Source organism: Nocardia terrae, assembly GCF_009760405.1.
In the GTDB taxonomy this organism is placed as follows: domain Bacteria; phylum Actinomycetota; class Actinomycetes; order Mycobacteriales; family Mycobacteriaceae; genus Nocardia; species Nocardia terrae.
Genome location: NZ_WRPP01000003.1, coordinates 742,440 through 856,222, shown reverse-complemented (window position 1 = coordinate 856,222; position 113,783 = coordinate 742,440). Strand labels below are relative to the sequence as shown.

The window sequence follows — 113,783 nt, the reverse complement described above, 5'->3', positions numbered from 1 at the left end:
CGCCAGATCATGCCCTTGGCGAAGTCCGGTCCGGCGAACGACTTGCCCATGGCGCGGGTGGCCGCCAGCGACTCCGGCTGCGACGCCGAGGCGAAGCGCTCCTCGACCAGTTCCGGCGTGATCAGCTTCTGGTCGAAGACCATGATCCGCAGGAACGCCTCCAGGTTCTCCTTCGTGGGTTCGAAGTTGAACTTGGACAGCAGCTTCACGCCCTCGGTGGGGTCCGGCGCGAACAGGTTGGTGGACAGACCGCCCGGGCCCATCAGCACCAGCTTGCCGGCCCGGTCCGGGTAGTCCAGCGCGAAGCGGGTGGCCGCGCCGCCGCCGAGCGAATTGCCCAGCAGGTGAACGCGATCGGTGATCTCGAGGTGATCGAGCAGGTCCTTCAGCGCCGAGGCCGAGTGCACGAAGTACTGCGGGTGCTCGGTCGGCTTGTCGGACAGGCCGAATCCGGGCTGGTCGACCGCCAGAACGTGAAAGTCCTTGGCCAGCACCGGAATATTCTTGGCGAAGTTCGACCACGACGAAGCGCCGGGACCGCCGCCGTGCAGCAGCACGATGGTGGGGCCGTTGCCGACCCCGGCCTCGTGGTAGTGCAGCTTCAGGTCCGGCCGCACCTGCGCGTAGCGCGAGGTGGATTCGTAGGTGATTTCCTCGACAGCGGTCATCGCCTACACCATCGTGTCGGTGATCGGGAGCCCGAACGCGTGGGTGCCGTACATGACGTAGGCGCGCTCGGCGTCATTGGCCGCGTGCACCCGACCGGCGTGCGCGTCACGCCAGAAGCGCTGCAGCGGAGTGCCGTTGGCGAGCGCGGTCGCACCCGAAGCCTCGAACAGCTTGTCGATCGACGCGACGGCGCGGCCGGTGGCGCGCACCTGGTCGCGGCGGGCGCGGGCGCGCACGTCGAAGGGCACGTCCTCGCCGCGCAGCAGGTAGGCGTACTCGTCGGCGACATTGCCCGAGAGCTGACGCCACGCGGCGTCGATGTCGCTGGCGGCCTCGGCGATGCGCACCTTGCCGAACGGGTCGTCCTTGGCGTTCTCACCGGCGTAGGCGGCGCGCACGCGCTTGCCCTGGTGCTCCACGTGGGCTTCGTAAGCGCCGTAAGCCATTCCGACGATCGGAGTCGAGATGGTGGTGGGATGGATGGTGCCCCAAGGCATCTTGTACACCGGATCGGTGTTCTGCTCCAGGCCGGGCGCTTTCAGCTCGCTCATGGCGCGGAAGCTGAGGAAGCGGTGCCGGGGCACGTAGACGTTCTCGACGACGATGGTGTTGGAGCCGGTGCCCTTGAGCCCGACCACGTGCCAGACGTCCTTGATCTCGTATTCGCTGCGCGGGATCAGGAACGAGCCGAAGTCGACCGGCTTGCCGTTCTTGATCACCGGTCCGCCGACGACCACCCAGTCCGCGTGGCCCGAGCCCGAAGACCAAGCCCAGGAACCGTTCACGGTGTAGCCCTCGCCGTCCTCGGTCACCACGCCGGCGCCCATGGGCGCGTACGACGAGGAGATCCGGACGTCGGTGTTCTCGCCCCAGACCTCTTCCTGCGCGCGCTGATCGAACAGGGCCAGGTGCCAGTTGTGGACGCCGATGATGCCCGCGACCCAGCCGGTGGAGCCGCACGCGCTGGCGATCTTGCGGACGGTGTCGTAGAAGACGACGGGGTCGGCCGCGTGGCCGCCCCACTGCTTGGGCTGAAGCAGCTTGAAGAATCCGGCGGCCTCGAGTTCCTTGATGGACTCCTCGGGGATCTGTCGCAGATCCTCGGCCTGCTGGGCGCGCTCACGCAGGGCGGGCAGCAGCGCCTCGACCCGCTCAACTACTTCTTGCGTCATCTCGCCAGTTGCTCCTGCCTGGTGCTGGTACAAGCGGTCTTCGTGTGCCCCTGAGAGTAGAACACGTTCTTATTCCTGTCGAGAACGCGGTGCAAGACCAGCTCAAACGACCCCAATCCAGGTAGTGGGACCTATCGCTGGCCAACCGCCAGCCAATTTTGTAACGTGTTCTAGTACATCCATAGGAGGATCAACGATGGCGACAAGCGCCCAAGGGCCCCGCGGGAAGGTCCGCGAGATCGACGTGGGTTCGATGCCCACCCGCTACGCCCGGGGTTGGCACTGCCTGGGGCTTGCCAAGGATTTCCGTGACGGCAAGCCGCACGCGGTCAATGTATTCGGCACCAAGCTGGTCGTTTTCATGAACAGCCAGGACGAACTCAAGGTGCTGGACTCCTACTGCCGCCACCTCGGTGGCGACCTCTCCATGGGTGAGGTCAAGGGCGACTCCATCGCCTGCCCGTTCCACGACTGGCGCTGGGGCGGCGACGGCAAGTGCACCGGCATCCCCTACGCGAAGCGCGTGCCCCCGCTGGCTCGCACCCGCTCCTGGATCACGCTGGAGCGCAACGGCCAGCTGTTCGTCTGGCACGACCACGAGGGCAACCCGCCGCCGGACGAGGTGACGATTCCCTACATCGAGGGCCCGTACACCAATGCGGACGGCACTCCCTCGGAGGGGCTCAACGAGGGCTGGACCGACTGGACCTGGCACTCGCTGCTGATCGAGGGCGCCAACTGCCGCGAGATCATCGACAACGTCGTGGATATGGCGCACTTCTTCTATATCCACTACGCCTTCCCGACGTACTTCAAGAACGTGCTGGAGGGCCACATCGCCACCCAGTACCTGAAGACCAAGGGGCGCCCTGACAAAGGTCAGGCCGCCGAGGCCGGCATCGATGTGCTGCTCGAGTCCGAGGCGTCGTACTTCGGTCCGTCGTACATGATCAACCCGCTGCTCAATATCTACAGCGGCTACGAGGTCAAGACGGTTCTGATCAACTGCCACTACCCGGTCAGCCAGAACTCTTTCGTGCTGCAGTGGGGTGTCTCGCTGCAGAAGCCGGCGGGGCTGCCCGAGGAGCAGGCGCGGTCGTTCGCCAAGAAGATGACCGAGGGCGTCTCCGAGGGCTTCCTCCAGGACGTCGAGATCTGGAAGCACAAGTCCAAGATCGACAACCCGCTGCTGACCGAGGAGGACGGGCCGGTCTACCAGCTGCGCCGCTGGTACGACCAGTTCTACGTGGACGTCGCCGACATCGACCCGAAGTCGGTGCAGCGCTTCGAGTTCGAGATCGACACGACCAAGGCCGTGGAATCCTGGACCGCCGAGGTCGAGGAGAATCTCCGTAAGAAGCGCGAAGCGAAGGAGGCCGAAGCCGCGGCCGCCGACGCTTCGCAGGAGGAAGCAGGAGTCTGATGACCAGCTGGGCGAAGGCGCCGGATTTCGCGGACCGTCCGGAACAGCGTGAACAGGTGCGCGCCCAGACGGTTCTCGACAAAGAGCACTACATGGAGTCGGGCCTGACACCGATCGCGTGTCAGAACTGCGGCACCGAGGTGCTGGTGCGCAAGCACAGTCACAATCAGAAGACGGTGCAGTGGACGGTCGATCCGGCCCAGCACTGCCCTGTCTTCCGCAAGCTCGCCGAGTCCGGGCCGATGACCGGTAAGCCGGACTCGTGCCCGAACCTCGAGAAGACCATCGACCACGCGGTCGCGGAGGGTCTGCTCAAGATCGACGACTGACAGTCGTCGATCCTCTGATGCACTCGAGTGCCCGCCGCGCGTGAGTGCGGCGGGCACGAGAACAAAGAGCGAGTGATTCAGTCGAGCCGGAAGTCGGCGAACTCGAAGCCGGGGGAGACCACGCAGCTGACCAGGCTGTAGTGGTCTCCTGCAGGTCGGGCGGATTGGCTGACCCCGCCGGGGACCACCGCCTGGGGGCGCTGGCCCTGCCCGACATCGGGGCCGAGGACGATCTCCTCACCCCCGATGTTCAGCAGCAGCGGGCCGCCTCGATGCCAGAACCAGATCTCGTCCGAGGTCACGGTGTGCGGCGCGGACTTCTCACCGGGTAACAGCAGGAAGTAGATGGCGGTCGCGCTGGACCGGCGCCCCGCGTAGCCTTCCGGCTCGAATTCGACTCCGCTGCGCCAGGTTTCCCGGAACCAGCCGCCCTCGGGGTGCGGCTCCAAGTCCAACTCGGCGGCCAGCTTCGGACGATCATCGCTCGGGCGCTCGTGGTCGCTCATGCCCCCCACTGTAGGTCGCGGATCGGGCCGAAAGCTCTCGGCGCGAGCATGTTCGGAGACTTGTCGGAGACCGGTCCGATCCACCGGAGTCGACTGCGGCCCGCTATCGCGGTGCTTTCGCTACCCCGTGATCTGCCACGAGATGCCGTGGTGCGCGAGGGCGTTCAGGAAGTCCTCGGGGTCGAAGGCCTCGGCCGGGGCCAGGACGCCCGGCTTCGTGGTTCCGCGCGCCAGCCGGATCGCCGCCTCGACGGCCATGAGCGCGGAATCCCGGTACGAGTGCACGCCGCTCACCACGCCGCGCGCCCGGTCGCCGTCCGCGCCGACGGCATCCACGACCACGAAGTAGCGCAGATCCGCGCTCGGTGCGTCCGGCATGGTGTCGAGAGCCTCGGCGGTGAAGCTCTCGAGGTGCTTCAGGATCGCGACGTCCAGCGCCCCGGCCACATACGAGACCTCGGAATGGCGCGGGATGGTGAGCACCGGCGGCTGCGGGAACTTGGCCACCGCGGTCGGCTCGTTCGCGTCGGGGAAGGTCATGGCGGTGTGCCGGGTGACCGGACCGGTGCGGAATTCCCCGTCCTCGTAGTGCCAGCCGCCGGAGCGGAACCAATCCATGCTCGCCAGTACGGTTTTCGCGCTGCCCTTGGAACCATTGCCTCCGCTGCGGCTGAGATGGCTGAGCACGATCTCGGCGGGGCGGTGCACGCGTCGCGACACCAGGTAGGCGAGCAGATCTCCGGAGACGTTGTTGTCGGTGACGCCGGAGACGACAGTGACACCGGCCGCCTCGGCGCGCGGACCGTAGCCGTCCAGGACGCGCTTCAGGAAGAGCTGTTCGCCGGAGATATCGGTGTAGTGCGCGCCCGCCTCGACGGCCGCGGCCAGCACAGTCTCGCCGATCTCGACATAGGCGGGCAGGCTGCTGATCACCACATCCGCGTCGGTGAAGGCGTCGACCAGTGCGGAGTGGTCGTCCACGTCCGCGACGCGGATCTCGGCGGCCGGCATCCCGGCGGCGTCGGCCGCGGCCTGGAGGCGAGCGGCATTGCGTCCCACCAGGATCGGGGTCAGGCCCCGGCGGTGCAGTTCGGCGAGGAGGTAGCCGCCAGTGGTTCCGGTCGCGCCGTACACGGCGATGGTGGCGGTCGGGGTGATGTCTGCTGTCGTCATGAGAATGAAGTTATTCGGATAGCATGAGCAAATGAATGGCTGAAATGTTCAGTTCGATGCTCGGAACGCTCATTTTATGAGCTGTATGGTGGGCGAGTGGACATCCTCAGCGAGACCATCGCCGCCATCCGCACCGGAAATCCCACCTCGGGCCTGTTCATTCGTCCCGCGCCGTGGGGCCGCCACTACCCGAAGGTGCCGGGCGCGGGATTCCATGTGGTGCTGCAGGGTTCGTGCTGGGTGGTGCCGCCGCGGGGCGAGCCGTTCGCGATGGGGGCCGGGGATGTGCTGTTCATGCCGCGCGGCGCGACACACGATCTGGTCGACGCGCTCGGGACGCCGATCACCGAGACCGCCGCACCGGGGGAGCCCCGGGACGTGGAGGGCCCCGGCGCGCGCACCGTATTGGTCTGCGGCGCCTACGAACTCGGCCGTCAGCGCGGTCACCCGCTGGTGGACGAGCTGCCCGAGTTCATCCACCTCCCGGCGCGCCCGGGCCGCCATCCGGCGCTGCGCTCCGCGGTCGACCTGCTCGCCGGGGAGGTCGCCGAGCCCGGACTGGGAACCGATGCCGCCGTCCCCGCGCTGCTCGACACCCTGCTGCTGTTCATCCTGCGCGCCTGGTTCGGCGAACAGGCCGCTCCGACCGGTTGGGCCGGGGCCTTCGCCGATCCCGCCGTGGCCGACGCCCTGCGCGCCATTCACGCTGCGCCGCAGCGCGCTTGGACCGTGCCCGAGCTCGGCGCGCTCGCCGGGGTCAGCCGCGCCACCCTGGCCCGCCGCTTCCTCGCCACGGTCGGGGAGCCGCCGCTGGCCTACCTCACCCGCTGGCGCATGCTGACCGCCGCCCGACTGCTGCGCGAGACCGAGACGCCGCTGGTCGGCGTGGCCCGAAAAGTCGGCTATCAGAGCGAATTCGCGTTCGCCAAGGCGTTCAAGCGCGAATACGGTCTTGCTCCAGGCCGATACCGTCGCGCCGAGGACACGCCCGCCGTCATCGCGGTCTGAACACTCGATAGGGGGTCGGCGACCGGATCGTCGCCCGGCGTGCCCATGGCCGGAATCCGCTGACCGATCACCGGATTCCGGTCGTGTGCCGGGATGACGAGAGGTGTTCCGAGTCTGGGCCTAGGCTGGGCAGGGTGACGGACTGGCGCGCACGCAAGGGACCGATCGGGGTGCTGACGGGGGCGGGGATCTCGACCGAGTCCGGAATTCCGGATTTCCGTGGGCCGCGCGGGGTCTGGACGAAGGATCCGATCGCGGAGTTGCTGTCCACCTATCAGAACTATGTCGCCGATCCCGAACTGCGGGTGCGGTCCTGGCTGGCGCGCCGGGACAATCCGGCCTGGCGGGCGACGCCGAACCCGGCGCACGAGGCGCTGGTGCGGCTGGCCGCGGCGGGGCGGCAGGTCGGCATCATCACCCAGAACATCGACCGACTACACCAGCGGGCCGGATCCAGCGGTGTCGTCGAGATCCACGGCAATATGTTCGAAGTCGTCTGCATCGACTGCGAATTCACCGATTCCATGGCCGCCACCCTGAAGCGGGTGGCCGCGGGCGAACCGGATCCGGACTGCCCGGACTGCGGCGGCATCCTGAAGGCGGCCGTCATCATGTTCGGCCAGCAGCTCGACACCACCGCCATCCGCGCCGCCGTGCAGATCGCCGAGACCGCGGAAATCTTTCTGGCCGTGGGCAGTTCGCTGCAGGTGGAACCGGCCGCGTCCATGTGCGCGGTGGCGGTGGACGCGGGGGCCGACCTGGTCATCGTGAACGCCGAGCCGACCCCCTACGACGAGTACGCCGCCGAGATCGTGCGCGACCCGATCGGGGCGGCGCTGCCCCGGCTGGTGTCGGAGATCCTGGGCGACTGAGGGTTTCAGCTGAAGGGCGACTTGGGCCGCGGCTGCAGTTCGCCGTCCACCCAGATGTCGACCTTCTCGTTGTAGAACGCGGCCAGCCCGGCGATCTTCTGGCTCTCCGGCAGCGGGGTGCGGTAGATCCACACCAGGTCCGGGTAGCTCGCCTCACCCAGTTGGATCGTCCAGTACTCGGCGTGGCCCTTGTACGGGCACGAGGTCTTCGTCTCCGAGGGGCGCAGCAGGTCCAGGCGGATATCGGTCAGCGGCAGGTAGTAGCGCGCGGGCAGCCCGGTCTCGAACAGGATGTGCGGGGAGTGCGAGTCGGCCAGGGTGTGGCCGTCCAGCTCCACCCGGACGTGGCGGGAGCTGGCCAGGATGTCGACCCGGGTGTAGGGGTCGCGGGGGTGGACGTAGATCGGCTCGTCCTCCTCGAACCACTCGTCCATGGCGGCGAAATCCAGCTTCACCAGGTCGCGCAGTTCCGGGATCGGGGAGTCGAGGTGGCGTACGGCCGCGCCCGGGGCGGTCACGCCGTCGGCGATCACATCGAATTCGGTGCCGTCGCCGCGGCTGGGGGAGTGCCGGGTCTTGCCGTTGGGTTCGAGCTTCACCCGCAGGTCGGCGGCCGGCAGGTAGTAGGTGGGGTAGTGCGGGCCTTCCCACACCAGCGTCGGATGGACGGTGTCGGCGGCGAGGTGACCGCCGAGGTAGGCGCGCACCCGCTTGGCGCTCGGTTCGACGCGCACCCGGCCACGCTGTGTTTCGGTCATACCTCCCGACGGTACCCCCGGAATGGAAACGCCTGTCTCGGAGTGGGATTCGCATATTCGTGGCATCTCGCCCGATTTCTGCCCCGGAGGCGATTTTTACCGACTGACCAGCCTCGATATGGTGTTCTGGCAACACTCAGGCAACACAAGAAGGTGGCGATCGGATGTCGGAAGTGGTCAGCGTCCAAGAGCAGGGGCTGCGTCCCGGACTCCGGCGTCGGCACATGACCATGATCGCCATCGGCGGCGCGATCGGGGCGGGTCTGTTCGTGGGCAGCGGCTCGGTCCTCGAGACCGCCGGACCCGCAGCCATCCTGTCCTACGCGGGCGCGGGACTGGTCGTGCTGTGCGTGCTGCGCGCACTCGGCGAAATGGTGGTGGCCCGCCCGGTCGCCGGATCCATGGGCGAGTACGCGCGCATGGCCATGGGCCCCTTCGCCGGATTCACCGTCGGCTGGCTGTACTGGTACCTCTACGTCATCCTGGTCGGGGCCGAGGCCGTGGCCGGTGCGGCCATCCTCGCCAACTGGATCGACCTCGACCAGTGGATCCTGTCCGCGGGACTGCTCGTCCTCATGACCACGGTCAACCTGGTCTCGGTGAAGTCGTTCGGCGAGTTCGAGTTCTGGTTCGCCTCCATCAAGGTGGTGGCCATCGTGCTGTTCCTGGTCATCGGGCTGGCCTGGGTGTTCGGGCTGTGGCCGGGCTCGGAGGCCGGTTTCGGCAACCTGACCCAGCACGGCGGCTTCGCGCCCAACGGCATCGGCGGCATCTTCTCCGCCATCGTGGTGGTGATGTTCGCCTTCGGCGGCACCGAGATCGTGACCGTGGCCGCCGCCGAATCCAGGGAGCCGGGCAAGATCGTCGCCCGCGCCACCAACAATGTGCTGTGGCGGGTCGGCCTGTTCTACGTGGCCTCGATCTTCCTGGTGGTGACCATCCTGCCGTGGAACGACGCCAAGGTCTTGAAGAGCCCGTTCGTGAGCGCCCTCGAGCACATCGGAATCCCGGCCGCGGGCACCATCATGCAGGTGGTCATCCTGACCGCGGTGCTGTCGGTCCTGAACTCGGCCATCTACGTCTCGTCCCGCATGCTCTACGTCCTCACCCGCGACGGCGACGCCCCCGCCTCCCTCGTGAAGGTCAACAAGTGCGGCGTCCCCGCCCGAGCCGTCCTGCTCGGCACCGTCGCCGCCTGGGGCGCGGTCATCGCCTCCTACGTCTCCCCTGACAAGGTCTTCACCTTCCTGGTGAACTCCATCGGCGTAGTCCTGGCCTTCGTCTACGTGGCAATCATGTTCTCCCAGCTCCGCCTTCGCGCCCGCCTGCGCCGCGAAGACCCCTCGGCGCTGACCTACCGCATGTGGGGCTACCCCTACCTCAGCTGGGCCGTCATCGTCGCCATCTTCGCGGTCTTCGTCGCCATGGCCTGCAACCCCGACCAACGCAACCAGCTCATCGCCTCCACCATCAGCCTCCTGGCGGTCATGGCGATCTACCCGCTACGCGCCAAACTCGGCCGCAAGGAGCCGGTCCGCGAGGTCGAGGTCCTGCACCACTGACTCAAACAAACTGCGACACAACGAAATTCATCCTGAATCCGGCGATTCCGGGCACGTTTAGGGAATTATCGAACAGATTTTCGATCACATCGCTACTTTTGATGCATGATGCGTTCCTACCGCCTTCCAACCACGGCGAATCGAGGAAAACTCGATGCAGTGGCGGCAGTCTTGCCCTGGTGGCAGCGCGGCCTCGTCCATGTGCAGTACTTACAGGTCTGCAAGCTGAAGGCGGGCACTGCGCACTTGGGTTGGCTTGGTGGGCAAGAGGCGCAGTCGCTACCGCCGTATCTGTCTCAGCGGCAGTGGAAGTCGGTAGTAAACCAAGTGAATGCGGCGCTTACCTCTTGGCGGGAGACAGCGAAAATTGGTCTTCGAGAGATGATTCGGATGCAGCCGCTGGACGACGAGAAGCTCCGTGAGGAGCTGTATCGCATCAATGTCTATATGGCCTGGTGGGCAAAAGACAACGTGATTGATGCGAGACACGGGATCGTGGTCTCGAACCAAGCGATGTCCATATCTGCAATGTTGGTCAAGGAATGGTTGCGACGGAATCCCTTTCCCAACCTTTCCCGGGCACGCACCATGGCGATGGATGGGCCGATCGCGAAGGTTTCGACGTCGACCAACTCTCATGCGGAATTCTGGGTGAAGGTGACCACGCTCGAAAAGCGCAAGCCGGTGAACATCCCGTTGCAGGGGTACGAGTACTTCAACAAGGCTGATGGCGAGGTGCGTAACTTCTGCCAGATTCACGTGAGCGAGAGTGGGACAGTCTCGTTCGTGCTTGTGAAGAAGTCTTTGCCTACACCGCAGCGCGACAGAGGTGAATCCCTCGGCCTGGATTGGGGATTGAAGAATACCTTCGCTACCAGCGACGGACAGCTTCTTGGGCGGGGGCTATACCGCTGGCTGTGTCAGCGTGACAAGGAGTTGAACGAGCTTGGGGCGACCTTGCAGCGCCAAGGAATCTGTCCATCCAGGTCCAAACGGTATCTGAAGTTGAACCTCCGCATCCGTGAGCATGTCCGCAACGAAGTGTGCAGAGTGCTCAATCGCCTGGCCGACAAGGATATCCGAGAGTTAGTCGTCGAAGAGCTGGACTTCCGGATGGGCGGTCTTTCTGCGCGCCTCAACCGGATTATGGGTCGCGCAGGGAGGGCGGCCGTTCGTGCCAAGTTTGCGTCAATCGTTCAGACCCATGGGATCACGGTTACCCGGGTCAATCCGGCTCACACCTCACGCTGCTGTTCGGGTTGTGGCTATGTGGACAAGAAAAACAGGCCATCTCAGGAGCGGTTCATGTGCCGGTTCTGTGGCAAAAGGCTCCCGGCTGACATCAACGCCGCACGCAATATCCGCGGACGTTCTGCGGATAGTAACGGTCATCGTGGTCAATCACGGGAACAAGTCCTTGCCGAGATGGATCGATTGTTCCGCACTAGATGGCGGTTCGAACCGACCCTTCTCCGCGAGCGACACGCACGCGGTTGCAGTACCGCTTCGTCGCCGCAGCGGCGTAAACCGAGCCGGAGTACCAGAACTTCACCGATTCGGATACTGCACTCGTGAATCTCGCTCAGCCTCGTTTCTCTAATCGTTGGGCTTGATAACTACGGCGGTGCCGTACGCAGCGACTTCGCTCATGGTTTGAGCGATTTCATTGCAGTCGAAGCGCATCGCGATTACCGCATTGGCTCCGAAAGCCATCGCGTGTTGACACATCCGCATGATCGCCTCATGTCGAGACTGGTAGAGGAGCTGCGTATATTCATGAATCTCGCCGCCGCCCAACGCACGGAACCCGGCCGCGAAGTTCGCGCCGATGCCGCGGCTGCGCACGGTCAGGCCGGCGACCTCGCCGATCACCTTGACGATCTCCAGGCCGGGCACGTCGTTCATGGTGGAGACCAGGATCGGGAACTGCGGCCCGGGCTGCTGCTGCGGCTGCTGCTGGGGGTAAGGCTGCTGCCCCTGCGGCGGATACGGCTGGCCCTGCTGCGGATACCCGGGCTGCGACTGTCCTTGCGGCGGGTACGGGTACTGCCCTTGTGGCGGCATGGGTTGGTTCATGAGCCGGATCGTACGGGGTGAAATCGAATGCGGACCGCACCCGGCGGGTGCGGTCCGCGAACGTCGGGCGATCAGTCGTCGCCGAGGGTGATGGCCGTGGCCTCGGCGGGCGTGTGGGCGGCGGGGGAGCGGTCGTCCATGTGGGCCAAGAGCTTTCGGCCGGAGAAGAGGACCGCGACCGCGACGGCGGTGCAGGCCGCGCCGACCCAGAAGGGCAGTGACGCCTGGTGTTCGCCGAGCTTGCCCGCCAGGTAGGGGGCCGCCGCGCCGCCCGCGAAGCGGACGAAGCTGTAGGCGGCCGAGGCGGTGGAGCGTTCCACCGGGGCCGATTCCATGACGGCCTCGGTGATCAGGGTGTTGTTCACGCCCAGGAACAGGCCCGCCAGGATGGTGCCGACGATCAGGACCGGTTTGTGGTCGGTGAACATCGCCATGACCGCGAGATCGACCGCGAACAGGGCCAGCGCCAGCGCCATCATCGGCACGGTTCCGAAGCGGCGCTGCAACTTCGGGGCGAAGACCACCGAGGACAGGGCCAGCAGCAGGCCCCAGCCGAAGAAGATGAAGCCGATCGAATAGGTGCCCATGTTCAGAGGGAACGGGGTGTAGGCCAACAGGGTGAAGAACCCGTAGTTGTAGAGCAGCGCCGTCACGCTGACCAGCAGCAGGCCCGGGTAGGTGAGCGCCTTGAACGGGGCGGTGATGGAGGTCGGCCGCGCCGGTTTCGGGGATTCGGGCAGCAGCACGATCAGCCCGATGAACGCGACCGCCATCAGCACCGAGACACCGAAGAACGGTGCGCGCCAGGTGAAGTGGCCCAGGAAGCCGCCCAGCAGCGGACCCGACGCGATGCCGATGCCCAGCGCCGCCTCGTACAGGATGATGGCGCGGGCGACGCCGCCGGTGGCCGCGCCGACAATGGTCGCCAGGGCGGTGGCGATGAACAGGGCATTGCCCAGACCCCAGCCCGCTCGGAAGCCGACGATCTGCCCGACGGTGCCGGAACTGCCTGCGAGAGCGGCGAAGACGATGATGATGGCCAGCCCGGCGAGCAGGGTCTTCTTGGCCCCGAAGCGGCTGGAGACGACGCTGGTGATGAGCATGGCCACGCCCGTGACCAGCATGTAGCTGGTGAACAGCAGCGTCACCTGTGACGGGGAGGCGTGCAGTTGCTCGCCGATCGGTTTCAGGATGGGATCCACCAGACCGATTCCCATGAAGGCGATCACGGAGGCGAAGGCCACGGCCCAGACGGCCTTGGGTTGCCTGGCTCGGGTGCTCGAGGCGGTTTCGGGGGCGAGCGTCAAGGTGCTCACGGGCAAGTCCTCATCTACGAGAGGGATTGAATCGCAGCTGCTTTCGGTCGAGTTGCGAGGTGCCGGTGTTCAGGCCCCGGCGGCCTTCAGGGCCTCGGTGAGGCCGTGCAGATCCCGATGCAGGCGATCCAGCAGGGCCGGATCGATATCGGGAAGCCGTGCGGCGAGGGAGTTTCCGAGGTGTTCCCGGGCGGCGGCCAGCCGGTCCCGGCCCGCGGGCGTGAGCTCGACGACCACTGCTCTGGAGTCGTCGGGATCCTTCGTCCGCCGGGCCAGGCCGGCCTCGGTCAGCCGTGCGATCAGCGCCGTTGCCGATGGCTGGGAGCACCGGTCGATGCGCGCGAATTCACTGACCCGCAGCGCGCCGTACTCGTCGAGGGTCCCGAGGGCCCGCATGACGGCGTGCGGCAGGTCCACGCGACCGACCACTCCGGCCAGGCGATTGAGTCTCGACACGGCGACCACGATGTCGGCGAGGCGATCCCCGGAGAGGTTCGGGGTGGGCTCGATTGCCTGTTCCAGCTGCACGGTCTTGATTGTTGCATAAGCTAACTATGTATTTACATAGGCTAACGATATTTGTCCGGTGAATTGGCCCACAGACGGCGAACGGCCCGCACGTGATGGGCGTGCGGGCCGTCCTGTGTCCCCGAGAGGGTCTGTGTCCCCGATCAGGCCGGGCGGGCCAGGGGGCGGGCGGGAGTGCCGAAGAGCTGGGCGTCGGCGTGCGCGCGCTTGAAGAACAGGTGCGCGTCGTGCTCCCAGGTGATGGCGATGCCGCCGTGCATCTGGACGGTCTCCGAGACCACCGAGTTGAGGGCGTCGATGGCGTGCAGGCGGGCGGCCTGCACATCGATGGCCTCGACCGCGCCCTCGGCCAGGCCCGCGATGGCGAGGTAGCCCAGCGAGCGGGCCGACTCCACGAGCACGTACATGTCGGCCATGCGGTGCTTGAGCGCCTGGAAGCTGCCGATCGGGCGACCGAACTGCACGCGGGACTTGCTGTATTCGACGGTCATGTCCAGGCACTGCTCGGCCGCGCCGATCTGCTCGGCGACGACCGCGGCCCAGGCGATTTCGCGCAGCCGGGCCACGTTCACGGTGCCGACCGGGCGGGCCGGCGTCGCATCGAAGTCGATGCGCGCCAGCTTGCGGGTCGGGTCCTGGGTGACGACCGCGGTCCGGGTGACGCTCGCGGCGTCGCCCTCGACCTCGAACAAGCCGTCGGCCGTCAGCACCAGCAGCGTGTCCGCGTGCACGCCGTCGAGGACGTAATGCGCGGAACCCGAGAGCTTTTCGACCGATGCGGTGACCCCGAAGGAATCCCAGCCGTGCGTCCCGGCCCAGCACAGCGCCAGTGTCCGGACGCCCTCGGCGACCTCCGGCAGCAGCCGCTCGTTGACCTCGGTATTCCCGGCCAGCAGCAGCGCCTGCACCCCGAGCACGGCCGACCCGAGCATGGGCGGCGCGGCCAGCGTGCGGCCGAGTTCCTCGACCACCAGCAGGGATTCGACCAATCCCACACCGATACCGCCGAACTCCTCCGGAATGGCAAGCGCCGCAACGCCGACCTGCTCGCACAGCAGCTTCCAGAGCTGCTCGTCATATCCGCGCTCGGTCTCCAGCCCACGCCGCATGGCCGCGCTGTCCCCGTGCTTGGCCAGCACCGCGCGCACGGTGGTGACGAGTTCCTGCTGTTCGGCCGTAAGGCTCATGCCTTCGCTCCCAACGTGTCGAAGTGGCGCGCGGCGTCGAGGCCCGGCGCGGTGAGGAATGGTGTGTCGACGGAGCGAATCTTCGCTCCCGCAGCGGGTTCCGGCGTAAGCGCGGCCGCTCCGAGCCGGCCGTCCCGGTGAGTGCCCGATCTGCCGACCGAGCCGGATCGTGCGGTGGCCGCGATCATGCGTCCGGCCCTGCGTCGGTGGAGTGTGCGGTGGCGTCCCGGCGGCCGAGGTCGGTGTCGGTGTCGCCGCCGAAGGCGGACCGCAGCGCGCGCACGGCCCGTGCCACGCACGGCGTGAATTCGCCGTCCGCGCAGGGCAGCTCGAGCCTGCTCGCCGAACCGGCCGCCGGGACGCTCATGCGATGCTTCCGGCCCGGAGCGCGGCGGCGATGCGCGCGCGGTGTTCGGCAGGGGTGCCCCAGGCCGAACGCAGCGCGGTGACCTTGGTCAGCCACAGGGACAGGTCGCATTCGGCGGTGTAGCCGATCGCGCCGTGAACCTGGAGGGCGATGCGTGCGGTCTGGTAGGCGGCCTCGCCGCAGGCCAGCTTGGCGGCGGAGATGTCGCGGCCGCGAGTCTCGCTGTCCGCGTTCGACTCCAGGGTCAGGGCGGCCCGGTAGAGCAGCGGCTGCGCCATCTCCAGGGCGATGTGGGCATTGGCCAGGTGGTGTTTGATGGCCTGGTTGCGGCCGATCGGGGTGCCGAACTGCTGGCGCTGTTTGACGTACTCGACGCTGGTGTCCAGCATGGCGCGGCCCGCGCCGAGCAGCTGCGCGGCGGCGGCCAGCGCGGCGGTGTCGAAGGCCAGATCGATTGCGGCGGAGACGCCTTCGCCCTCGGCGAGGGTCTCACCCGCGGTCACGGTGAACAGGCGGCGGGCCGCGTCCACCGAGGTGACGAGGTCACCGGCGGTCCCCAACGCGATGCGGTCGCCCTCGGCGATCAGCACCAGGTCGGCGACGTCGGCGTCCAGTGCGGTGGCCGACCCGGCGGCCCGGCCCGCATTGGCACCCGCCGCTGCGGTGACCGCGAGGGTGCCCAGCTTCGCGCCCTCGGCCAGCTCCGGCAGCTTCGAGGCGGCCAGGGCCGAATCCGGAAGCGCCTGCAGCAGTGCGGGAATCGCGGCGGCGGTCTCCACCAGTGGTCCCGGCACGGCGGCCCGGCCGATCTCGGTGAAGGCCACGATCATCTCGACCGGGCCCGCGCCGAAGCCGCCGTTGTCCTCGGTGACGGTCAGTCCCAGCGCGCCCGCCTCGGCGAGCTGGCCGATGAGCGCGCGCCCGGCGGCGGAATCGCCGGTGCCCCAGGCCCGGACGACGCCCGGGGTCTTGGCGGCCTCGCCCATCTTGCGCAGGCTGGCGGCGAAATCGTTCTGTTCTGCGGTCAATGCGAATCGCATGTCGTCGTCCTCCTGTGGCTATCGCGGCAGGCCGAGCAGGCGTTCGGCGATGATATTGCGCTGAATCTCGTTGGTGCCGGCGTAGATCGGGCCCGCCAGCGAGAACAGGTAGCCGTCGGTCCAGGCCGACTCCTGCTCCGCGGCCGCGCCGTGCAGGTCGAGCGCGGTCTCGTGCATGGCGATGTCCAGGTCCGACCAGAACACCTTGTTCACCGAGGATTCCGCGCCCAGCTGACCACCGTCGGCCAGGCGGGTCACGGTGGCCCAGGTGTTGAGGCGGTACGCCTCCGCGCCCACCCACGCGTCGACCACGCGGTCCGCGAGGGCGGTGTCGGACTCGTCAGCCGCGCCCTGCCACAGCTCGATGAGCTTGGCGGCGGTGGCGGTGAACCGGCCCGGCGCGCGCAGCGACAGCCCGCGCTCGTTGCTCGAGGTCGCCATGGCGACCTTCCAGCCGTTGTTGGCCTCACCGATCACGTCGGCGTCCGGCACGAACACATTGTCCAGGAAGATCTCCGCGAAGCCCGGCTCGCCGTCCAGCTGCGGAATCGGCCGCACCGTAATGCCTTCCGCGGTGAGCGGGAACATCAGGTAGGTCAGGCCGCGGTGCCGCTCGGCCTCCGGGTCGCTGCGGAACAGGCCGAAACCCCAGTCCGCGAACGAGGCTCGCGAGCTCCAGGTCTTCTGGCCGTTGAGCAGCCAGCCGCCCTCGGTGCGCTTGGCGGTGGAGCGGATGCCCGCCAGGTCCGACCCGGCCTCGGGCTCGGACCACGCCTGCGCCCAGATGTCGTCCGCGCGAGCCATTCTCGGCAGGATGCGGGCCAGCTGCTCGGGGGAGCCGTGCTCGAAGAGCGTCGGCGCGAGCAGGAAGATGCCGTTCTGCGAGACGCGACCCGGCGCGCCCGCGGCGTAATACTCCTCCTCGAAGATGACCCATTCGGTCAGCGAGGCGTCGCGGCCGCCGTACTCGGCGGGCCAGGCCACACACGACAGGCGGGCCTCGGCCAGCTTGGCCTCCCACGCGCGATGCGCCTCGAACCCTTCCTCGGTGTCCATGGAGGGCAGGGGCGTGGCGGGCACGTTGGCCGCCAGGAACGCGCGCACCTCGGCACGGAATTCCTCGGTCTTGGCGTCGAATTCGAGATCCACTTAGTTGGCCCCGTCATTAGTAGTAGCTGAGTTCGGTGAGCCGTTCACGGCCGCGGCCTTCATCGACCTGGCGTTCATGCCGCCCAGCGAGTCGGTGCCGACCTCGGCATTGTGGGCGTGTGCGAAGTGGTGCAGCCCGAACACGGAGTCCATGCCCGCGCGCATCCCCATCAGGTCCTCGCACTGGTTGACGGCCTTCTTGGTCAGCGCCAGCCCGAACTGCGGCATCTCCGCGATCTTCTCGGCCAGCGCGAAGGTCTTCGTCTCCAGGTCCTCGCGCGGGACAACATGATTGAGCATGCCCCACTCGTAAGCCTGTGCAGCGGTGAAGCGCTCGCCGGTGAACAGGATCTCCTTGGCGCGGCGCGGACCCAGCACCCACGGGTGCGCGAAGTACTCGACACCCGGAATGCCCATGCGCACCACCGGATCGGAGAAGAACGCGTCCTCCGACGCCACGATCATGTCGCAGGACCACGCCAGCATGAGCGCACCGGCGATGCACGCACCCTGCACCATGGCGATGGTCGGCTTGGGAATCTCCCGCCAGCGCCGGCACATGCCCAGGTACACCTCGGACTCGCGGGCGAAACGCTGATCGCCGCCGAGCCGGTCGGTGTGGTCCCACCACAGCGCGGCCTTGTTCTCGTACTCGATGTGGTGATCGCGGCCCGGCGTGCCGATGTCGTGTCCGGCGCTGAAATGCTTTCCGGCGCCGCCCAACACGATCACCTTGACCTCGGGATCCTCGACGGCCCGCTCGAAAGCGGCGTCGAGGGCGTAGGTCATGACCGAGTTCTGCGCATTGCGGTAATCCGGCCGGTTGAGCGTGACGACCGCGATCGGTCCGCGCTTCTCGTAGAGGACGACCTCGCCCTCATCGGGAATGGCTCCCGGTTGCTGGCTCACGCCTTCTCCTCACGTAGTTGCCGCTTGAGCACTTTCCCCGCGGCGTTGTACGGCAGCTCGTCGCGGAACTCGATGTACTTCGGAACCTTGAAGTTGGCCAGCTGCTCCTTGGCGTAGGCGCGCACGTCCTCCTCGGACAGCTCGAAACCGTTGCGGCGCACCACGAACACCTTGCCGACCTCGCCCATGCGCTCGTCCGGCACGCCGATGACCGCCGTCTCGGCGACGCCCTCGAGCCGGGCCATGGTCTGCTCGATCTCGGCGGGATACACATTGAAGCCGCCGGAGATGTACATGTCCTTGAGCCGGTCGGTGACCTTCATGTAGCCGCGTTCGTCGATCACCGCGACATCGCCGGTGTGCAGCCAGCCGTCCGGATCGATGGTCGCGGCCGTGGCCTGCGGATCGTCGAGATAGCCGCGCATGACCTGGTAGCTGCGCAGCAGCAGTTCGCCATTGTCGGCCAGCTTCATCTCGAAGCCGTCGATGGCGCGGCCGCAGGTGTTGGCGATGGTCTCGCTGGAGTCCTCGGGCCGGCACATGGTGCCGAACCCGCCGGACTCGGTCTGGCCGTAGGCGGTCAGCACCACCTCGAGATCCAGCTCGCCGCGCATTCTCTCGATGAGCACGACCGGCACGGTGGCCGCGCCGGTGACCGCGACGCGCAGGCTGGACAGGTCGGCCTCGCCGCGCGCCGGGTGATCGAGGATGGACTGGTGGATGGTCGGCGGCCCGGTGAGGACGGTGATGCGCTCGTCGTGGATGAGCCGCATGGTCGCACCGACGTCGAAGACGGCCTGCGGAATGATGGTCGCCCCGGTCACCAGGGAGGTGAGAATGCCCGCCTTGTAGCCGAAGCTGTGGAAGAACGGCGGGATGACCAGGTAGTTGTCGGTGTTGTTCAGCGTCGCGCAGTCGGCCCAGGCCCGCGCGCTGCCGAGCACCTGGTGGTGCGCGATGGGCACGCCCTTGCTGCGCCCGGTGGTGCCGGAGGTGAACAGGATGTCCGAAAGATCTTCCGGTGACACCGATTCCGCGCGGGCGACGGCCTGCTCGAGGCTCACCGCCTCGGCCACCTTGCCCAATTCGGACCAGGCGATGACACTTCCCGGCCCGCCGGGGGCGTTCTCGATCGGTTCCTCGCCCTCGACGGGGATGACGATGGTGGTCTCGATGCCCAGTTCCGGTGCGGCGGCGCGCAGTTCGGCCAGGCGGTCGCGGCCGAGGAAGGTGCCCGCGATGAACAGCGCCTTGGCGTTCGTCCGCGACAGCACCTCGGCGGCCTCGGCCGCCACGTAGCGCGTATTGAACGGAACGATCGCCGCGCCCACGTAGTGGGTGGCCAGAACGGCGGTCACCCAGTGGTGGGTATTGGGGGCCCAGATGCCGATGCGGTCGCCGCGCTGAATGCCGCGGGCGATGAGCGCACGTGCGGTCTCACGCACCGAGTCCAGCAGTTGCGACCAGCTCAGTCGCACGGCACCGTCGCCCACGGCCGGCGCGTCGCCGTAAAGACGCGCGGCCTCGTGCAGAGCGAGCGGTGTGGTCTGCGGAGGAGATGTCACAGGGCGTCCTCGCTGTCCGGGAATGGGTCTAACAAAGCAAGTGCTTGGTAGGTTACTCTACCGACGTGAGCATGATCCAGACCCCCGAACCGGCCAGCGGGATTGAGCCCCCGGAGGATGCCGCATTCCGCACCGAGGTGCGGGAATGGCTGGCCGAGAACCTGAACGGCCAGTTCCGCGAGCTGCGCGGTCTGGGTGGTCCCGGGCGCGAGCACGAGGCCTTCGAGGAGCGGCTCGAATGGGACCGCGCCCTCGCCGCCGCCGGTCTGACCTGCCTGGGCTGGCCCAAGGAATGGGGCGGCCGCGACGCCACGCTGCGGCAGCAGGTCATCTTCCACGAGGAGTACGCCAAAGCCGATGCGCCCAGCCGGGTCTCGCACCTGGGTGAGGAGCTGCTCGGCCCCACGGTCATCGCCTTCGGCACCGAGGAGCAGAAGAAGCGCTTCCTGCCGGGCATCCGCAATGTCACCGAGCTGTGGTGCCAGGGTTATTCGGAGCCGGGCGCGGGCTCGGACCTGGCCGCTGTCACCACCTCCGCCCAGCTCGACGGCGACGAATGGGTGATCAACGGCCAGAAGATCTGGACCTCGCTGGCGCATCTGTCGGACTGGTGCTTCGTGGTCGCCCGCACCGAGAAGGGCTCGACCCGCCACCACGGCCTGTCCTACCTGCTCGTTCCGATGAAGCAGCCGGGCGTCGAGGTGCGGCCCATCATCCAGCTCACCGGGACCGCGGAATTCAACGAGGTCTTCTTCGACAATGCCCGCACCGCGGCCGATCTCGTGGTCGGGCAGCCCGGCGACGGGTGGAAGGTCGCGATGGGCACGCTCACCTTCGAGCGCGGCATCTCGACCGTGGGCCAGCAGATCCGCTACGCGCGCGAGCTGGCCGACCTCGAGGCCGTGGCGAAGGCGAACGGCGCCATCGAGAATCCGGTCATCGCCGACCGCCTCGACAAGGCGTGGGTCGGGCTGCGGGTGCTGCGCGCGCACGTGCTGCGCACCCTGGAGTCGGGCCACGACGGAGCGTCCGTGGATGCCCGCACCGCCGCCGGGCAGGCGTCGGTGACCAAGCTGCTGTGGGCCAATTGGCATCGCGGACTGGGTGAATTGGCCATGGACGTGCTCGGCGCGCCCGGCCTGATCGCCGACGGCCCCGGCGATGATCTCAATGCCTGGCAGCGCATGTTCCTTTTCACTCGCGCGGACACCATCTACGGCGGTTCGAACGAGGTGCAGCGCAACATCATCTCCGAGCGCGTGCTCGGACTTCCCCGAGAGGCACGACCGTGACCGATTTGTCCACCGCTCCCGAAATCACCCCCGGACACAATCTGCTCGCGGGCAAGATCGCGGTCGTCACCGCCGCCGCGGGCACCGGCATCGGCTCGGCCACCGCGCGCCGCCTGCTCTCCGAGGGTGCGGATGTCGTGATCTCCGACTGGCACGAGCGTCGCCTGAAGGAGACCGAGGAAGCCCTGCAGGCCGAATTCTCGGACCGGCGAGTCGCTTCCGTGCCCTGTGACGTCAGCTCGACCGAACAGGTCGACGCCCTGATCGCCGGGGCCGTGGCCGCCTTCGGCCGCATCGACGTGATGGTCAACAACGCGGGCCTCGGCGGCGAGGTGCCGGTGGTCGACATGACCGACGAGCAGTGGGACAAGGTTCTCGACATCACGCTGAACGGGACCTTCCGGGCAACTCGGGCCGTACTCAAGTACTTCCGCGAGGCCGGCCACGGCGGTGTCGTGGTCAACAACGCCTCGGTGCTGGGCTGGCGCGCCCAGCACGGCCAGGCCCACTACGCCGCGGCCAAGGCCGGTGTCATGGCGCTGACCCGCTGCAGCGCGGTGGAGGCCGCCGAGTTCGGGGTCCGCATCAACGCGGTCGCCCCGTCCATCGCCCGCCACGCGTTCCTGGACAAGGTCACCTCGGCCGATCTGCTCGACCGCCTGGCGGCCGGTGAGGCCTTCGGCCGCGCGGCCGAGCCGTGGGAGGTAGCCGCCACCATCGCCATGCTCGCGAGTGACTACACCACCTACCTGACCGGTGAAGTGGTTTCCATTTCCAGTCAGCGCGCGTAATTCGGATTACGCATCCGCGCAACCGAATTAGTGCGTTCGGTTGTCGCGAAATGCTGTGTCGTCAGGTCGCAGCTTTTCTCACTGCCGCGTCCCGGAGGGGGCGCGGCAGTGCCAGTTTTATTCGGGGCGCAAAATGGCTGGCGCGTTGAGGGTGTCCTTGTGCAATCCTGGTTTAGGCCGGTACCGCTAGTCGAAGGGCACGACCCATGGGTCCGGATCGCAGACAACAAGCAGCCCCAGAACAAGCCCACGAGGAATTGGAACTCGAGCTGGTGCGCGAGGTCGTTCTTGCGCGCCGAAGGCTCGACAATGTCGTTCTGGCCGCGCTCACATTGGGTGCGGAATTACTCGACCACGACTCCGAGCGCGCCACCGCCATGCGGGCGGCGCAGATCCTCGAACAACACGCCGTGGACGAAACCGACGTGGCTCGCGATCCGCGCGCCGCGTTGCGGCGGGACATGATTCGCGACCGCGATCGCGCCCGCCGGCTGGGTCTGTCGCGTGCGGCGGGCTACGTCGACACCGAAGCCGATCGCCGTCGCCGCAAGAGGACCGCCCTGCTGTGCGAGGTGCGCGCCGACCTGTTGGAGGTGGTGCGGACCTGCAGACGCCTGCGGTACGACCATGTGGCCTTCGCGGACGGGATAGCGCAGGGGTTGTGCGCTGCCACGGACAAATTGGTGGTGGGAGCCGACATGGAGACCTACCGGGCATGGCAGCGGGGGATGGTCCTGAAGCTCATCGAGGAGCCCGGCCACGACGGCGTGCCACCGCGGGTGATGGCCACCGTGGACGCCGGGCCCGGGCAGGAACCGCTGACGGTCGAATGGGACAGCCCCGAACGTCGCCTGGCCCTGGTCGCGCGGATGGCCCGGGCGGGGATATCGCCGGTGGTCATCTGCGATCGCCTGCTCGCGGACCTGTCGGTGTCCTCGCCGCTGCGGTATTCCGTGCGCTGATCCGGGTGACGGTGCCGGTCACCGGGGTGGCCAGTGGACCAAGCAAATGCTTGGTTGTATATTGGCGGAGTGACCCAACCTGACCCCTCCAAATCAGCACGTCGCAACGAGCTGCTCGGCCTGGCCGCGAACCTATTCGCGGAACGCGGGCTGCGCGCCACCACGGTTCGTGACATTGCCGACGCGGCGGGGATTCTATCCGGGAGTCTGTACCACCACTTCGATTCCAAAGAAGCCATGGTGGACGAAATCCTGCGCGGGTTCCTCGACGACCTCTTCGGCCGCTATCGCGAGATCGTGGCGGCGGGCCTGCCCGCCCGCGACACGCTGGAAGCCCTCGTCGTCGCGTCCTATGAGTCGTTCGACCACTTCCACGCCGCCGTGGCCATCTACCAGGCCGAGGCCAAACGGCTCAGTGGCACACCACGATTCGGCTACATCTCCGAATACAACAAGGAGTTCCGCGAGCTCTGGCACCGCGTCCTGACCAACGGTGTCGAGGACGGCAGCTTCCGGCCGGAGATGGATGTCGAACTCGCCTACCGGTTCCTGCGCGACACCGTCTGGGTGTCGGTGCGCTGGTACCAGCCGGGCGGCCGCATCACCGTGGACAGCCTCGCCAAGCAGTACTTGACCATCGTCCTCGACGGTCTCACCAATCCCGAACAGCGCGTTTAGCTTTCAGCTCTCGTACGAAGCAGTAGGAGTTCCCATGTCAGCACCGTCCCGCCGCCAGTACTCGCCGATGCGTGAGGCGTATGTGATCGACGCCGTGCGCACCCCGGTCGGCAAGCGGGGCGGTTCGCTGTCGGCCGTGCACCCGGCCGATCTCGGCGCGGCCGCCATCAAGGGGCTGATCGAGCGCAGCAGCCTCGACCCGGCCGCCGTGGACGACGTGGTGTTCGGCTGCTGCGACACCATCGGCCCGCAGGCCGGAAACATCGCGCGCACTTCGTGGTTGGCCGCGGGCTACCCGGAGTCGGTGCCGGGTGTCACGGTGGACCGCCAGTGCGGTTCCTCGCAGCAGGCCATCCACTTCGGCGCGCAGGCCATCATGTCCGGCACCTCCGAGGTGATCGTGGCCGGCGGCGTGCAGAACATGTCCGCCATCCCGATCTCGGCGGCCATGCTGGCCGGGCAGGCCTACGGGTTCGACTCGCCGTTCGTCGGCGCGCAGGGCTGGGATCACCGCTACGGCACCGGTGAAGTGTCGCAGTTCAATTCGGCCACCATGATCGCCGAGAAGTGGGACATCTCCCGCCGTGACATGGAGGAGTGGGCGCTGCGCAGCAACGAGCGCGCCCGAAAGGCCATCGTGGACGGCAAGTTCGACCGCGAGATCGTCCCGGTCGGCGACTTCTGGATCGACGAGTGCCCGCGCGAGACCACCCTGGAGAAGATGGCCGGGCTGCAGCCGCTGGCCGAGGGCAGCCGCATCACCGCCGCGCTGGCCAGCCAGATCTCCGACGGTTCCAGCGCCACCCTGCTGGCCTCGGACTGGGCGGTCGCCGAGTACGGGCTCACCCCGCGGGCGCGCATCCACCACGTGAGCGCGCGCGGCGCGGACCCGATCTACATGCTCACCGCGCCGATCCCGGCCACCAAGTGGGCGCTGGAGAAGACCGGGCTGACCATCGAGGACATGGACGTCATCGAGATCAACGAGGCGTTCGCGTCGGTCGTGCTGGCCTGGATCAAGGAGACCGGGGCCGACCCGGACAAGGTCAACGTCAACGGTGGCGCGATCGCGTTGGGCCACCCGCTGGGGGCGACCGGCGCCAAGCTGTTCTCCACCCTGCTCAACGAGCTGGAGCGGGTGAACGGGCGCTACGGCCTGCTCACCATCTGCGAGGGTGGCGGCACGGCCAATGTCACCATCATCGAGCGTCTGAGCTAGGCCCGCCGCAAGTTCCAGGGAAGCCGCGCACCGGGATTCGGTGGGCGGCTTTTCCGCTACGGGGCCTCGTAATGTCGGCTATCGTCGAGCGATAGACCGGTTGACAGCGCAGTTGTCCGGGTGGGACTGGATGATGACCGAGAACCTGCCGAGACGGGGGTTCCTCCTGGGAGCCCTCGGAGTCGCGGGCATGGGCTATCTGGCGTCGGCATCGGCCGACCCCGTGCCCCTGCCCCCGCCGCCCGTGCCCATTCCGCCGCTGCCCCCGCCCCCGATCACGCCGTTCAACTACCACTCGCCCGCGCTGCAGCCCTATGTCGACGAACTGCCCATCCCCGAAACCCGCGGGGTCGCGGGGGAATTGGCGGCAACCTCGGGTACCCATCGCTATCACCGGGATCTGCCGGAGACCCGCAGCTGGGGGTTCGAGCGGCCGGTGCTCGGGCCCAATCTTGAGGCGCACCGTGATCAGATGGCGCGCATAGGTTTTCGCAATGAGCTCGGCCCGCATGTGCTGGCCGAGCATGTGGATCTCACCATGCACGGGGTCACCGAGCTGGACCGCACCGACCCGCGCTTCACCGTGCATCTGCACGGGGGCGCGAATGCCCCCGACTCGGACGGGCATCCGCTCATCGGGTGGCGCAACGGCGGCGGGCCGAGCTTCGCGTACGGGAACCGGCAGGAGGCGGCCACCCTCTGGTATCACGATCACGCCATGGGGATCACCAGGCTGAACATCCAGGCCGGATTGGCCGGGATGTACTACCTGAGAGACGAATTCGACACCGGGCGCGACGACAACCCGCTCGGGCTGCCCAGCGGCGAGTTCGAGGTCCCGCTCATCGTGCAAGACCGGACCTTCAACGCCGACGGCAGCCTGCAACCCATGGTGGCTACCTATATTCCGCAGGGCTACAACCAATCCGGGCAGCTGGGCGACGTGTGCTGCGTGAACGGGGTGGTGTGGCCGCGGCTGGAGGTGCGGCGCACCGTCTACCGGTTCCGGCTGCTCAACGGATCCAATTCGCGCCCTTATATTTTCGAGTTCTCCAACGGCATGCTGTTCTTCGTCATCGGAGGCGATCTGGGACTGCTGAACGGACCCGTGCCGACGCCGTCGATCCGGGTCAGCCCGGGCGAACGGGTGGATCTGCTGGTCGATTTCAGCGCCGTCGCGGACGGGGCGAGCGTCGATCTGATCAATACCGCCAAGAACGATCTCGGCAATGCCGTGTTCATGGCTCCCGAGCTACGGCCCATCATGCGCTTCGTCGGCGCGGGAGACGGTCCGGCCCAGCCGGTTCCGTTCACCCTGCGGGGTGGACCCGGTCAGCCGGACGCGCTCGAACCCGTCTACCGGCCGAGCGCCACACGCACGATGACCCTGCTCGGGCTCAATGACGATGCCCGGGCCGCGGCGGTCTTCCCGACCATGATGTCGCTGAACAACCTGCCCTTCCTGAGCTCGGACATCGATCTGGCCGCGGCGGGCACCGTCGAACAGTGGGACATCGTCAACACCACGCCCTTCGACCACCCCATCCACCTGCACCTGGCCCGGCTCCGGGTGATCGCGCGCCAGCCCATCCTCACCTCGGCGTATTTCCTCGCGAACTATCCGCCCAAGTTCGGGATCCGCTGGGCCCCTTCGGCCGACGCCTTCGCCATCGGGCCCGAAGAGGGGCCGCCGCCCTGGGAAGCCGGCTGGAAGGACACCGTCGAATGCCCCACCGACACCATCACCAGGATTCTGGTGAAGTGGCCGTCGGCCGACGAGCTCGGCTTCGACCCCGACACGGTGCTCACGATTCCGCCGGGCGCGGAAGCCATGTCCCCGACCGGCGCGGGTATGCCCGGCGGCATGGCGGACTCGCCCGAGATTCGCGGCTATGTCTGGCACTGCCACAACCTCGACCACGCCGACCACGACATGATGCAGCAGATCCGTGTGCGGCCCTGACCGTCCTGGTGCGCGAAGTTTCCAATGTGACAAGCCATCTCATGTCCTCTCCGTAGCCTGGAACGCATGCCGGGATCGATGGATGCTCGATTCGAGGAGTTGGCGCGCAAGGCCCGTCGGGTTCAAGACGCCGTCGACGGGGTGCGTGCGCGCGCCGTAGTGGACGGGGTCGACGTGGAGGTCGCCGCGGACGGGCGCATCACCACATTGACCATGCCGGACCCGGCAGTGGCGCAATCGGTTTCGCGTGCGCACGGGTTGGCGCTCGGTCGCGCGCTGAAACGGGCCGCCGCCCTGCGGGAGGAGCTCACCTCCGATCCGTCCGTCGCCCGCGCGCTACGACATCTCGTGCGAACGACCGTCGAGCGCTCGGATAACGCAGCATCGCCGCCCACCTCGGCCTCCCCGCCCGATCCTGCCGACATCCGGCACAGGCCACTGCCTGTCGGCTCCGACCGGACGAATCCTGCGGTGTCGCAACGGGTCCCGGTCGGCTCGGACGACGATACGGTGAATCGCTATGCCCTACCTCCTCGCGTGCGGCGCCGGTACGGCCTGACATGAGCGGCTGAGCGGGGCAGCTCGCGCGGGTCGCCCCGAGGCCGACATACCCGCCGAGGTGCGAGTGGTCCGCGTTCACGGCGATGGGACCGGCACCCACAATGTCGCTGAAAGGTCGCGTGGGGGAGGCCGGGGACCGGCGATGTCGAATTCCGGCCGCTGCCCGCCGATGCCGGCCGGTTCTCGTGGCGACGTGTGTGGGCGGGAGCTGGGGGTTTGCTCGGATTAGGATGTGCGCGGAGTGGTTTCGGACCTTCGGGAGAAAGCGGGCGATTGATGGTTTTGGGTGTCCGCTGGACGGTGCACGGCGACGGGCGTACGCCCGCACCCGGCGCGGTGGTGCGGCCGGATGAGCGACTGTCCTGGCCCCGCACCTTCGGCTTGGGTGCGCAGCACGTCGTGGCCATGTTCGGGGCGAGTTTCGTGGCGCCGGTGCTGATGGGGCTGGACCCCAACCTGGCCATCATGATGTCCGGCGTGGCCACCGCGATCTTCCTGCTGGCCACCCGCGGGCAGGTGCCCAGCTACCTGGGCTGTTCGCTGTCGTTCGTGGGCGTGGCAGCGGTGATCCGGGCGCAGGGCGGAAGTAGCGCGACGGTTACCGGGGCTTGCCTCGCGGTGGGTGCGGCACTGTTTCTGATCGGTCTGGCGGTTCAGAAGTTCGGGGCGCGCATCATTCACGCGGCCATGCCGCCGGTGGTGACCGGCGCGGTGGTCATGCTCATCGGCTTCAATCTGGCCCCGGTCACGGCCTCCACCTACTGGCCGCAGGACCAGTGGACCGCGCTGCTGGTCATGCTCTTCACCGGTCTGGCCGTGGTCGGTCTGCGCGGATTCTTCTCGCGCATCGCGATTTTCCTGGGCCTGATCTTCGGGTACGGGCTCTCGTGGGTGCTGGACCGGGTGTTCGGCCAGATCCACTCGGCCGACGGCAGCGGCAAGGTCGTCGACCACTGGCGTCTGGACCTCTCCGGGGTGGGCAAGGCGGACTGGATCGGGCTGCCGACCTTCCACGCGCCCTCGTTCCAGTGGTCGGCGGTGCTGGTCGCCCTGCCCGTGGTGATCGCGCTGGTCGCGGAGAACGCCGGGCATGTGAAGGCGGTCGGCGAGATGACCGGCGGCAATCTGGACGACAAGCTCGGCACCGCCATCGCCGCTGACGGCGCGGCGTCGATGCTGTCCACCGCGGTCGGCGGCCCGCCCAACACCACCTACTCCGAGAACATCGGCGTCATGGCGGCCACCCGCGTCTACTCGACCGCCGCCTATTGGGCCGCCGCCTTTTTCGCGCTGCTCTTCGGCCTGTGTCCGAAGTTCGGCGCGATCGTCGCGGCCATTCCCGGCGGCGTGCTCGGCGGCATCACCGTCATCCTCTACGGCATGATCGGCCTGCTGGGCGCGCAGATCTGGACCAACGCCAAGGTCGACCTGCGCAATCCGCTGAACCTGGTGCCCGCCGCGGCGGGCCTGATCATCGGCATCGGCAATGTGAGCATGAAGTTCACCGACAACTTCACCCTCAGCGGCATCGCGCTGGGCACCCTGGTCGTCATCACCGGCTATCACGTGCTGCGCCTGTTCGCCCCGGCCCACTTCAAAGTGGAGGAGCCCCTGCTCGACGAGGGCACTTCCTCCTATGACGAATCACGCGGGTAGGGAACTGGGCTCGGTCTCGTCGGTGCCCTCGAGCCGTTCCTCGGCATAGGGCAATCGCAGCACGTACCAGGAGTGTTCGCCCGAATACTCCAGGTACTGGGAGGCTTCCGGGTCGCAGGCCAGACCCTCGACGCGGGTCCACCGGCCGTCGCCGGAAGCGATGGTGTCGGTGTAGCGGACGTGCAGGTGGCCGTGGAACAGGACGCTGGGCCGCAGCGTCTCGACCACACGCTGGATGCGGTCCTGGTTGGGGAAGCACTCCGGCTTGTCCTTGCGGTTCCACTTGGGCTGCGACCCGCGTGGTTTGTCGTGGGTGAGCAGAATGTCCACCGGTGAGCTGTCTGCCTCCAGCGCGGCGTCCAGTTCCTCGTCGGTCATCTCCTCCTCCGGAAACCACAGCGTGCCCGCCGTTTCCGGTCGCTTCGACGAGCCGTAGCGCCGCCGCGTCTCGGCCTGAGCGGCCTTGCGCGCCTCCTTGGCGAGTCGCCAGCCCTTGTCGGTCGATCGTGCCCCGCCGAAGGCGGCGAAACTTGTCTCGTCCCAGGTCCACCGGTGTCCGCGCGGTGCGTACCGGAGGTGTGTGCGACACACCAGGAATCCCTCGTCGTCACGATGGTCGTCATAGAGCTCGTGCAGCAGCGAGCTCTTGTCATGGTTGCCGTCCAGGAAGTAGACGGTGACCGCGGCCTTCTTGGCCGACCGGTTCACCACATCGAAATACCGCCGCCCCGAGTGCATGTGCTCCCAGGCCCCGAAGTCCCCCACCACGAAGACCTTTCCGCAGTCATTTCGCTTCGCGACCTGCAACATCGCCTGTGCGAATGTCGTATTTCCATGCAGGTCTCCGACAATCAGGACATTCCCCATCGCCACATGGTGGCACCCTCACCCCCGAACGGCATCCCCATTACCCCACGCCACGCCCGGCCGCGCCGAATTAGGCTGACCACCATGAACTCTGTGTTGGTCACGGGCGCGGCGCGCGGTATCGGAAAGGCCATCTGCCTGCGGATGGCACAGCAGGGCTGGCAGGTCTACGCGGGCGTCCGCAAGCTCTCCGACGGCGAGGCCCTCACCGCCGCCGACTCCCGCATCACCCCGATACAACTCGACGTCACCAACCCCGATGACATCGCCGCACTGGACGAGGCCCTCCCCGCCGACCTGACCGCCGTGGTCAACAACGCGGGCGTCGTCGTCGACGGCCCGGTGGAGCTGCTCACCCTCGACGAGCTCCGAAACCAGTTCGAGGTCAATGTCTTCGGCCAGTTCGCCGTCACCCAGGCGGTCCTCCCGCGCCTGCGCGCCAGCAAGGGCCGAGCCGTCTTCATCTCGTCCCTCTCCGGCCGGGTCTCGACCCCCGGCACCGGCGCCTACAACTCCTCCAAGTTCGCCCTCGAGGGCCTGGTCGACGCCCTCCGAGTGGAACTGCGCCCCTGGGGAATCCGCACTTCGCTGATCGAGCCGGGCCCCATCGCCACCGACCTCTGGTTCGGCGCCACCGACATGGTCGACACCACCACGGCCCACCTCACCGAAGCCCAGCGCGACCTCTACAGCACCCACCTCGCGGGCCTGCGCAGAATGTCCCAGCAGGTCCCCAAGATCGCCGCCCCGGTCGATTCGGTCGTCAAGGAAGTCGAAAAGGCGCTCACCGCAAAGCGTCCCCACGCCCGCTACATCCCCGGCCTCGCCGGAAAGATCCAGGTGGTCGCCACCTCCCTGACCCCGACCCCGGTCCTGGACACCCTCTTCGCCCTGGTGTCGGGCATCCGAAAGAAGTAGCGGAGAAACACGAAGCCGCCCCCGGGGCGAGAGGTTCCGGAGGCGGCTCGGTGCGGGAGTGCGGGCTACGCGCCGTAGACCGGTTCCGGGGTGGTGGCCTTGGAGAGCAGGTCGCGGACTACCGGGCCGAGTTCGGCCGGTTCCCAGCGGGCGCCGCGGTCGATGGAGACGCCGTGGCGCCAGCCGTCGGCGACGGTGACCTTGCCGCCCTCGACCTCGAACATGCGGCCGGTGACGCCGGCGGAATCGGCGGAGCCGAGCCAGACCACCAGGGGCGACACGTTTTCCGGGGCCATGGCGTCGAAGCCGTCCTCGGGGGCGGCCATCATGTCGGCGAAGACCTGCTCGGTCATGCGGGTGCGGGCGGCCGGGGCGATGGCGTTGACGGTGATGCCGTAGCGCGCGAATTCGGCCGCGGCGGTGAGGGTCAGGCCCGCGATGCCGGACTTGGCGGCGGAGTAGTTGCCCTGGCCGACCGAGCCGAGCAGGCCCGCGCCGGAGCTGGTGTTGATGATGCGGGCCTCGGGGGTGCGTCCGGCCTTGGCCTCGTTGCGCCAGTATTCGGCGGCGTGCCGCATGGGGGCGAAGTGGCCCTTGAGGTGCACCTTGATGACGGCGTCCCACTCGTCCTCGCCGAGGTTGACCAGCATGCGGTCGCGCACGATGCCCGCGTTGTTGACGAGAACGTCGAGGCGGCCGAAGGTTTCGACGGCGGTGGCGATCAGGCGGCGCGCGCCCTCCCAGTCGGAGATGTCGTCGCCGTTCACGACGGCGTCGCTGCCGAGGGCCTTGATCTCCTCGACGACCTGCGCGGCCGGGGAGTCGGGGCTGGGCGCGCCGTCGAGCTCGGCACCGATGTCGTTCACCACGACCTTCGCACCCGCGGCGGCGAAGGCGAGGGCGTGGGCCCGGCCGATGCCGCGACCCGCTCCGGTCACGATGACGACGCGGCCGTCGCAGATCTTGTTGTCGGTCATATCGATTACCTCACTGATGTGAAAGATGGGATTCGGGGGCTTGACCCCCGCGCCCCCGAAAGGGGCTGGGGCCAGGCCGTCTAGTGGCCGGAGACGGCGGGGACGTCTGCGGTGGAAGCTTCCAGGAAGGCGGGCTTCTCGCCACCGCCGTGCACGAGCAGCGCGCTGCCGGTGATGTAGGCGGCCAGGGGCGAGGCCAGGAAGGCGGCCGTGCGGCCGATGTCTTCGGGGGTTGCCATGCGCTGCATGGGAACCGTGCGGCTGACCGCCGCGATGCCGTCGTCGTCGCCATAGTGCAGATGCGAGGACTCGGTATTGACCAGGCCGCAGATGACGGAGTTCATCCGGACCTTGGGAGCCCACTCCACCGCGAGCGAGGAAACGAGGCTGTCCACACCGGCTTTCGCGGCACCGTAGGCGGCGGTACCCGGCGAGGGCCGGTGCCCGGAGACGCTGGAGATCATCACGATCGATCCACCCGTCTCCTGCTTCTGCATCACCTCGTTGGCGACCTGTGAAACCAGCAGCGGCGCGAGCAGGTTCAACTGCACGATCTTCGAGTGGAAGTTGGCACTGGCGTCCGCGGCCAGGGCGAAAGGCGCGCCACCGGCATTGTTCACCACGGTGTCCAGTCGCCCGTACTTCTCCGCGATCGCGTCGATCAGCCCGCGCACCGAATCCGTATCGCGCACATCGCACGGCAGGAAGTCGATCCCGCGTCCATTGCTCTCCACGGGGGTGTCCGCGGGCCGCCGCGCGCAGGCCACCACGGTCGCGCCCGCGTCCAGGAAGACCCGGCTGATGCCGGCTCCGACGCCGCGCACGCCGCCGGTGACCAGGACGACCGAGCCGGACAGGTTTACTTCGATTCCCACCGTGCTAACCTACCAAGCACTTGCTTGTTTTGCCAACGATGGGACATTCGATGGGGATCAACCGTCACACCGAAACCGAGGGCGTCGAAGTCGTCACTGTCGACTACCCGCCGGTCAACGCGCTGCCTTCGGACGGCTGGTTCGCCCTGGCCGACGCCATCACCCAGGCCGGGAAGAACCCGGAGACCCGGGTGGTCGTCCTGCGCGCCGAGGGTCGCGGCTTCAACGCGGGCGTGGACATCAAGGAGATGAACCGCGATGTCGGGCACACCGCCCTGATCCGCGCCAACCACGGCTGCTTCGCCGCCTTCGCCGCGGTCTACGACTGCGAGGTCCCCGTGGTCACCGCCGTGAACGGCTTCTGCCTCGGCGGCGGCATCGGCCTGGTCGGCAACTCCGATGTCATCGTCGCCTCCGACGACGCGACCTTCGGCCTCCCCGAGGTCGACCGCGGCGCGCTCGGTGCGGCCACCCACCTGGCTCGACTGGTCCCGCAGCACCTGATGCGGACCATGTTCTACACCGCGGGCACCCTCACCGCGCAGCAGCTGCACCACTACGGCTCGGTCTTCAAGGTGGTCCCGCGGGCCGAACTCGACGCCGCCGCAATGGAAGTCGCCAAGAACATCGCCAACAAGGACGGCCGCGTCATCCGCGCCGCGAAGAAGGCGCTCAACGGCATCGACGTGCAGGACGTGCACCGCTCCTACCGCTTCGAGCAGGGCTTCACCATGGAGCTCAACCTCGCGGGCGTGGCCGACGAGATCCGGGCGCGCTTCGACGACGATCTGGCCGCCCAAAAGAATTCGGCACCGAAGAAGGAGTCGTAAGAACTATGCGCGACAAGCGAATGTCGCTCGACGAGGTTGTCGGCGAACTGCGCAGCGGAATGACCATCGGCATCGGCGGCTGGGGTTCCCGGCGTAAGCCGATGGCGTTCGTGCGGGCGCTGCTGCGTTCGGATGTCACCGATCTGACCGTGGTCACCTACGGTGGCCCGGACCTGGGTCTGCTCTGCTCGGCGGGCAAGGTCCGCAAGGCGTACTACGGCTTCGTGTCCCTGGACTCCGCGCCGTTCTACGACCCGTGGTTCGCCAAGGCGCGTACCGAGGGCGCGATCACCGTGCGCGAAATGGACGAGGGCATGGTCAAGTGCGGTCTGCAGGCCGCGGCGGCCCGGCTGCCGTTCCTGCCGATCCGCGCCGGATTGGGTTCGGCCGTCATCGATTTCTGGGAGGGCGAGCTGAAGACTGTTCAGTCGCCTTACCTGACCGACGGCAAGGCCGAAACCCTCGTCGCCATGCCCGCTTTGAACCTGGATGCCGCTTTCGTGCACCTGGACCTGGGCGACAAGCACGGCAATGCCGCCTACACCGGCGTCGATCCGTACATGGACGACCTGTACATGCTCTCCGCAGAGAAGCGCTACCTGTCGGTGGACCGCCTGGTCGAGACCGAGGAACTGGTGAAATCCGTTCCGACGCAGGCCCTCATCCTCAACCGCATGATGGTCGACGGCGTGGTCGAGGCCCCCGGCGGCGCGCACTTCACCTTCTCCGGCAGCTACGGCCGCGACGAGAAGTTCCAGCGCCACTATGTCGAGGCCGCCAAGACGCCCGAGTCGTGGGCCGAGTTCAAGGCCCGCTACCTGGATGCCTCGGAAGACGAATACCAGGCCGCCGTCAAGGCTTTCGCCGAGGAGCAGAAGTAATGACCGAGACTTCCACCATCACTCGCGCTGAGATCTGCGTGGTCGCGGCGGCGGAGATCTTCCGGGGCGCGGGCGAGATCATGGCCTCGCCCATGTCCACCGTCACCACCATCGGCGCGCGGCTGGCGCGGCTCACCTTCGAGCCGGATCTGTTGCTCTCCGACGGTGAGGCGCTGTTCTTCGCCGAGATCCCGCCGATCGGCGGCAAGGCGCCCATCGAGGGCTGGATTCCGTTCTCCAAGGTCTTCGACGTGGTGAATTCCGGTCGCCGCCATGTGGTCATGGGCGCCAACCAGCTCGACCGCTTCGGCAACCAGAACCTGTCGGCGTTCGGCCCGCTGCAGCAGCCGACCCGGCAGATGTTCGGTGTGCGCGGCGCGCCGGGCAACACCATCAACCACGCTACTAGCTACTTCGTGCCCAAGCACAACAAGCGGGTGTTCGTGGAGCAGGTCGACATCGTCTCCGGAATCGGTTACGACAAGATCGATTCCGAGAATCCGGCCTACCGGTTCCACCACCTGCACCGGGTGGTCTCGAACCTGGGCGTGTTCGACTACAACGGCCCGGACCACACCATGCGCGCGCTGTCGCTGCACCCGGGCGTGAGCGCCGACGAGGTCGCCGAGAACACCTCCTTCGAGATCGCCGGGCTGGCCGAGGCGGGCGAAACCCGGCTGCCCACCGAGGAAGAGCTCACCATCATCCGGACCGTGCTGGACCCCAAGGGTTTCCGCGAGAAGGAAGTGACGGCATGACCGCCCAGAAGCTCAGGACGCCGCTGACCGAACTGGTCGGCATCGAGCACCCGATCGTGCAGACCGGCATGGGCTGGGTCGCCGGTCCGGGCCTGGTCGCAGCCACCGCCAACGCGGGCGGCCTCGGCATCCTCGCCTCGGCGACCATGTCGTTCGAGGAGCTCGAACAGGCCATCGCCAAGACGAAAGCCAAGACCGACAAGCCCTTCGGCGTCAATATCCGCGCCGACGGTTCGGATGCCACCGAGCGTTGCGAGCTGATGATCCGCGAGGGCGTGAAGGTGGCCTCGTTCGCGCTGGCTCCCAAGAAGGAGCTCATCGCGCGGCTGAAGGACAACGGCGTGGTGGTCGTGCCGTCCATCGGTGCGGCCAAGCACGCGGTCAAGGTCGCCTCCTGGGGCGCGGACGCGGTGATCGTGCAGGGCGGCGAGGGCGGTGGCCACACCGGTTCCGTCGCAACGACTCTGCTGCTGCCGTCGGTCCTCGACGCCGTCGACATTCCGGTGGTGGCCGGTGGCGGCTTCTTCGACGGCCGGGGTCTGGCCGCGGCGCTGTCCTACGGTGCCGCCGGTGTCGCCATGGGCACCCGCTTCCTGCTCACCCAGGACTCCAGCGTGCCGGATTCGGTGAAGCAGGAATACCTCAAGCGCGGCCTGATGGACACCGTCGTCTCCAAGAAGGTCGACGGCATGCCGCACCGTGTGCTCAACACCGAACTGGTCGACAAGCTCGAGCACTCCAGCGGCGTGCGCGGCCTGTCCGCCGCGGTCTCCAATGCCTTCAAGTTCAAGGCCATGACCGGCATGAAGTGGTCGACCATCGTCAAGGACGGTCTGGCCATGCGCAAGCACAAGGACCTCACCTGGTCCCAGGTCATCATGGCGGCCAACACCCCGATGCTGCTGAAAGCCGGTCTGGTGGAAGGCAATACCCACGCGGGCGTCCTCGCCTCCGGCCAGGTCGCGGGCATCATCGAGGACCTGCCGACCGTGGCCGACCTGATCGACCGCATCATCACCGAGGCCGTCGAGCGCATCGACAGCCTCAACCAGTACCGCGTCACCGCCTCGGCCTGACGCGCGCCCGAAACGTGCGCGGCCACCACAGCCCGACCGCGCACCCCGGATCCGAACACCATCGGATCCCGTGCGCGCCGCTGGCCGGCGCGCCCGAGCCGTCCCCGGATCCTCTCGCCCGGGGGCGGCTTCGCGCGTTTCGCGGCCGGGATGGCCCGCGGTCACAATGACCGGAACGTCCGGACTCGGGCGGGTTCGGTTGCCTCGTCCTTGATTTCGTCGAGGACCGCGCGGGTGGTCGCGACCTGCGCGGATCCGACGCGTTCGGCGAGGCGTTGTTCGTAGGCGGCGTGGAATTCGCGCACGGTGCGGAGCATGTCCTCGCCGCGGGGCGCGAGATGCAGGAGTTTGGCGCGTTTGTCGGCCGGGTCGGGGCGGCGCTCCACGTAGTCGTGGCGGACCATCTCGTCGACGACCTTGGCCGCGCCCTGGGCGGTGATGCCGAGCTGTTCGCCCAGTTGGCTTGCGGTGCGGGGGGATTCGGACAGGGAACGCAGGACGTAGCCGTAGGACGCGCCGAGTACCTCGTGGCCGTGCTCGGCGAGATGGGCGTGCAGTTGCTGCACGAAGGACTGGTAGGCCTGGCCGAGTAGCACGCCGAAATCCATGTGTTGACTCTCCTTTCGCGGGGACATATATTCAACTGTAGTTGAACACCTTGGTTGAAGATATAGGAGACAGCATGCCACTCATCAAGTCCGCCGACGCACCCACCTTCGAAGGCCCGGGCATGACCGCCATCGGGCTGGCCGCGCCCAGCCGGGGATCCAAGGAGAACAGTGTGTGGAGATTCACACTGCGGCCCGGGAACGAGGGGCACGCGCACGCGGTGTCGCGGGAGGAGATCTTCGTGGCGCTGGCCGGCAGCGCCCGCATCGAGATGGACGGCGAGACCAGGGATTTCCGAGCCGGCGACGCGCTGGTGATTCCGGCGGACACCGTCTTCAAGCTCTCGGTGCCGGGGGAGGAGCCGTTCGAGGCGGTCGCGATCCTGCCGGTGGGGGCCTACGCGCAGGCTCCCGGCGGGGAGCGTGTCAGCCCGCCGTGGGCTCAGTAGCGCCGCGATTCCGGCCGAGAGAAGAAGAGAGAAGAGGAACAGCCATGCCATTGATCACCGCCGCCGAAGCCCCCCGATTCGAGAACGACCACGCCACCTTCGTCGGTCTGGCGGCCCCGAGCCGCGGTTCGACCGAGAACTGCGCCTGGCGGCTCACCATCAAGCCGGGTGTGGACGCGCCGCCGCACGCCCTGGATCGCGAGGAGATCTTCGTCGCGTTGTCCGGTGGCATGACGGTGACCATGGGGGAGGACGTGTTCCGGGTCGAGGCCGGGGATGCGCTGGTGGTTCCCGCGCATCAGATGTTCGCCATGGCAAATCCGGGCGAGGAGCCGTTCGAGGCGCTGGTTGTGCTCCCCGTGGGCGGCCAGGGACTGATTCCGGGCCAGGATCCGGTGGTCGCGCCCTGGGCGCGTTGAGGCCGGGTGCGGTGAGCAGGTGATTTGCTGCCGCATTGGTCTGATTTGTCGGTATTGGACAAGTGGGTCGGACCTCACAGTCGCGATCGGGGAGTTGTGAGGTCCGCCGTGCCGGCATGGTCTAGGCCAATTGGGCTGGGGCGCTTGGTGATATTCGATACGTAGGGGGACGCGCAGGCGTACGGTTTGTTGGCACCCCTAATGCGATCGGGACTTGTGCGGGGCGGCGTGGTGACCGTTAGGATGACCGCGTTCCGCAACGGTCTGGCAATCGGGGCGACAAGGTGAGCTCGAACCCTGTCTCGATCCGCCTGGTGCGGATCGAGATTCCGTACCACTGGTGCGGAGCAAGCCAATGCGCGGTATCGATGAGGGGATGGCTGTCGCATGATCGTCGATCGTGCAATGCGCCTGGTGGCAGTGATCGCGGCTGTCGCCGGTTCGGCGCTGCTCGGGCCCGGGGTTGCCGACGCGCAGCCCGGGGGCATCCCGCTCGATCCCGTCCCCGCCGGGCAGGATCCGGGCCAGCCGGTTCCCCAGTCCCAGCCCATCGACGCCCAGCCGCCCGTCACCCCGGTGGCCGGGCCGCAGGATCTGCTCTCCATTCTTCTCGGTCTCGGAACCGGTTCGGCGGCCGTGGGTTCCGCCGGAGTCGGCTCGGCCGCCGTCGGTTCGGCCGGACTGGGCACCGTGCTCGGCGGCACCGGATCGGCCGCGCTGGGCACCGGTTCGGCCGTAACCGGCTCCGCCGGAGCGGGATTGGGCTCGGCCGTGGGCGGCACCGGTTCGGCGGCGCTCGGGACCGGTTCCGCCGCGGTGGGTTCCGCGGGCCTGGGTACCGGATCCGTGCTCGGTCTGGGTTCGGCGGGCGTCGGTTCGGCGGGTATCGGCACCGGCTCCGCGCTGCTGGGCATTCTGCTCGGCACCGGTTCGGCCGCAACGGGTTCGGCCGCCGTGGGTTCGGCCGCCGTCGGCTCGGCCGGGCTGGCCGCGTTCTGCACCGGTTCGGCCGCGGTCGGCTCCGCCGGAATCGGTTCCGCGGGCCTGGGTTCCGCCGTCGGCGGTTCGACCGGCGTGGGCTCGGCGGGCTCCGGTGTCGGTTCGGCCGCGACGGGTTCGGGCGTCGGCTCCGCCGGTGCGGGCTCGGCGGCCGGTTCCGCCGATCTGGGTTCGGCCGCGGTGGGTTCCGCGGCGGTCGGTTCCGCGGGTTTGGGCTCGGCCGCGATCTGCGCTTCCCCCTTGCTGCTCCTGCTGATTCCGCTGCCCAGCCCGCCCGCCGTGGTGCCGCCGGTGCCGTTGGAGATCCCGCAGCCTCCCGCCGTGCCGCAGCTGCCCGCCGTGGTGGCCCCGGCGGCCGCGCCCGCGCCGGCGGCCGAGCCCGCCGCACCACCACCACCGCCGCCACCGGCGCCCGCTCCGACTCCCGTTCTGGCCCAGCCGAATCCGGAGATCAAGCCGACCTCCAACAACGAGCCGATCCCGCCGATCAAGGTGTTGTCGGTGATCGGCGGCCTGATCGCCATGGCCTTGGTGGGCACCGGTTCCGGCGCGGTGAGTTTCCAGAGCGCGTCCGCCGCCCAGGGACGCGTCGATGCCGCACGCGCGGCGTTCTTCGGACCGAGGGCATGAGGGGACCGCGATGACCGAGAGCAAGGCTCATAGCATCGGGTCCTACCGCCGGGTGGCCGCCGCGGTGGACGCGGTGTGCGCGGTGGCCGCCGACTTCGACGCCACCGACCTCGACGAGGTGGTGCTGGCCATCTCCGCGGAACGGCGGCGACCCATCGAGATCGCCAGTGCCCAACTGGGTCCGGGCGTGTGCGGCCAGCGGCGCAGCTATCCCGACCGCGACGTGATCGTGCTGGCGCAGGCCCTGCCCAGCCGCGAGCACACCCTCGCGCACGAGCTCGGTCACATCGTCTTCGACCATCCGGGCGAGGCCGCGACCGAGGTGGTGCTGGAGGCCAGCGACGATCTCATCGCCTACATGCTCAGCCAGCGCGCCCACCAGAAGGCGGTCGATCTGGGCGACGACGAGCAATGCGAGTGGGAGGCCGAGACCTTCGCCAGCATGCTCATGACTCGTCTGCGGGTGTTCCACAGCCGGGGCGCGGGCGTCTCGGTCCTTCGGTTCGATGAGGCACTCGGATGACCGAGTCAGGGCCCGGAGGCGGCAGCTTGCGTAACCACGTAGAGCCCCTCGGGCATCCGAAAGGGTGTGCAGCATGACTTTCTGGTTGGTGGCCATGTTGGTCTGGATGGCCTCGGGTGCACGCGTCGGACGCGTGCTGGTGAAACCCGCGACCACGGCGCGAGTCGCTATTGTGGTCGCGGTGGCGGCGGTGGCGCTGGCGGTGACCGTCGGTGTGCCCGAAATCGCTGTGGCGGTAGACCATCTCGCGCCCCACGGGGTACACGGCAACTGGCTGGGCGACCGGGTCGTGACCGCGGCGTGGATCATGTTCGCCACCGCCACCTCCGTGGTGGCGGCAGCCGCGTGGCCGGTCGTCTCGCGCCGGAACCTGCGCCAGATCGGCATGATGATCTACGCCGGTGGCGCGATAGCCATGATCCTGACCTTGTTGTGGTCGCTCACCTTCGGCTGGGCGGTCGTGCTGTTGGAGTGCGTGTTCATCGTGATCACCGGTGTGCGCAACCTGGATTGGACCACCCTGGGCCGCGGCATCGCGCTCTATACGACCGGAACCTTCGTGGTCGGCGTGCTGGCCGCGCTGTCGATTCGCCGTCTGGTCCGGGACGAGCCGATGCCCAAGGCGGGGGACGAGGGCTGGTTCTGGCCGATCTGGCAGATCGCCGCGATGCTCATCGCGATCGGCGCGGTGTGGATCGTGATCGAGCTGTGGTGGCGAGCCCGGGTGCTGCTCAAGCAGATTCGCACCCTGCACCGGGTACTGATCGCCCGCTTCCCGGAGGTGGTGGCGCACGAGCAGACCGGATCGGGCACCCAGCTCAAAGCGTCCGACCAGGTCGCGCAGATCATGGACGCGCTCTACCTGCAGTCCGGTGGCGGAGTGGAACTGATCGCCGCGGGCGCGCCGCCGACCTCGGTCCCCGAGCGTGCCCGCCGGGTGGCGGAGTGGGCGCGGAATCCGTTCGGCGAGGTGGTGATCGACGGCCGCTGGATCTCACCGCCGGCGGGAGTGAGCCCGCGCGGCTGGGTCCAGGCCATCGCCCGGGCCTACGACGCGGCGGGGGCGCAGGCGCAGTCCGCGATTCAGGGCTCCGCGCAACGGTAGTCATTTACTGTTTCATTACCGTTCCGGAGTATGAAGCATTACTGTCCGGTGCGGTTCGAAGTTGATCACGCGAAGATCACCGGCACAATTGCGATCTTGTCGCAAATGAGCAAGTCCCGCACCGCGCGTGATTGCCAAGGGCGTGGCATTCCGGCGAGCCTTCTCGATGAGACTTCGTATCCGAGGTTTCGTCTCATCGAACCCGTCGTGCGCTGTGCGGGACTTACTTGTCACATGAAGTTGTCACTCTTGCTTGTCGCAGATGGTGCATTGGGGGCGAAACACTCACAGTGCACAAAACGACATAGTGCACAAAACAACTCACTCGCTCGACCGGGAACACCCGGGCGGCGATATGCCAGGTTTGTGCATAATGCACCAGCGCAGGGGTCTGCGCCACATGGCCTCAGCACGCTGAGACCGGTGCAACATCCCGCACCCGGACCGTATGGTCCGGCCGGCCCCCGGCGTCGCCCTGCAAGCGTCGCCGGAGACCGTTCTATGTCAAGTCCGGAGCAAGCCCTGTAACAAACCAACACAGTGCGGCCTCCGAGACAGCCGCACTGTGTTGCTCTGTGGCAGTGCCTATTCCGTACCGTCCGGAGGAATTTCGGGCAGCCCTTCGCTGGCCCGCAACTTCTCCGCCATAGAGGTGAGGAGGTTCTGAGATTCTTCGGACAGGTCGAACGCCCTACTCGACAGACGACGGAGTCCGTAGCCCTGCAGCTGGGACAGCAGCTCGAGATCGTGATCGATCTTCGCCGCGTAGATGTCGTTGAAGAAGTAGTCCGGCTTGACCTTGAAGAACTTTGCCAGTGCTGCCACCGTCTCATCCGACGGGTTCGTGCGCTGTCCCGACCGCAACTGCGACAGATACGGTTTCGAGATCGGATGGCCGGAGGCCGTCAAGGCAGCCGCCACCTCTGCGTTCGTGTGCGGCTTACGCCCCGGGGGATGCACGGTTTCGAACAGCTTGTTCAGCCGCGCCGCGAAATCAGCCATTGTGAGCCGCCCAATTCCCTTCGCTGTACTAACAGTCGTTATCTCGGATACGTATCATTGATATTAGCGGCTCAGTAACTGAAAACCTACGCCTGATTCGCGATTTCCTTGAAGCTTCTAGGCGGTGATCCGCTTCACCCTGTGTGGCTTGGGCGTTTGCGGGGTCACCCCACGGTTCTTGCCAAGGGCTTAAGAGCCCCGGTTCTGGCCCGTCGCGAGGGTCTTCCCGGACGGGCCTCGGGTAGCCATAAGATAGCTGACGTCTCATCTTCTTGTCTGTACCGGAGTTTGTGTGGCGTACGCCACGTTTCATGGCAAGACGGATGAACGTTCAACCTGGCCGAAAATCATTGAGAGACTAGATCCGTTCGATGATCGTGCCCGTCGCGAGGGCCCCGCCGCAGCACATCAGGATCATGGCGGTGGTCTTGTCGGTCCGCTCCAGCTCGTGCAAAGCCGTTGTGATCAAGCGGGTTCCGGTGCTGCCGACCGGGTGGCCGATCGCGATGGCACCGCCATTAACATTCACACGATCGAAATCGGGCTTGTGTACGGACGCCCACGACAGCACCACGGACGCGAAAGCCTCGTTGATCTCGAACAAGTCGATATCCGACATGCTCATGCCGGAGCGCTCCAGCAGTCGCTCGCACGCCTGAACCGGACCGTCCAGGTGGAATTCGGGCTCACCGCCCACCAGGCACTGCGACACGATCCGGGCGCGCGGACGCAATCCCTCACGCTGCGCGGCCTTTTCGTCCATGAGCAGCACCGCGGACGCGCCGTCGGAGATCTGCGAGGAGGTGCCCGCGGTGTGAATTCCGCCCTCCACCACCGGCTTCAGCTTCGCCAGGCCCTCCCGGGTGGTCTCGCGCAGGCCCTGGTCGCGGCTGATGTCGGCGAACTCGCCGGTGAGGTTGCCCTCCTTGTCGACCTGTGGGGCGTTCGCGATGGTCAGCACCTCGCGGTCGAAGCGGCCCTCGGCCCACGCCTGCGCCGCCAGCCGCTGCGAACGCTCGCCCAGCGCGTCGACGTCGTCGCGAGTGATGCCGCGCCGCTTGGCGATTCGCTCCGCCGCCTCGAACTGGTTGGGCATGTCGATGTTCCAGGAGGCCGGTCGGCGCGGGCCCGCGTGCGTTCCGACGTTGGCGCCCAACGGAACATGGCTCATGGACTCGATGCCGCAGGACATGCCGACCTCGATGGCGCCGGCGGTGATGAGCCCGGCGACCAGTCCGGTGGCCTGCTGCGCGGAACCGCACTGGTTGTCGATGGTGACCGCGCCGGTCTGCCACGGCAGGCCCGCGTGCAGCCACGCGGTCCGGGTGACGTTGTTGCCCTGCTCGCCCACCTGCATGACGCAGCCGCCGATGACCTGTTCGACCAGCGCCGGATCCAGCTCCGCGCGTCCGAGCACGCCCTGCTGCGCCGCGCCCAGGAGCTCGGCGGCGTGCAGGCCTGCCAGCCAGCCATTGCGCTTGCCGATGGGGGTGCGCGCGGCCTCGACGATGACGGGAGTACCCAATGTCTTTCCTTCCGGATTAGAACTGCAACCAGTTCACAGCAAGTAACGTAAGCCCGTTCCGGCCCATTACCTAGTCCCTTCTCTTGTTTTACCTCCTGTGCTTCAATAGCACTAGAACGTGTTTCAGTTGGTCAAAGGAGACTGCTGGTGGTGGACCCCGCAGCCCGGCCCGGAGTGCCGGATGGATTCGATGTCACTGACCCCGAGATGTGGGCGCAACGAGTACCGGCCGAGGAACTGGCGGAACTGCGCCGCAGCGCCCCGATCTGGTGGAACCCGAAGGATCCCCAGAAAGGCGGCTTCACCGACGACGGCTTCTGGGTGCTCTCCAAGCACGCGGACGTCAAGACCGTCTCGCGCCGCGACGACGTGTTTTCCACCTACGAGAACACCGCGATCCCGCGGTTCCAGGACGACATCACCCGCGAGCAGATCGATCTGCAGCGGTTCGTCCTGCTGAACAAGGACGCGCCGGAGCACACCAAGCTCCGCAAAATCATCTCCAAGGGCTTCACCCCGCGCGTCATCAACGGCCTGCGCGCCGAACTGACGGCCCGCGCCGAGGCCATCGTGAAGGCCGCCGCCGAGACCGGCACCGGCGACTTCGTGGAGCAGGTCGCGGCCGAGCTGCCGCTGCAGGCCATCGCCGAACTGATCGGCGTGCCACAGGACGACCGCAAGAAGCTGTTCCAGTGGTCCAACGACATGACCAGCTACGACGATCCGGAGAGCACCGCGGACCCGGTGGTCGCCTCCACCGAGATCCTCGGCTACTCGTACCAGATGGCCGAGGCGCGGCGGGCCTGCCCGGCCGACGATATCGCCACCCAGCTCGTCGAGGCCGACATGGACGGCGAGGCGCTGCTGCCGGAGGAGTTCGGCTTCTTTGTCATGATGCTGGCGGTCGCGGGCAACGAGACCACCCGCAATGCCACCACGCACGGCATGATCGCGTTCCTGGAGAACCCGGATCAGTGGGAGCTCTTCAAGAAGGAGCGGCCCAAGACCGCCGCCGACGAGATCATCCGCTGGGCCACCCCGGTCAGCTCCTTCCAGCGCACCGCGCTCGAGGACGTGGAAGTCAGTGGCGTGCAGATCAAGAAGGGGCAGCGGGTGGTGCTGTCCTACCGCTCGGCCAACTTCGACGAGGAGGTGTTCGAGGATCCGTACACCTTCAATATCCTGCGTGATCCCAACCCGCACCTGTCCTTCGGCGGCACCGGCGCGCACTTCTGCATCGGCGCGAACCTGGCTCGGCTCGAGATCGACATCATCTTCAATGCGATCGCCGACCACATGCCCGACATCTCCAAGCTGGGCGACCCGCGCCGGCTGCAGTCGGGCTGGCTCAACGGCATCAAGGAATTCCAGGTCGACTACACGGGCGGCTGCCCGGTAAAGCACTGAGTTCCAGATGATTTGATCCGCCCCGCACCCCTCTCACTCCTCGGGGCGGAGACAAAAGAAGCGGGCGACCGGAAAATCCGGTCGCCCGCTTCGTCTTTCGTTCTAGATCTTTTTCATCGTCGCCATGGCGCGTTCGGTCTCCCAGAAAGCACGCAACGCGAGGATCTTGCCGTCCTCATCCACCTTGTAGGTGAAAACGCCTTCGGCATCGATGATATGGCCGCCCATGGTGGTACGGATGCGGCCGGTGAAGACCACCTCGCTGCCACACGCGAACGAATCATCGAAGAGGAATTCGATGGAGTCGGTCTGGGCGATGGCCTTGTCCCAGAACGCCGCGATGGCTTCCGCTCCGCGGTGCCCCACGCCCTCGGGATCGAAGAACGACGGACCGACCGGGTCCTCCACGATCCCGTCGGCGGCGAACAACGCCACCCACGCGTCCTTGTCCTTGGCGCGGACCGCGGCCTGGGAGGCGGCGCCCGCCACCCGGGCCGGATGTTCGGTCGTGGTCGTCACGGCTGCTCGCTCCCGACCACCCACATCGAGAAGTACTGCGAGCCACCGCCGTACGCGTGGCCGAACGCCTTGCGGGCGTTCTCGACCTGGTAGTCGCCCGCGCGGCCCATGACCTGCTTGGCCGCCTCGGCGAAGCGGATCATGCCGGACGCGCCGATCGGGTTGGAGGAGAGCACACCGCCCGACGGGTTGACCGGCAGCTTTCCGCCGATGGCGGTCTCGCCCGCGTCGGTGAGCTTCCAGCCCTCGCCCTCGGGCATGAAGCCCAGGTTCTCCAGCCACATGGGCTCGAACCACGAGAAGGGGACATAGATTTCGGCCGCGTCGATCTCCTCGAGCGGGTTGGTGATCCCGGCCTGCTTCCACAGCGCCTTGGCGGCTTCCTGTCCCGCCTTGGGGTTGACCTGGTCGCGGCCCGCGTAGGCGAGCGGCTCGGTGCGCATGGCGGTGCCGTGGATCCACGCCACCTTCTTGCCCTGCGCTTCGACCGCCTTGGCCGACGCCTCGTCACCGATCACGATGGCGCACGCACCGTCCGAGGACGGACAGGTTTCGTCGAAACGGATGGGATCCCACAGCATTTGGGACGCCATCACCGATTCCAGGGTGATGTCGGGCTGGTGCAGGTGCGCGAGCGGGTTGCGCGCGCCGTTGCGGCGATCCTTCACCGCCACCATCGCGCCCACATGCAGCGGGGCATTGGAGCGGCGGATGTAGGCGCGAACGTGCGGTGCGAAGTAGCCGCCCGCGCCCGCGCCGACCGGCTTGGTGAACGGCACCGGGTTCGACAGCGCCCACATGGCGTTGGACTCGGACTGCTTCTCCCACGCGATGGCCAGCACCCGCCGGTGCACGCCCGCCTGCACCTGGTTGGCGGCCACGACGGCCGTGGAGCCGCCGACCGAACCGGCGGTGTGTACCCGGAGCATCGGTTTTCCGGTGGCGCCCAACGCATCCGCGAGGAACAGCTCCGGCATCATGGAGCCCTCGAAGAAGTCGGGGGCCTTGCCGACCACGACCGCGTCGATATCGGCCATGGTCAGGCCGGAGTCCGTCAGCGCCCGGTCGATGGCCTCGCGGACCATGCCCGCCATGGAGACATCCGACCGTTTGGTCACGTGATGAGTCTGTCCCGTACCCAGGACAGCGGCTGGCAGGGTCATCGTGCCTCCAGGGTGGCGACCAGGTTCTGCTGCAGCGCGGGACCCGAACTGGCGTGTGCCAGTGCGCGATTCGCGGTGCCATTGAAGATTTCGGTGGCGGCGAAGCCGATGCGCTCGAGCCCGGCCGCGAACATCGGGTTGCCCGAGAGCGGGCCGCCCGACGGGTTGATGCGGGTGTTGCCGTTCAGGCCGATGGCCTGCTTCAGGATCAGTTCCTCGTGGCTGTACTGTGCGTGCAGCTCGGCGACGTCGAAATCGGTTCCGGCGCCGTTGATCGCGGCCGCGGCCGCCTTGGCGGTCGACTCGGAGACCGTCAGGTCGCGCGCGCCCAGGACGGGGGTGTCGATGTAGTGGGCGATGCCGGTCAGCCAGGCCGGGCGCTCGCACAGCTCGCGGGCGCGATCGCCCACGGCCAGCACGATGGCGGCCGCGCCGTCGGTGATCGGCGCGATGTCGTGGGGGCGGAACGGATCCGCGACCTTCGCCTCGGCCAGCAGCTTCTCGGCGTCGCCGCCATTGCTGCGCGCGGCCACGGCGGCCATGTCGGCTTCGGTCCACTTGCCCGCGTCCAGGCCCGCGCGGGCCTGCATGCCGGCGATGGACACCGAGTCCGGCCACAGCGGGGCGACCAGATAGGGGTCGGTCTGCAGGCTCAGGATCTGGCGCAGCGTGCCGGCCGAGGACTTGCCGAAGCCGTACACCAGCGCCGTCTCCGCCTGTCCGGAGCGCAGTTTCACGTACGCCTCGTACAGCGCCCAGGCCGCGTCCATCTCCACGTGCGACTCGTTGATGGGCGGCACCGCGCCGATGGAGTCGATCGCCGAGATGAACGAGAAGGCCCGTCCGGCAAGGTAATCCGAGGAACCGGAGCACCAGAAGCCGATATCGGAGACGCCGATGCCGAGCTTCGCGTAGAGCTCCTGGAAGCACGGCGCGAGCATCTCCACGCCATTGGTGGTGCCGAAGGTCTCCGGCACGTGCGGCGCGTGGGCGAACCCTACGACCGCGATCTCGGTGGTGTTGTCGCTCAAGGTATTTCAGCGCCTCTCTACAGGTGGTGCGCGAAAGAGTCGTAGTCGGCGTCCGGTTCGCCGGTCGGCCGGAAGTGGTCGATATTGCCGATGGACAGGCCCCACTCCTCGCGCGGCTTCCACACGGCCTTCACCTTCATGCCCATCCGGACCTCGCTCGCCTCGATGCCGAGCACCAGGTGCAGGAACGGGATGTCCGTGCCGTCCAGCAGGATGTAGGCCGCGACGTACGGCGGCTTGATCGACTGGCCCATGAACGGCACGTTCACGATGCAGAAGGTGGTGACGATGCCGGTGTCGGACACCTCGACGAAGTCGTCGGTCGGCGAGCCGTCACGCGGATCCGCGCCGCGGGGCGGGAAGTACACCTTGCCGTCCATCTGGGCGCGGGCGCCCAGCAGCTTGCCCTCCATGAGGCCCTTCAGGAAGACGGCTTCCTGCGGGGCGGCGGTGTGCTTGATGGAGAAGTCGACCGGGGTCACGATGCCGGTGATGGGTTCGGCATCGGGCGTGGAATCGGTTGGGGCGGCGGAGGTCTCGCCCGGCTCGAAGGCGGCGATGTCCTGGATGCGGCCGGTCCGCTCGGCGGCCCAGCGCGCCCGCACCCGCATACCGGTCGAGATGTCGTCCGGCGACGCCACATCCACCGCGTGCAGGATGGCGGTGTCCGCGCCGTCGAGCTTGACGAGCGCGAAGGCGAAGGGCCGGTCGAAGGGCTGCCCGGGCAGCGGCTCGGCCACCCAGGACCAGGTCTGGACCGTCCCGACGTCGGAGACCTCCACGAATTCCGAGAGCGGTTCGCTGGTCTTCGGATCGAATTCCGCGGGCGGCACGATCACGCGCCCATCGGAACCCCGCACACCGACGACCTTGCCGGACCGCAATTCCGTGAGGAAGCGACCGATGATCGGACCGGTGGAGCGGGTGTAGTCGAATTGCATCCGCAGCGGTGCGGACAGTACTTCGGTGTTCCCCAGAGTCACGAGATCGAGTAGAACAGGTTCTAGTGATGGTGGCAAGAGCTGCGGCTGCGGCCCTGCCGACCGGCCCGGGATGTTCTAGGAAGGAACGCGGACATGCGCTTTGGCTTGCAACTGGGATATTGGGGCGCGCAGCCGCCCGCCAATACGCGGGAATTGGTGCTGGCCGCCGAGGAGGTCGGCTTCGACGCCGTCTTCACCGCGGAGTCCTGGGGTTCGGACGCCTTCACGCCGCTGGCCTGGTACGGCTCGGACACCAGCCGGGTGCGCCTGGGCACCTCGGTCGTGCAGATGTCGGCGCGCACGCCGACCGGCACCGCCATGGCCGCACTGACCCTCGATCACCTCAGCGGCGGCCGCCACATCCTGGGACTCGGCGTCTCGGGCCCGCAGGTCGTGGAGGGCTGGTACGGCCAGCCTTTCGCCAAGCCGCTGGCGCGCACCCGGGAATACGTCTCGATCGTGCGGCAGGTGCTCGCCCGTGAGGGCAAGGTCGTCAACGACGGGCCGCATTTCCCGCTGCCCTACAACGGTTCCGGGGCGACCGGACTCGGTAAGCCGCTCAAGCCGATCACCCACCCCCTGCGCTCGGATCTGCCCATCTGGCTCGGCGCCGAGGGCCCCAAGAACGTGGCCCTCACCGCGGAGATCGCCGACGGCTGGCTGGCCATCTACTACACCCCGCGCCTGGCGGACATGTACAACGAGTGGCTCGACGAGGGCTTCGCGCGGCCGGGTGCGCGGCGCTCGCGCGAGGACTTCGAGATCGCGGCCACCGCGCAGGTGATCCTGACCGACGACCGCAAGGCCGCGCTGGACGCGATCCGGCCCTTCAGCGCGCTGTACATCGGCGGAATGGGCGCGGAGGAACTGAATTTCCACGCCGAGGTCTACCGCCGCATGGGCTACGGCGAGGCGGTCGAGGAGATCACCCGGCTGTTCCGGTCCGGTCGCAAGGAAGAGGCGGCCGCGGCGGTTCCCGACGAGCTGATCCTCGACACCACCATCATCGGCAACGAGGCCGAGGTGCGCGAGCAGCTGAAGGTCTGGGAGCAGGCCGGGGTCACGATGATGCTGGTCGGGGTCCGGGACGTCGCGCAGTTCGAGCGTCTGCGTCCGCTGATCGAATCGTAGGAATCGCGGTACTGTGTGTGACAGGGGGCACATTCGGTCCATCGAATGAGTGGGATTTGTGGCTTGTCACACACAAGAACACGTTCTATTTTGATCCTGTGAGCTACAACATTGCGGACCTCGTCGAGCACACCATCGACCTCATGCCGGAACGTGTCGCACTGGTTGACGACTCGCGTTCGGTGACCTACGCCGAATTGGAGGACCGGGCCAACCGGCTGGCGCACTACCTGCAGGAACAGGGTGTGCAGCCGGGTGACAAGGTCGGCGTGTACTCGCGCAACACCATCGAGGCCGTCGAGGCCATGGTCGCCATCTTCAAGGCGCGCGCGGTCATGATCAACGTGAACTACCGGTACGTTGAGAACGAGTTGCAGTACATCTTCGAGAACTCGGACATGGTCGCTCTCATTCACGAGCGGCGCTACAGCGACAAGGTCGCCAATGTGCTGCCGAACGTGCCGAAGATCAAGTCGGTCATCACCGTCGAGGACGGCACCGATCTGCCGCTGCCCCCGACCGCGGTCGAATACGAAGCGGCACTGGCGGGTTCGCACGGCGAGCGCGATTTCGAGGAGCGCTCCGCCGACGACATCATGATGATCTACACCGGCGGCACCACCGGCATGCCCAAGGGCGTCATGTGGCGGCAGGAGGACTGGTGGCGCGTCCTCGGCGGCGGCATCAACTTCTACACCGGCGTCTTCATCGAGGACGAGTGGGAGCAGGCCAAGGGCGGCGCGAGCGGCGCCACGCAGATGGTGCGCTACCCGATTCCGCCGCTGATCCACGGCGGCGCGTTCACCGCGACCCTGCACAGCCTCTTCGACGGCGGCAAGGCCGTCATGCTGCCCGAGTTCAGCGGGCACGGCGTGTGGCAGGCCATCGAGAACCACGGCGTGAACATGATCTTTATTACCGGTGACGCCATGGCGCGTCCGATGCTCGACGCGGTGGCGGCGGGCAACCCGGAAACCGGTGCGCCGTACGACCATTCGAGCCTGTGGGTGCTGGCCTCCAGCGCCGCGCTGTTCTCGCCCGCGTTCAAGGACGAGTTCATCGAGCGGTTCCCGAACGCGCTCATCACCGACTCGATCGGCTCCTCGGAGACCGGCTTCGGCGGTCTGGCCGTGGCGGCCAAGGGCGCGACCCACACCGGCGGTCCGCGCGTGAAGATCGACGGCTCCACCAAGGTGATCGACGAAGAGGGCAACGAGGTCGCGCCCGGCTCGGGTCAGGTGGGCATGCTGGCCCGCACCGGGAACATCCCGGTGGGCTACTACAACGACCCGGTGAAGACCGCCGAAACCTTCAAGGTGTTCAACGGGATTCGCTACTCCATCCCCGGCGACTTCGCCCGGGTGGAGGAGGACGGCACCGTCACCATGCTGGGTCGTGGTTCGGTGTCCATCAACTCCGGTGGCGAGAAGATCTACCCCGAGGAGGTCGAGGGCGCGCTCAAGGCGCACCCGGACATCTTCGACGCACTCGTGGTCGGCGTGCCCGACGAGCGCTGGGGCCAGCGGGTGGTCGCGGTCGTGCAGTGTCGCGGCGAGGCCCGCCCGACCCTGGAGGAGCTGCGCCCGACCCTGACCAAGGAGATCTCCTCCTACAAGATGCCGCGCAGCCTGTGGTACGCGGACGAGATCAAGCGCTCGCCCGCCGGCAAGCCCGACTACAAGTGGGCGAAGGCGCAGACCGAGGCCCGTGAAGCAGACAACCACGCGGCCGCTTCCAGCTCGAAGTAACGCGGCCCACCTCTCCGACCTCCCGTGCCCGCCTGCTTTCGCAGGCGGGCACGGCCCGAGATCTCGGTGGGTACTCGGATGCCCGCCCGCACTTGCGGGCGGGCATTTTTCGTGGGTTCAACTTGTCGGTGGGCTGTGCCAGGCTGTCTGGCATGACCGAGAAGGCAGGCAGATCCGTCACCGCGATTTCGGATGACGTATTGCGTTCTTTCGAAGGGCATCGGCGGGAACTGTGCGCCTATGCGTATCGAATGCTCGGGTCCTCGTTCGAAGCCGAGGATGCGGTGCAGGAGACTTTCACCCGGGCGTGGAAGTCCTATGACTCGTTCGAAGGGCGGTCCAGCCTGCGATCGTGGCTGTACAAGATCGCCACGAATGTCTGCCTGGACATGCTGGACGGGCCGCAGCGCCGGGCCCGGCCGATGGACCTGAACGGACCCTCCACGCCCGATTCGCAATTGCCCGCGCCGGAACCGGATTACGTATGGGTGGAACCGATTCCGAACGCACTGGCGTTCGGGGCGGACCCGGCCGAGGCCGCCAGCGCGAAGGACACGCTGCGCCTGGCCTTCGTATCCGCGGTGCAGCATCTGCCCGCCAGCCAGCGCGCCATCCTGATCATGCGCGAGGTGCTGCGCTTCTCGGCGGGTGAGACCGCCGACATGCTCAATGTCTCCCCGGCCTCGGTGAACAGCGCCCTGCAGCGCGCCCGGGCCACCATGTCGAAGGTGCAGGAGACCTCCACGGTCTCCGATACCTTCGACGAGAACAACGAACAGCAGCGCAAACTCGTCGACGACTTCGTCAAGGCCTTCGAGGCCTACGACATGAACGCCCTCACCGAGCTGCTGAAAGCCGATGTGGCGCTGTCCATGCCGCCGTTCTCGCTGTGGATCTCCGGCCCCGACAATGTGGCCGCCTTCATGCTCGGCACCGGCCACGCCTGCCGCGATTCGCGCATGGTCCCGCTCGCCGGCGCCAACGGCCTGCCCGCCTTCGGTCACTACAAGCCCGGCGAGGAACCCGGCGTGTGGACGCCCTGGTCCATCACCACCCTCGAGCTCGACGGAGACCGGATCTCCGGGCTCACCTTCTTCCTCGACACCGAGAAGCTGTTCCCGCTCTTCGGTCTGCCGATGGAGCTACGCCCGAACTGAGGTCCGCAACCCGTGGTTGTTCCGGGCTGCCGGAAATCGCCGTTGATCGCCGACAACCACCGACTCACCCTCCCCATTCGGGTCGTCCGGGTCAATATCGGACACTCACCCGTATTGGGTGACCACGCGGGTTGTGTGGCAACGGATTTCGTGCGAGGTGACAGATCCCGGAATGCGACCGGACAGGGTCAGTATCCGGGGTAGGCCATGTGGAACGGTTCCCACTGATGGCCGTCCGGGTCGAGGAATGTGCGCCCGTGCATGCCGACCTCGGCCTCCTGGGCGCGTTTATCGGCATTGACCTCTTCGGTGCCGCCGGCCCGGAGGGCGGCCTCGGTGAGATCGTCGACTTCCCGCGCGCTGCCCAGCGACAGGGCGTAGAGGGCGCTGACGGTTCTCCCGGTGTCGCCGATCGGACGGGTGCTGAAGGTGGTGAAGAAATCGTGGGTGAGCAGCATCAGGCAGATGTTGTCGTCGACCACGATGCAGGCGGCGTTGCCGTCGGTGAAGTCCTGGTTCACCTTCCAGCCGAGGGCCTCGTAGAACCGTTTCGACCGATCCAGGTCGGCCACGGGAAGGTTCAGGAAGATCATCTTGCTCGGCATGGTGCTTCGCCCCTCTTCGTCTCCGCGAGCGGATCGCGCGTTCATCGCTGTACTGGTGGGGACGAAGCGGGTGCGGAAAACTCATCGGTCGTGCAAGAGTGGCGGGTGGAGGTGCCCGATGAATCACAGCTACCTGGTCGCTCTCACCGGTAGCGGCGGAACCGTGCCGCCGGAACTGGGTGTGGTGCGGCGACTGGTGCGGCGGGGACATCGGGTGACCGTGCTGGCCGAGGAATCCCTCGCCGAAGCGGTGGCGGCGACCGGGGCGCGGCTGCGGCCGCGCGCGGGGGCCGGATTCGCCCGCGACACCGCCGACGAAATCGATGCCGAGCGGCCCGATCTGGTGCTGGCCTCGTTCTTCGCCTTCGGGGCCATGGTCGCGGCGCAGGCCTGCGGCGTGCCGTTCTCGGTGCTCATCCCCGGCATCTATCCGCTGCCCGTCGAGGGCGGGCCGCCGCCGGGCACCGGTTTCGATCGGGCGCGCGGACCGCTGGGGCGGTTGCGGGACCGGGTGGTGGGCTCGCTGGTCCAGCGGCGCTGGGACGAGGAGCTGCTACCGAAACTCAATGCCCTGCGCGCGGACTTCGGGCTGGAGCGGCTGGCGCACTATCAGGATCAGGCGCAGCTGGCCCGGCGGCAGTTGGTCTTGTCCAGCGCCGCTTTCGATTTCCCGGGTCAGGGCCCCGACGGAGTGCGCTGGGTCGGCCCGATCCTGGACGAACCGGATTGGGTGCGGGGCAGCACCTGGACCCAGGGCGATGGCGGCGAACCACTGGTCCTGGTCGCGCTGTCCACTACCTTCCAACGCCAAACCGATTGCCTGCAAAGGATTGCCGACGCACTGGGGCAACTCCCGGTGCGAGGTGTGATCACGACCGGTCCGGCCGTCGATCCCGGCGATATCCACGCGCCGGGCACTGTGGCGGTGCTGCGGGCCGCCCCGCACCATGAGCTCATGCGGCACGCCAGCCTGGTCGTCACGCACGGCGGTCACGGCACCCTGATGCGGGCCTTCGCCGCCGACCTGCCGGTCGTGGTGCTCCCGCACGGCCGCGACAACGCCGACAACGCCGCCCGCGTGCGCGCCCATCGCGCCGGAATCGTGCTGCCCCGCACCGCGACCCCGCAGCGTATCGCCCGCGCTATCCGCCACACACTGCGCACGCCGGCCCACTACCGGGCCGCCGCGGCCCTGGGCCGCGCCATCCGCGACGACGCGCGCGGTGACGCGCTGCTGCACGAGATCGAACCCGCCAGCGATCACCCCGACCCCGCGGGAACTCGCATTCTCTCGGTGCGTGAACTGGAATTCCGGGAGCGCGGACCGGAATCGTGACGGTTGGCCGAATTTCGCGTGTCGTAGACCGGATATGGCTGGCACGCTGGGCTTTCACTGTTTAGCGTTGGCCGCATGGATTTCATGGCCATTTTGCGCGAGAAGCTGAGCGACTTCGGGGAGCTGATCACGCCGGAGACGAATCTGGCCGCACCGGTCCCGGGCTGCGGGGACTGGACCTTCTACGACCTCGCCGACCATCTCGGACAGGGGAACCGGTGGGTGGTGACCGCGGTGGCGGAGGGCCGCGGCGACTATCAGGGCGACCCCGCTCCGACGAATCCGATCGAATTGCGGGCCTGGTACGACGAATCCGCCAAGGCGATCATCGAGTCGCTGTCGGTCGATCCGCAGACCCCGGCCTGGACCTTCACCAGCCAGCTGCCCCGCACGGTCGGGTTCTGGCAGCGCCGCCGCGCCCAGGAAACCCTCATGCACGTGTGGGACGGCCAGGATGCCCTCGGCACGGCCGAACCCTTCGACCCGGCCGTGGCCGCCGACGGCATCGCCGAGGTGTTCGAGCTGTTCGCGCCCCGCATGATCAAACGCGGACTGGCCAAGGAGCCGGAGGTCGCGCTGGGCGTGCGTACCACCGACACCGACGACAGCTGGACCTACGGCCCGGGCACCCCGGTCGCCGAAGTCTCCGGCACCGCCTCGGACCTGCTGCTGGCCCTCTGGCAGCGCAAGGACGCCGAGGATCCGGCCCTGACCTGGACGGGTAACTGGGCAGCGGGCGAACGAGTGCTCGCGGGCCCGCTGGTGCCCTAGCCGAAAACACCCGGCGGACAAAAGAAACGGCGAGGTGGTGGCCGGTATGGAAACCACCGCCTCGCCGTTCGCCGTGACGCCGCGGGCGCCGCGCGGGCCGGGCCCCCGAACATTCCGGCGGCGATCACGCCGCCGGACGTCAGGGTTTCAGGGGCCGGTCCCGGGAGCCGACAGTTGCGCACTGCGTCTCTCGAGCCTCAAGGGCTCGCCCCTTGACGCCTCGAGAGTTCGAGGGGTTCGCCGCCCGAAGCCTCGCGGGTTCGAGGGGTTCGCTGCCCGGAGCCTCGCGGGTTCGAGGGGTTCGCTGCCCGGAGCCTCGCGGGTTCGAGGGGTTCGCCGCCCGGAGCCTCGGGGGTGAGGGGCATGCCCCTCAGGGGCTCAGGGGTTTCAGGGGCTTGCCCCTGAGAGTTACGAGAGTTGTCACTCCGCCGCGAACTGTGCGCCGAGGGCGCGCAGGTGGTCGGTCGCGCCGCCGAGGGCGAACTCGTTGTGCTTGGCCGCCGTGAAGTACTGGTTCACGATGTGGTCGCGGTCGATGCCGACGCCGCCGTGCACGTGGACCACGGTGTGGGCGACGCGGTGACCGGCCTCGGCGGCCCAGAACTTGGCGGTGTGCACCTCGGCGGTGGCCGGAAGGCCCTCGGAGAGCAGCCACGCCGCCTGCTGCACGGCCAGCCGCACACCCTGGACGTCGATGTATCCGTCGGCCAGGCGCTGGGCCACGGCCTGGAAGCTGCCGATCTTGCGGTTGAACTGTTCCCGCTCGCGGGCGTAGTCGGCGACCAGTTCCAGGCCCTTCTCGACCACGCCGAGCTGGGTGGCGGCCAGGCCGAGCCAGGCGCGCTCGAGCAGCCAGGTCAGGATCTCGCCGCCCTGCTCGAGGGTGCCGACCAGTTCGGCGGGGGTACCGGCGAATTCGACCTCGGCCTCGGGGGAGCGGTCGGTGACGATCTGGTCCTCGATCCGCACCGACTCGTGCGACGGGTCGACCACGAAGACGGCGGGGGAGCCGTCGACACTGGCGGACACCAGGATTCGGTTCGCCTGCCGCGCGAAGGGCACGGTGGTCTTGAGACCGGTCAGCAGCCAGCCGTTGCCGGCGATGGCGGTGGTGATCGGCTTGTCGAGCTCCCAGTTGCGCTCCTCGCTCAGCGCCGCGGTGAGGATGACCTCGCCGGAGGCGGCCTGCGCGGCCAGCTCCCGCTGGGGCGCGGACCCGAACTGCGCGAGCGCACCCGCGCCGAGCACGATCGACCACAGGTAGGGCACCGGGGCGACCGACTTGCCGATCTCGCGCAGGATGGCGGTCTGCTCGAGCACGCCGAAGTCGCTGCCGCCCACCGATTCCGGCAGGGCCGCGGCCAGCACGCCGGTCTCGGCCAGCGAGCTCCACAGCTGCCGATCGAAGCGCACGGTCGGGTTGCCGTCGGCGTCGAAGTTCTTGTCGAGTTCACGCAGCCGGTCGGCGGTGACGAGCTTGCCGGTGACCTCGGCGGTGAGGCGGGCCAGGTCTTGCTGCGCCTCGGTAAGACTGAAATCCATGATGGGTACCTTGGTTTCGGTTAGCGCGCGGCGGCGGGCTGCTTGAGGGCGGTCATGGCGATGATGTCGCGCTGCACCTCGTTGGTGCCGCCGCCGAAGGTGAGGATCAGGCAGGCGCGGTGCATGCGCTCGAGGCGGCCGCGCAGCTGCGAGCCCGCCGAGTCCTGGCGCAGGTAGGCCTGGGGGCCGAGGATCTCCATCAGCGCGCGGTAGGACTCGGTGGCCAGTTCGGTGCCGTACACCTTGGTCGCCGAGGCGTCCCACGGGCGCGGCGCGGCGTCGCCGCCCGCGTCGGCGCGTGAGGCGATCTCCCAGTTGGTGAGCTTCAGGTATTCGACCTTGGCGTGGATGCGCGCCAGGCTGATCTGCACCCATTCCTGGTCGATGACCCGGGAGCCGTTGGCGGCCTTGGTGTTGCGCGCCCATTCGGTCACCTGCGCGACGGCCAGCGCCAGCGGCGCGGAGGAGGTCAGCGCGACCCGCTCGTGGTTGAGCTGGTTGGTGACCAGCGCCCAGCCGCCGTTCTCCGGGCCCACCATGTCGGAGTTCTTGACCCGCACGTCCTGGTAGTAGGTGGCGCTGGTGTCGGGCCCGGCCATGGTGTGCACCGGGGTCCAGGAGAAGCCCTCCGCCGTGGTGGGCAGGATGAACATCGAGATGCCCTTGTGCTTCTTGGCGTTCGGGTCGGTGCGCGCGGCCAGCCAGATGTAGTCGGCGTAGGCGATGAGGGAGGTCCACATCTTCTGGCCGTTGATGATCCAGTCGTCGCCGTCGCGGACCGCGGCGGTGCGCAGCGAGGCCAGGTCGGTGCCGGCGCCCGGCTCCGAGTACCCGATGGCGAAGTGCAGCTGACCGGCGGCGATCTTGGGCAGGAAGAACTTCTTCTGCTCCTCGGTGCCGTAGTGCATGATCGTCGGCGCGACCGAGTTGATGGTCAGGAACGGCACCGGGGCGCCCGCGATGGCGGCCTCGTCGGTGAAGATCAGCTGATCCATGGTCGAGCGGTCCTGCCCGCCGTACTCCTTGGGCCAGCCCAGCGCGAGCCAGCCGTCGCGGCCCATCTCGGCCACGACCTCGCGGTAGACATTGCCCTCGCCGTATTCGCCGGTCTGCGCCGAAAGCGCTTGCCGCCGTTCGGGAGTGATGAGCTTGGTGAAATAGTCACGTAGCTCGGCACGCAGCTGTTCCTGTTGCGGCGTGTAGGCGATACGCATACCAGTACCTCTAGCCTTCGTTTCTCGGTTCAGCCGATCATCGCACGCAAGTGAAACATGTTCCAGTATTGGTTCCGGTTAGGGCTACTTTGCTGGTTGCGCGCGGGTCTGGTTGTTAGGCTCGGGCGCAACCAGTGGTTAAGGAGAGAAACATGAAGGTCATCGTCGACTTCGATCAGTGCGAAGCCAACGGAATTTGCGTCGGAATCGCCCCTGACGTCTTTGATCTCGATGACGACGACAACCTGTCGGTCAACGAGGCCGAGGTCACCGAGGCCAATCGCCGCGATATCGAGTCGGCGGTCGCCCAGTGCCCGAAGGCCGCGCTGAAGCTGGTCTGAGCGGATGCTTGCCCGCCGGGTGGAACACGTTCTAGAGTCGGCCCGGTGAGCGATTCTGATGTAAGTCTTTCCGGCCGCGTTGCCATCGTCACCGGCGCGGGCGCCGGGCTGGGCCGGGCCGAAGCCCTCGAGCTGGCCCGGGCCGGCGCGTCGGTCATCGTCAACGACCTCGCCGAGAACGACGCGGTCAGCGCGACCCTCGCCGACATCCGGGCGCTCGGTGTGAAGGCGGAGTTCGTGGCCGGCAGCATCGCCGAGTCCGCCACCGCCGAGGCCCTGATCCGCACGGCCGAGGAGACCTTCGGCCGCCTGGACATCGTGGTGAACAACGCCGGGATCACCCGGGACAAGATGCTGTTCAACATGTCCGACGCGGACTTCGACGCGGTCGTCGCCGTGCACCTGCGCGGCCACTTCCTGCTGACCCGCAATGCCGCCGCGTATTGGCGCGGTAAGTACAAGGAGACGGGCGCCCCCGTCTACGGGCGCATCATCAACACCTCCTCCGAAGCGGGCCTGCTCGGCCCGGCCGGACAGGCCAATTACGGTGCGGCCAAGGCCGGTATCACCGCGCTGACCCTCTCGGCCGCCCGCGCCCTGGAGCAGGTCGGCGTGCGCGCCAACGCCATCGCGCCCCGCGCCCGCACGGCCATGACCGAGAACGTCTTCTCCGCGGCCCCCGAAGAGGGCCCGGACCCGCTCTCGCCCGATCACGTGGCGCGGCTGGTGGCCTTCCTGGCTTCCCCGGCGGCCGAATCGATTTCCGGCCAGCTGTTCGTCGTCTACGGCCCGATGGTCGCCCTGATGGCGGCTCCCGTGGTGGAACGGCGCTTCGACGCCGAGGGCGAATGGACCCGCGAGGGCCTCGCCGAGAGGCTGGGCGGCTATTTCGCCGAACGTGGCTCGGACGCTACGTTTTCCGCTTCCTCGCTGAAAGATCTCGGCTGAGGCTTACCCCGGATTCCCCCTCCGGAGGCTGTGAGTTTTTCACCGACACGCTCCAGCCTCCGGCGCTGCGGTTGATCACGGGATCGATCGTTGGTAGGAATGGGGATCAACTATGTGTGTCGTCTCACAATGCGGCATACCTCTGACGGTTAGGCTGGGGTGAACATGTTCTTGAAACTGGACACCGGTTCAGAAAGAACGCCTGTTCAAACAGCTGAAACCTTCCCGAACCGTATGAGAACGTGTTCTAATCTTCGAGCGGGACCGAGATCACATCCATATCTCGGTTGCTATCGCTAGGCAGGGGCAGGAGGAATAGCGAGAATGAATGAAGTCCTTGCCGTACCGCTGCGGGCGGTCGGAGGGTTCTTCGAACTCGCCGGCGCAGTAGCCCGCGCCGCGGTACGGCCCCCGTTCCAACGACGGGAATTCATCGATCAGTCCTGGTTCATCGCCAGGGTTTCCATGTTTCCCACGCTGATGGTGGCGATTCCTTTCACCGTCCTGGTGAGCTTCACCCTCAATATCCTGCTGCGGGAGATCGGCGCCGCCGACCTGTCCGGCGCGGGCGCGGCGTTCGGCACCATCACCCAGATCGGCCCGATGGTCACGGTGCTCATCGTGGCCGGCGCGGGCGCGACCGCCATCTGCGCGGATCTGGGCGCACGCACGATTCGCGAAGAGATCGACGCCATGCGGGTGCTCGGCATCGATCCGGTTCAGCGCCTTGTGGTTCCGCGGGTGCTGGCCTCCATGCTGGTCGCCTTCCTGCTCAACGGCCTGGTGTCGGCCATCGGCATCCTGGGCGGGTTCCTGTTCTCGGTCTTCCTGCAGGGCGTCAACCCGGGCGCGTTCGTCAACGGGCTCACCCTGCTGACCCACCTCCCGGAGCTCGTCCTCTCCGAGATCAAGGCCATGCTGTTCGGACTCGTCGCCGGACTGGTCGCCTGCTATCTGGGTCTGAACGTGAAGGGCGGTCCCAAGAGCGTCGGCGACGCGGTCAATCAGACTGTCGTCTTCGCCTTCATGGCGTTGTTCGTCATTAACGTCGTGGTCACCGCCGCGGGCATCAAGTTCACGGCGCGGTGATCAGATGGCTTTCGTGATCCAAAGTCGTTTCCCGAAGGTAGCCAACCGTTTTCGGCGCTTCACCGAGGCCCTCGACTCGGTCGGTAAGCACGCCGTCTTCTACGCGCGCTCGATCGGATCGGTACCCAAGGCGCTGGTGCACTATCGCACCGAGACCATTCGCCTGATCGCCGAGATCTCCATGGGCACGGGTGCTCTGGCCGTTATCGGCGGCACCGTCGTGATCGTCGGATTCTTGACGCTGGCCGCCGGCAGCACCATTGCCGTGCAGGGCTACAGCTCGCTCGGCAATATCGGTGTCGAGGCACTGACCGGCTTCTTCGCCGCATTCATCAATGTCCGTATCGCCGCCCCCGTGATCTCGGGCATCGGCCTGGCGGCGACGCTGGGCGCCGGTACCACGGCACAATTGGGGGCCATGCGCGTCTCCGAAGAGATCGACGCCCTCGAGGTGATGGCCATCCGGCCCGTCCCCTTCCTGGTGGGCACCCGCATGCTGGCGGGCATCATCGCCATCATCCCGTTGTACTCGCTCGCGGTCATCGCGTCGTTCATCGCCTCGCGCTTCTCGACCGTCGTGATCTACGGCCAGTCGGCCGGTGTGTACGACCACTACTTCTCGACCTTCCTGATCCCCAGCGACATCCTCTGGTCCTTCGCCCAGGCGATCTTCATGGCCATGGCCGTCATGCTGATCCACACCTACTACGGCTACAACGCCGCGGGCGGGCCGGTCGGCGTCGGTGTGGCGGTAGGCAATGCGGTGCGGGCCTCGCTGATCGCGGTCGTCATGGTGACGCTGCTGATGTCGCTGGCCATCTACGGCACCTCCGGCAATTTCCATCTCTCCGGGTAGGGGCGGGACACACGACATGGTCCAACAGCAAGGCGGCGTGGTGAACCCGATCGGTTCACCGTTCGTCCAGAAACCGAAGGCCAAGAATTACCTGGAACAGGGGTGGGTAATCAGGCTCGCCGGGGCCGGCCTGGTGCTCACCGTCGTGGCCGCGGTGGCGATCTGCCTGGTCGCCTTCGCGGGCGGCTTCGACAACACGGTCAAGGTCACCATCGCCTCCCCGCGCGCGGGCCTGGTCATGGACAAGGACGCCAAGGTGAAGATCCGCGGCGTCGAGATCGGTAGGGTCTCCAACATCACCGACGGTCCGGACGGCGCCCGCATCGACCTCGCCGTCGATCCGGACAAGCTGAAGATGGTGCCCGCCAACGCTTCCGTCGACATCAACTCGACCACGGTGTTCGGCTCCAAGTACGTCAACTTCATCGAACCCCAGAACCCCTCCACCGATTCCCTGAAGCCGGGCGCGGTGGTGCAGGCCGGTGCGGTGACGGTCGAATTCAACACGCTCTTCCAGCATTTGAACGATCTGTTGGCGAAGGTGCAGCCGGAGAAGCTGAACGCCACGCTGACCGCGCTGGGCACCGCCCTGCAGGGCCGCGGAGACAAGCTGGGCCAGCTCATGGTCAACAGCGACGACGTCCTCAAGGAGCTCAACCCGAGTCTGCCCGATCTGCAGCGCGATCTGCAGACTTCGGTCGGTGTCACGAACCTGTACGCCGACACCGCGCCGGATCTGTTGCGCACCACCGGAAACGCGGCCACCACCGGCGGCACCATCGTCGACGAGAAGAACAACTTCGACAAGGTGCTGCTGAACCTGGTGGGCTTGGCCGACGACACCGGCGGGGTGCTCTCCGACAACGAGAAGGCCCTGGTGGACACGCTCGGCGTGCTGCGGCCGACCGCTGAACTGCTCAATGAGTACAACCCGGCGCTGTACTGCCTGGTCGTCGGCTCGGCCAACGCGCTGCCGGACGGGAACCGCATCTTCGGTGGTGACGGCCCCTGGGTGACGCTGAACGCCGGCTTCATGGGCGGCGGCACACCGTACTCGTACCCGAAGGATCTGCCGAAGGTGAATGCCACCGGTGGCCCGCACTGCGAGAACATTCTCGACCGGGTGCCGGGCAGCCACTCCAACTACGTCGTCACCGACACCACCGAGGGTGAAGTGTGGACCCCGCCGACGAGCACCAGCCTCAACGGTCCGCGGGTGTTCCAGCTGCTGTTCTCCGATGTTCCGGGGGTGGGCAAGTGAAGTTCAAACCGCATGGCACCACGGTGAAGTTGAGCATTTTCGCCCTGGTCATGCTGCTGGTGCTGGCAGCGCTCACCGTGATCTTCAGCGAGATGCGCTTCTCCCGCTCGACCGGATACCACGCGATCTTCAACAGCTCGTCCGGCATCCTGCCCGGTGCGAAGGTGCGCATCGCCGGTGTTCCGGTGGGCTCGGTGACCCGCGTGTCCGTCGGCAAGGACCATCTGGCGCACGTGGACTTCGACCTCGACCAGCAGTACCGCATCTACTCCGGCACCCAGGCCGCGGTGCGCTACGAGGACCTCGTCGGCAACCGCTACATGGAACTGATGGACGGGCCGGGCACGGCCCAGCCGCTGGGTAAAGGCGCCACCATCCCCCTCGGCCAGACCAAGCCCGCGCTCGATCTGGATCTGCTGCTCGGCGGCATGAAACCGCTACTGCGGGGCCTGAATCCGGATCAGATCAACGATCTGACCGGTGCGCTGCTGCAGGTGTTCCAGGGACAGGGCGGCACGCTGGTGTCGCTGCTCAACAGCGGCGGCTCCTTCACCAAGACCCTCGCCGACCGGGACGCCCTGATCGGCAGCGTGATCGAGAATCTGAAGACGGTGCTCGGCACCATCGATCAGAACAATGCCGACTTCCAGACCACGCTGAACGAATTGCAGCGCCTGGTCAGCGGTCTCGCGGCGGACAAGGATCCGATCGGTGACGCCCTGCCCCGCTTGGCCGGGGCGACAGGCGGTCTCCAGGATCTGCTGATGCAGACCCGCCCGGATCTGAAGGCGGACTTCCAGCAGCTCGGCACACTGTCGCAGAACCTCGACGACAAGAGCGACGAGGTGGACTACGTCCTGAACCTGCTGCCCCCGACCTACAAGAAGCTGATCCGCATCGGCTCCTACGGATCGTTCCTCAACATGTTCGTCTGTGGTGCGGCGCTGATCGTGGACGCCCCCGGCGGCGGCACCACGCGGATCACCATGCCGAGCGGTCAGACCACCGGAAGGTGTGCGGCAAAGTGAACCAACAACGCTCACCGCTGATCAACATCGGCATCGTCGGCATCGTGGTGGTGGTCGCCATCTGCTTGACCGCCTTGCAGTTCGACCGTTTGCCCTTCATCCGCTCGGGCGCGGAGTTCACCGCCTACTTCGCCGATGCCGGTGGGCTGCTGCCCGGCGACCAGGTACAGGTTGCCGGCGTGAAGTCCGGCAAGGTCGAGGAGGTGAAACTGGACGGCGCGAAGGTGAAGGTCCGGTTCAGCCTCGACGAGGCGATCGTGCTCGGCACCAAGACCACCGCGGCCATCAAGACCAATACCGTGCTGGGCCGCAAGTCGCTGGAAGTGGTGCCGACCGGTGACGGCGCGCTGCGCGAGGATCAGACGATCCCGTTGGAGCGCACCACATCTCCGTACTCGCTCACCGACGCGCTCGGCGATCTGGCGACCGATGTCAAAGGGATGGACACAGACCAGGTCAACAAGACCCTGGACACCCTGTCCCAAGCCTTCAGCGATACTCCGGGACCGCTGCGCTCGGCGCTGGACGGCGTCACGGCGCTCTCCCGCAGCCTGAACGCCCGCGACAAGGCGCTGACCGACCTGCTCTCGCACGCCCAGAACGTCACCAAGGTGCTGGGTGACCGTGCGTTGCAGATCAATTCGCTGCTGGTCGACGGCAATGACCTGCTCGGGGAGCTGGATGCCCGGCGCTCGGCGCTGAGTCAGCTGATCGTCTACATCAACGGTCTGGCGCAGCAGCTGACCGGTTTCGTCAAGGACAACCAGGACCAGCTGAAACCGACGCTGGACAAGCTGAACTCGGTGCTGGCGCTGCTGATCAAGAACAAGGACAACATCGGCAAGGCGGTCGACGAGCTCGGCCCGTTCGAGGCCGCGCTCGGTGAGCAGGTCGGCAGCGGACCGTACTTCCAGGCCTATCTGTCCAATGGCGCGAGCCCGGCCCTGCAGACGTTGGTCGACTCCATGGTCTGGCCGCAGCATCTGCCCGACGACCTGCAGAACATGCTCAACGGCGCCTTCCAAGTTCAGACCAACCCCCAGGAGCCGCCGCGATGAACGCACTTCGCAAGTTGCCGCGGTGGACCAAGCTCACGGCCGCCGCCGTGGTGGTCGCGCTGGCCGGTTGGCTGGTCTACGGGCTGGTCTCCGATATCGGCAAGAAGCACATCACCGCCTACTTCCCCTCGACCAACGGCCTCTACGCCGGTGACGAGATCCGGGTGCTGGGAGTGAAGGTCGGCCGCATCGATTCCATCGATCCGGGCAAGGACCGGGTGACGGTGAAGATGACAGTCGACCGCGGTGTCGACGTGCCCGCCGATGCCAAGGCCATCATCATCTCCCCGTCGCTGGTCTCGGCGCGGTTCATCCAGCTCGCGCCCGCCTACACCGGCGGAGCGAAAATGGGTGACGGCGCGTCGATTCCGGCGGAACGCACCGCCGTTCCGGTGGAATGGGACGACATCAAGGCCGAACTGACCAAACTGTCCACCGCGCTGGGCCCGATCGGCGAGGACAAGCAGGGTTCCTTCGGCCGGGCCATCAACACCGCCGCCGACAACCTCGGCAACGGGAACGCCCAGGCCTTCCGGGACACCCTGAAAGAGCTGTCCAGCACGCTGAGCACGCTCTCGGACGGTCGCACCGACCTGTTCGGCACCATTCAGAACCTGCAGAAGTTCGTCGACGTCCTGTCCAAGTCCAATGATCAGATCGTGCAGTTCGGCGGTCGCCTGGCCTCGGTCTCCTCGGTGCTGTCCGGGGTTTCCACCGATCTCGGTGCGGGCCTGGACAATCTCGACTCGGCCATCGGCGACGTGAAGAAGTTCCTCGACGAGCGCGGTGGCGCGCTGACCGAGAGCGTGCAGAAGCTGGCCGACGCCACCCAGGTCCTCGCGGACAAGAAGCCGGAACTGGAACGCATCATGCACTCCGCCCCGACCGCGCTGGCGAACTTCTACCAGCTCTACAAGCCCGCCCAGGGCACGCTCACTGGTTCTCTGATCGGGGCGAACTTCGCCAACCCGACCGCCTTCCTGTGCGGTGGTATCGAAGCCGACCCGGTCAACGATTCGCAGCACAGCGCCGAGTTGTGCAAGCAGTATCTGGCGCCGGTCATCCAGTCGCTGATGATGAATTACCCGCCGCTGCTGTTGAATCCGGCGACCGAGCAGAACGCTTTCCCCAACCAGCTCACCTACAGCCCGTCCAGCCTGGCGAACCAGGCGCCCGCGGCCGACGGCGCGGATGTCTCCTCGCCCAAGTCCCTCGCCGATCTGCTGACTGGAGGTGGGCGATGACCAGCCGCCGACGAATTCGCCTGGCGGGCGCGGCGATCAGTGTGGTCGCGGTGTTCGGTGTGGGTGGTTGCTCGTGGGACGGGCTGAACTCGGTGTCCATGCCGGGTGCGCCCGGCACGGGTGCGGGCGCCTGGCACGTGCGCGTCCAGATGCCGAATGTGACCACCCTGACCCGTAATTCGCCGGTCATGGTGAACGACGTGGCCGTCGGCTCGGTCACCGGCATCGAGGTGCAGGACTGGCACGCGCTGGTCACGCTGTCCCTGGACAAGGGAGTCGCGTTGCCCGCCAACGCTATTGCGCGCATCGGTCAGACCAGTCTGCTGGGCTCCAACCATGTGGAATTGGCCGCGCCGACCGATCAACCCGCGCAGGGCCGCCTGCAGGATGGGGACCTGATCCCGCTCGACCGCGCCGGGGCCTACCCGACCACCGAGCAGACGCTGTCCTCGCTGTCGGTGGTGCTCAACGGCGGTGGCATCTCCCAGGTGGAGACCATCACCAAGGAGCTCGACGCGACCTTCAAGGGCCGCACCGACGCCATCCGGGATCTGTTGCCGCAGTTGAATCAGCTGACCACCACCCTGGACAAGCAGACCGCGGACATCATCTCCGCCATGAGCGGCCTGGACCGGTTCGCGGGGGTGTTCGCGCAGCAGAAGGACGATGTCACCAAGGCCATCACCCAGATCCACCCGGCCCTGACCGTGCTCGCCGACCGCCGCGAGAACATCACCAAAGCCATTACGGCGCTGGGCGGTCTGAGCGACACCGTGCAGAAGGTCATCGACCAGGGCGGCGACAACCTCAAGGCCGATCTGGCCAATCTGGAGCCGGCCCTGCAGTCGCTGGCCTCGACCGGCGACAAGCTCGCCGACTCGCTGCAGTGGCTGCTGTCGTTCCCGTTCCCGATCAAGAACATCGACAAGGTCATCAAGGGCGACTACATGAACCTGTTCATGACGGTCGACCTCACCGGCGCGCGGCTGGACTCGAACTTCCTCACCGGTACCCCGCTGGGCGGCAGCCTGGGTGGCACGCAGGCCACCCTCGGCACCGGCATCACCGGGGGTAAGACCCCGCAGGGCATCGGCGACCCGCTCACCGATCCGCTCAAGCCGCAGCCGACCACGCCGACGCCGACCCCGAGTATCGCTGGGCTGCCGCCGATTCCGGGTCTGCCCGCCATTCCGGGCCTGACCGTGCCCGCACAGCAAGGGGGTGACGGGAAGTGAGGCTCACCAAGTTCGTCAAGGTGCAGCTCGCCATCTTCTCGGTGCTGACCGTGATCGGCCTGACCGTCATGGGCGGCGACTACGTGAAGCTCCCGGCCATGCTCGGGATCGGAAGATATGGCGTCACAGTGCAATTGGCGGCCACCGGCGGCCTGTACCCGACCGCCAACGTCGCCTACCGCGGCACCAACATCGGCAAGGTCGAGGACGTCAAGCTCACCACGGCCGGTGTGGACGCCAAGCTGTCCATCGACAGCGACTACAAGATCCCCTCGGATGTGACCGCGTACGTGAAGAGCGTGTCGGCCATCGGAGAGCAGTTCGTGGACCTGGTTCCGGCCGATAATCCCAAGGGCGGCAACCTGCATGACGGTTCGGTCATCCCCGTGGGGCAGACCAAGCTGCCCCAGGATGTCGGCGCCATGCTCGATCAGGCCGACCGGCTGCTGTCCACCGTCGCCGACACCAAGCTGCAAGAGGTCATCAACGACGCCTTCGTCGCCTTCAACGGCGCGGGGCCGGATCTGCAGCGCTTCATCGACTCGGCCTCGCTGCTGGTGCAGTCGGCCAAGGACAACACCGACGCGACCAAGGACCTGCTGGACAAGATCGGCCCGCTGCTGGACACCCAGAACCAGACCGCGGACGACGTCCGGACCTGGACCAAGGACCTGGCCACGGTGACCGACCAACTGCGCGAACATGATCCGTCGTTGAAGGCGATCCTGCAGAAGACGCCGTCCACCCTCCAAAAGGTGAACTCGACCTTCCAGGATCTGAAGCCGACCCTGCCGATCATGCTGGCCAATATGCTCAGTGTCGGGCAGGTCGGACTGACCTATCACGCCGGACTCGAACAGATCCTGGTCCTCTACCCGCCGCTGCTGTCGGGGTTGCTGACCGCCATCCGCGGGCCCGTGCAGTACGGCGCGATGGTCGACTTCATGCTCGGCCTCAATGATCCGCCGGGCTGCACCACCGGCTTCCTGCCCGCCTCCGAGCGGCGTTCACCGGCCGATCTGAGTCAGATCGACACTCCGGACAACCTGTACTGCAAGGTGCCGCAGAACGCCAAGGAAGCCGTGCGCGGTATCCGCAATACACCGTGTGTCGATGTGCCGGGCAAGCGCGCCCCGACCCCGGAGCTCTGCCACGACCCCAACGGCTATCAGCCCGAGGGCGACAACCCGCCGTTCGGTCAGCCGAACAAGGTGGACAACAACGGGCAGCCGCTGGACAAGCTGCTCGGCGATGGGAAGGCACCCTTCATCGCACACGAGGATCCGGGCACCGGTACCTTCGTCGGACCTGATGGTCACGTGTACCGTCGGGGAGACGTCAATGCAGATGGTTCCACCAGGGTGCCGTCGAGCTGGCAACAGCTGCTTCAGGAGCCAACGCCATGAGCGAAACCCCAGCAACTCGAAATCGCACGCGGCGACGCGTCGTCCGGCAGGCGGGACCGCCCGTCGAGGATGATCATGTGCGCATCGAGGTCCTCGAGACCTCGGTCGCCGCGGTGAGCCCGGAACCGGCGGTCGCCGCCCAGCCGAAGGCCGATGCGGTGGAGCCGAAGGCCGACACGGTGGAGACGGTCGAGGAGGTCGCGCCCGTCGCGGCCGAATCCGCCACCGCCGAGCCGGAATTCGTGGTCGCGGTGATCGAGGATGCGCCGGATTCGGACGTCGAGGAGACGGCCGAATCCGAAGGCGGCGAACCGAAGTCGCGGTTCCAGCGGGCGCGGGCCGCGCTCGGGTTGTCGGGTTCGATCGCCGCCGTGGTCGCCCTGATCTCCACGCTGGTGCTGATCGGCTCGGGCGGGGTCTACCTCTACCACCAGCCCCGGGCCGATGATCTGAGCGCACGACGCCAGGAGTACATCCAGGTCGCCAAGCAGGCGTACCTCGACATGGTGACCGTCAAGGCCGACACCGCCGGCCCGGATCTGGACCGCTTGTTCGCGGTCGCGGGTGGCGGCCTCAAGGACGATCTCGCCGCCAACAAAGAGGACTACAAGAAGGTCTTCGAGCAGATGAAGGTGCAGTCCTCCGGCAAGATCATCTCCGCCGCCATCGAGAGCGACGGCCCGGATTCGGCCAAGGTGCTGCTGCTGGCCCAGCAGACCGTGTCCAATGCGGCGTCGAACGGCCCGATGCAGAAGGACTACCGCTTCCGGGTGACCGTGAACCGCCACGACGGCACCGTGACCGCCTCGGCCTGGGAGCTGGTGCCGTGAAAATCAACGCGCGTTCCATTGTCATCGCCGCCGCCGGCGTGCTGCTCGTCGCCGCCGTGGTGGTGGGCTCACTCGTCGCCGACCGCTTCTGGTCCGACCGTACCGCTGAACGAAACCGCACTTCCGCAGCCGCTTTCGCACAGGACACGGTCGAGGACCTCTTCACCTACAACTACGACTCCGCCGAAAAGGAGCTCCCGAAGGTCGCCGACCGGTTGTCCGGCGCCTACCGCGATTCCTATATGCAGGTGATCAACGAGCAGGCCATCCCCGCGGCCAAGGAGAAGAAGCTCAACGTCCAGACGATCGTGCAGGCGACCGGCGTGATCGATTCGACCCGCGACAGCGTGACCGTGCTGGTGATCGCGGATCAGCGCTTCTCGAGCTCCGATTCGGGGAAGGAAACCCTCGCCAGCGACCGCTTGCAGGTGAAGCTGACCAAGCACAAGGACAGCTGGTTGGTCTCCGACATCAAGACGATCTGAGCGGGACCGGCTCGAAGCCAGGCGATTCGAAGGGCGCACAGCGAAAAGCTGTGCGCCCTTTGCGTGTTCGAGGGGTGCCTGGCGGCGGAACTGAACTGGTACTAACGTACCGATCGATCTAGGCTTCTTGACGAAAATACAGCATTTCTGAAGTCAGGATCGCACCGTGGGTAGCAAGACGACGCCGTGGACCGCCGCCGACATTCCGGATCTCAACGGGCGTACCGCGATTGTGACCGGAGCCAGTGGCGGGCTCGGGCTGGAGACCGCGCGGCGGCTCGCGGAGCGTGGGGCTCGGGTGGTGATGGCCTGTCGGAACGCTGAAAAGGCGGCGACCGCAGCGGAATCCATTCGGCAGACCGCACCCGGGGCCGAATTGCCGTTCGTGGAACTGGATCTGGCGTCGCTGGAGTCGGTGCGCAAGGCTGCGGTGCGGGTGCACGATGAGTTCGGGCAGATCGATCTGCTGGTGAACAATGCGGGGACGTTGTGCCGGGAGCGGTCGGTGACCGTGGATGGGTTCGAAACGACGTTTGGGACAAATTATTTGGGACCGTTTGCGTTCACCGGGCTCATGCTGGATCTGGTGCGGGCCGCACCGGCCGGGCGGGTGGTGACGGTGACCAGTGGGGCGCCCGCGCAGAAGGGGCTCTGGCTCGATGTGGACGATCTGGCGTACGAGAGGCGGAAGTACAAGGGGTTTCGCGCCTACGCGCGGTCGAAGCAGGCTGATGCGGTGTTCGCGTACGAGTTGCAGCGGCGGTTGAACGGGACCGGCGGTGAGCTGATCTCGGTGCTGGCGCATCCGGGGGCCGCTGAATCGGATTTCGCTTCGAATTTCGGCCCCGCGGTGGCATTCCTGGCTCGGCCGTCGGTGCGGTGGATGTTCCGCTTCTTCATGCAGAGCGTCGAGATGGGGGCGTTGCCGACGCTGCGCGCGGCGACCGATCCGGGCGTGCGGGGCGGGGACTTCTACGGGCCCATCGGCGCGACCAAGGGGTATCCGGTGCCGAACGAGGCCAGTGCGGCGACGCGTGATCCCGAACTGGCGGCGAGGCTGTGGGCCGAGTCCGAGCGGCTCACCGGCGTCGCCTACCAGTTCGGGTGAGGGTCAGCGGCGTACGTCCGGGTCCACGTCGTCGTCGGTGAGCAGGGCGCTGCCGGCGACGCGGTCGGTGGCCAGGGCGTCGAGGAAGGCGCGGGCCCAGCGGTCGACGTCGTGGGTGAGGACCTGGCGGCGCAGGGAGCGCATGCGGCGGCGGCGGGTGTCGCGGTCGTCGTCGATGGCGCCCATCAGGGCGTCCTTGACGCTGTCGAGGTCGTGCGGGTTGCACAGGTAGGCCTGACGCAATTCCGCTGCCGCACCGGTGAATTCGGACAGCACCAGGGCGCCGCTGAGGCCGCCCTGGCAGGCCACGTACTCCTTGGCGACCAGGTTCATGCCGTCGCGCAGCGGGGTCACCACCATGACGTCGGCGGCCACGAAGAACGCGACCAGTTCCTCGCGCGGGATCGGCCGGTGCAGGTAGTGCACGACCGGGTAACCGACGCGGGAGAATTCGCCGTTGATGCGTCCCACCTGGCGCTCGATATCGCCGCGCATCTGCTTGTACGACTCGACCCGTTCCCGGCTCGGCGTGGCCAGCTGCACCATGACCGTGTCCTCGGGATTGACCCGGCCCTCGTGCAGCAGCTCCTCGAGCGCGGCCAGGCGGATGTCGATGCCCTTGGTGTAGTCCAGGCGATCCACACCCAGCAGGATCGTCTTCGGATTGCCCAGTTCCGCACGGATTTTCGCGGCCCGCTCACGCACGCTGCGGCGGCGCGAGTACTCGTCGAGTTCGGTGGAGGTGATGGAGATCGGGAACGCGCCGACCCGGACGGTGCGGAAACCCACCTGCACCACACCGAGTTTCGAGCGCACGCCCACATTGCCGCGTGAAGTCGGCTGTCCGGCAAGGCGTCTGGCCAGGTACAGGAAGTTCTGCGCGCCGCCGGGCAAGTGGAAGCCGATCAGGTCGGCGCCCAGCAGGCCCTCGACGATCTCGGTGCGCCACGGCATCTGCATGAACAGTTCCACCGGCGGGAACGGAATGTGCAGGAAGAAGCCGATGGTCAGATCCGGGCGCAGCATGCGCAGCATCTTGGGCACCAGCTGCAGCTGGTAGTCCTGCACCCACACCGTCGCGCCCTCGGCGGCCACCTTGGCGGTGTACTCGGCGAAGCGCCGGTTCACCTGGACATAGGCCTGCCACCACTGGCGGTCGTACACCGGGCGCACGATCACGTCGTGGTACAGCGGCCACAGGGTGCCGTTGGAGAAGCCCTCGTAGTAGTCGGCGACCTCGTCGCCGGAGAGCGGGACCGGATGCAGTTCCAGACCGTCCTCGACGATCGGGTCCAGCTCCACGTCCGGGACGCCGGCCCAGCCGACCCACGCCCCCTTGTTATTGCGCAGCACCGGCTCCAGCGCGGTCACCAGACCGCCGGGGCTGCGCTTCCAGCGGGTGGTGCCATCGGGTAGTCGCTCCAGGTCGACCGGAAGCCGGTTCGCGACGACGACGAAACCGGAACCGGAGCTGTCCGGCTGCACGGTTCTATTCGCCTCGCGTCGGACCGATGCCCAGCATCGACAGCAGCATCCGGCATTCGTCGGCGTCGGTGGCGTAGGCGGCTACCACGCGCTGGGCCTGACGAGCGGTTTCGTCGGCGAGCGGTTCGAGGTCGTCGTCCGCGATGTCGTTCGCGCCGGTCTTCGCGGCCATATCGATGTCCTCTCGGGGAAGTCAGCTCGTTGCGAGGAGTCCATCGTATCTGCCGGGAAAGTCGGGACTCCCGGGTGCGTGTATTGCGAGCCTCAATCGCAATGGTCAAGGGCCGAAACATTCCGTGGGCCCGGAGCTATACGGTGGAGAACGCACGAGTCGCATCAACCGATGAAGGGACCAAGCATGCCGTTGGCCACGGTGAACGGAATCTCACTGAACTACCAGGTCAAGGGAGACCGGTCGCGGGGCACCGACGTGAAGGGGTCCGCGCCGCTGGTCGTCATGATCATGGGCACCGGCAGCGGCGGCCGAGTGTGGGAACTGCATCAGGTGCCCGCGCTGGTCGCGGCCGGATACCGGGTCTGCACCTTCGACAATCGCGGTATCGCACCGTCTTTCGAGGCCCCGGACGGGATGACCATCGACGACCTGGTCCGTGACACCGCCGCCCTCATCGAATTCCTGGACGAGGGGCCGGTTCTGGTCGTCGGCCAGTCCATGGGCTCGCGCGTCGCGCAGGAACTCGCGCTGACCCGGCCCGATCTGGTGCGCAAGGCCGTGTTCATGGCCGGACACGCCCGGCTCGACCAGTTCCAGAAGACGCTCTCGCTGGGCGAACACGAGATCGACGACTCCGGGGTGCGGCTGCCCGCCAAGTACGAGGCCGCCATGACCGCCCTGATGAACCTGAGCCCGGCCAGCCTGGCCGACCCGCACACCGCCCGGGACTGGCTCGACCTGTTCGAATTCACCGGCGGCCCGGCCACACCCGGCGTGCGGGCCCAGCGCCGCATGGACCACGACTTCGACCGCACCGCCGCCTACCGGGCCATCACCGTGCCGTGCCTGTCCATCGGCTTCGCCGACGACCGGATGATTCCGCCCTACCTTTCGCGCGAAGTCGCGGATATCATTCCGGGTGCCCGCTACCAGGAGGTGCCCGACGCCGGGCACTTCGGATATCTCGAGCAGCCGGAGGCCGTCAACAAGATCCTGCTCGAATTCTTCGCGGCCTGAATGCTCTGCCATTCAATGAAGTGCAGGTAACCGCCCAGCGGTAACACCTGCCTTGCTAGGGTCGAATCAACGTCGGGGGCTCGTTCCATCACTGCGGTGGCTGGACGATCCGTCTACGTACTCCGTACACATGCGCCAGTATCCAGTGAGGTGAAATGAGCACCAATCCCTTCGATGACGAAGACGGCCGGTTCTTCGTCCTGGTCAACGATGAGGAACAGCACTCCCTGTGGCCGGCCTTCGCCGAGGTTCCGGCGGGTTGGCGAGTCGTTTTCGGCGAGGACTCCCGCGCCGCGTGCGTCGAGTATGTCGAGAAAAACTGGACCGATATGCGGCCGAAGAGCCTGCGTGACGCCATGGCGGCGGACGACGCGGCACGTCAGGCGGCGCAGTCCTGACACCCTGCGGTTAGTCCGATACTGCGCGAACGGTTTCCGACCGCGACCGGCCGACGCCACAAGCGTCACCGGTCGCGCTCCGGTCCGCCGCGCCGCATCGTTCTGATCGGGAAGCCGGCTTTTCCGCGCAGCCGGCCACCCCGGTTATGATGGGCTCCGCTTTCCGCCTCCTTAGCTCAGTGGTAGAGCACCGCTCTTGTAAAGCGAAGGTCGTCAGTTCAATCCTGACAGGGGGCTCGGCAGACGAACGCCGGTCGATCATCGACCGGCGTTCGTCGTTTCTCCGGGTGTTCCCAGGAAACTCCCAGGGAAGGGCCAGCGTTCTCGCGGGTGCGGCGCAGAATATGACCTCATGACAGGTGTGCCCGCGCAGTCGCGTGAACCCGAGGCGAGGGTGCTCGTCGTGGACGACGAGCCGATGATCGTCGAGCTGCTGTCGGTCAGTCTCCGGTATCAGGGGTTCGAGGTCGCCAGTGCCGCCAGCGGCACCGAAGGGCTGGACAAGGCGAAGACCTTCCGGCCCGACGCGCTGATCATCGATGTGATGATGCCGGGGATGGACGGGTTCGGGCTGCTGCGACGGCTACGGGCCGACGGCATCGACTCGCCCGTGCTGTTCCTGACCGCGCGCGACGACGTCGACGACAAGATCACCGGATTGACCCTCGGCGCCGACGATTACGTCACCAAACCCTTCAGCCTCGAAGAGGTGGTGGCGCGGCTGCGGGTGATCCTGCGGCGCGCGGGACGGTCCGCGCCCGAGACCAAGTCCTCGCGGCTGCGCTTCGCCGATATCGAACTCGACGACGACACCCATGAGGTATGGAAGGCCGGGGACCCGGTTTCCCTGTCGCCCACCGAATTCACGCTGCTGCGGTACTTCCTGGTCAACGCGGGCACGGTGCTGAGCAAGCCGCGGATCCTGGATCACGTGTGGCGCTACGACTTCGGCGGCGAGGTCGGGGTGGTCGAAACGTATGTGTCCTATCTGCGCAAGAAGGTCGACACCGGGCCGGATCGGCTGATCCACACCCTGCGCGGGGTCGGATACGTCATGCGGGAGCCGCGCGGTAAGACGGCGGCCGGGTGAACGCGGCCGAGGCGGCGCGAAGTTTTCGAGGAAAGGTCGCGGACCGGCTCGCGGCCGTGCCGTTGCGCACCACCCTGGTGCTGGCGCTGGTCTCGCTGGTCGGGTTCGGGCTGCTGGTGTCCGGCATCGCGGTCACCTCGCTCATGCGGAATGTGCTGGTGGAGCGCATCGATCGGCAGCTCTACGACGCCGCCCACAGCTGGGCCGCGCCCGGCGCGCAACGGCCCGAACCGCTGCCCACCGTGCGCGGGCGCGAGCGGCCGCCGCACCTGTACTGGGTGCAGGTGCAGGACACGTCCGGGCAGATCACGCTGAGCCTGTCGGCGGGCGCGCAGCAGCCCGAGGTGCCCGCGAATATCGGCACCCGGCCGCGGACCGTGGGCTCGATCGGCGCCTCGACCGAGGAATGGCGGGTGCTGCGGACCGTCAACGAATACGGCTCCAGCACCATCGCATTGCGCATGGACGAGACGAATTCGCTGCTGGACAAGCTGATCGTGCTGCAGTTGGTGATCGGCGCGCTGGTGCTGGCCGCGCTGGCCGCGGTGGCGCGCATCGTGATCCGGCGCAGTCTGCGGCCGTTGCGGGAGGTCGAGCGGACCGCGGCCGCCATCGCGGGCGGGGATCTGCATCAGCGAGTTCCGGTGCGCGGCACCGACACCGAGGTCGATCACCTCTCCCAGTCGTTGAACACCATGCTGACCCAGATCCAGCAGGCCTTCGCGGCCACCGAGGCCTCCGAGGAGGCGGCGCGGCGCTCCGAGGCGCAGATGCGGCGCTTCGTGGCCGACGCCAGCCACGAACTGCGCACGCCGCTGACCACCATCAAGGGTTTCTCGGAGCTGTACCGGCAGGGCGCGATCACCGATCCGGAGATGCTCATGGATCGCATCGAACGCGAATCCAAGCGGATGGGGCTGTTGATCGAGGACCTGCTCATGCTGGCCCGGCTGGACGCGCAACGGCCCGTGGAACGGCGGCCCCTGGACCTGCTCATGCTGGCCAGCGATGCCGTGCACAGCGCGCGGGCGCTGGCGGCGGCCCAGCGCGCGGACGGGCCCGAACGCAAGATCGACCTCGAAATCCGGCCCGGGCCCGGCACTCTGGAGATGCTCGGCGACGAGACGCGGCTGCGGCAGGTGCTGGGCAATCTGATCAACAACGCGCTGGTGCACACGCCCGCCGACGCCGAGGTGACGGTGCGGCTGACCCCGGCCGAGGACGAGGTGCTCATCGAGGTCGCCGACACCGGGCCCGGACTGGATCCCGAACAGGCCGAGCGGGTCTTCGAACGCTTCTATCGCGCCGACGCCTCGCGCAGCCGGGAGAGCGGCGGCACGGGACTGGGACTGTCGATCGTGCAGGCGCTGGTCGCCGCGCACGGCGGGCGGGTGTCGGTGACCAGCGCGCCGGGCGAGGGGACCACCTTCACCGTCCGGCTGCCCCGCGACGCCAGGTGATGCCGGGGGCATGCGACCCCGGCGGACGTCCTACTCGGGGACGTTGGCGGCGTAGCCGAGGTCGCGCAGGGCCTGCTTGATCATGGCCTGGGCCTCGTCCAGGGATTCCTTGCTGGGTTCCGGGTCGGCGCCGGTGATGTCGAAGTTGCCGAGTTCGAAGGCCGGGAAGACGTGCAGGTGCAGGTGCGGCACCTCGAGGCCGGCGATGAGCAGGCCCGCGCGCGGGGCGTCCCACGCGGCGCGCACCGCCTTGCCGATCTTCTGGGCGACCTCGTTCATGCGGGCGAAGGTGCCCGGATCGACGTCCTGCCACTGGTCGATCTCCTTGCGCGGCACGATCAGGGTGTGCCCCTGCGTGACCGGGGCGATCGTCAGGAAAGCGACGAATTCGTCGTCCTCCCAGACGAATCGGCCCGGCAGCTGACCGTCGATGATTGCCGAGAAAACAGAAGCCATGCTGGGGACACTACGCGGGGAAGGAGAGCCCCGCGTGAACGCACTACGGACCCCTACCGATTGCGCGGGCCCAGCCCTTTAAGCTGTCTGCCGTGCGCGTACTCGTGATCGGTTCCGGAGCCCGTGAACATGCCCTCGTCCTGGCCCTGCGCAAGGACCCGGCGGTGTCCGCGGTCTATGCCGCGCCCGGCAACGCGGGCATCGCCCAGCACGCCGAGGTGCGCGCGGTGGACGCCACCTCCGGGACGGAGGTCGCGGCGCTGGCGCAGGAGCTGAACGTCGATCTCGTGGTGGTCGGTCCCGAGGTGCCGCTGGTGCTCGGCGTGGCCGATGCCGTGCGCGCCGTCGGCATCCCGACCTTCGGCCCCTCGGCCGAGGCCGCCAAGATCGAGGGCTCGAAGGCCTTCGCCAAGGACGTCATGAACGCCGCCGGGGTGCGCACCGCGCACAGCGAGATCGTCGATCACCCGGGCGAATTGGATGCCGCGCTGGATCGTTTCGGCCCGACCTGGGTGGTCAAGGACGACGGGCTGGCCGCGGGCAAGGGCGTCGTGGTGACCGCCGACCGCTCGGTGGCCCGCGAACACGGCGCCGAACTGCTCGAGCAGGGCCACCCGGTGCTGCTGGAGTCCTTCCTCGACGGCCCCGAGGTGTCGCTGTTCTGCCTCGTCGACGGCGAGACCGTGGTGCCGCTGCTGCCCGCCCAGGACCACAAGCGCGTGGGCGACGGCGACACCGGGCCCAACACCGGCGGCATGGGCGCGTACACGCCGCTGCCGTGGCTGCCGGCCGAGACCCTGCGAGCGATCGTCGACGACGTCGTGAAACCCGTTGCGGCCGAGATGGTCCGCCGTGGCGTGCCGTTCAGCGGCCTGCTCTACGCCGGGCTCGCCGTCGGTCAGGCCGGACCCGCGGTCATCGAATTCAACTGCCGCTTCGGCGATCCCGAGACCCAGGCCGTGCTGACCATGCTCGACAGCCCGCTCGGCGAACTGCTGTACGCGACCGCCACCGGCACCCTCGACAAGGTCGCCCCGCCGCGCTGGAAGGACGGCGCGGCCGTCACCGTGGTGCTGGCCGCCGAGAACTACCCGGCCCGTCCGCGCAGCGGCGACGTCATCACCGGCGCCGAATCCACCGGCACCGGAGTCGAATCCGAGGTGCTGCACGCCGGCACCGCCCAGCGCGAGGACGGTGCGCTGGTCTCCGCGGGCGGTCGCGTGCTCGCCATCGTCGGCCAGGGCGCGGATCTCGCCGAGGCCCGCCGGAACGCCTACGACCGGCTCGCCGGAATCAAGCTGCCGGGCGGCCACTTCCGCACCGACATCGCCCTGGCCGCCGAAGAGGGACGGATCAGCATCCCCGGAACTTCAGCGCACGGCTGAGAGCCGTGTGCCGCTGGGCACGCGGACCGGCGGTTCCGGGCGAACCGATTTTGGGGGTACCCGGGGAGTTACCCCGGTCGGCACGAGATCAGTTGTCGCGCTGGCATTCGAACTTCACGCGCGGCCTGGCCTAGCCGACGATGATGCCGTGCTGGGCCAGCCACGGCTGCGGGTCCACGTGCTGGCCGTTGATGATGATCTCGAAATGCAGGTGCGGGCCGGTGGAGTCGCCCCGGTTGCCGATGCGGGCGATCTGCAGGCCCGCCGGAACCCGCTCACCGACCGACACCGAGAAGTCGTACATGTGCCCGTACACCGAGATGGTGCCGTCGTCGTGGCGGATGCGCACCCACAGCCCGAAGCCCTGCGCCGGTCCCGCGTCGATGACGGTGCCGGCCGCCACCGCGTAGATCGGTGAACCCAGCGGGGCCGCGATATCGATGCCCGCGTGGAAGGTGCCCCAGCGCGCGCCGAATCCGGACGTGAACACGCCCTTGGCGGGCAGCGCGTAACCGCCCACCCCCGGAATCACGAACCCCGGCGGCAGCGAGCTGTCCGGCGCGGGCGTCATCCATGGCTGCGGCTGCCCGGCCACCGCCGCCGCGGCCTCCGCCTTGGCGCGCTCCAGCGTGGCCGCCGCGGCGGCCGAGACCACCGCCTGCTCCCGCAGCCGCTCACCGTTGTTGATGGCGTCCAGATACCGCTTCGAGGTCTCCGGCGCGGCCTGCACCTGCAGCGGATACCGCACCGGAACCCGCAGCGCCACATCGGGACTCACCGCGGCATCGCTGGGAATCAGCCCCAGCGTCCCATCCGCGCTCGCGAACACCAGCACCGCGACCACCCCGCCGATCAGCACCCGATGCCGAATGCCCCACGCCCGCACCACCGGCCATCGCTTCCGCGCCTCGGCCCGCCCGCGGCGCGCCAACTCGACGGCCTCGGCACGTGACCGTGGCCGCTGCCCCCAGAGTTCGACCGCTCGATACCGCGCGATGGGCGCGTACACGCGCAGCCACGCCATGGCCTGTGCCACGAGCCGGAGGACCAACCGACCAGCCCGATTCAGCGCGTCCCGTACCGGAGACGGCTCGCTGACGGAGATCAGCTGTGATCGCACCCCGGGCGTATAGCTGTCCATCGCCCGAGACCCGCCGCGCCGCATCCACTTCCGCGCTCGCGCCTCGGCTCCCGGCGAGTCTTCCTCCAGTAGGGAGGGATCGTCATCCGCTTCGTCGTCTTCTGCGCGGAACGAGTCGTCTCGCCCCGCTCGAGCCGCTGTGGATTGCCGGTCGTGTCCGTCTTCGGACATGGCTGCCCCGTTGAGAGCGTCGGCCTTCTCGCTCACCGCGTTGTCCCGGTCAGCGAGATCACTGTCCACCGCTTCGTCGTCGGTGCGGGACCGCGACCGCGCACGGCTGCTCATGCGGTCGGTGGACTTCACCCGGGGGCCGGAGCTCGCTTCCTCGATGCCGGGGCGTGGTGGCGCTGGTTCGGTGGGCCGCCTCCGGAGGATGGTCCGGGCCAGGCGCTTCGGCGTGCGGCCGTCGGTGCGGGCGGGCGGGGTGGGCTCGGGTGGGTGTGGGTCGGCCTCCGGGGTGTTCCCGGTGGTTGCTGGTCCCCCCTGCACAGCGGCCTCCTCAGGCATTCGCACGACCGTTCCCGGACAGCCGGGGGAGCGGGTGCTCTACCGTCTGTCGGGTGCGTATCGAATCTCGCCGGTCGACCATTCCACCTTTCTACGTGATGGACGTCTGGAAAGCAGCAGCTGAACGGGCCCGGACACACGGAGATGTGCTGGTGCTGGCCGCGGGGCAGCCGTCGACGCCCGCGCCGGCGGCGGTGTTGCGGGCCACCAGGGCCGCGATGGACAGCGAATTGCTGGGATATACCGAGACATTCGGAATCCTGGCGCTGCGGGAGGCCATCGCGGAGCATCACCGGAGCACCTACGGGGTCCAGGTGGGTGCGGAGGACGTCGTGGTGACCACCGGATCCTCGGGGGCGTTCACGCTGATCTTCCTGGCGGCGTTCGATCTGGGCGACACCGTGGTGGTGGCGCGGCCGGGGTATCCGGCCTACCGGAACACGCTGACCGCGCTCGGTTGCAATGTGGTGGAGCTCGACTGCGGCCCCGAGACCCGGTTCCAGCCGACCGTGGCCATGCTCGAGGCGCTGCCCGAGCCGCCCGCCGGTCTGATCGTGGCGAGCCCGGCCAATCCGACCGGGACGATGATCGCGCCGGAGGAGCTCGCGGCGCTGGCCCGCTGGTGCGACGAGCACGGGACGCTGCTCATCTCCGACGAGATCTATCACGGGATCGTCTACGACGACACGGAGCCGACTTCTTCGGCCTGGGAGACCTCGCGCGAGTCCGTCGTCATCGGCTCGGTGTCGAAATATTTCTCCATGACCGGTTGGCGGCTGGGTTGGATGCTGGTGCCGGAATCTCTGCGACCCGCATTGCAGCGACTGGCTTCCAATATGACTGTGTGCCCGCCCGCTATTTCCCAGTTTGCGGCGGTGCACGCCTTCGGTGCGGAGGCGAAAGCCGAACTGGACGGTCATGTTCAACGCTATGCGGCAAATCGCCAGCTGTTGCTTTCAGGTCTGCCCAAACTCGGTATCACCGATCTGGCCCCCGCTGACGGCGCGTTCTATGCGTACGCGGATATCGCGCACCTGACCGACGATTCGATGCGCTGGTGCACCGAGGTGCTCGACCACACCGGCGTGGCGCTGGCCCCCGGCATCGACTTCGATACCGCAAACGGTCACCACACCGTTCGCTTCTCGTTCGCCGGAGCGAGTTCGGATATCGAAGAGGCACTGGACCGGTTGGAACGGTATTTGGCCTGATCTGCCAAGCGGATTGAACGCGGTGGGCAAAATGAACACAGCATCACCGATGACTGGCACGATTGCACCGTGACCACTGCGACGACTCCGAAAGGCGAACGGCGTCGCCAGGCGTTGGTTTGTGCCGCCGCCGAGCTACTGCTCGAAGGTGGCTTCGAGGCGGTACGGCACCGCTCGGTGGCGACCCGGGCGGATCTGCCGCTCGCATCGACCACCTACTACTTCGAATCGCTGGAGGATCTGATCGCCCGCGCGGTCGAATTCTCCGGCAATGCCGAACTGGAGGCCATGCGCCGGCGCGTCGGTGAGGTGACCCACCGCCGCCGCGGCGCGGAGGCCACCGTCGAACTGGTGCTGGACCTGTTGGTGGGCGCCGAGATTCACGACGAGGACGCTCGCGGCCAGCTCATCGCCCGCTACGAGCGTTCGGTCGCCTCGGCCCGCCACCCCGAACTACGAGAAGTCCAGCTACGACTACGGGCGCAGCTCGACGAGCTACTGCTCGACGTGCTGCGTCGCTCCGACCGGATCGTGCGCCCGGAACAGGCCCGCCGTCTGGTGGCGGTAGTCGATGGGGCGGTGGTGACCGCGCTCGGTGAACTCGACCCGCAACCCCGGCGCATGGCGCGGGGGGCGCTACTCGAGATCATCGACATCGTCGCCCCACCGGCATGACTCGGCCCAACTCTCGGGGACTCTCAGGGGCAAGCCCCTGAAACCCCATCCGAGAGGGCCTTCGGGGGACTCGGGGCGGTGTTGAAACCCCATCCGAGAGGGCCTTCGGGGGACTCGGGGCGGTGTTGAAACCCCATCCGAGAGGGCCTTCGGGGGACTCGGGGCGGTGTTGAAACCCCATCCGAGGGGGGACTCGGGGCCGGCGTTGAAACGCCATCCGAGGGGCGCTCGGGGACACGGGGGCGGCGCTGGAACGCTATCCGCGGGGGAAGAATTCCGGCTGGGTGGTGCTGGGGCAAACCGGTGGAAAACCGGCCGGTAAACTGGCACAACGTGACCTTTGTGCCTAACGTCCTCGCCACTCGCTACGCCAGTCCGCAGTTGGTTCATCTGTGGTCCCCCGAGAACAAGATCGTGCTCGAGCGGCGGCTGTGGCTGGAGGTGCTGCGGGCGCAGGCCGAACTGGGGGTGGATGTTCCGGCGGGGGTGGTCGAGGACTACGAGCGGGTCATCGATCAGGTGGATCTGAAGTCCATCGCCGAGCGCGAGCGGGTCACCCGCCACGATGTGAAGGCCCGGATCGAGGAGTTCAACGCGCTCGCCGGGCACGAGCACGTGCACAAGGGGATGACCTCTCGGGATCTCACCGAGAATGTGGAGCAGTTGCAGATCCGGCTCTCGCTCGAGCACGTCCACGACCACGGTGTGGCCATCGCGGCGCGGTTGGCGGAGCGGGCCGCGCAGTACCAGACGCTGGTGATGGCGGGCCGCTCGCACAATGTGGCGGCGCAGGCCACCACGCTGGGCAAGCGATTCGCTTCCGCCGCGGACGAATTGCTCATCGCGCTGACCCGGCTGCGGGAGCTGATCGACCGCTACCCGCTGCGCGGCATCAAGGGTCCGATGGGCACCGCCCAGGACATGCTGGACCTGCTCGGCGGCGACGCGGCCAAGCTGTCGCAGCTCGAGCAGAAGGTGGCCCGGCACCTGGGCTTCGCCAATGTCTTCACCAGCGTCGGCCAGATCTACCCGCGCTCGCTGGACCACGACGTGCTCTCCGCGCTGGTGCAGGTGGGCGCTGGCCCGTCCTCGTTCGCGCACACCATTCGGCTGATGGCGGGCAACGAGCTGGTCACCGAGGGCTTCCAGCCCGGCCAGGTGGGCTCCTCGGCCATGCCGCACAAGATGAACACCCGCTCCTGCGAGCGCGTCAACGGCCTGCAGGTGGTGCTGCGCGGCTACGGGTCCATGGCGGCCGAGCTGGCGGGCGCGCAGTGGAACGAGGGCGACGTGTTCTGCTCGGTGGTGCGCCGCGTGGCGCTGCCGGACGCCTTCTTCGCCATCGACGGCATGATGGAGACCTTCCTGACCGTGCTGGCCGAATTCGGCGCCTACCCGGCCGTCATCGACCGCGAGCTCAATCGCTACCTGCCGTTCCTGGCCACCACCCGCATCCTGATGGCGGCCGTGCGCGCGGGCGTGGGCCGCGAGACCGCGCACGAGGTCATCAAGGAGCACGCGGTGGCGGTGGCGCTGGCCATGCGGGAGCAGGGCCGCGAGCCCGATCTGCTGGACCGCCTGGCCGCCGACGACCGCATGCCGCTGGACCGGGCCGCCCTGGACGCCGCGCTGGCCGACCGCTCCGCCTTCATCGGCGCGGCCGAGGCGCAGGTCGCCGAGGTGATCGCCCAGGTGCAGAAGCTGGTGGACGCCAACCCGGAGGCGGCGCGCTACACGCCCGCCCCGATCCTCTAGGGACGCAACGACTCTGGATCTCGCCCCCGGCTCCTGAACGGAGCCGGGGGCGTTCGGGTCGGTAGGGAGTGGTCCGGAGGTCGATCGCCCGGGTCGCCCGGTGCCGCGGGCGGTTCGGCGGGGAGTTCTATGCTGCGGGCATGAATCCTTACACCATCTTTTCCGACATCGTCGCCGGTCGGGCTCCCTCGTCCAAGGTGTACGAGGACGAGGATGTGTTGGCGTTCATGGACATTCGGCCGGTGACGCCCGGGCATGTGCTCGTCGTTCCGAAGACGCCGGCGCGGAGCCTGGCCGAGCTGGATCCGGCGTTGGGCGGCAAGCTGTTTCAGGTGGGGCAGCGGATCGCGGCGGGCCTGCGGCAGTCGGAGGTGGGCTGCGACGGGGTGAATTTCTTCCTGGCCGACGGAGTGACGGCGGGCCAGGAGGTCTTCCATGTGCACCTGCACGTGATTCCGCGCACCCCGGGCGACGGGTTCGGGCTGCGGGCGCGGCCGACCACGCCGGCGCGGGCGGACCTGGATTACCTGGCGGGATCGATTCGGGGCGTGTTGTCCCGAATCTCCGGCGATTCATAGCCACTCGGCATTACCATGTGCGAACCGTCTGGTTTGCCAACGACACGCCAAGATCGCCGTAACCGGATTCCGCCGCGTCACAGCAGCCACTCGAGTTACGTTTGAATGCGATTGTGGTGGGCTGATGGAGGTGGGGCGTGCGTAAAAGATTCGTTGCCGCAGCTGTTTTGGCAATCGCTGCTGGTTTGCTGTACCCGGTGGCCGCGCCACCGGCCATCGCGCACGCGGGTGAGGTGGTCCGCGTCGATCAGCTGAGCGCTACCCGCTCGGCGATCTTCATCGACTCGGCGGCCATGGGCCGCACCATCCAGGTCCAGGTCCTGCATCCGGCCGGTGGCGGCGACCGCCCCAGCTACTACCTGCTCGACGGCCTGGATCCCGGCGCGACCCAGAGCACCTGGACCAATGCCACCGACGCGGAGCCCTTCTTCCAGGGCAAGAACGTGAACGTGGTGCTGCCCATGGGCGGGCAGGCCAGCTACTACACCGACTGGGCGGCCGACGATCCGCGCTTCGGCCGCTACAAGTGGGAAACCTTTCTGACGCAAGAACTTCCGCCCATCATCGACGGGTACTTCGCCGGTAACGGGGTGAACGCCATCGGCGGCCTGTCCATGGGCGGCATCGCGGCCTTCGTGCTCGCCGTGCGGCATCCGGAGCTGTACCGCGCGGTGGCGGGTTACAGCGCCTGCCCGGACACCACGATCGCCCAGGGCGCGATGGCGTTCTCGATCGCCAACCGCGGAGGCAATCCGTTCAATATGTGGGGCGGTCCGGCGGATCCCGCGTGGCAGGAACACAATCCGGCGGTGCTGACCGAGGCGCTGCGCGGCAAGACCATCTTCCTGTCCACCGGCACCGGCATTCCCGGTCCGCACGAGCTGGAGATCAAACCGCAGCTGCCGGAGAACATCTTCTTCGGCGGGCCCATCGAATTCGGCGTGGACGCCTGCGTGACGGCGTTCGAGCAGCGGCTGCGCTCGATGAACATTCCGGCGCGGGTGGAGCACTCGCCGGTGGGCACGCATTCCTGGTCGTATTGGCAGGACACGCTGCACGAGTCCTGGCCGACCATCGGCGGGGCGCTGGGCGCGTAGTCCGGACCGATTCGTACTGTCCGTCCCGAGTTGTCGGGGTGGCGCATCAAGCCCACTGGACGAATTCCGGTGAGCCCGGCTCGGATCGAGCCGGGCTCCCTCGAATCAGGCTCCGGGCCGGTTGAATTCGCCGTCCTTGGCCCCGGCGACGAAGGCTTCCCATTCACCCGGGGTGAAGATCAGAACGGGCCCGTCGGGGTGGCGAGAGTCCCGTAATCCGATGTTTCCACTGGCCAGAAAGGCGATCTCGACGCCGTCGGCATGGTCGTCGCCACGCCGCCAGACCGCGTCGGCGTCGATTGCGCGATTTTTCGCTTCCACTGTCGGCCTCCCCTGTACGGCACCAGCGGGTACTGGTCGGTGATGTAGATCGCACTCATAATGCCAGGGTTTGTGAGGGGTTCGGATCGGATATTCCATCTTCTGTCAGCGGAAGGAGGTATGTGGTGCGCACGCCATGGTCCCCGCAGCGGGCTGCTCCCATCTCCGACAGCTGTGAGGTGGTTCCCGAGAGATTCACGGTGGAGCTGGCTCACAGCATCCTGCGGATCCACCGAAGTTGTCCGACCGATCAGTGTGCTCGTCGCAAGGCCGCCGTGTTCTACCTGTACGACCAGCATCAGCACGCCAACGGCGCGCGGCAGCGACGGCTGCGCTGACCCTCAGATTGCGGCTCTTGTACGCCTCTTGTGCAGGAGTCGCATCACGATGAGCAGCACGAACGCCGCGATGTAGATCGCGAAACCCGCAGGTATGCCCAGGAACTGGACATAGTCGACACGATGCTCGGTCTCCCGGTAGTCGAGATCCCGGGCCGACGGGGTGAAGCTGAAGTCCGAGGTGATCTGCCGGGAGCCGGCGCGTGCTCTCGGGATCATCGCGGCGGATCGATTTCGCGACCGCCGGGTCGGGGGTCCGCGGCGGTGGCGCGCTACTAACGTGGACCCCATGGCTTTGGACAGTGGGAGCGCGACCTCAGTAACCGGCGCGGTGGTGGCGCCGATCGCCAAGCGGGTGCCGAAGGAGCGCGTGCACCACGGGGATGTCTTCATCGACGAGTACGAGTGGCTGCGGGACAAGGAGAATCCCGAGGTCATCGCGTACCTGGAGGCGGAGAACGCCTACACCGAGGCGCAGACCGCGAAGCTGGGCGCGCTGCGGGAGAGGATCTTCGAGGAGATCAAGGGCCGCACCCAGGAAACCGACTTGTCGCTTCCCACCCGGATGGGCGACTACTGGTACTACTCGCGCACCTTCGAGGGCAAGCAGCACGGCGTGCACTGCCGCTGCCCGATCGCCGACGCCGACGACTGGACCCCGCCCAAGCTGGAGGCCGAGGTCGAGATCCCGGGCGAGGAGATCGTCCTGGACTCCAACGAGCTGGCCGAGGGCCACGACTTCTTCGCGCTCGGCGCGTACTCCATCAGCCACGCCGGGGATCTGCTCGCCTATTCCGAGGACACCCTCGGCAACGAGCGCTACACGCTGCGCTTCAAGAACCTGCGCACCGGTGAGCTGCTGGCCGACGAGATTCCGAACATCGCCCCCGGCGCGACCTGGTCGCTGGACGGCACCCACGTCTTCTACCAGACCCTCGACGACTCCTGGCGGCCCGACAGCGTGTGGCGGCACCGCCTGGGCACCGAGCAGTCCGCCGACGTCCGAGTCTTCCACGAGGCGGACGAGAGCTTCTGGGTCAGCATCGGCGCGACGCGTTCGGAGCGGTACCTGGTCATCATGACCGGTTCCAAGATCACCAGTGAGAACTGGATCCTGGAGGCCGACAATCCCGAGGGCGAGTTCCGGGTGCTCATGCCGCGCCGCGAGGGCGTGGAGTACTCGGCCGAGCACGCGGTCATCGGCGGCGAGGACAAGCTGCTCATCCTGCACAACGACGTCGTGGACGGGGTGAAGGCGGTCAACTTCGTGCTGGCCGAGGCGCCGCTCTCGGACCCGTCGGACCTGACCGTCCTCATTCCGCACCGCGACGACGTGCGCCTCGAGGACATCGACGCCTTCGCCGACAAGCTGGTGCTCAGCTACCGCCGCGAGGCGCTGCCGCGGGTCGCGGTGTGGCCGTTGACCGCCGAGGGCTACGGCGAGCTGCGCGACATCGACTTCGACCTGGCCCTGTTCTCGGCCGGGCTGAGCGCGAACCCGGAGTGGGAGCAGCCGATGCTGCGGATGGGGCTCACCTCCTTCATCACCCCGACCCAGATCTTCGACTACGTGCCCGAGACCGGTGAGCTGCTGCTGCGCAAGGAGCAGGTGGTGCTCGGCGGCTACAACGCCGACGAGTATGTGCAGCAACGGGATTGGGCGATCGCCGCCGACGGCACCCGGGTGCCGATCTCGCTGGTGATGCGCCGGGACGCCGTCCCCGGCCCGAAGCCGTTGCTGCTCTACGGATACGGCTCCTACGAGGCCGCCATCGACCCGTACTTCTCGGTGGCGCGGCTGTCGCTGCTGGATCGCGGCGCGGTGTTCGCGGTGGCGCACGTGCGCGGCGGCGGTGAGATGGGCCGGCTCTGGTACGAGCACGGCAAGACCCTCACCAAGAAGAACACCTTCACCGATTTCGTCTCGGTCGCACAGCATTTGGTGGACACGGGGGTGACCGCGCCCGACCGCATGGTGGCCGACGGCGGCAGCGCGGGCGGCCTGCTGATGGGCGCGGTGGCCAATATGGCCCCCGGCCTCTTCGCGGGCATCCTGTCCAACGTCCCGTTCGTGGACCCGCTGACCTCCATCCTGGACCCGTCCCTGCCGCTCACCGTCACCGAGTGGGACGAGTGGGGTAATCCCTTGGCGGACAAGGAAGTCTACGAGTACATGAAGTCCTACTCGCCCTACGAGAACGTGACGGCGCAGGACTACCCGGCCATGCTGGCCATCACCGGCCTCAACGACACCCGGGTGCTGTACGTGGAACCGGCCAAGTGGGTCGCCAAGCTGCGGGCCACCAAGACCGGCGACCAGCAGCTGCTGCTGAAGACCGAGATGAGCGCGGGTCACGGCGGTGTCAGCGGCCGCTACGAGAAGTGGAAGGAAGTGGCCTTCGAATTCGCCTGGGTCCTCGACACCGTCGGCCTGGCGGATCGGTAGCAGGCAATCTCGTAGCTACCATGTGAACCGGCAATCGTTGATCTCCCTCGGAGAGGGGCGGATTCATGGTCGGTCACGTGGTAGCCACGGGCGCGGGTCGAGCGATGATGGACCGGCGCGGTGACCCACTGCACGGATTCATCCTCGGCCTGACCGGGAAACCGAAGCCGCGAGTGCTGTTCCTGGGCACCGCGACCGGTGACAATCCGGACTACACGGTCAGTTTCTACGAGACCTACAACTCCGACCGCTGCGCGCCGTTCCACCTGCGCCTGTTCCAGCGCGGCATTACCGACCTGCGCGAATTCATCCTGAGCATGGACGTGATCCACGTCGGCGGCGGCAATACCGCGAACATGCTGGATGTCTGGCGCCGGCAAGGCGTGGATGTGCTGCTGCGCGAGGCGTGGGAGAACGGCGCGGTCATGACCGGCGGCAGCGCCGGGGCGATCTGCTGGTTCCAGGGCGGCACCACTGATTCCTACGGCCCCACGCTCGAGATCCTGCCCGAGGGACTGGGTCTGCTGGCCGGCAGCTGCTGTCCGCACTACGACGCGGAGGATCAGCGGCAGCCGCTCTTTCATCGAGCCATTCAGAAGGGTGAGCTACCACCGGGTTACGCCATCGACAACCTGGTCTCACTGCACTTTCACGGTACGGAGCTGGTCGACGCGGTGAGCTCGCAGGCCCACGGCCGGGCGTGGCGGGTGGCCGCGGAGGGCGATCGAGTGGTCGAAACCCCGATTCCGGTAAGGCATCTGGTGAGCACGGGCGGCCCGGGGACGGGACCGAGCGCATGATGATGGCGATCGAGGGCCTGGTCGTCATCCTGGCGATCCTGCTCGGTGTGCGCACCGGCGGCGTCGGCATCGGCGCGTGGGGCCTGGTCGGATTGCTGGTGCTGGTCTTCGGATTCCATGTGAAGCCGGGCAATCCGCCGGTCGACATCATCCTCATCGTCATGACGGTGGTGACCGCGGCTTCGGTGATGCAGACCGTGGGCGGCACCGACTGGATGGTCCGCCAGGCCACCCGGGTGATCATGAGCCGCCCGAAGGCGGTGGTCTTCCTGGCCCCGGCCATGTCGTTCCTGTTCACCGTCGGCGCGGGCACCGGGTTCATCTACTACGCGCTGCTGCCGGTCATCTACAGCGTCGCCTACAACCAGAAGATGCGGCCCGAGCGACCGCTGGCGATGGCGGCCGTGGCCTCGCAGGCCGGGATTCTGGCCAGTCCGGTCTCGGCGGCCACCGCGTCGCTGGCGGTGCTGCTGGAGCCGCACGGGTTCGCGCTGGGCAAGATCCTGCTGGTGACCTGGCCCGCGTGTATCGCGGGACTGTTCGTCGCGGCGCTGGTGGAGACCCGGGTGGGCAAGGACCTGGCCGACGATCCCGAGTTCCGGCGGCGGCTGGCCGAGGAGCACATCAAACCGCCCGAGCCGGTCGATCTGGATGCGAAACTGCCTGCCGCCGCCCGTAATTCGGCGCTCATCTTCCTCGGCGGAGTGCTGCTGGTGGTAGCCATGGGACTGTTCTCCCGGCTGCGGCCGGTGGTGGGCGGGGACCGGCTCAGTGTGGTCACCACGATCGAGCTGGTGATGGGTCTGGTGGCGGTGCTGATCTTCCTGGTCTGCAAGGCCGATCCCGCCGAGGTGCCCAAGCAGTCCATCTTCGGCCCGGGCATCGTGGGCGCGGTCGCGGTGCTGGGTCTGGCCTGGCTCGCCAATACCTTTGTGGCGGAGAACCAGAAGCAGATCGAACACGGGCTGGGGCAGGCGGTCAGCGATCACAAGTGGCTGTTCGCGGTGGCGCTGGCGGTGGTCGCCATGTTGACCACCAGCCAGTCCAGCACCACGCAGGCGATCGTGCCGATCGGCATCGCGCTCGGGCTCTCGCCCGCGGTGATCACCGGCATGTGGCCCGCCTGCCAGGGCATGTACATCCTGCCCGCCAACGGCTCCCAGATCGCCACCGTCGCAATGGATCAGACCGGCAGCACCAGGATCGGCAGGTTCGTGCTCGACCATTCCTTCCAGCTGCCGAACACGCTGTTCATGCTCGTGGCGATCGCGATCGGGGTGCCGCTCGGCGCGCTGATCGGCTGAGGCGCAATCGGGATGAGCGCCACCCAGCGGTCGATCCGGTAGTTCACTTCTTGCCGGTCTTGGCCTTGCCCGGGGTCTTCGCCTTCTTGGCCGCGGACTTGGAAGTGGCTGTCTTGCCGTCGGTTTCGGGCTTGCGCACCGGCTTCGCCTTGGGCGTGGGCACCACCGCGTGCGCGTTGTGCGGGAACCCGCCCGCCTCTTCCCGCGTGAGCGAGCTCTGCATCGGATGCTTGCCGAGTACCTTCAGGCTGCGGTGCAGATCGGCGATCAGCAGATCGGCCATGTCGGTGGTGAAGCCGTGCCGCAGTACCGCCCGCATGATGATCTCGTCCTCGCGGTCGGCCGGCAGCGGGTAGGCGGCAATGAGCCAGCCGCGGGTGCGCAGCCGGTCGGACAGGTCGTAGAGGTTGTAGCTCTCGCCCGTGACCAGCTTCCAGGACACGGCGGTGATGCCGCGATTCGGATCGGCGTCGTGGATGAGTTCGAAGGGCCCGGCCTCGGCGATGCCCTTGGCCAGGTGCCGGCTCGCGGTGTAGATGGCGGTCTGCACATTCCGGTAGCCGGTGCGGCCGAGCCGGATGAATTCGTAGTACTGGGTGACGGCCTGCCCACCGGGCCGGGAGAAATTCAGATTGAAGGTGGGCATGTTGCCGCCGAGGTAGTCGACATCGAAGATGAGGTCCTCGGGCAGGTCCTCCTTGGTCCGCCAGATCGCCCAGCCCGCGCCCAGCGGCGCCAGGCCGGTCTTGTGGCCGGACGCGTTGATCGACTTCACCCGCGGAAGCCGGAAATCCCAAGCGATTTCGGGTGCGCAGAACGGGGCGAGGAAGGCGCCGCTGGCCCCGTCGACGTGAATGGGGATGTCCAGGCCGGTCTTCGCCTGCAGTTCGTCGAGCGCCTTGCTGATGCCCTCGACGTCCTCGAACAGGCCGGTGAAGGTCTGGCCGAAGGTGGGCACCACCATGATGGTGTTCTCGTCGCAGTAAGCGGCCACATCGTCCGGGTGCATGGTGTACCGATCACCGCGCAGCGGGATCTGGCGGATCTCCACGTCGAAGTACCGGGCGAACTTCTCCCAGCACACTTGCACCGGACCGCACACGAAGTTGGGCACGCCCTTGCCGCCCCGGTTGCGCCACCGGAATTTCGCCGCCAGTCCGCCCAGCATGGCGGCTTCGCTGGAACCGGTGGTCGAGGTGCCGAGGGTGCCCATCGCGTCGGGGGAGTTCCACAGGTCGGCGAGCATGTGCACGCAGCGCTGTTCGAGTTCGGCGGTCTGCGGGTATTCGTCCTTGTCGACGATGTTCTTGTCGAGGCATTCGTTCATCAGCCGCCGGGATTCGTCGTCGACCCAGGTGGTGCAGAAGGTGGCCAGGTTCATGCGGGAGACGCCGTCGAGCATCAGTTCGTCGTGGACGATCTGGTAGGCGACCTGCGGGAAGATCTCGTGTTCGGGAAAGCCGCGGTGCGGAGCCGAGCGTTTGATGCTGGACATCGCGAAGATGTCGTCGGGCTGAATGGTGCCGGTCATGGGGCCTCCGATCGAACGCACGGCGGTATTTGCCGTGTCGATGGTAGTCAGCCATCCAAGATCGAAACTGGTTCTGCAAGCTACCGTTTCGTAATCAAGAGATAGTTGCTGAAAGGTTACTATTCAGCACTATGGGCCATCGGAACGCCATCGATACCGGGGTGATCGTTGTTGCCGATCGGCTGCCCGCGGATCTTGCCGGGATATCAGGGTTTTTCGGTGCAATGACTGGAAAGGACCGGTGATGACCAGCACGATGTCCAAAGCGGGGACCGCCACCAAATACATGTCGTGGGTGACGCTCGCGCTCATGACCACCAGTTCGGTGGCCAGCCTGCGCGCCGCGCCCACCATGGCGGTCTACGGCCTGGCCTGCGTGTTCCTCTACCTGCTGCCCGCGCTGCTGTTCCTGCTGCCGACCGCCTTCGTGGCCGCCGAGCTCGCCTCGGGCTGGACCGGCGGCGTGTACAAGTGGGTGGGCGAGGGCCTGTCACAGCCGATGGGGTTCCTGGCGGTGTGGTGCCAGTTCGCCATGACCATCTTCTATTACCCGAGCCTCTTGGCTTATGTGGCAAGCACTTTCGCCTACATCATCAATCCGTCGCTGGCCGCCAACGGGCTGTACGTGGCCATCGTCATCATCACCATCTACTGGGTCGCGGTGTTCGTTTCCTCGCAGGGCACCAAAACCGTTGCGGGACTGTCGAGTATGGGCCTGATCATCGGCACCCTGATTCCGGGCGCGCTGCTGGTGGTGCTCGGGTTCGTCTTCCTGGGCCAGGGCAATCCGTCGGCCGCGCCCATGGACGCCGGGCACCTGTTCCCGGCCTGGACCGGCCTGGCCAGCCTGGTGCTCATCGTCAACAACTTCCTGTCCTACGCGGGCATGGAGATGAACGCGGTACACGTGTCGTCGCTGAAGGATCCGGGCAAGGAGTACCCGAAGGCCATGGCGCTGGCCGTCGGACTGGTGCTGATGATCTTCATCGTTCCGGCCGTGGTGATCAGCTGGGTGGTGCCGTCGAAGAACCTGAGCCTGACCGCGGGCGTCATGCAGGCCTTCGACGGGTTCTTCAACCACTTCCACATCGGATTCCTGACCCCGGTGCTGGGCATCATGCTGGTGGCCGCCGCGCTGGGCGGCATGCTCACCTGGCTGGCCGGGCCGTCCAAGGGACTGCTGCTGATCGGGCGCAAGGAAGGGTATCTGCCGCCGATCCTGACCCGCGTGAACAAGCATGGCGTGCAACAGAACATGCTGGTCGCGCAGGGCGTCGTGACCACACTGCTGGCGCTGCTCTACGCGTTCATCCCCGACGTGTCGAGCGCCTACTGGATCCTGTCGGTGATCACCACGCAGGTGTACCTGATCATGTATGTGCTCATGTTCGTGGCCGCGATTCGCCTGCGGCGCAACCAGCCCGACCATCCGCGCGGCTACCGGGCGCCCGCCCTGGTCGCGCTGTGCGGGCTCGGCACGGCGGCCTCGATTGCGGCGTTCCTCATCGGTTTCGTGCCGCCGTCGCAGTACGGCAGCGGCAATGCCCTGAGCTACGTGCTGCTCATCGGGGCGGGCATGGGTGTGGTCGGGCTGCTCGTGCCCTACCTGTTCATGCGCTTCCGCAAACCCGGCTGGAAGACCGACGTCCCCCAGGAGGCGCTGGCATGAGCGACGAGTACGGTTTCGAGGACGCGTCCGAGCGGTCACGCCGGATCGTGTACGTCTCGGTCGCGGTGGTGCTGGCGGCGCTGGCCGTCGCCGGGGTGATCATCTTCAAGCGCGAGCACCAGAGCGACGAGGCGCTGCGCAAGGCCGAGGTGCTGCACTCACGGCTGGTGGCAGCGGGATTCACGGCGCCGGATCCGCAGACCATCGCCGACTCGCTGGGCGAGGACGGCGGGCTGGTGTGCTCGAACCCGTCCTCCCCGCTGATCAAGGCCCGCTACGAGGCCGCCATCAGCAATGGCGCGACCGGACCGGGTGCCCGGCCCGTCATCGCCGACACCGACGTGTTCACCGCCACCGCGCTGGCCATCGAGACCTACTGCCCGGACAAGCTCGCCGCGTACTTGGAAACCACGGGTCATCTGAAGAAAGCTGACACTGTGAAACCCGATACCGCCAAGTGATCAGGAGGACCTCATGACCACAACCGCAGGGGTGCAGGAGGACTCGAAGGTGGCCGCGCTGCGCGCCGCCGTCAAGGAGCTCATGCCGCGTGCGAAAAGCGATCTCGCGCAGCTCGTCTCGTTCAAGTCCGTCTACGACGCCCGGCAGTTCCCGATCGAGGAGTGTGAGAAGACCGCGCAGTGGGTGGCCGAGGCGTTCGAGGCCGAGGGGCTGACCGAGGTGGCGCTGCACAAGACGCCGGACGGCAGCAATGCGGTGGTGGCGCGCAGCAAGACCCCGGCCGGTAAGCCGACCGTGATGCTGTACTGCCACTACGACGTTCAGCCGCCACTCGACGACGCCGCCTGGAAGACCCCGGTCTGGCAGCTCACCGAGAAGGACGGCCGCTGGTACGGGCGCGGCGCGGCCGACTGCAAGGGCAATATCGTCATGCACCTGACCGCGCTGCGGGCGCTGCGCAAGGTGTACGGCGACGACTTCCCGGTCGGGCTGGTGCTGGTGTCCGAAGGCTCCGAGGAACAGGGCACCGGCGGGCTCGAGGAGTTCGTGCCCGGCAATGTGGACCTGCTGCGCGCCGACACCCTGTTGATCTGCGACTGCGGCAACTTCGCGGTCGGCGTCCCCACCTTCACCCAGACCCTGCGCGGCAATGTGAACGTGGTCGTCACGGTCGAAACCCTCTCCGGCCCCATGCATTCCGGCATGTTCGGCGGACCCGCGCCCGACGCCCTGGCCGCCATGATCCGCCTGCTCGGCACCCTGCGCGACGAGCACGGCAACACCACCGTCGACGGGCTGCGCAACGACCAGGTCTGGGACGGCCACGAGTACTCGGCCGACCAATTCCGGGAAGACGCCGGGGTCCTCGACGGCGTCGACCTGGTCGGCGGCGGCAAGGTCGCCGACATGCTGTGGGCGCGCCCGGCTCTCACCGTGCTCGGCATGGACGTTCCCGCCGTGGTCGGTTCGTCCGCGGCCATCCAGCCCAAGACCCGGGCCCGGCTCAACCTGCGCATCCCGCCGGGCATCAAGCCCGACGACGCGCTGAAAGCCCTGACCGCACACCTGAAGTCGCACACGCCCTGGAACGCGAAGGTGACCATCGAGACCGAGGCCACCGGCTCACCGTTCGTCGGCAGCACCGACGGCCCGGCGCGAAATGCCATGGCGGCGGCCATGGAAGCCGCCTACGGCCGCCCCGCCACCACCGAGGGCCAGGGCGGCTCGATCCCGCTCTGCAACGTCTTCGCCGACCACTACCCGAACTCGGAGATCATGCTCATGGGCGTCGAAGAACCCAAGTGCCTGATTCACGCCCCCAACGAGAGCGTCGATCCCACCGAGATCGAGAACATGGCCCTCGCCGAGGCCCTCTTCTTGGCCTCCTATCGTTAGTCCAGGTCAGGCATAGTTTTTCGGTGTTTCGCCGCGAGGGCAGCGGGAGGCAGTGAAGTATGAACAGGTCGGATTGATCTTGATGAGGACATGTTCGCCGCAGTAAATCCCGCAGCTCGCGCCGTCGGGCGGTGCCCCGTCCTGCCCGGCGGTGCGGCCTCAATCTGGTCAAGATCGCTTGCATCGCTCGCAATTCGATAGCAAACTCGACAATCGGTAGTACGAAGACCCACAGCACGCCCGGCGACCGCTAGGAGAGCTCGTGTCCGTCTATCTGTACCGGTGGGGACGGTTTGCGTATCGGCGCAAGTGGATCGTGCTGCCCGTCTGGCTGGTGTTGTTCGCGGCGCTCGGCGCGCTCGGCGCGGCGCTGCAGAAACCGATGAGCAATTCCTTCGATATTCCGAATCTGCCGTCCGAGCGGGCCAATCACATTCTCGACAAGCATTTTCCGGGCATGTCACAGGCGTACAAGTTCGACGCGGTCACCGGTGTGTACGTGATCGGTGCGCCGACGGGCACCAAGCTGACCGACCAGGCCAACCGGCAGGCCGTCGACGCGCTGGTGCAGAAGCTGAACGGGCTCGACATCGTCGACCACGCCAAACCGCTCGTCGACCCGATCGCGGCGGCCGAGCAGATGGGCTGCCTCACCGGCGACCGCGCCTCCCGCGAGTTCGTGAACCGGTGCAGCAACGCGCCGGTGAACGTGCTCAATCCGACCGGGGCCGATACGGTCGCGGTGCTCAGCGTGCCGTTCACCATCAAGGACTTCGGGGCCATCACCGCGGACAACCGCAAGGCCGCCTACGACGTGGCCGACGAGGCCCGCAATGCCGGTCTGACGGTGGAACTCTCGGGCACCATCGCCATGGAACAGCAGCAGCCCAGCGGTAAATCCGAAATGGTCGGCATGGCCTTCGCCTTCGTGGTCATGATCATCTCCTTCGGCGCGATCGTGGCCGCCTTCGTGCCGATCATCACCGCCATCGTCGGCCTCGGCGCGGCCACCTCGCTGATCTTCCTGGGCACCTCGGTGATGGAGGTCCCCAGCTTCACCACCTTCCTGGCGTCCATGATCGGCATCGCGCTGTCCATCGACTACGCGCTGTTCATCGTGTCCCGCTACAAACACGAACTGGCGGTGCAGGATTCGCCCGCCGAGGCGGCGGGGGTGGCGCTGGGCACCGCGGGCTCGGCGGTGGTGTTCGCCGGTGCGACCGTGATCATCGCGCTGATCGGTCTGAGCATCGTCGGGGTGCGGTTCCTGACCTTCATGGGTCTCGGCGGCGCGATCGCGGCCGGGTTCGCGGTGCTGGTCGCGCTGACGCTCATGCCCGCGCTGCTGGGCGCGTTCGGCGGTGTGCTGTTCAAGCCGAAGCTGCCGCTCATCGCCCAGCACGATCCCGAGGACGACAGCGCGGTCACCAACGGTATGCGGGTGGCCAAGGCGATCGGCCGGGTGCCTGTGGTGACCTTGATCCTGAGCATCGTGGTGCTGGGCCTGCTCGCCGCGCCCGCCGCCCACCTGCAACTGGGCCTGCCCGGCGAGGACAGCCTGCCCAAGACGTCCACCGTCCGCAAGGCGTACGAGTTGCGCACGAACGGGTTCGGGGAGGGCAGCAACGGCGTGCTGCAGATCGCCGTCGACCTGTCGAACGTCGCGCCGGATCAGCGCGAGGCCGCGGTCACCGCGCTGCGCGACAAGCTCGCCGGATACCCGGACATGAACTACGTGACCGATCCGGTCTTCAGCCCCGACAAGGCGGGAGCGCGACTCGAGGGTGTGCCCAAGACCGGGCCCAACAACCAGGACACCAAGGACCTGGTCCGGGATGCGCGCGACGCCGAGTCGCAGTTCAAGTCGCAATACGGCATGGAATACGGAATCACCGGCACCACAGCCATTTACGCCGATATCGACCACGTACTGCTCGGCAAGATCGTGCCCTACCTGGCCATCGTGGCCGGTGCGGCCTTCCTGCTGCTGATCGCCGTATTCCGGTCCATTCTGGTGCCTTTGACCGCGGCGCTGGGCTTCCTGCTGTCCATGGCCGCCACCTTCGGCGCGACGGTGGCGATCTTCCAGGACGGCAAGTTCGGGATCATCTCCGAACCGCGGCCGATCATCAGCTTCATGCCGATTATGCTGATCGGCTTGGTTTTCGGTCTCGCCATGGACTACCAGGTGTTCCTGGTTACCCGCATGCGCGAGGAGTTCGTGCACGGCCAGCCGCCGAAGCAGGCCATGATCAAGGGCTACCACCACGGTGCGCGGGTGGTGACCTCCGCCGCCGTCATCATGATCTTCGTCTTCGGCTCTTTCATGATGGAGCCGGACGCCAGCGCCAAATCCATGGGCTTCGCCCTCGCGGCGGGCGTGTTCTTCGACGCCTTCCTGGTCCGCATGGTGCTCATCCCGTCACTGCTGGTGCTCATGGGCAAGTGGGCGTGGTGGATTCCGGGCTGGCTCAGCAAGATCGTGCCCGATATCGACGTCGAGGGCGCGCGCCTGCGCGAGATCCAGCAGCGGGAGGCCGAAAGCCGGGAAGCAGCGCTTACACATTGACAATGCAAGGCGATCTGTAAAGACTCTGGGCGTTCACGGTCATGAGCAGAGAGGCCCGCCGATGACCGATCACGCCCGGTCAGCACTCGAACTGCTGCGCGACAGCACCCAATTTAAGTGGTACGTCATCCCACTCCTGCTGGTCGTCATCTACGTTTACGCCGCCGAGGTCGAACGCCGGAACTGGAATGTCCTGTTCGCGGGTCTGGCGCTGTGGGGCATGGACTGGTTCAACGAGATCTGGAACTCGCTGGTCTTCCACGCCACCGGGCGCGCACCGGTCTGGGGTGCGAGCGGGCCGACGGCGTATCAGATCCTCATCGGCCTCAATATCGAGATCTGCTTCATGTTCGCCATCATGGGCGTCGCGGCCGCGAAGCTGCTGCCGCCCAAGGAGACCCGCATTCTCGGCCTGCCGAATCGGCCGGTACTGATCGCGGTGAACTCGGCGGCCGCCGTCGGTGTCGAGGTCCTGCTCAACAAGGCCGGCGTGCTCACCTGGGACTGGTCCTGGTGGCACGCCGGATTCCCGTACCTCATCTGGCTTTTCGGCTACGTGCCGTTCTTCGTCGCCTGCTTCTGGGTTCACGACCTGGCCACGGTGCGGGCGAAAGCCCTTGCCGTGGGCGCGATTCTGGGCATCGACGGGCTCGCCCTCATCGTCTTCGGATCGCTCGGCTGGTTGTAGCCGCTCAGAATTCGGCGTGATCCTCGGGTTCGATGATCTTGAATTCGGTATTCACCGGGCCCATTTCGTTCAGCCGACCGAAATAGATGCCCTGCGCTTCGGGCGCGATGATGCCGTAGTGGATGGGGAAGGCGATGGTGGGATTTACCGCCCGCAGGTAATCGACCGCCTCGCTGATCCGCATCCAGGGGGCGACCGCGGGAATGGCGAGCACGCCCACCGGGGTCGGCGGAACCCAGAGCGAATCGCCCGGGTGGACGAGTTGCGCGGGGTCCTCGGCGGTGCCGAGTTGGAAGACGGTGTTGTCGATGACCGGAATATCGGGATGAATCACCGCGTGCCGGCCGCCACCGCCGGTTATTTGGACATCCCCGACTTTTAGAACATTTCCGGCATGAACGGCCTCCCACGGCTCGCCCCGCTGCAGGGCGGTCTGGGGGTCGGACAGCAGCCGGGCCCGCGGATTGGCCTCGATCAGCGCGCTGATCCGATTCGGATCGATGTGGTCCGGATGCTGATGGGTGACCGCGATGGCGTCCAATCCGGTGATGCCCTCGAAACCGTGCGAAAAGGTGCCGGGATCGAAGAGGATCCGCGCGCCGTTCAGCTCCACGAGAATGCAGGAATGTCCGAAATGGGCTATGCGCATATGGCCACCGTAGCTCTGTACGAGCCGCCCGCGCCGGACTCTCGCCGAGCTTGGAGGTTCCGCTGTGTCGGGCGCCACAACGCGATTGCCCCGGCGACGTGGCGTCGGGTCACGCCAACTACGCTGAGCAGCGAACGAGCCCGGCTGCAGACCGCCGGGCCCCGCCCCACCAGCTGAGGAGCAACGCGTGGCACGTGTCGTGGTCGAGGTGATGCCGAAGGCCGAGATCCTGGATCCGCAGGGACAAGCCATTGTCGGAGCGCTGGGACGTCTCGGGCACCCCGGAATCTCGGATGTGCGGCAGGGCAAGCGATTCGAGCTCGATGTCGATGACAACGTCACCGACGCCGACCTGGAGAAGATCGCCGAATCGCTGCTGGCCAACGTCGTGATCGAGGACTGGAAGGTCGTCCGGCTGTGAGCGCACGCATCGGTGTCATCACCTTCCCGGGCACGCTCGACGACGTCGACGCGGCCCGCGCGGTGAAACTGGCCGGAGCCGAGCCCGTTTCGCTGTGGCACGCCGATGCCGACCTCAAGCAGGTCGACGCGGTCGTCGTCCCCGGCGGCTTCTCCTACGGCGACTACCTGCGGGCCGGCGCCATCGCCTCCATGGCTCCCGTCATGGGCGAGGTCATCAAGTCCGCCGAGCAGGGCATGCCGATCCTGGGCATCTGCAACGGTTTCCAGATCCTGTGCGAGGCGGGCCTGCTGCCGGGCGCGCTGACCCGCAACGAGGGCCTGCACTTCGTCTGCCGCGACCAGTGGCTGACCGTCGAGCAGACCGATACCGCCTGGTCCTCGCGCTACGAGAAGGGCGCGCAGATCCTGGTGCCGGTCAAGAACGCCGAGGGCCGCTACCAGGCCTCCGCCGAGGTGCTCGACGAGCTCGAGGGTGAGGGCCGGGTGGTCTTCCGCTACGCGGGCGGCAACCCCAACGGTTCGCAGCGCGACATCGCGGGCATCACCTCGGCCAACCGCCGGGTAGTCGGCCTGATGCCGCACCCCGAGCACGCCACCGAGCCGCTGACGGGTCCGAGTGACGACGGCCTGGGCCTGTTCCTGTCCGTGCTGGACAGCCTGGTCTCCGCTTAAATTCCATCCAGAATCTCGAAGTCGACTCCGCCCGCCCTGGCCAGCCAGGTCGGGCGGATCGCTTGATTGCCCTCGAAACCGACCTCGCCCCACGGGGTTTCGATGACGGGCCGGTCCGCGACCGCCCGTTGAATCCGCCGCACGTCCAGTGATCCGGCCAGCTCGGCCATGCCGCGCAGGGTGTGGATGGCCTCGTAGCTGGTATTGCTGAAATTGGTCAGCGTGGGCGCGAACCAGCCGTGCAGCTTGTGATACCGGTCCAGCCGCTCCCGGTCGTGCGGCCCGTTCACGAAGAACCCGGACGGCACGAACAGGTTGTGGTTCGCGCCGCCGCCCGCCGCCAGCAGCACGTTCTCGTCCACCGCCGGGCTCACCCGGACCTGGTGATCGGAGCGGCCGGTGCGGGAGAACTGCAGGTTGAAGCGGGCGACATCGGCCCCGACCAGCAGCACGATGATGCCGTCGGCTCGATCCAGCAGCGGGTCCTCGAGGAACCGCCGGAAATCGCGGGTTCCCATGGGCACGAACATCTCCAGGGCAATCAGCTCCGGATCCAGCAGCGCGGCCCGGACCGCCTGCGCGGTGCGCCGCGGCCACACGTAGTCGTTGCCGATGATCGCCCAGCGCCGCGCCTCGAAGGCGCGGCGCAGCCAGTCCAGCGCGGGCAGGATCTGGTGCTTCGGGTCCGCGCCGATCATGAACAGCCCGTCCGGCGTGGTCTCCAGGCCCTCGTGATCGGTCGCGAACAGATACGGCACCCGTCCGGCCGTCACCCGTTCCACCGCCCGCCGCACCGCCGAGGTGTGCCATCCGGTCACCGCGTGCACCATGCCGGTCGCCAGCAGCGCCGCGACTTCCCCGGCGACGACCTCCGGTTCGCGTCCGCCGTCAATGTGGGTGACGCGTAATTCCCTTCCCAGAATTCCGGATGCGGAGTTGATTTCTTCCATCGCCAGAGAAATGGCCGCCTCACAGGAGGGTGCGAAGATACCGCCGGGACCCTGCTGCGGAACTATGTTGATGATCTCGATGGTGTTCTCGGGATTCCCGTCAAAGGGGGACATGGGCTAACCTTCCCCTCGTTCAAGCGGTTTTCTGACGGGCGGGAAATATGGCGACAATTCTAGGTGGATTTTCCACCTTGCATGGAGCCCTCCGAGCGGCCGAACGGAGTTGGCTTCGTCACCTGGACGCCGCACTGTGTGCCAGGCGACTGACCGCAGATCAATGGTGCATGCTCACCAATCTGTCCGCTGACGTCGGCATCACCATGAGCGAGCTGGCCGGCCGCGCGCAACTGCCCCCGTCCTCGGCCACCCGGCACGCGGACCATCTCGCCGAGCGCGGACTCATCTTCCGAGTCGCCGCCGCCGACGATCGCCGCCGCATTCTCATCGGGCTGAGCCGGCGCGGGGAGGAATTGGTCGAGGAGGTGCGCGCCGAAGAGGCGCGAGCCGAGGCCGAAATGCGCCGCAGTCTCGGAAGCGACGATTACCTGGAGTTGGTGCGGCTGCTGGGCCGGGTCGCCGGAGCGCCGGTACCGGAGTAGCCGCGGCGCACTCCATGAGGGTGACCTGATCAGCGAAAACTGAATCAGCGTTGCTTAGGATCGTTCGCATGCCCGTTGCCGAGACCACCGCGACCGCTGCCGGACTGTGTGAATTCATCGATGCCTCCCCGTCGCCGTTCCATGTCTGCCGCACTGTCGCAGCCGAACTCGACGATCACGGCTTCACCCGGCTTTCCGAGTCCGCCCCGTGGCCCTCCAGTAGCGCCGGGCGCTACTACGTGGTGCGCGGCGGATCGCTGGTCGCCTGGGCCGACGGCGGACCGGGCGCGCCCACCGGATTCCGGATCGGGCAGGCCACTCCCTTCCGCGTGGTCGGGGCCCACACCGACAGCCCGAATCTGCGGGTCAAGCAGCACCCCGACCTGGCGGTCGCGGGCTGGCAGCTGGTGGGACTGGAACCCTACGGCGGCGCGTGGCTGAACTCCTGGCTGGACCGGGACCTCGGCATCTCCGGGCGGCTGTCGGTGCGCGACGGAAACGTGGTGCGGGAGCGGCTGATTCGCATCGACGAGCCGATCCTGCGGGTGCCGCAGCTGGCCATCCACCTGTCCGAGGACCGGCGCGGGGTGCAGCTGGATCCGCAGCGGCACGTGAACGCGGTGTGGGGGATCGGCGGCGAGCCGCGCTCGTTCATGGCCTTCATCGCCGAACGTTCCGGCATCGAACCGGACGCGGTGCTCGGCTGGGAGCTCATGACCCATGATCTGGTGCCCTCCAAGCTGATCGGACGCGACCTGGATCTGATCAGCGCGCCCCGGCTGGACAATCAGGGCACCTGCTACGCGGGACTGCGCGCCTTCCTCGCCGCCATCGCCGAACCCGGTGCGGCGGTACCGGTGCTGGCCATGTTCGACCACGAGGAGGTCGGCAGCCAGTCCGACCGCGGCGCCCAATCCGGGCTGCTGCCCACGGTTCTGGAGCGCATCGTGATGACCCGCGGCGGCGGGCGCGCCGAATACCTGGCGGCGGTGGCGGGTTCGGTGTGCGCCTCGGGCGACATGGCCCACGCGACCCACCCCAATTACCCGGAGCGTCACGAGCCCGCACACCGCATCGAGGTGAACGGCGGCCCGGTGCTCAAGGTGAACCAGAACCTGCGCTACGCCACCGATGCCACCGGTGCGGGCGCGTTCGCGCTCGCGTGCGCCCAGGCGAACGTGCCGTTGCAGCGCTACGTCCACCGCGCCGACCTGCCCTGCGGTTCCACCATCGGCCCGATGACCGCGGCGGGCACCGGCATGCCGACCGTGGATGTCGGCGCGGCCCAGCTGGCCATGCACTCGGCCCGCGAAATGATGGGCGCGGCAGACGTTCCCGCCTACGCCTCCGCCCTGGCGGCCTTCCTGACGCCGGAACTCACGCGCTGATCGGTGCGTCCGCTACCGGCCTCGGGTGGGGCCGGTAGCTCACCGCGGCGACCACGAAGATGGCGAAGGTGAACAGCACGTAGCTGTTGCCGATGAGCTGTTGCCACCAGGTCCAGTCGAGTTCGCGGTCGCTGTTGTGGGGGAGCAGCCACATCGGGCCGATGGCGAACATGACCACGGCCAGGCCGACCGCGCCCAGGAACCACGGGTTGCGGCGGCCGCGGGCGACGGCGTCGGCGGCCACCAGCAGCGCGGGCGCGATCCAGACCCAGTGATGCGACCAGGAGACCGGGGAAACCAGCAGTACCGCAGCGGCATTCACCATCAGGGCGGCCGCGTCCGCGCCCTCGTCCAGCAGCCGCTTCATCCACAGCGCGGCCAGGCCGACGGCGATCACCGACAGCACCAGCCACAGCAGCGTGGACATCTCGGTCGAATAGCCCAGGCGGAACACGAAACCCTTGATGGACTGGTTGCCCGCGTACCAGGGCGGCCCGATCCGGCCGGTGTCGGCGAGGGTGTGGAACCAGTACTGCGGCGAATCGTGCGGGAACAGCGCGAAACCCACCGCCACCGCGCCGATGGCCGACCCGACCAGGGTGATCGCGCCCTTCCAGTCCTTGCGCAGCAGGAAGTAGAGCAGATAGCCGCCGGGTGTCAGCTTCACCGACACCGCGATGCCGATCAGCATGCCGCGCGGCCAGAAGGTCTTGCGCGCCAGGCAATCCAGCGCCACCGCCGCCATCAGCACCAGGTTGATCTGCCCGAACCCGTAGGTCTCGCGGATCGGCTCCAGGTGCTGGGTCACCGCCACCGCGCCGATGACCAGCGCGAGCTTGGTCTGCCAGGCCAGGCTCGGCCGCAGCCGATCCAGCACCAGCCACAGCGTCACCCCGAGCGACGCGATGGACACCAGCAGCACCGCCCACTCGGCGACGGCCAGCGGCATGATCGCCAGGGGCGCGAAGAACAGCACGGCCAGCGGCGGATACGTGAACGGCAGCCCGATTCCGTAGACCGGCGGCATCGGACCGTAGATGTCCTTGCCGTCCAGCCAGGCTCGCGCGCCATTGCGATACACCTGTAGATCGATGTACCCGTGCCACTTGGTCAGCAGGCTGATCACCGCCGACACCGCGAACAGGGCGACCGAGAGCAACAGCAATTTCCGTTGTTGCTTGGTCAGCCCGGCGGGCATGGTCCCAGCTTTCTCGGTCGGATCCGCGACCCCGGATCGATCGTTCACCGGCTCAGAGTAGCGGGTACGCTCCCCCGCCTCCCCGCGACATCAGCGCCCGGTCGGGTGCCGTGTCGCGCCGTGCATGCGGCAGACGGCGAGGATCCGAAACCATTTCGGCCGTACCCAGGGAGTTACCCCGGGCGGCGACAAATCAGTTGTCGCCTTGGCATACGAGGCCAGTGGCCTCTACCACACCGAAGGGCGGGGTAAAGGGTTGAAATCGCAGGCAATTAGACTCGCATCGTATATCTCGCCGACTTCCAGCAACGCCGGCAATCGCTCTCGACCTGCCCGGCCGAAAGGACTCTGGTATTCCCGTGACCAGCCACGTCGACACGGTCAGCAACGCCGCGGCCACCTCGGACCACCCGCAGCCCTACAAGGAACTCGGCCTCAAGGACGACGAGTACGCCCGGATCAAGGAGATCCTCGGGCGTCGGCCCACGGACGCCGAGCTCGCCATGTACTCGGTGATGTGGTCGGAGCACTGCTCCTACAAGTCCTCCAAGGTGCACCTGCGCTACTTCGGTGAGACCACCACCGAGGAGATGAAGAAGTCCATGCTCGCGGGCATCGGCGAGAACGCGGGTGTGGTGGACATCGGCGACGGCTGGGCGGTGACCTTCAAGGTCGAATCGCACAACCACCCCTCCTACGTGGAGCCCTACCAGGGCGCGGCCACCGGCGTCGGCGGCATCGTCCGCGACATCATGGCCATGGGCGCGCGCCCGATCGCGGTCATGGACCAGCTGCGCTTCGGCGCGGCCGACCACCCGGACACCCGGCGCGTGGTCGACGGCGTGGTGCGCGGCGTCGGCGGCTACGGCAACTCGCTGGGCCTGCCGAATGTCGGCGGCGAGACCGTTTTCGACCCGTCCTACCAGGGCAACCCGCTCGTCAACGCGCTGTGCGCGGGCGTCATGCGGGTCGAGGACCTGCACCTGGCCTTCGCCTCCGGCCAGGGCAACAAGATCATCCTGTTCGGCGCGCGCACCGGCCTCGACGGCATCGGCGGCGTGTCCGTGCTGGCCTCGGACACCTTCTCCGGCGACGAATCCGGTTCCGGCCGTAAGAAGCTCCCCAGCGTCCAGGTCGGCGACCCGTTCGCCGAGAAGGTCCTGATCGAGTGCTGTCTCGAGCTGTACCACGCCGGACTGGTGGTGGGTATCCAGGACCTCGGCGGCGCCGGACTGTCCTGCGCCACCTCCGAACTCGCGGCGGCCGGTGACGGCGGCATGTACATCGAGCTCGACCAGGTGCCGCTGCGCGCCGCCAATATGACTCCCGCCGAGATCCTTTCGAGCGAGTCGCAGGAGCGCATGTGCGCGGTCGTCACCCCCGAGAACGTGGACGCCTTCATGGCCGTCTGCAAGAAGTGGGACGTCACCGCCACCGTCATCGGTGAGGTCACCGACGGCGAGCACCTGATCATCACCTGGCACGGCGAGACCGTGGTGGACGTGCCGCCGCGCACCGTCGCCCACCAGGGCCCGGTCTACGAGCGCCCGGTGCAGCGCCCCGCGGATCAGGATGCGCTGAACGCGGATTCGGCCTCCCGCCTGAACCGGCCGAAGACCGGCGACGAACTGCGCGACACCCTGCTGAAGATGCTGGCCAGCCCGCAGCTGTGCTCGCGCAAGTGGATCACCGAGCAGTACGACCGCTACGTGCGCGGCAACACCGTGCTGGCCGAGAACGCCGACGCCGGTGTCATCCGCATCGACGAGGAGACCGGCCGCGGCATCGCGCTGGCCACCGACGCCTCGGGCCGCTACACCAAGCTGGACCCCTACACCGGCGCGCAGCTCGCGCTGGCCGAGGCGTTCCGCAATGTCGCCGTCACCGGCGCGGTCCCGAAGGCCGTCACCAACTGCCTCAACTTCGGTTCGCCGGAGGACCCGGGCGTCATGTGGCAGTTCCAGCAGGCCGTGCGCGGCCTCGCGGACGGCTGTGCGGCACTGGGCATTCCGGTCACCGGCGGCAATGTGTCCTTCTACAACCAGACCGGCCAGACCGCCATCCTGCCGACGCCGGTCGTCGGCGTGCTGGGCGTCATCGACGATGTGCACCGCCGCATCCCGACCGGCCTGGGCACCGAGCCGGGCGAGACCCTCATCCTGCTCGGCGAGACCCGCGACGAGCTGGACGGCTCCATCTGGGCGCAGGTCGAGCACGACCACCTGGGCGGCCTGCCGCCCAAGGTGGATCTGGCTCGCGAGCAGCTCATCTCGGAGATCCTGGTCTCGGGTTCGCGCGACGGCATGATCTCCGCGGCCCACGACGTCTCCGAAGGCGGTCTGATCCAGACCGTGGTGGAGGCCGCGCTGGCCGGCGAAACCGCCTGCCGCATCATCCTTCCCGAGGGCGCGGACCCGTTCGTCACCCTGTTCTCGGAGTCGGCGGGCCGCGTGCTGGTGGCGGTGCCGCGCTCGGAGGAGACCCGCTTCACCAAGATGTGCGATGCCCGCGGCCTGCCGTGGGTGCGCATCGGCGTGGTCGACGACGGCTCGGACGCGGTCGAGGTGCAGGGGCAGTTCAGCGTGAAGCTGGACGATCTGCGCGCCGCCCACGAGGCCACGCTGCCCGCCCTGTTCGGGGCCTTCGAGCACTGAACCACTTCGGCCGACAGGCCGTGGACATAGTGAGAGCCCGCCGGTTCCCCTCGTTCCGGCGGGCTCTCGTCGTCCCGGTGGGGACAGCTCAGTTGATCTTGAACGGATCGTGTTCGGCCATCAGCTTTTCCATGCGGGCTTCGTCGATGCGGTGGGTGACCTTCGAGGATTCGTGCTGATCGCGAATGACTTTCGCGAGAGTGAAGGTGCTGCTCACCAGGAACAGCATTGCCATCAACAGGAATCCGCGCTGCCAGATGTCGAGGGGCAGGTAGGCGATGCCGAGGATCAAGGCGGCGAAGCTGATTCCGAAGGCGATCGTGGCCTGAGCCAGAAACGCGGTGGTGCTCTTGGTCTGTGCGCTTGGCGTGCTCATGGTGTGTGACTCTGTCAGCGGCAGGCCATGATCGACCGAGTACTACTACTCGAGCGGCCTAGGTAGTGCCGACACGCCGTCGCGATGGTCCGTCTCACAGGCCGAGGTCCCCGGATTCCAGCCGGTTGCGTCCATACTTGACGGGTGCCGGACCCCGTCGACACCCGGACACGGTTGCGCACGCGCGGCACCGTGCTCTACGCGCGTGCGGTGGTGGAGTATCGGAAGTCGTTCCGGCGCGGGTGGGGTCGCAAGGTCGCGGTGGTCGCGCGGCGGGCCGAGGAGATCATCGATCTCAATCACACCGGGCTGGTGGTGGCCACCATCTTCTTCGCCTGGTCGGTGACGCCGTCGCTGGTGCCGCGCGACTGGCTGTTCCAAGGTCTGATCTCCGGTATCAACGCCGCCATCGGGTATGGCGTGGGCTGTGTGCTGCAGTGGTTGTTCCGCAAATGGATTCGGCCGCGCATCAGGATCGCCACCCCGCCGGAGTGGGCGCGGTATCTGATGAAGGTCGTCCTGGTGGTCGCCTGCGTCCTGGTGGCCGCGCGCATGCTGGTGCTCTCCGCCGACTGGCAGCGCGAGATCACCACCCTCATGGACATGGAGGGCACCACCCGGGCCGCCTACTTGCGCACGGGCGGGCTGAGTTTCGCGGTCGGCGCGCTCGTCGTGGCGGTGTACCGCACGCTGCGGTCGGCCGTGCGCCTGCTGGCCCGGCTGCTCAGCCGGTGGGTCAAGGTGCCGCCCGCGCTCGCGCCGGCCACCGGGGCGCTGCTGCTGACCGTGCTCATCGTGACGCTGTTCAACGGTGTCGCCACCCGCGCGTTCTTCGCGGTCGCCAACTCCGCCTTCAGCGTGCGCAACGACAAGATGACCGAATACGCCGTGCAGCCCACCAAACCCGAGCGTTCGGGCAGCCCGGCCTCGCTGGCCAGATGGGAGACGCTGGGCTCGGAGGGCCGCTGGTTCGTCTCGCACGGACCCGACCCCATGCTGATCAGCGCCGCCACGGGAAGGCCCGCGCGCGAACCGATCCGGGTGTACGTGGGCCTGCAGTCGGCGGGCAAGGACACCACCGAGGAGGACCTGGCCGTCGCCGAACTCGAGCGCACCGGGGCCTTCGACCGCAAGGTGCTGGTGGTGGCCACCACCACCGGCACCGGCTGGGTGAACGGAGAGGCCGCGGCCGCCCTCGAATACATGTGGGGCGGCGACACCGCCATCGTGGCGTCGCAGTATTCGTATCTGCCCAGCGTGCTCTCGTTCCTCGCGGACCGGCAGAAGGTGGCGATCAACGGCAGGAAGATGTTCGACGCCGTCTACGCGCACTGGCTGCGACGGCCGCCCGAGCATCGGCCGAAACTGCTGGTGTACGGCGAATCGCTGGGCTCGCAGGGCTCCGAATCCGCCTTCGACGGCCTCGCCGACCTGCGCTCCAAGGTGGACGGCGCGCTGTGGGTGGGCCCACCCAACTCGAATCGCCTGTGGCAGCAGTTCGTTCAGCGCCGCGACCCCGGCACCCGTGAGGTGGATCCCATCTACGCCGACGGCCTGGTGGTCCGATTCGCCGCCACCGCAGCCGATTTGAACAAGCCCTCACCCGACTGGCGCAAACCCCGCATCGCCTACCTGCAGCACCCGTCCGACCCCATCGTCTGGTGGTCCTCGGATCTGATCTTCTCCCAACCGGATTGGCTGTCCGAGCCGCGCGGCGCGGACGTCTCACCCCAGATGCGCTGGTGGCCCTTCGTGACCTTCTGGCAGGTCGTCGCCGACCTCACCAATGCCCAGGGGGTGAGCGACGGCCACGGCCACCGTTACGGCTCCCTGGTCCTCGACGGCTGGGCCGCCATCGCCGCACCGCCCGACTGGGACCAGGACGAGTCCGAACGCATCCGCACCCAGATCGAACTCGCGGAAGCCTACGAGCGGGCGGTGAAGTAGCGGTGCTGACCACCGCTCGCGCGCTACTGCGCCCCGAACCCCTTACCGCTGTGGCGCTCCCACTGCTGTGGAGCAACCGCGTGCTACCGGCGCTCGACCTCGACATCCGCGGCCGCACCGCCGCCAACACCGCCTTCGCCGCCGCGTACACCGTCGCGTTCCGAGGTACGCCGAACTGGCTCTCACAGCGCGGAGCGCGTGCCGGAGCGATCGCGGCCGGGCTGGTCCTTTCCGGATACGCGGCGGCCCTGGCCATTCCGGCGACCCGCCGCCACCTGGCCGGTCTCGACGACCGCGGTCCGGCCGTCCACACCGTCGAATGGACCGCCCTGCACATCCCCGGCGGCACCGTCCTCACCGAGGAACTCATCTACCGCTCCACCCTGACCCCGCTGCTGGAACGCACCGCGGGCCGCCTCGGAACCTCCCTCGGCGCATTGGTTTTCGGCCTCTCTCATATCCAACCGGCTCGCGCCGCCGCCGACCCCATTGCGGCGACGGTCGCCCTCACCACCGGTGCGGGACTGCTGTTCGACCGGCTGCGCCGGCACACCGGCAGCGCCACCGCTCCCGCGTTGCTGCACCTGGCTCTGAACGCGGGCGGCGCGCTCGCCCCGCGACTCGCACGCCGCCCGGGCGTTCCGGCACCCAGCCTTCCCCGCCCGAGCGTTTAGGCCCCAGCCTTCACGGCGCACAGCGGCCTTTCCAGCATGCTTTTGGCCGGGATTCATAGCGAGCAGTGTGGATTCCGGGGCGAAAGCGCGCCGCCTCGTCGCCGCGAGCCCGACCTTGTCGGCTGACCGATCGGCGACGGCCGATGCCGCCGGTGGAGAGCGGTCGGGCCGGCCGGTCGTCGAACCGGCTGTCGCACGGCCGATCCGGATAGACGACCGGACCGCTCCACCGGTGTCGGCTCGGCGTTCGACTGTGCGATTCCGATCACCGTGACCGCTCCGGCTGAGTCCGCCCGGCGCGAAGAGGCGCACGACGTCCACTGGAGTGCGGGCCCGCGCCGTCGGCGGGCGGAGGTAGCGTCTGCGGCATGGCGCGACGAGGTGCGGTGGATCCGGCGGAGGTGCGGGCGGCGGTGGCCGCGGTGGGGGAGTGGCTGCGGGACGAGAGCGTGTCGAAACCCGCACGCACCGAGATCGCGGCGGCGGTGCGAGGGACCGCGCGGGCGATGGCGGCGGATGCGCCCGGGCATTCGGTGGAGGTGCGGGTGCCGCCGTTCGTGGCGGTGCAGTGCATCGAGGGGCCCCGGCATACGCGGGGTACGCCGCCGAATGTGGTCGAAACCGATGCGCGGACTTGGTTATTGCTGGCGACCGGGCTGCTGGGGTTCGACGACGCGGTGGAATCCGGGGCGTTGAACGCGTCCGGCAGCCGAGCGGGCGAGGTCGCGCGCTGGCTGCCGGTGGTGCCGCTGTGAGCTCTGCCGGTCGTGCGGCCGTGCGCTAGGCGTCCGCGGGTTTGGCGTGCTTGCCGGTGCCGGCGTCGGTGTTGACGGGCTTGCGCTCCAAGCCCTTCCGGTCGTAGAAGCGGGTGATGAACAGGCCGAGGACGACGCCGATGGCCAGGCCGAGGACCGCCATCCAGAGGCCGCGGGTCAGGCCCGCCTGCCCGTTGCCGTTGAAGTAGAGGATCGAGCGGGTGCCCAGGAAGACCTGGTGCATGGGCTCGAACTTGGCCAGCCAGCCGAAGTACTTGGGGGTCGCCTCGATCGGGATGGTGCCGCCCGAGGAGGGCAGGCCCAGGATGATGAAGACGATGATGTTGATGATCAGGCCGGAGGTGCCGACCGCGGCCAGCACCGCCGTGCAGGTGAAGCCGACCGCGATGATCACGAAGGCGCCGTAGAGGAACAGCAGCAGCGGCTTGTCCAGCGGCATGCCCAGGATCTTCGCGATGAGCAGGTACGCGCCCGAGACCGCGCACGCCATCACCGTGACCGCCGACCACTTGATGAGCAGCGTCTTCAGCCGTGAGATCGACGCGCGCGGATAGTGCACGTACCACGGACCCCACTCGGTCGGCAGGAATCCGAGGGCCGAGTCGATGAGCTGATGGATGATCATCGCCCCGACCATGCCGATCAACAACAGCAGCAGGCTGTAGAAGAACGCGGTCAGCCCCTCGCCGGAACCGCCCGGCAGCGGCCGGAATTGGTCGACCACGATGTTCAGCGGCTGCGCCAGCACCAGCCGGGTGGCCGCCGACAGTTCGGTCGGGGGTGCGCCGGGCGGCGGGGCCAGTTGCTTCTTCACCGTGTCGGTCAACTGCTGACCGACCTGGGTGTTCACCTGGGTGAGGGCCTGCTCGCCGAATTTCTGCACCACCGCGGTGGCGAACGCGCCGGTGCGCGGATTGGTCTGCAGGGTCAGCACCGGCTTGGTGATATCGCCGGGCACCACGCTGCCGACGCCGAGAATGCCGAGCCGCTTGGAGAAGTCGCTCGGAATGATGATGGTGCCGTATACCTGTGCCGACTGCATCTGCAGCTGCGCCTCGTTGATGCCCAGCACCCGCAGATCGATCTTGTCCGACGGCACCGCCTTCTGCAGTCCCTCCGACACCTGATCGCCGAAGTTGACGTGCTGGACCTGATCGCCGTTCTTCAGATCGTCGCCGACATCCTGATTCACCAACGCGATCGGGAAGTCGTGCAGGTTCTGCTCCGGATCGACGACATAGTCGAGGTACATCACGCCCAGCAGCGACGCCAGCAGGGTGACGACGACAATGGGGAATGCCCACCTGATCGGGCTCAGGTGCCTACGTCGTGGACTGGTTTCCGCACCGCCGGTGCTCTCCGTGCTCGCCACGGACGAACGCTAACAGCAAACCGCCTGCCATCCCGGTTATCCCAACGGTGGGTTGCCTTGCGGTTACCCGTAGAATGGCCAACGCCCCCAGCCCGCCGAACAGGGAGCAAACGGTGACTCTCCCCTCCGCCGCCACCACCCCCGACCAGGACGAGAACGAACCGCGCGAAGAGTGCGGTGTTTTCGGTGTCTGGGCCCCGGGCGAGGATGTGGCCAAGCTCACGTACTACGGACTCTACGCCCTGCAGCACCGTGGTCAGGAGGCGGCGGGCATCGCCGTCGCCGACGGTTCGCAGGTGCTGGTCTTCAAGGATCTCGGCCTGGTGAGCCAGGTCTTCGACGAGCAGACCCTGGCAGCCATGCCCGGCCACGTGGCCGTCGGCCACTGCCGCTACTCCACCACCGGGTCCACCACCTGGGAGAACGCCCAGCCGATCTTCCGCACTACCGCGGTCGGTACCGGACTCGCGTTGGGCCACAACGGAAATCTCGTGAACACCGCCGAATTGAGTACGCGGGCACGGGAACTCGGACTGGTCACCGGCCGTCTGGCGGGCACCGTGGCCGCGACCTCCGACTCCGACGTGATCACCGCGCTGCTCGCGCACGCGGCCGCCGACAAGAGCATCGAGCAGGCCGCCATGGAGCTGCTGCCGACGCTGCGCGGGGCCTTCTGCCTCACCTTCATGGATGAGCACACCCTCTACGCCGCCCGCGATCCGCACGGCGTGCGCCCACTATGCCTGGGCCGTCTGGATCGAGGCTGGGTGGTTGCCAGCGAGACAGCCGCTCTCGACATCGTGGGCGCATCCTTCGTGCGTGAGATCGAGCCGGGCGAACTGCTGGCCATCGATGCCGACGGGGTGCGCTCGCTGCGTTTCGCCAACCCGACGCCCAAGGGTTGCGTCTTCGAATTCGTCTATCTGGCCCGGCCCGACTCGACCATCTCGGGTCGTTCGGTCCATGCCACCCGCGTGGACATCGGCCGCCGCCTGGCCGCCGAGCATCCGGTCGAGGCCGACCTGGTCATCCCGGTGCCCGAGTCCGGCACCCCGGCCGCGGTCGGTTACGCGCAGGGTTCGGGCGTGCCCTACGGCCAGGGTCTGATGAAGAACGCCTACGTGGGCCGCACCTTCATCCAGCCCAGCCAGACCATCCGCCAGCTCGGAATCCGGTTGAAGCTCAACCCGCTTCGCGAGGTCATCCGCGGCAAGCGGCTCATCGTGGTGGACGACTCCATCGTGCGCGGCAACACCCAGCGGGCCTTGATCCGCATGCTGCGCGAGGCGGGCGCATTGGAGATCCACGTGCGCATCGCCTCGCCGCCGGTCAAGTGGCCCTGCTTCTACGGCATCGACTTCGCCTCGCGCGCGGAGCTGATCGCCAATGGCGCGGGCCCCGACGGCATCGAGGGTGAGAGCCTCGATGACATGGTGGAGGGCGTGCGCCGCTCCATCGGCGCGGACAGCCTCGGGTACATCTC

The 113,783-nt window shown here is 67.5% G+C and carries 110 protein-coding genes and 1 tRNA gene (2 of these 111 cut by a window edge); 72 read left to right on the top strand and 39 right to left on the bottom strand.

Annotated features, from left to right (window positions below; all coding sequences use genetic code 11):
* A protein-coding gene (hsaD, locus tag GPX89_RS19190) for a 4,5:9,10-diseco-3-hydroxy-5,9,17-trioxoandrosta-1(10),2-diene-4-oate hydrolase (RefSeq protein ID WP_157388923.1) crosses the window boundary here: on the bottom strand, positions 1 to 668 show its 5' portion. 211 nt of this gene lie to the left of the window's left edge; the window shows 668 of its 879 coding nt (coding positions 1–668); the start codon lies at positions 666 to 668; its stop codon lies beyond the left edge, outside the window.
* Positions 669 to 671: 3 nt separating this feature from the next.
* A complete protein-coding gene (hsaA, locus tag GPX89_RS19185; protein WP_157388922.1) occupies positions 672 to 1,841 on the bottom strand; it encodes a 3-hydroxy-9,10-secoandrosta-1,3,5(10)-triene-9,17-dione monooxygenase oxygenase subunit in 1,170 nt (389 codons plus the stop codon).
* Positions 1,842 to 2,037: 196 nt separating this feature from the next.
* Between hsaA and GPX89_RS19180 the strand changes: the two genes are divergently transcribed.
* Both GPX89_RS19180 and GPX89_RS19175 read left to right on the top strand, forming a co-directional pair.
* Positions 2,038 to 3,264, top strand: coding sequence for a Rieske 2Fe-2S domain-containing protein (locus GPX89_RS19180; protein ID WP_198347495.1), 1,227 nt, complete (start codon positions 2,038 to 2,040; stop codon positions 3,262 to 3,264).
* On the top strand, positions 3,264 to 3,593 hold the full coding sequence (locus tag GPX89_RS19175; protein WP_157388921.1) for a hypothetical protein: 330 nt from the start codon (positions 3,264 to 3,266) through the stop codon (positions 3,591 to 3,593). The genes GPX89_RS19180 and GPX89_RS19175 overlap by 1 nt, the downstream gene beginning before the upstream one ends.
* Positions 3,594 to 3,670: 77 nt before the next feature.
* Here the strand turns inward: GPX89_RS19175 and GPX89_RS19170 are convergent, their stop codons facing one another.
* On the bottom strand, positions 3,671 to 4,099 hold the full coding sequence (locus GPX89_RS19170; RefSeq protein WP_157388920.1) for a cupin domain-containing protein: 429 nt from the start codon (positions 4,097 to 4,099) through the stop codon (positions 3,671 to 3,673).
* Between the two features lie 120 nt (positions 4,100 to 4,219).
* Positions 4,220 to 5,272 (bottom strand): saccharopine dehydrogenase NADP-binding domain-containing protein, encoded by a 1,053-nt coding sequence (locus GPX89_RS19165; RefSeq protein WP_157388919.1) that lies wholly within the window; start codon positions 5,270 to 5,272, stop codon positions 4,220 to 4,222.
* A 96-nt stretch (positions 5,273 to 5,368) separates the two neighbouring features.
* Between GPX89_RS19165 and GPX89_RS19160 the strand changes: the two genes are divergently transcribed.
* Together GPX89_RS19160 and GPX89_RS19155 are read left to right on the top strand one after the other, a co-directional pair.
* The gene (locus GPX89_RS19160; protein WP_328602012.1) at positions 5,369 to 6,280 is read left to right on the top strand and encodes an AraC family transcriptional regulator; all 912 of its coding nucleotides are present in this window, start codon (positions 5,369 to 5,371) and stop codon (positions 6,278 to 6,280) included.
* Between the two features lie 134 nt (positions 6,281 to 6,414).
* A complete protein-coding gene (locus GPX89_RS19155; protein ID WP_328602011.1) occupies positions 6,415 to 7,152 on the top strand; it encodes an SIR2 family NAD-dependent protein deacylase in 738 nt (245 codons plus the stop codon).
* Between the two features lie 5 nt (positions 7,153 to 7,157).
* Here the strand turns inward: GPX89_RS19155 and GPX89_RS19150 are convergent, their stop codons facing one another.
* Positions 7,158 to 7,910 (bottom strand): DUF427 domain-containing protein, encoded by a 753-nt coding sequence (locus GPX89_RS19150; RefSeq protein WP_157388918.1) that lies wholly within the window; start codon positions 7,908 to 7,910, stop codon positions 7,158 to 7,160.
* 164 nt (positions 7,911 to 8,074) lie between these two features.
* Between GPX89_RS19150 and GPX89_RS19145 the strand changes: the two genes are divergently transcribed.
* Both GPX89_RS19145 and GPX89_RS19140 read left to right on the top strand, forming a co-directional pair.
* Positions 8,075 to 9,472 carry an amino acid permease gene (locus GPX89_RS19145; protein ID WP_235947503.1) on the top strand — a complete coding sequence of 466 codons (1,398 nt, stop codon included), beginning with the start codon at positions 8,075 to 8,077 and terminating at the stop codon, positions 9,470 to 9,472.
* Positions 9,473 to 9,577: 105 nt separating this feature from the next.
* Positions 9,578 to 11,047 carry an RNA-guided endonuclease InsQ/TnpB family protein gene (locus GPX89_RS19140; RefSeq protein WP_157388917.1) on the top strand — a complete coding sequence of 490 codons (1,470 nt, stop codon included), beginning with the start codon at positions 9,578 to 9,580 and terminating at the stop codon, positions 11,045 to 11,047.
* 21 nt (positions 11,048 to 11,068) lie between these two features.
* Here GPX89_RS19140 and GPX89_RS19135 read toward each other — a convergent pair whose 3' ends face one another.
* From GPX89_RS19135 to GPX89_RS19095, 9 genes are all read right to left on the bottom strand, one after another.
* On the bottom strand, positions 11,069 to 11,548 hold the full coding sequence (locus tag GPX89_RS19135) for a YbjQ family protein (RefSeq protein ID WP_235947501.1): 480 nt from the start codon (positions 11,546 to 11,548) through the stop codon (positions 11,069 to 11,071).
* A gap of 71 nt (positions 11,549 to 11,619) precedes the next feature.
* Entirely contained in the window at positions 11,620 to 12,870 is a 1,251-nt protein-coding gene (locus tag GPX89_RS19130) for an MFS transporter (protein WP_157388916.1), read from the bottom strand.
* Between the two features lie 63 nt (positions 12,871 to 12,933).
* Positions 12,934 to 13,392: a MarR family winged helix-turn-helix transcriptional regulator gene (locus GPX89_RS19125; RefSeq protein ID WP_328602009.1), complete on the bottom strand. Its 459-nt coding sequence runs from the start codon at positions 13,390 to 13,392 to the stop codon at positions 12,934 to 12,936.
* Between the two features lie 143 nt (positions 13,393 to 13,535).
* Positions 13,536 to 14,579: an acyl-CoA dehydrogenase family protein gene (locus tag GPX89_RS19120; RefSeq protein ID WP_157388915.1), complete on the bottom strand. Its 1,044-nt coding sequence runs from the start codon at positions 14,577 to 14,579 to the stop codon at positions 13,536 to 13,538.
* 184 nt (positions 14,580 to 14,763) lie between these two features.
* On the bottom strand, positions 14,764 to 14,946 hold the full coding sequence (locus GPX89_RS19115) for a hypothetical protein (RefSeq protein WP_157388914.1): 183 nt from the start codon (positions 14,944 to 14,946) through the stop codon (positions 14,764 to 14,766).
* Positions 14,943 to 15,986, bottom strand: coding sequence for an acyl-CoA dehydrogenase (locus GPX89_RS19110; protein WP_157388913.1), 1,044 nt, complete (start codon positions 15,984 to 15,986; stop codon positions 14,943 to 14,945). Before GPX89_RS19110 ends, GPX89_RS19115 begins: the two co-directional genes overlap by 4 nt.
* 18 nt (positions 15,987 to 16,004) lie before the next feature.
* Positions 16,005 to 17,135: an acyl-CoA dehydrogenase family protein gene (locus GPX89_RS19105; protein ID WP_328602008.1), complete on the bottom strand. Its 1,131-nt coding sequence runs from the start codon at positions 17,133 to 17,135 to the stop codon at positions 16,005 to 16,007.
* The gene (locus GPX89_RS19100) at positions 17,136 to 18,044 is read right to left on the bottom strand and encodes an enoyl-CoA hydratase (RefSeq protein WP_328602007.1); all 909 of its coding nucleotides are present in this window, start codon (positions 18,042 to 18,044) and stop codon (positions 17,136 to 17,138) included.
* On the bottom strand, positions 18,041 to 19,609 hold the full coding sequence (locus GPX89_RS19095) for a FadD3 family acyl-CoA ligase (protein ID WP_328602006.1): 1,569 nt from the start codon (positions 19,607 to 19,609) through the stop codon (positions 18,041 to 18,043). Before GPX89_RS19095 ends, GPX89_RS19100 begins: the two co-directional genes overlap by 4 nt.
* A gap of 71 nt (positions 19,610 to 19,680) precedes the next feature.
* Between GPX89_RS19095 and GPX89_RS19090 the strand changes: the two genes are divergently transcribed.
* From GPX89_RS19090 to GPX89_RS19055, 8 genes are all read left to right on the top strand, one after another.
* Positions 19,681 to 20,901 carry an acyl-CoA dehydrogenase family protein gene (locus tag GPX89_RS19090; RefSeq protein WP_157389196.1) on the top strand — a complete coding sequence of 407 codons (1,221 nt, stop codon included), beginning with the start codon at positions 19,681 to 19,683 and terminating at the stop codon, positions 20,899 to 20,901.
* Entirely contained in the window at positions 20,898 to 21,692 is a 795-nt protein-coding gene (locus tag GPX89_RS19085) for an SDR family oxidoreductase (RefSeq protein WP_328602005.1), read from the top strand. The genes GPX89_RS19090 and GPX89_RS19085 overlap by 4 nt, the downstream gene beginning before the upstream one ends.
* Positions 21,693 to 21,898: 206 nt before the next feature.
* On the top strand, positions 21,899 to 22,654 hold the full coding sequence (locus tag GPX89_RS19080; RefSeq protein ID WP_157388912.1) for a hypothetical protein: 756 nt from the start codon (positions 21,899 to 21,901) through the stop codon (positions 22,652 to 22,654).
* A gap of 69 nt (positions 22,655 to 22,723) precedes the next feature.
* Positions 22,724 to 23,332, top strand: a complete 609-nt coding sequence (locus tag GPX89_RS19075) for a TetR/AcrR family transcriptional regulator (RefSeq protein ID WP_328602004.1) — start codon at positions 22,724 to 22,726, stop codon at positions 23,330 to 23,332.
* A gap of 67 nt (positions 23,333 to 23,399) precedes the next feature.
* Complete coding sequence (locus GPX89_RS19070) at positions 23,400 to 24,551, top strand: acetyl-CoA C-acetyltransferase (protein WP_157389194.1); 1,152 nt, start codon at positions 23,400 to 23,402, stop codon at positions 24,549 to 24,551.
* 133 nt (positions 24,552 to 24,684) lie between these two features.
* Positions 24,685 to 26,514, top strand: coding sequence for a multicopper oxidase family protein (locus tag GPX89_RS19065; RefSeq protein WP_198347494.1), 1,830 nt, complete (start codon positions 24,685 to 24,687; stop codon positions 26,512 to 26,514).
* 66 nt (positions 26,515 to 26,580) lie between these two features.
* A complete protein-coding gene (locus GPX89_RS19060; RefSeq protein ID WP_157388909.1) occupies positions 26,581 to 27,078 on the top strand; it encodes a hypothetical protein in 498 nt (165 codons plus the stop codon).
* A 273-nt stretch (positions 27,079 to 27,351) separates the two neighbouring features.
* Positions 27,352 to 28,731, top strand: a complete 1,380-nt coding sequence (locus tag GPX89_RS19055; protein ID WP_157388908.1) for a uracil-xanthine permease family protein — start codon at positions 27,352 to 27,354, stop codon at positions 28,729 to 28,731.
* Here GPX89_RS19055 and GPX89_RS19050 read toward each other — a convergent pair.
* Positions 28,720 to 29,598 carry a metallophosphoesterase family protein gene (locus tag GPX89_RS19050; RefSeq protein WP_157388907.1) on the bottom strand — a complete coding sequence of 293 codons (879 nt, stop codon included), beginning with the start codon at positions 29,596 to 29,598 and terminating at the stop codon, positions 28,720 to 28,722. The genes GPX89_RS19055 and GPX89_RS19050 overlap by 12 nt on opposite strands.
* 84 nt (positions 29,599 to 29,682) lie before the next feature.
* On the opposite strand from GPX89_RS19050, the gene GPX89_RS19045 reads away from it, so the two are divergent.
* Positions 29,683 to 30,516 carry an SDR family NAD(P)-dependent oxidoreductase gene (locus GPX89_RS19045; RefSeq protein ID WP_157388906.1) on the top strand — a complete coding sequence of 278 codons (834 nt, stop codon included), beginning with the start codon at positions 29,683 to 29,685 and terminating at the stop codon, positions 30,514 to 30,516.
* A 65-nt stretch (positions 30,517 to 30,581) separates the two neighbouring features.
* On the opposite strand, the gene GPX89_RS19040 is transcribed toward GPX89_RS19045, so the two are convergent.
* Together GPX89_RS19040 and GPX89_RS19035 are read right to left on the bottom strand one after the other, a co-directional pair.
* Entirely contained in the window at positions 30,582 to 31,493 is a 912-nt protein-coding gene (locus GPX89_RS19040) for an SDR family oxidoreductase (protein WP_157388905.1), read from the bottom strand.
* A gap of 80 nt (positions 31,494 to 31,573) precedes the next feature.
* Entirely contained in the window at positions 31,574 to 32,368 is a 795-nt protein-coding gene (locus GPX89_RS19035; RefSeq protein WP_407939414.1) for an SDR family oxidoreductase, read from the bottom strand.
* A 50-nt stretch (positions 32,369 to 32,418) separates the two neighbouring features.
* On the opposite strand from GPX89_RS19035, the gene GPX89_RS19030 reads away from it, so the two are divergent.
* From GPX89_RS19030 to GPX89_RS19015, 4 genes are read left to right on the top strand one after another with little or no spacing between them, the layout of a single operon-like run.
* Complete coding sequence (locus tag GPX89_RS19030; RefSeq protein ID WP_157388904.1) at positions 32,419 to 33,198, top strand: enoyl-CoA hydratase family protein; 780 nt, start codon at positions 32,419 to 32,421, stop codon at positions 33,196 to 33,198.
* Positions 33,199 to 33,203: 5 nt separating this feature from the next.
* Positions 33,204 to 34,079, top strand: a complete 876-nt coding sequence (locus GPX89_RS19025; RefSeq protein WP_157388903.1) for a CoA transferase subunit A — start codon at positions 33,204 to 33,206, stop codon at positions 34,077 to 34,079.
* On the top strand, positions 34,079 to 34,837 hold the full coding sequence (locus GPX89_RS19020; RefSeq protein WP_157388902.1) for a CoA-transferase subunit beta: 759 nt from the start codon (positions 34,079 to 34,081) through the stop codon (positions 34,835 to 34,837). The genes GPX89_RS19025 and GPX89_RS19020 overlap by 1 nt, the downstream gene beginning before the upstream one ends.
* Positions 34,834 to 35,913: an NAD(P)H-dependent flavin oxidoreductase gene (locus GPX89_RS19015; protein WP_157388901.1), complete on the top strand. Its 1,080-nt coding sequence runs from the start codon at positions 34,834 to 34,836 to the stop codon at positions 35,911 to 35,913. The genes GPX89_RS19020 and GPX89_RS19015 overlap by 4 nt, the downstream gene beginning before the upstream one ends.
* A 161-nt stretch (positions 35,914 to 36,074) precedes the next feature.
* On the opposite strand, the gene GPX89_RS19010 is transcribed toward GPX89_RS19015, so the two are convergent.
* Positions 36,075 to 36,521, bottom strand: a complete 447-nt coding sequence (locus GPX89_RS19010; RefSeq protein ID WP_157388900.1) for a MarR family winged helix-turn-helix transcriptional regulator — start codon at positions 36,519 to 36,521, stop codon at positions 36,075 to 36,077.
* A gap of 74 nt (positions 36,522 to 36,595) precedes the next feature.
* Here GPX89_RS19010 and GPX89_RS19005 point away from each other — a divergent pair, with 74 nt between their 5' ends.
* From GPX89_RS19005 to GPX89_RS18985, 5 genes are all read left to right on the top strand, one after another.
* Positions 36,596 to 36,970, top strand: a complete 375-nt coding sequence (locus GPX89_RS19005) for a cupin domain-containing protein (protein ID WP_157388899.1) — start codon at positions 36,596 to 36,598, stop codon at positions 36,968 to 36,970.
* A 44-nt stretch (positions 36,971 to 37,014) separates the two neighbouring features.
* A complete protein-coding gene (locus GPX89_RS19000) occupies positions 37,015 to 37,389 on the top strand; it encodes a cupin domain-containing protein (protein ID WP_157388898.1) in 375 nt (124 codons plus the stop codon).
* 387 nt (positions 37,390 to 37,776) lie between these two features.
* Complete coding sequence (locus GPX89_RS18995; RefSeq protein ID WP_157388897.1) at positions 37,777 to 39,018, top strand: hypothetical protein; 1,242 nt, start codon at positions 37,777 to 37,779, stop codon at positions 39,016 to 39,018.
* Positions 39,019 to 39,028: 10 nt separating this feature from the next.
* A complete protein-coding gene (locus GPX89_RS18990; protein WP_040803108.1) occupies positions 39,029 to 39,541 on the top strand; it encodes an ImmA/IrrE family metallo-endopeptidase in 513 nt (170 codons plus the stop codon).
* Between the two features lie 73 nt (positions 39,542 to 39,614).
* Positions 39,615 to 40,646 carry a hypothetical protein gene (locus tag GPX89_RS18985; RefSeq protein ID WP_157388896.1) on the top strand — a complete coding sequence of 344 codons (1,032 nt, stop codon included), beginning with the start codon at positions 39,615 to 39,617 and terminating at the stop codon, positions 40,644 to 40,646.
* Positions 40,647 to 41,231: 585 nt separating this feature from the next.
* On the opposite strand, the gene GPX89_RS18980 is transcribed toward GPX89_RS18985, so the two are convergent.
* Positions 41,232 to 41,648 carry a helix-turn-helix domain-containing protein gene (locus GPX89_RS18980; RefSeq protein ID WP_011207048.1) on the bottom strand — a complete coding sequence of 139 codons (417 nt, stop codon included), beginning with the start codon at positions 41,646 to 41,648 and terminating at the stop codon, positions 41,232 to 41,234.
* 358 nt (positions 41,649 to 42,006) lie between these two features.
* The gene (locus GPX89_RS18975) at positions 42,007 to 43,173 is read right to left on the bottom strand and encodes a steroid 3-ketoacyl-CoA thiolase (protein ID WP_157388895.1); all 1,167 of its coding nucleotides are present in this window, start codon (positions 43,171 to 43,173) and stop codon (positions 42,007 to 42,009) included.
* Between the two features lie 207 nt (positions 43,174 to 43,380).
* On the opposite strand from GPX89_RS18975, the gene GPX89_RS18970 reads away from it, so the two are divergent.
* Positions 43,381 to 44,580 (top strand): cytochrome P450, encoded by a 1,200-nt coding sequence (locus GPX89_RS18970; protein WP_157389192.1) that lies wholly within the window; start codon positions 43,381 to 43,383, stop codon positions 44,578 to 44,580.
* Positions 44,581 to 44,682: 102 nt separating this feature from the next.
* Here GPX89_RS18970 and GPX89_RS18965 read toward each other — a convergent pair whose 3' ends face one another.
* From GPX89_RS18965 to GPX89_RS18950, 4 genes are read right to left on the bottom strand one after another with little or no spacing between them, the layout of a single operon-like run.
* Positions 44,683 to 45,099: a nuclear transport factor 2 family protein gene (locus GPX89_RS18965; protein ID WP_328602003.1), complete on the bottom strand. Its 417-nt coding sequence runs from the start codon at positions 45,097 to 45,099 to the stop codon at positions 44,683 to 44,685.
* Positions 45,096 to 46,262, bottom strand: a complete 1,167-nt coding sequence (locus tag GPX89_RS18960; RefSeq protein WP_157388894.1) for a thiolase domain-containing protein — start codon at positions 46,260 to 46,262, stop codon at positions 45,096 to 45,098. Before GPX89_RS18960 ends, GPX89_RS18965 begins: the two co-directional genes overlap by 4 nt.
* On the bottom strand, positions 46,259 to 47,293 hold the full coding sequence (locus GPX89_RS18955) for a thiolase domain-containing protein (protein ID WP_157388893.1): 1,035 nt from the start codon (positions 47,291 to 47,293) through the stop codon (positions 46,259 to 46,261). The genes GPX89_RS18960 and GPX89_RS18955 overlap by 4 nt, the downstream gene beginning before the upstream one ends.
* 17 nt (positions 47,294 to 47,310) lie before the next feature.
* Positions 47,311 to 48,276 carry a Zn-ribbon domain-containing OB-fold protein gene (locus GPX89_RS18950; RefSeq protein WP_328602002.1) on the bottom strand — a complete coding sequence of 322 codons (966 nt, stop codon included), beginning with the start codon at positions 48,274 to 48,276 and terminating at the stop codon, positions 47,311 to 47,313.
* Positions 48,277 to 48,369: 93 nt separating this feature from the next.
* Between GPX89_RS18950 and GPX89_RS18945 the strand changes: the two genes are divergently transcribed.
* The 3 genes from GPX89_RS18945 to GPX89_RS18935 all read left to right on the top strand — a co-directional run bounded on the left by GPX89_RS18945 (position 48,370) and on the right by GPX89_RS18935 (position 52,312).
* Entirely contained in the window at positions 48,370 to 49,407 is a 1,038-nt protein-coding gene (locus GPX89_RS18945; RefSeq protein WP_157388892.1) for an LLM class F420-dependent oxidoreductase, read from the top strand.
* A 98-nt stretch (positions 49,408 to 49,505) separates the two neighbouring features.
* Positions 49,506 to 51,155 carry an acyl-CoA synthetase gene (locus GPX89_RS18940; protein ID WP_328602001.1) on the top strand — a complete coding sequence of 550 codons (1,650 nt, stop codon included), beginning with the start codon at positions 49,506 to 49,508 and terminating at the stop codon, positions 51,153 to 51,155.
* A gap of 152 nt (positions 51,156 to 51,307) precedes the next feature.
* Positions 51,308 to 52,312, top strand: coding sequence for a sigma-70 family RNA polymerase sigma factor (locus GPX89_RS18935; protein WP_157388890.1), 1,005 nt, complete (start codon positions 51,308 to 51,310; stop codon positions 52,310 to 52,312).
* Between the two features lie 188 nt (positions 52,313 to 52,500).
* Here GPX89_RS18935 and GPX89_RS18930 read toward each other — a convergent pair whose 3' ends face one another.
* Positions 52,501 to 52,917, bottom strand: a complete 417-nt coding sequence (locus tag GPX89_RS18930; RefSeq protein ID WP_198347493.1) for a VOC family protein — start codon at positions 52,915 to 52,917, stop codon at positions 52,501 to 52,503.
* 118 nt (positions 52,918 to 53,035) lie between these two features.
* Between GPX89_RS18930 and GPX89_RS18925 the strand changes: the two genes are divergently transcribed.
* Entirely contained in the window at positions 53,036 to 54,253 is a 1,218-nt protein-coding gene (locus GPX89_RS18925) for a glycosyltransferase (protein WP_157388889.1), read from the top strand.
* 75 nt (positions 54,254 to 54,328) lie between these two features.
* Complete coding sequence (locus GPX89_RS18920) at positions 54,329 to 55,024, top strand: maleylpyruvate isomerase family mycothiol-dependent enzyme (protein WP_157388888.1); 696 nt, start codon at positions 54,329 to 54,331, stop codon at positions 55,022 to 55,024.
* A gap of 420 nt (positions 55,025 to 55,444) precedes the next feature.
* Here the strand turns inward: GPX89_RS18920 and GPX89_RS18915 are convergent, their stop codons facing one another.
* Together GPX89_RS18915 and GPX89_RS18910 are read right to left on the bottom strand one after the other, a co-directional pair.
* Positions 55,445 to 56,566 (bottom strand): acyl-CoA dehydrogenase family protein, encoded by a 1,122-nt coding sequence (locus GPX89_RS18915; protein ID WP_157388887.1) that lies wholly within the window; start codon positions 56,564 to 56,566, stop codon positions 55,445 to 55,447.
* A 20-nt stretch (positions 56,567 to 56,586) separates the two neighbouring features.
* A complete protein-coding gene (locus GPX89_RS18910) occupies positions 56,587 to 57,780 on the bottom strand; it encodes an acyl-CoA dehydrogenase family protein (protein ID WP_157388886.1) in 1,194 nt (397 codons plus the stop codon).
* A gap of 152 nt (positions 57,781 to 57,932) precedes the next feature.
* Between GPX89_RS18910 and GPX89_RS18905 the strand changes: the two genes are divergently transcribed.
* From GPX89_RS18905 to GPX89_RS18845, 13 genes are all read left to right on the top strand, one after another.
* On the top strand, positions 57,933 to 58,121 hold the full coding sequence (locus GPX89_RS18905) for a ferredoxin (protein WP_033085657.1): 189 nt from the start codon (positions 57,933 to 57,935) through the stop codon (positions 58,119 to 58,121).
* Positions 58,122 to 58,166: 45 nt separating this feature from the next.
* Positions 58,167 to 59,069 carry a 3-oxoacyl-ACP reductase gene (locus tag GPX89_RS18900; RefSeq protein WP_328602000.1) on the top strand — a complete coding sequence of 301 codons (903 nt, stop codon included), beginning with the start codon at positions 58,167 to 58,169 and terminating at the stop codon, positions 59,067 to 59,069.
* Positions 59,070 to 59,393: 324 nt separating this feature from the next.
* Positions 59,394 to 60,158: an MlaE family ABC transporter permease gene (locus GPX89_RS18895; RefSeq protein ID WP_157388885.1), complete on the top strand. Its 765-nt coding sequence runs from the start codon at positions 59,394 to 59,396 to the stop codon at positions 60,156 to 60,158.
* A gap of 4 nt (positions 60,159 to 60,162) precedes the next feature.
* Positions 60,163 to 61,014: an MlaE family ABC transporter permease gene (locus GPX89_RS18890; protein WP_157388884.1), complete on the top strand. Its 852-nt coding sequence runs from the start codon at positions 60,163 to 60,165 to the stop codon at positions 61,012 to 61,014.
* A gap of 16 nt (positions 61,015 to 61,030) precedes the next feature.
* Positions 61,031 to 62,275, top strand: coding sequence for an MCE family protein (locus GPX89_RS18885; protein WP_157388883.1), 1,245 nt, complete (start codon positions 61,031 to 61,033; stop codon positions 62,273 to 62,275).
* On the top strand, positions 62,272 to 63,303 hold the full coding sequence (locus GPX89_RS18880; RefSeq protein WP_328601999.1) for an MCE family protein: 1,032 nt from the start codon (positions 62,272 to 62,274) through the stop codon (positions 63,301 to 63,303). The genes GPX89_RS18885 and GPX89_RS18880 overlap by 4 nt, the downstream gene beginning before the upstream one ends.
* Positions 63,300 to 64,361, top strand: a complete 1,062-nt coding sequence (locus GPX89_RS18875) for an MCE family protein (RefSeq protein ID WP_328601998.1) — start codon at positions 63,300 to 63,302, stop codon at positions 64,359 to 64,361. The genes GPX89_RS18880 and GPX89_RS18875 overlap by 4 nt, the downstream gene beginning before the upstream one ends.
* Entirely contained in the window at positions 64,358 to 65,605 is a 1,248-nt protein-coding gene (locus GPX89_RS18870; protein WP_157388882.1) for an MCE family protein, read from the top strand. The genes GPX89_RS18875 and GPX89_RS18870 overlap by 4 nt, the downstream gene beginning before the upstream one ends.
* Entirely contained in the window at positions 65,602 to 66,840 is a 1,239-nt protein-coding gene (locus GPX89_RS18865) for an MCE family protein (RefSeq protein WP_157388881.1), read from the top strand. The genes GPX89_RS18870 and GPX89_RS18865 overlap by 4 nt, the downstream gene beginning before the upstream one ends.
* Entirely contained in the window at positions 66,837 to 68,246 is a 1,410-nt protein-coding gene (locus GPX89_RS18860; RefSeq protein WP_328601997.1) for an MlaD family protein, read from the top strand. Before GPX89_RS18865 ends, GPX89_RS18860 begins: the two co-directional genes overlap by 4 nt.
* The gene (locus GPX89_RS18855; RefSeq protein WP_157388880.1) at positions 68,243 to 69,076 is read left to right on the top strand and encodes a hypothetical protein; all 834 of its coding nucleotides are present in this window, start codon (positions 68,243 to 68,245) and stop codon (positions 69,074 to 69,076) included. The genes GPX89_RS18860 and GPX89_RS18855 overlap by 4 nt, the downstream gene beginning before the upstream one ends.
* Positions 69,073 to 69,561 carry a h domain protein gene (locus GPX89_RS18850; protein WP_157388879.1) on the top strand — a complete coding sequence of 163 codons (489 nt, stop codon included), beginning with the start codon at positions 69,073 to 69,075 and terminating at the stop codon, positions 69,559 to 69,561. The genes GPX89_RS18855 and GPX89_RS18850 overlap by 4 nt, the downstream gene beginning before the upstream one ends.
* Positions 69,562 to 69,727: 166 nt before the next feature.
* A complete protein-coding gene (locus tag GPX89_RS18845) occupies positions 69,728 to 70,669 on the top strand; it encodes an oxidoreductase (RefSeq protein WP_328601996.1) in 942 nt (313 codons plus the stop codon).
* A 3-nt stretch (positions 70,670 to 70,672) separates the two neighbouring features.
* On the opposite strand, the gene GPX89_RS18840 is transcribed toward GPX89_RS18845, so the two are convergent.
* Both GPX89_RS18840 and GPX89_RS43885 read right to left on the bottom strand, forming a co-directional pair.
* Positions 70,673 to 72,154, bottom strand: a complete 1,482-nt coding sequence (locus GPX89_RS18840) for an alpha,alpha-trehalose-phosphate synthase (UDP-forming) (RefSeq protein ID WP_328601995.1) — start codon at positions 72,152 to 72,154, stop codon at positions 70,673 to 70,675.
* A 4-nt stretch (positions 72,155 to 72,158) separates the two neighbouring features.
* Positions 72,159 to 72,326 carry a hypothetical protein gene (locus tag GPX89_RS43885; RefSeq protein WP_162958162.1) on the bottom strand — a complete coding sequence of 56 codons (168 nt, stop codon included), beginning with the start codon at positions 72,324 to 72,326 and terminating at the stop codon, positions 72,159 to 72,161.
* Positions 72,327 to 72,512: 186 nt separating this feature from the next.
* Between GPX89_RS43885 and GPX89_RS18835 the strand changes: the two genes are divergently transcribed.
* From GPX89_RS18835 to GPX89_RS18815, 5 genes are all read left to right on the top strand, one after another.
* Positions 72,513 to 73,346: an alpha/beta fold hydrolase gene (locus GPX89_RS18835; protein WP_157389185.1), complete on the top strand. Its 834-nt coding sequence runs from the start codon at positions 72,513 to 72,515 to the stop codon at positions 73,344 to 73,346.
* 155 nt (positions 73,347 to 73,501) lie between these two features.
* Complete coding sequence (locus tag GPX89_RS18830; protein ID WP_019931522.1) at positions 73,502 to 73,744, top strand: MbtH family protein; 243 nt, start codon at positions 73,502 to 73,504, stop codon at positions 73,742 to 73,744.
* A gap of 165 nt (positions 73,745 to 73,909) precedes the next feature.
* Positions 73,910 to 73,981: transfer RNA gene (locus GPX89_RS18825), tRNA-Thr, on the top strand.
* Between the two features lie 115 nt (positions 73,982 to 74,096).
* On the top strand, positions 74,097 to 74,834 hold the full coding sequence (locus GPX89_RS18820; protein WP_157388878.1) for a response regulator transcription factor: 738 nt from the start codon (positions 74,097 to 74,099) through the stop codon (positions 74,832 to 74,834).
* The gene (locus GPX89_RS18815; RefSeq protein WP_328601994.1) at positions 74,831 to 76,294 is read left to right on the top strand and encodes a sensor histidine kinase; all 1,464 of its coding nucleotides are present in this window, start codon (positions 74,831 to 74,833) and stop codon (positions 76,292 to 76,294) included. The genes GPX89_RS18820 and GPX89_RS18815 overlap by 4 nt, the downstream gene beginning before the upstream one ends.
* Positions 76,295 to 76,324: 30 nt before the next feature.
* Here GPX89_RS18815 and GPX89_RS18810 read toward each other — a convergent pair whose 3' ends face one another.
* Positions 76,325 to 76,750, bottom strand: coding sequence for an HIT family protein (locus GPX89_RS18810; RefSeq protein WP_157388877.1), 426 nt, complete (start codon positions 76,748 to 76,750; stop codon positions 76,325 to 76,327).
* A gap of 92 nt (positions 76,751 to 76,842) precedes the next feature.
* Between GPX89_RS18810 and purD the strand changes: the two genes are divergently transcribed.
* Positions 76,843 to 78,135, top strand: a complete 1,293-nt coding sequence (purD, locus tag GPX89_RS18805) for a phosphoribosylamine--glycine ligase (protein WP_328601993.1) — start codon at positions 76,843 to 76,845, stop codon at positions 78,133 to 78,135.
* 130 nt (positions 78,136 to 78,265) lie between these two features.
* Here purD and GPX89_RS46420 read toward each other — a convergent pair whose 3' ends face one another.
* Complete coding sequence (locus GPX89_RS46420; protein ID WP_157389182.1) at positions 78,266 to 79,159, bottom strand: M23 family metallopeptidase; 894 nt, start codon at positions 79,157 to 79,159, stop codon at positions 78,266 to 78,268.
* Positions 79,160 to 79,836: 677 nt separating this feature from the next.
* On the opposite strand from GPX89_RS46420, the gene GPX89_RS18795 reads away from it, so the two are divergent.
* The 5 genes from GPX89_RS18795 (at position 79,837) to GPX89_RS18775 (ending at position 85,099) form a co-directional block, all read left to right on the top strand.
* The gene (locus GPX89_RS18795) at positions 79,837 to 80,994 is read left to right on the top strand and encodes a pyridoxal phosphate-dependent aminotransferase (protein WP_328601992.1); all 1,158 of its coding nucleotides are present in this window, start codon (positions 79,837 to 79,839) and stop codon (positions 80,992 to 80,994) included.
* Between the two features lie 69 nt (positions 80,995 to 81,063).
* On the top strand, positions 81,064 to 81,669 hold the full coding sequence (locus tag GPX89_RS18790; RefSeq protein ID WP_328601991.1) for a TetR/AcrR family transcriptional regulator: 606 nt from the start codon (positions 81,064 to 81,066) through the stop codon (positions 81,667 to 81,669).
* A gap of 333 nt (positions 81,670 to 82,002) precedes the next feature.
* Complete coding sequence (gene purB, locus GPX89_RS18785; protein WP_328601990.1) at positions 82,003 to 83,424, top strand: adenylosuccinate lyase; 1,422 nt, start codon at positions 82,003 to 82,005, stop codon at positions 83,422 to 83,424.
* Between the two features lie 140 nt (positions 83,425 to 83,564).
* The gene (locus GPX89_RS18780; protein WP_157388876.1) at positions 83,565 to 84,002 is read left to right on the top strand and encodes an HIT family protein; all 438 of its coding nucleotides are present in this window, start codon (positions 83,565 to 83,567) and stop codon (positions 84,000 to 84,002) included.
* Positions 84,003 to 84,139: 137 nt separating this feature from the next.
* The gene (locus tag GPX89_RS18775; protein WP_328601989.1) at positions 84,140 to 85,099 is read left to right on the top strand and encodes an alpha/beta hydrolase; all 960 of its coding nucleotides are present in this window, start codon (positions 84,140 to 84,142) and stop codon (positions 85,097 to 85,099) included.
* Between the two features lie 105 nt (positions 85,100 to 85,204).
* Here the strand turns inward: GPX89_RS18775 and GPX89_RS44695 are convergent, their stop codons facing one another.
* Positions 85,205 to 85,420 (bottom strand): DUF397 domain-containing protein, encoded by a 216-nt coding sequence (locus GPX89_RS44695; RefSeq protein WP_328601988.1) that lies wholly within the window; start codon positions 85,418 to 85,420, stop codon positions 85,205 to 85,207.
* Between the two features lie 125 nt (positions 85,421 to 85,545).
* On the opposite strand from GPX89_RS44695, the gene GPX89_RS18765 reads away from it, so the two are divergent.
* Complete coding sequence (locus GPX89_RS18765; protein ID WP_157388873.1) at positions 85,546 to 85,758, top strand: hypothetical protein; 213 nt, start codon at positions 85,546 to 85,548, stop codon at positions 85,756 to 85,758.
* Positions 85,759 to 85,761: 3 nt separating this feature from the next.
* On the opposite strand, the gene GPX89_RS18760 is transcribed toward GPX89_RS18765, so the two are convergent.
* On the bottom strand, positions 85,762 to 85,977 hold the full coding sequence (locus tag GPX89_RS18760; RefSeq protein WP_157388872.1) for a hypothetical protein: 216 nt from the start codon (positions 85,975 to 85,977) through the stop codon (positions 85,762 to 85,764).
* A gap of 70 nt (positions 85,978 to 86,047) precedes the next feature.
* On the opposite strand from GPX89_RS18760, the gene GPX89_RS18755 reads away from it, so the two are divergent.
* From GPX89_RS18755 to GPX89_RS18745, 3 genes are all read left to right on the top strand, one after another.
* Positions 86,048 to 88,204, top strand: a complete 2,157-nt coding sequence (locus GPX89_RS18755) for a S9 family peptidase (RefSeq protein WP_157388871.1) — start codon at positions 86,048 to 86,050, stop codon at positions 88,202 to 88,204.
* A gap of 65 nt (positions 88,205 to 88,269) precedes the next feature.
* Positions 88,270 to 89,004, top strand: coding sequence for a Type 1 glutamine amidotransferase-like domain-containing protein (locus tag GPX89_RS18750; RefSeq protein WP_157388870.1), 735 nt, complete (start codon positions 88,270 to 88,272; stop codon positions 89,002 to 89,004).
* Positions 89,001 to 90,308 (top strand): anaerobic C4-dicarboxylate transporter family protein, encoded by a 1,308-nt coding sequence (locus GPX89_RS18745; RefSeq protein ID WP_157388869.1) that lies wholly within the window; start codon positions 89,001 to 89,003, stop codon positions 90,306 to 90,308. The genes GPX89_RS18750 and GPX89_RS18745 overlap by 4 nt, the downstream gene beginning before the upstream one ends.
* Before the next feature lie 43 nt (positions 90,309 to 90,351).
* On the opposite strand, the gene GPX89_RS18740 is transcribed toward GPX89_RS18745, so the two are convergent.
* Positions 90,352 to 91,839, bottom strand: coding sequence for a glutamate decarboxylase (locus GPX89_RS18740; RefSeq protein WP_157388868.1), 1,488 nt, complete (start codon positions 91,837 to 91,839; stop codon positions 90,352 to 90,354).
* A 244-nt stretch (positions 91,840 to 92,083) separates the two neighbouring features.
* On the opposite strand from GPX89_RS18740, the gene GPX89_RS18735 reads away from it, so the two are divergent.
* The 5 genes from GPX89_RS18735 to GPX89_RS18715 all read left to right on the top strand — a co-directional run bounded on the left by GPX89_RS18735 (position 92,084) and on the right by GPX89_RS18715 (position 98,622).
* Positions 92,084 to 93,508, top strand: a complete 1,425-nt coding sequence (locus GPX89_RS18735) for an APC family permease (protein ID WP_157388867.1) — start codon at positions 92,084 to 92,086, stop codon at positions 93,506 to 93,508.
* On the top strand, positions 93,505 to 93,969 hold the full coding sequence (locus tag GPX89_RS18730; RefSeq protein ID WP_157388866.1) for a hypothetical protein: 465 nt from the start codon (positions 93,505 to 93,507) through the stop codon (positions 93,967 to 93,969). The genes GPX89_RS18735 and GPX89_RS18730 overlap by 4 nt, the downstream gene beginning before the upstream one ends.
* Before the next feature lie 13 nt (positions 93,970 to 93,982).
* On the top strand, positions 93,983 to 95,365 hold the full coding sequence (locus GPX89_RS18725; protein ID WP_157388865.1) for a dipeptidase: 1,383 nt from the start codon (positions 93,983 to 93,985) through the stop codon (positions 95,363 to 95,365).
* A 262-nt stretch (positions 95,366 to 95,627) separates the two neighbouring features.
* Entirely contained in the window at positions 95,628 to 97,934 is a 2,307-nt protein-coding gene (locus GPX89_RS18720; RefSeq protein ID WP_328601987.1) for an MMPL family transporter, read from the top strand.
* A gap of 61 nt (positions 97,935 to 97,995) precedes the next feature.
* Positions 97,996 to 98,622, top strand: a complete 627-nt coding sequence (locus GPX89_RS18715) for a hypothetical protein (RefSeq protein WP_157388864.1) — start codon at positions 97,996 to 97,998, stop codon at positions 98,620 to 98,622.
* A 4-nt stretch (positions 98,623 to 98,626) separates the two neighbouring features.
* Here GPX89_RS18715 and GPX89_RS18710 read toward each other — a convergent pair whose 3' ends face one another.
* Positions 98,627 to 99,271, bottom strand: a complete 645-nt coding sequence (locus GPX89_RS18710) for an MBL fold metallo-hydrolase (protein ID WP_157388863.1) — start codon at positions 99,269 to 99,271, stop codon at positions 98,627 to 98,629.
* A 187-nt stretch (positions 99,272 to 99,458) separates the two neighbouring features.
* Here GPX89_RS18710 and purS point away from each other — a divergent pair, with 187 nt between their 5' ends.
* Complete coding sequence (gene purS / locus GPX89_RS18705; protein WP_328601986.1) at positions 99,459 to 99,692, top strand: phosphoribosylformylglycinamidine synthase subunit PurS; 234 nt, start codon at positions 99,459 to 99,461, stop codon at positions 99,690 to 99,692.
* On the top strand, positions 99,689 to 100,366 hold the full coding sequence (gene purQ / locus GPX89_RS18700) for a phosphoribosylformylglycinamidine synthase subunit PurQ (protein ID WP_328601985.1): 678 nt from the start codon (positions 99,689 to 99,691) through the stop codon (positions 100,364 to 100,366). The genes purS and purQ overlap by 4 nt, the downstream gene beginning before the upstream one ends.
* Here purQ and GPX89_RS18695 read toward each other — a convergent pair.
* A complete protein-coding gene (locus GPX89_RS18695; protein WP_157388862.1) occupies positions 100,363 to 101,430 on the bottom strand; it encodes a substrate-binding domain-containing protein in 1,068 nt (355 codons plus the stop codon). The two genes, purQ and GPX89_RS18695, sit on opposite strands and share 4 nt — an antisense overlap.
* A gap of 47 nt (positions 101,431 to 101,477) precedes the next feature.
* On the opposite strand from GPX89_RS18695, the gene GPX89_RS18690 reads away from it, so the two are divergent.
* Positions 101,478 to 101,915 (top strand): MarR family winged helix-turn-helix transcriptional regulator, encoded by a 438-nt coding sequence (locus GPX89_RS18690; protein WP_157388861.1) that lies wholly within the window; start codon positions 101,478 to 101,480, stop codon positions 101,913 to 101,915.
* A 68-nt stretch (positions 101,916 to 101,983) separates the two neighbouring features.
* Positions 101,984 to 103,303, top strand: coding sequence for a M18 family aminopeptidase (locus tag GPX89_RS18685; RefSeq protein WP_157388860.1), 1,320 nt, complete (start codon positions 101,984 to 101,986; stop codon positions 103,301 to 103,303).
* On the opposite strand, the gene GPX89_RS18680 is transcribed toward GPX89_RS18685, so the two are convergent.
* Complete coding sequence (locus GPX89_RS18680) at positions 103,293 to 104,549, bottom strand: glycosyltransferase 87 family protein (protein WP_328601984.1); 1,257 nt, start codon at positions 104,547 to 104,549, stop codon at positions 103,293 to 103,295. The genes GPX89_RS18685 and GPX89_RS18680 overlap by 11 nt on opposite strands.
* A gap of 311 nt (positions 104,550 to 104,860) precedes the next feature.
* Here GPX89_RS18680 and purL point away from each other — a divergent pair, with 311 nt between their 5' ends.
* Complete coding sequence (purL, locus tag GPX89_RS18675) at positions 104,861 to 107,155, top strand: phosphoribosylformylglycinamidine synthase subunit PurL (protein WP_328601983.1); 2,295 nt, start codon at positions 104,861 to 104,863, stop codon at positions 107,153 to 107,155.
* A gap of 88 nt (positions 107,156 to 107,243) precedes the next feature.
* Here the strand turns inward: purL and GPX89_RS18670 are convergent, their stop codons facing one another.
* Positions 107,244 to 107,531, bottom strand: coding sequence for a YiaA/YiaB family inner membrane protein (locus GPX89_RS18670; RefSeq protein WP_157388859.1), 288 nt, complete (start codon positions 107,529 to 107,531; stop codon positions 107,244 to 107,246).
* 144 nt (positions 107,532 to 107,675) lie between these two features.
* On the opposite strand from GPX89_RS18670, the gene GPX89_RS18665 reads away from it, so the two are divergent.
* From GPX89_RS18665 to GPX89_RS18655, 3 genes are all read left to right on the top strand, one after another.
* Positions 107,676 to 109,478, top strand: a complete 1,803-nt coding sequence (locus GPX89_RS18665) for an alpha/beta hydrolase (RefSeq protein ID WP_328601982.1) — start codon at positions 107,676 to 107,678, stop codon at positions 109,476 to 109,478.
* 2 nt (positions 109,479 to 109,480) lie between these two features.
* Positions 109,481 to 110,152 carry a CPBP family intramembrane glutamic endopeptidase gene (locus GPX89_RS18660; RefSeq protein ID WP_328601981.1) on the top strand — a complete coding sequence of 224 codons (672 nt, stop codon included), beginning with the start codon at positions 109,481 to 109,483 and terminating at the stop codon, positions 110,150 to 110,152.
* 368 nt (positions 110,153 to 110,520) lie between these two features.
* Complete coding sequence (locus GPX89_RS18655) at positions 110,521 to 110,907, top strand: sterol carrier family protein (RefSeq protein WP_157388858.1); 387 nt, start codon at positions 110,521 to 110,523, stop codon at positions 110,905 to 110,907.
* Positions 110,908 to 110,932: 25 nt separating this feature from the next.
* Here the strand turns inward: GPX89_RS18655 and GPX89_RS18650 are convergent, their stop codons facing one another.
* Entirely contained in the window at positions 110,933 to 112,300 is a 1,368-nt protein-coding gene (locus GPX89_RS18650; RefSeq protein ID WP_328601980.1) for a YhgE/Pip domain-containing protein, read from the bottom strand.
* Positions 112,301 to 112,413: 113 nt separating this feature from the next.
* Between GPX89_RS18650 and purF the strand changes: the two genes are divergently transcribed.
* Positions 112,414 to 113,783, top strand: the 5' portion of a protein-coding gene (purF, locus tag GPX89_RS18645) for an amidophosphoribosyltransferase (protein ID WP_328601979.1). The gene runs 196 nt beyond the window's last position; the window shows 1,370 of its 1,566 coding nt (coding positions 1–1,370); its start codon is at positions 112,414 to 112,416; its stop codon lies off the right edge, out of view.

Coding starts and splice junctions, on each gene's coding strand:
- GPX89_RS18745 (WP_157388869.1), top strand. CDS start 89,001: ATGATGATGGCGATCGAGGGCCTGGTCGTCATCCTGGCGATCCTGCTC.
- GPX89_RS19020 (WP_157388902.1), top strand. CDS start 34,079: ATGACCGAGACTTCCACCATCACTCGCGCTGAGATCTGCGTGGTCGCG.
- GPX89_RS19120 (WP_157388915.1), bottom strand. CDS start 14,579: ATGAGCCTTACGGCCGAACAGCAGGAACTCGTCACCACCGTGCGCGCG.
- GPX89_RS18810 (WP_157388877.1), bottom strand. CDS start 76,750: ATGGCTTCTGTTTTCTCGGCAATCATCGACGGTCAGCTGCCGGGCCGA.
- GPX89_RS18990 (WP_040803108.1), top strand. CDS start 39,029: ATGACCGAGAGCAAGGCTCATAGCATCGGGTCCTACCGCCGGGTGGCC.
- GPX89_RS18935 (WP_157388890.1), top strand. CDS start 51,308: ATGACCGAGAAGGCAGGCAGATCCGTCACCGCGATTTCGGATGACGTA.
- GPX89_RS19170 (WP_157388920.1), bottom strand. CDS start 4,099: ATGAGCGACCACGAGCGCCCGAGCGATGATCGTCCGAAGCTGGCCGCC.
- GPX89_RS19090 (WP_157389196.1), top strand. CDS start 19,681: ATGATCCAGACCCCCGAACCGGCCAGCGGGATTGAGCCCCCGGAGGAT.
- GPX89_RS18760 (WP_157388872.1), bottom strand. CDS start 85,977: ATGATCCCGAGAGCACGCGCCGGCTCCCGGCAGATCACCTCGGACTTC.
- GPX89_RS18905 (WP_033085657.1), top strand. CDS start 57,933: ATGAAGGTCATCGTCGACTTCGATCAGTGCGAAGCCAACGGAATTTGC.
- GPX89_RS19110 (WP_157388913.1), bottom strand. CDS start 15,986: ATGCGATTCGCATTGACCGCAGAACAGAACGATTTCGCCGCCAGCCTG.
- GPX89_RS19015 (WP_157388901.1), top strand. CDS start 34,834: ATGACCGCCCAGAAGCTCAGGACGCCGCTGACCGAACTGGTCGGCATC.
- GPX89_RS18995 (WP_157388897.1), top strand. CDS start 37,777: ATGATCGTCGATCGTGCAATGCGCCTGGTGGCAGTGATCGCGGCTGTC.
- GPX89_RS19080 (WP_157388912.1), top strand. CDS start 21,899: ATGGGTCCGGATCGCAGACAACAAGCAGCCCCAGAACAAGCCCACGAG.
- GPX89_RS19065 (WP_198347494.1), top strand. CDS start 24,685: ATGACCGAGAACCTGCCGAGACGGGGGTTCCTCCTGGGAGCCCTCGGA.
- GPX89_RS19180 (WP_198347495.1), top strand. CDS start 2,038: ATGGCGACAAGCGCCCAAGGGCCCCGCGGGAAGGTCCGCGAGATCGAC.
- GPX89_RS18980 (WP_011207048.1), bottom strand. CDS start 41,648: ATGGCTGATTTCGCGGCGCGGCTGAACAAGCTGTTCGAAACCGTGCAT.
- GPX89_RS18670 (WP_157388859.1), bottom strand. CDS start 107,531: ATGAGCACGCCAAGCGCACAGACCAAGAGCACCACCGCGTTTCTGGCT.
- GPX89_RS18925 (WP_157388889.1), top strand. CDS start 53,036: ATGAATCACAGCTACCTGGTCGCTCTCACCGGTAGCGGCGGAACCGTG.
- GPX89_RS18750 (WP_157388870.1), top strand. CDS start 88,270: ATGGTCGGTCACGTGGTAGCCACGGGCGCGGGTCGAGCGATGATGGAC.
- GPX89_RS18920 (WP_157388888.1), top strand. CDS start 54,329: ATGGATTTCATGGCCATTTTGCGCGAGAAGCTGAGCGACTTCGGGGAG.
- GPX89_RS19175 (WP_157388921.1), top strand. CDS start 3,264: ATGACCAGCTGGGCGAAGGCGCCGGATTTCGCGGACCGTCCGGAACAG.
- GPX89_RS19040 (WP_157388905.1), bottom strand. CDS start 31,493: ATGACCGACAACAAGATCTGCGACGGCCGCGTCGTCATCGTGACCGGA.
- GPX89_RS18690 (WP_157388861.1), top strand. CDS start 101,478: ATGGCGACAATTCTAGGTGGATTTTCCACCTTGCATGGAGCCCTCCGA.
- GPX89_RS19070 (WP_157389194.1), top strand. CDS start 23,400: ATGCGTGAGGCGTATGTGATCGACGCCGTGCGCACCCCGGTCGGCAAG.
- GPX89_RS19115 (WP_157388914.1), bottom strand. CDS start 14,946: ATGAGCGTCCCGGCGGCCGGTTCGGCGAGCAGGCTCGAGCTGCCCTGC.
- GPX89_RS18735 (WP_157388867.1), top strand. CDS start 92,084: ATGACCAGCACGATGTCCAAAGCGGGGACCGCCACCAAATACATGTCG.
- GPX89_RS19135 (WP_235947501.1), bottom strand. CDS start 11,548: ATGAACCAACCCATGCCGCCACAAGGGCAGTACCCGTACCCGCCGCAA.
- GPX89_RS18695 (WP_157388862.1), bottom strand. CDS start 101,430: ATGTCCCCCTTTGACGGGAATCCCGAGAACACCATCGAGATCATCAAC.
- GPX89_RS18915 (WP_157388887.1), bottom strand. CDS start 56,566: ATGGATTTCAGTCTTACCGAGGCGCAGCAAGACCTGGCCCGCCTCACC.
- GPX89_RS18960 (WP_157388894.1), bottom strand. CDS start 46,262: ATGACCCTGCCAGCCGCTGTCCTGGGTACGGGACAGACTCATCACGTG.
- hsaA (WP_157388922.1), bottom strand. CDS start 1,841: ATGACGCAAGAAGTAGTTGAGCGGGTCGAGGCGCTGCTGCCCGCCCTG.
- GPX89_RS19025 (WP_157388903.1), top strand. CDS start 33,204: ATGCGCGACAAGCGAATGTCGCTCGACGAGGTTGTCGGCGAACTGCGC.
- GPX89_RS19060 (WP_157388909.1), top strand. CDS start 26,581: ATGCCGGGATCGATGGATGCTCGATTCGAGGAGTTGGCGCGCAAGGCC.
- GPX89_RS18710 (WP_157388863.1), bottom strand. CDS start 99,271: ATGCGCATAGCCCATTTCGGACATTCCTGCATTCTCGTGGAGCTGAAC.
- GPX89_RS18985 (WP_157388896.1), top strand. CDS start 39,615: ATGACTTTCTGGTTGGTGGCCATGTTGGTCTGGATGGCCTCGGGTGCA.
- GPX89_RS18740 (WP_157388868.1), bottom strand. CDS start 91,839: ATGACCGGCACCATTCAGCCCGACGACATCTTCGCGATGTCCAGCATC.
- GPX89_RS18835 (WP_157389185.1), top strand. CDS start 72,513: ATGCCGTTGGCCACGGTGAACGGAATCTCACTGAACTACCAGGTCAAG.
- GPX89_RS18830 (WP_019931522.1), top strand. CDS start 73,502: ATGAGCACCAATCCCTTCGATGACGAAGACGGCCGGTTCTTCGTCCTG.
- GPX89_RS18890 (WP_157388884.1), top strand. CDS start 60,163: ATGGCTTTCGTGATCCAAAGTCGTTTCCCGAAGGTAGCCAACCGTTTT.
- GPX89_RS19005 (WP_157388899.1), top strand. CDS start 36,596: ATGCCACTCATCAAGTCCGCCGACGCACCCACCTTCGAAGGCCCGGGC.
- GPX89_RS18685 (WP_157388860.1), top strand. CDS start 101,984: ATGCCCGTTGCCGAGACCACCGCGACCGCTGCCGGACTGTGTGAATTC.
- GPX89_RS18945 (WP_157388892.1), top strand. CDS start 48,370: ATGCGCTTTGGCTTGCAACTGGGATATTGGGGCGCGCAGCCGCCCGCC.
- GPX89_RS19010 (WP_157388900.1), bottom strand. CDS start 36,521: ATGGATTTCGGCGTGCTACTCGGCCAGGCCTACCAGTCCTTCGTGCAG.
- GPX89_RS18780 (WP_157388876.1), top strand. CDS start 83,565: ATGAATCCTTACACCATCTTTTCCGACATCGTCGCCGGTCGGGCTCCC.
- GPX89_RS18855 (WP_157388880.1), top strand. CDS start 68,243: ATGAGCGAAACCCCAGCAACTCGAAATCGCACGCGGCGACGCGTCGTC.
- GPX89_RS19000 (WP_157388898.1), top strand. CDS start 37,015: ATGCCATTGATCACCGCCGCCGAAGCCCCCCGATTCGAGAACGACCAC.
- GPX89_RS19045 (WP_157388906.1), top strand. CDS start 29,683: ATGAACTCTGTGTTGGTCACGGGCGCGGCGCGCGGTATCGGAAAGGCC.
- GPX89_RS18820 (WP_157388878.1), top strand. CDS start 74,097: ATGACAGGTGTGCCCGCGCAGTCGCGTGAACCCGAGGCGAGGGTGCTC.
- GPX89_RS18725 (WP_157388865.1), top strand. CDS start 93,983: ATGACCACAACCGCAGGGGTGCAGGAGGACTCGAAGGTGGCCGCGCTG.
- GPX89_RS19165 (WP_157388919.1), bottom strand. CDS start 5,272: ATGACGACAGCAGACATCACCCCGACCGCCACCATCGCCGTGTACGGC.
- GPX89_RS18885 (WP_157388883.1), top strand. CDS start 61,031: ATGGTCCAACAGCAAGGCGGCGTGGTGAACCCGATCGGTTCACCGTTC.
- GPX89_RS19140 (WP_157388917.1), top strand. CDS start 9,578: ATGATGCGTTCCTACCGCCTTCCAACCACGGCGAATCGAGGAAAACTC.
- GPX89_RS46420 (WP_157389182.1), bottom strand. CDS start 79,159: ATGGCGTGGCTGCGCGTGTACGCGCCCATCGCGCGGTATCGAGCGGTC.
- GPX89_RS19150 (WP_157388918.1), bottom strand. CDS start 7,910: ATGACCGAAACACAGCGTGGCCGGGTGCGCGTCGAACCGAGCGCCAAG.
- GPX89_RS18730 (WP_157388866.1), top strand. CDS start 93,505: ATGAGCGACGAGTACGGTTTCGAGGACGCGTCCGAGCGGTCACGCCGG.
- GPX89_RS18655 (WP_157388858.1), top strand. CDS start 110,521: ATGGCGCGACGAGGTGCGGTGGATCCGGCGGAGGTGCGGGCGGCGGTG.
- GPX89_RS19050 (WP_157388907.1), bottom strand. CDS start 29,598: ATGGGGAATGTCCTGATTGTCGGAGACCTGCATGGAAATACGACATTC.
- GPX89_RS18870 (WP_157388882.1), top strand. CDS start 64,358: ATGAACGCACTTCGCAAGTTGCCGCGGTGGACCAAGCTCACGGCCGCC.
- GPX89_RS18910 (WP_157388886.1), bottom strand. CDS start 57,780: ATGCGTATCGCCTACACGCCGCAACAGGAACAGCTGCGTGCCGAGCTA.
- GPX89_RS18715 (WP_157388864.1), top strand. CDS start 97,996: ATGACCGATCACGCCCGGTCAGCACTCGAACTGCTGCGCGACAGCACC.
- GPX89_RS18970 (WP_157389192.1), top strand. CDS start 43,381: ATGTGGGCGCAACGAGTACCGGCCGAGGAACTGGCGGAACTGCGCCGC.
- GPX89_RS19055 (WP_157388908.1), top strand. CDS start 27,352: ATGGTTTTGGGTGTCCGCTGGACGGTGCACGGCGACGGGCGTACGCCC.
- GPX89_RS43885 (WP_162958162.1), bottom strand. CDS start 72,326: ATGGCCGCGAAGACCGGCGCGAACGACATCGCGGACGACGACCTCGAA.
- GPX89_RS19030 (WP_157388904.1), top strand. CDS start 32,419: ATGGGGATCAACCGTCACACCGAAACCGAGGGCGTCGAAGTCGTCACT.
- GPX89_RS18930 (WP_198347493.1), bottom strand. CDS start 52,917: ATGCCGAGCAAGATGATCTTCCTGAACCTTCCCGTGGCCGACCTGGAT.
- GPX89_RS18895 (WP_157388885.1), top strand. CDS start 59,394: ATGAATGAAGTCCTTGCCGTACCGCTGCGGGCGGTCGGAGGGTTCTTC.
- GPX89_RS18865 (WP_157388881.1), top strand. CDS start 65,602: ATGACCAGCCGCCGACGAATTCGCCTGGCGGGCGCGGCGATCAGTGTG.
- GPX89_RS19145 (WP_235947503.1), top strand. CDS start 8,075: ATGTCGGAAGTGGTCAGCGTCCAAGAGCAGGGGCTGCGTCCCGGACTC.
- GPX89_RS18755 (WP_157388871.1), top strand. CDS start 86,048: ATGGCTTTGGACAGTGGGAGCGCGACCTCAGTAACCGGCGCGGTGGTG.